Raw genomic sequence first — 115,343 nt, 5'->3', positions numbered from 1 at the left:
CGAACAGCCGAGGGTAGATCTGCTCCGCCGACAGGCGGGTTTCGCCGGCACCCAGCAGGGCAGAGAGCGTGGAGCATGTGCGGGTGCTGATGCCGCTGGGCTGCGACCTGGCGCAGGGTTACGGGCTATCGTCACCCGGCGCAATGGCTGGCCGCCTGCCGACTCATTCGCGATGGGCCTGGACCATGGTTTCGGTCAGCTCGCGCAGCAGTTCGGCTTCATCTTCCTTGCGACAACGCAGCAGCAGGTCCGCGGCTCTCTGGTAGAGGGTGTTCTCGTTGGGATAGCGACCGCTGGCCAGGTTGACGCGTTGCAGCACGCCGTTCATGCGCCAGGCAAGCCCATCCACATCGCCCACCTCACGCTCCAGTGCGTCGATGTAGAGCGCTGGCACTGCGGGGCCGGTATAGGCACCCGCTTCGGCCGACGGGTCAGTGAGCGTGTCGAAATATTCGGAGGCGCCCATCCAGCGTTCGGCCAGCCTTTCGAAGGCCAGTGGCCGTAAACGGCGCAGCCAGGCTCGCCAGAAGGGTTGGTCCACTGCCCAGTGTTCGAGGGCGGAGGCACTCGTGCCCTCGATCACGGCATCACCCAGGCGTTGCAGGGTCGGCTCATCGAGGTGCGCCAGTTGCGGGGAACGCATGGCCTGCGGTTGCGGCGGCAGGTTCAGCCTCTGTCGTAGCTGGATACGCGCATGCAGGGCCATCTCCAGTTCGTCGGGGTGATCGCTGACCAGTTCCCGATCGCTGATGCCATCGTCGGGGTGCAGGGCTGGAACGGGGTTGTCCGTCGGGTGATGGTCATCGGCCCGCAAGGCCCTGCGTCTGGCCAGCCGCGCCTGATAAAGAGCGCCGACGCGTTCGTCGAGCAGGCGCTGGCGCAGCAGCGCGCGGGCACTGTCCACGGCAACCTGTTCGTCGGCTTCGGCAGCCGCGGCATGGGCGACCGTCTGCCACACCGTCACTTGCGTCTCGACTTGCTGGAACAGCACGATGGCCTGGTCCACGCACTCCTGGGTGGCGTCCTCGAGCAGGTCGTTGATCTGCTGCTGCACCTGCGCCCGGCCCCAGCCGGTATCGGCTTCGCCTTCTTGCGTGCTGGACAGCATTTCGACCACGTGTTGCATGCGCTGGCGCATCTGGGTTGGGGCGTCCAGGAAGTCCTGTGTATCGGGCAGCCGTTCGAGTAGGTTGTAGAGCGGCTGCCACTGTGGATCGTCAGCCGTTTCGGCAATGTGCAAACGCAACGACTCAGGCCAGTCGGCGGCCCAAGGGTTGGCCTGTGCAAGGGCTGGGAGGGTGGTGAAGCCGGCCTGTTCGAGATTGGCCAGGGCCGCTTCGTCGAAAGGATTGCCGTTGAAGGAATAGGCAATGGCTTCGAGGTGATCGCGTACCGCGCGGGCAAAGGCTGTCTGGCTCAGGTCGGGGGTAACGGCGAGCTCGTTGGCGCTCAGGTCCAGCTGGCGCAGCACCAGAGGCTCCTGGTTCATGAGGGCCTCGAGCCCCGCCGGCCATTGGCTGATGTTGGTCAGTTCCAGGTCCAGTCGCTGCAGGCGTGTCCAGCCGCTCAAGTCGGGGGCCAGGGCCAGCGGGTTTTCGTACAGCGACAGCATCTCCAGACGGTTGAGCCCGGCCAGTGCGGTACGTGCGGCCTCATCCAGCACGATCGCGTTCTGAGCCAGGCTCAACCCGATCAAGGCCGGCCAGCGTTGCAGGGCCTGAAAGTGTTCGGCGGTCATGATCAGGTGGTTGAGGTCGGCCTGGAACCAGGCCAGCGACGGCAGGGCGCTGAGGCGCTCGAGCGTAGTCACCGAGAGGGTGTGAATGCCATCGGTGAGGTTGAGCCGTTGCAAGTGGGGCATACGTTCGAGCAGCGCGAGGCTTTCCTCCCGTCCAGGTCAATGTTGTTTTCCGAGATATCCAGTGCCTGCAGTTCGTGCATCTCGGCCAATGCCTGGGGCAGGCGGCTGAGGCTGTTTTCCGCCAGGTCAAGCAGGCGCAGGCCGGGAAAGGCTTCGAGAAACGCGTTCAGGCCGGGCATGTCTGGGGTGTTGAGACCGTTGAGGTTGAGCAGGCGAACGTGAGGCAGGCCTATGGGCAAAGCGGGTACGCTGGTCAGGCCATGCCCCTCCAGCACCAGGTTGATATCGTCGATGTTGTCGTGCGGCCCTTCTGCGCTTTCCCGGCGCCACGCACTGCGAATGCGTTGCGCGAAGGTTTCGCGCAATCCATGTTGCTGTTCCTGCGCACCGGGCAGGAGGCCCTCGGGGGCGTGTACCCAGCGTTGCAGTACGCTGTCGAGTCGGCGGTAGTCCACCAGCAGTCGCGACAGCATGCGACCGAACGCGCCGGCAGACGGGCCGGCCTGGTGGCGCAGGCGCTGGCGCAGCATCTCCCGGTCGCCTTGCGGTGTGGCCGGGAACAGTTGATCGAACAGCTCGTCTTCAGTCCAGTAAGCGCGTCCTCGGCCACTGAGGCGATAGCCGATACGACGATCACCGGGTAGGCGGGTGGGCAGTCGGTACATCGGTCGAACCGGTGTCATGCCTAGGTCCAGAGCGGCTTGCCGACGGTCACGGGCGGCCAGTTCGAACAGGTTGTCGCGCAGCTTGCCCTGCTCATGGATCAGCAGCCCGAGTGCGTCACGTTCGCTGTCGGGCAACGCCTGCAGCATCGCGCGGTATACATCGCTGCGCCCCGCCAGCTCGTTGCCGAACGCGTCATGGGGGGTATATCCATCGGCGTTGCGCACCAGGGTCTTGGTGGGCAGCCCTTGCTCGCCTGTGCTGGCGAGCAGCCGCCCCCTGAGGTTCGAGTCGCGCAGTTCGAGGCGCAGCTTGCCGCGCCATCCAGGCAGACGGCGTAACGCGGCGAATGCCAGGGCATCGCGGTCGGTGGTGGCGCCGTTGCCATGGTGGAAGCGGGCAAGGGCCTTGCCGATGCGGCTTTCACGCAGGTACAGCCGTGCGGTCTCGGCCAGCCGCAAGGGCAAGCGCCCCGATTGCTGTAGCCGGGCGATGTCGCTGGCCGACGCCTGGGCGAGGATCTCCGAGCGGCTCGCCTGGGTGAGCGATGGGAAGTCGCGAGCCAGGATGGCGGTCAACGGCTGTTCGTTGGCCGGGACGCCGATCGGGTGTGCGCCGAGAGCTTCGAGGCTTTCGAGCAGCAACGCGGGGGTTGGTCTGTGATCCAGCAACACTCGGCGCAGCGCTGCGGCATCGTAGCCGCTGCATTGCAACGCTTTGCCGAGGGTTTGCGCATCCAGGCCTTGGGCAGCGGGGCCCAGGTGTTCGAGCAGGGTGTCGGCCTGCCAGTCCAAGGGGCGATCGTGTTCGAACAGCCATGTGCCCTGGCCGTTGCCGAGCAGTGTAGGCTGGTGCCGCTGTCCCCGGACCGATGGCAGGCGAGCGGTGCCGTCTGTGACCTGTTCGAGCGGCAGCGCCTGCCCGTCGCGCTCGAACCATGGCTTGCCCTCCCACAGGTACAGGCCTCGGCCATCACGGGCCTGGCCGAGTGGCCAGGGCCGGGGCGGGGAAAGGGTGTCAGCTCACCGGACCACAGTCGCTGTTCACCGTCGGTGCCTACTGGTTGCCAGCTGTGCAAGATGCCCTGAGGTTCGATGAAGCGTCCCGCGGCGCCTAGGGCGGCGAACTGTGCAAGGCTTGCCAGCACGTCGAACAGGTGACCGATCGCGGCATCGGCATCGCCTTCGTTGGCGGCGTGCACGCCGTCGAGGAATTCGTCGACCACCTGCGCACCGCCGATGACCAGCATCACCTCGCCCAGACCGGGCACGAAGAATCCCGCCAGGTTGAGCACGGTCAGGCCGACGCCCAGCCAGCTCTGGATGCGGGCCAACTGGGCATCGGCATCACGTTGGGCGACTGGAACGGCCAGGATGGCGGCATCCTGCATGCGTCGCTCGACCTCGATGCGCGCGTACTCGACGAAGCCATCCCTAGGCCACGGCGTGAAGGTGATGTCCAGCCTCGCGTTCTTGTCGAGGGTTTCCTGCCAGAGGTCGGTAGTGGCAGGAACACGCGTTTGAGCCAGCTGAAGCGTTCGCCATTCTCCAGCACGGGAGCAGATGGATGCAGCTCGGCATATGGGTAGCGCGGGTACAGGATCTGACGCAGCCGTGCGCTGAAAAGAGGTTGCTCGGCAAGACAGACAAAGCGAGTGAAGTACTCGCGCTCCTCTTGCTGCCACAGCATCTGGGTGAGCGCCGTGCTCGCGGCCTGCGCTGAGGGGTACTGGCGCAGTGGCTGACCAGGATGACCTGGCAGATACAGCAGGCATCGCTCGACAGCATCGCGCGGTGCGAGGCGGACCAGCATAGGGCCATGCAAGGGGATGCCGAACAGGCTGAGGAAGCCGCATTGCAACTGACTGCGTGCTGATTCGGCTAGACCGGCGAATATCGTTTCACCCATCAGTGCACCCTCGGCATCCAGATGCCCTTGCAGCGTAGCCTGGGTCAGCTCGGCAGCGAAGGTGGCCCGGGCGTACTGGCGCACCAGGTCGCGAAAACCGTCGGTATCTATATGGTCGCCCAGGTGATAGCGATAGCGCTGACCGAGGTCGAGATTGCGTACGCCGCTGACGAAGGTGGCCGCTTGTTCGCCCGAGCGCTTTTCAAGGCGGGTGGCCGAGTCGTACAGGGTGACGCGAGCGCCGGCATCGAAGTTCTGCAAGGCTGCCTCGAGCCAGCTATGGCCGTTGCCATCACTCCACACCCGAGCTTGGTCGACCTTGGGCAGCACCTGGTCCGGGAACCAGCGCTGCAGGGCTTGCTCCAGCAGCGGGCGGCAGAAGGTCTCGATGCTTTGCACCGGCGCCAGCGCCTCGCGCAGGCGGCGCATCGCGGCATGGCTCTGCCTGACGCGCTGCTTGAGCAACTGGCGCTCGGCCGTGGACGCCTGCGCGAACCAGGAAGGCATGCGCGTGTGGATGAAGGACAAATGCGGGGACAAGGGGGCTGGGTCATCGTCGTTGCTCCATTTTCGGGGAGTACAGAGGCTAATGACCCAGGGCCCTGTGGTCGGGCTACATAATTGATGCCCAGCCGGTGGCCGTGTGTTTCACACCTGTGATGCCGTGCTTTTCACCGAGGCCAACTCCGGATGGGCCACCAGCTTGAGGACTTTGGCTGGCCCACGCTTGTGATTCGAGATCAGAGTGGCATTCAGCTGGCCATTCACCGCTCTCACTCCAGATTCTAATCCCTCCTCAAAACACAAGGCCGCTCCCACATGGACCGTACAGGGCTTAAAAACCTACTGTGGCCGACAGCAAGTAGGTGCGCGGTGTGGAAAGGGTCAAGCCGGGCTCACTGTCATCCGAAGCCCCCGCCGAGCTCCAGTAACGGTCATCCAGCACATTCTCGACACTGGCACGCAAGGTCACCTCGGCAGCATCCACCTTGAAGGCATAGCGCGCCCCCAGGTCATACCGCTCCCAGCCGTCGATCTGCTTGCTGTTGTTCTGGTCCAGGTACTGCGAACTGGAATGAATGCCCCGCGCCGTCAGGGTTAGGCCGTTCACGCCCGGCACATCCCACTCGGCACCGAGATTGACGTTGTATTCGGGCGTCGCTGGCGCGCGGTTGCCATCGAAGGCGCCACCCACGGTATCGGTAAGCTCGCTGTCGATGTACATCATCCCACCCAGTACGCGCACCCCCTGTACAGGCTCACCAAACACACTCAGCTCGATCCCACGGTTGTCGCGCTTGCCGTTGGGGCCGAACACCCGCGAGGTGGCGTTGGTTTCGTAGGCCGGCTGGCGAATGCGGAAGGCGCTGGCTGTGAACGCCACCGGGCCAAAATCGTACTTGGCTCCTACCTCAACCTGGCGGCTGGTGAACGGCGGGAAAATCTGGTCCTCGTTGATCGAGGTCGATGGCGCGATCTTGCCTTGGCTCAGGCCCTCCATGTAGTTGGCGTACAACGACAGCTGGTCGGTCACCTTGAGCAACACGCCACCCGACGGTGAGACCTTTTCTTCGTCATAGGCCGTGTCGCCTTTGATGCCGTCGCTCCAGTCATCCACCTGCACCCGCTGCCAGCGCGCCCCCAGGGTCAGCAGCAGACGGTCGGCGAAAAAGCCCAGCGTGTCGGCCAGGGCCACGCCGGAGAAGCGGTTCTCCGTGTAAACCTGCGGGTCGATGCGGGTTGGCGTACCCGGTGTCGGGGTGGCAACCGGGTTGTAGAGGTTGCTCGGCGCCGAGGCATAACGCGCACCGCCGTTGGTGAAGTCCATGTAGAAATAGCTGGCGGCCAGGTTCAGCTCATGGCTGACCGGCCCGGTATGAAACCAGCTGCGCAGGCCGGCCATGGCGGTGCGCACCGATTCGTCGCGAGTGAAATCGCGCGGCTGAACGGTGAAATCGCCGGCATCGTTGGTAATCGACACGTTGTGGCGCAGGAAGTCATGGTTACTCTTGCGCGCGCCGACTGCCCCATAGGCCAGCAGCGATTCGCTGATATCGTACTCGGCGTTCAGCGCACCGAAGGTGTCGTTGGTGCGCGCCTTGCTCCAGGCCTGAGCGTAGTTGTGGCGTACGTCATTGGCATCCGGCACCTTGGCATTCGCACCCACCAGCACACGCTCCTGCGGCGCGTCGGTATCACGCTCGGTATGCCCGAGGTCCGCTGAAAGCCGCAGCCGCTCGCCGCGAAAATCCAGGCCCAGCACGGCCATTTCGCGATCGACGCGCTGGTGGTCCCATTCGGTGTCACCGGCCTGCTTCACCCCATTGAAACGCACGCCGAACTGCTGCCCTTCACCAAAGCGTCGACCAACGTCCACGGCGCCACCTGCCTGCCCAGCCGACGCATAGCTGCCGGTGAACGCGGTGATCGGCTTGTCGCCGGCCCGCTTGGGCTGCACATTGATCCCGCCGCCCACGCTGCCACGGGGCGAAATGCCGTTGATCAACTGGCTGGGGCCTTTGATGATGTCGACCCGGTCGGCCATTTCCATGTCGATCGAGTAGGTCGGCAAGATGCCGTATAGGCCGTTGTACGCCACATCACTGTTGAACAGGCTGAAGCCGCGAATGGTGAACTGCTCGAAACGCCCACCCGCCGGGTTGGTCGCGCGCACCGAGGGATCACTGGCAATCAACTCACCCAAGGTACGTGCCTGCTGGTTCTTCACCAGCTCGCTGGTGTAGCTGGTGATGCTGAATGGGGTTTCCATGAAATCACGCGAACCCAGCAGGCCTTGAGCGCCCTGGCGCGCCACCTGGCCACCGGCGTATGGCTGCGTTTCGCTACCTGCAGCCAAGCCGCCGACGATGCTGGTCGGGGCGATTTCCAGTGCGCCGCTGGACTGTGTTGGTACCAGGGTGAAGGCGCCCTCACCCACCGGCATCAACTGCAAACCGCTGTCGCGCAGCAGCTGCAAGAAGCCCTCTTCGACACTGTAGTTACCGGACAGGCCGCTGCTGTGCCGGCCCTGGACCAGTGCCGGGTCCAGCGATAGGCTGACACCGGCCTGGTCGGCGAAGTGGGTCAACGCGGTGCCCAGGCTGGCGGGTGCTACCTGGTAGGTACGCCGGGCAGGCTCATCGGCCCACGCCGGTGCACACAACAACAGGCTCATCGCAAACAACGGATGTGCTGCGCGCGCCAGTGGGCGCGGGCGGCAAGACTTTACTGCAGGCATCGAACAAGGCTCCCCTTTATTTTCTCATACCGGTAATGACCGGCGAGTGAAAAAAAGGGACAGCCTCATGCACGATTTTCTTGTGCGGCCAGGCTCACCCAATAACGCGTGCGGGTATGCACCTGCAACGGCAGGCTGGCGGCCAGCAAGGCCAGCACCCGGTCGGTATCGTCAAGGCGGAATGTGCCGGTAACACGCAGGCCCTCAAGCGCAGGTGCCCAACGCAACACGCCGGGGCGATACCTGCGCAGCTCGTGCAGCAACTCGCCCAATGGGCGATCATCCAACCGCAGCACGCCTTCGCGCCAGCCCAGTGGCCAAGCGTCGAACCCGTTGACAGGGCCGACACCCGCGGCCTGCAAACTGGCCTGTTGCCCGGCCCGCAACATCACTGCTGGGCCACGCAACGGCTGCAGACTGGCCATCCCATTGACCACCGACACCCGACAGGCCTCATCGACCAGACGCAAGCACACATCGCCTTCACTGAGCAGCACCTGGCCGTAAGGCACCTGCAGGCTCAGGAAAAGGTTACCGGGGACTTTGACTGCCACTTCGCCGCGCAGCAGTGCCACACGGCGTGCATCCAGGTCGATATTGACCGCACTGTCGGTGTTCAACTGCACGAAAGTTCCGTCGCTCAGCAGTACCTGACGGCGCTCGCCTACCGAGGTGCGCAGGTCAGCGGTCCAGGCATCAAGTGGCAGCTCGCGGCTCACCAGCCAGGCCGTCGGCAGCAGCGCCGCCACGCCCAGGGCCTGTTCGAGCAGCGCCCTGCGGCCGGCATCCGGGCGGTCCAGGGTGGCCATCGCCAACGCCCCGGGCAACCCGGAAAACCGCGCACGCAGCAATGCTGCCTTTTGCCAGGCGTCTTCGTGCAGGCTGTTGCTGGCGCGCCATTGCGCCAAGTGGCGCAAGTCAGTCTCACTGGCATCGCCGGAATCCAGCAGCGCCAGCCAACGGGCCGCTGCACGCAGCGCTTCGCGCGTTTGGGGAGGATTGTGGCTCATTGCAAGTCGGCCAGCAGGCAATGTTCATAGGCCTGCGCCATGTAGCGCTTGACGGAGCGTTCGCAAATACCCAGGCGCTGGCCAATTTCGGCGTAACCCAGGCCTTCCAGCTGGCTCCAGAGAAAGGCCTTGCGCACCGGCGCCTTCAGGCCGTCGAGCAACTCATCCAGTGCTTGCAGGGTTTCCAGCAACACCCAACGCTGTTCTGGCGAAGGCACATGCTGCTCGGGCAGGTTGGCCAGGGCATCAAGGTAGGCTTGCTCCAGGCTGCGCCGCTGGTGGAAGTTGCTCAGCAGGCGCTTGCCCACGGTCAGCAGGTAAGCGCGCGGTTCGCGAATGTCTGCCAGTGGCTGGGCACTGGCCAATACCCTCAGAAAGGTATCTTGGCTGAGGTCGGCAGCATCCCAGGCATTGCCCAGACGCCGACGTAACCAGGTTTCAAGCCAGCCGCGGTGCTCCCGGTACAGGGCAGGCAGGCTTGGCTCGGTTGGCGGCGCGGCGTCTATCATCGGGAAGGCCCTGCGGCGGTGTAAATAAGATTAATTCTAATTTACATCACACCACAGAACCAAGCGGTTTGTTACCGGTCAGGCAATTGCCGCATCCACCAGCACTTGTGCTTCCTGCACCAGGCGCTGCAGGTGCGCCTCGTCGATGAAGCTTTCGGCGTAGATCTTGTAGATGTCTTCGGTACCCGACGGGCGCGCGGCGAACCAGCCATTGGCGGTCATCACCTTCAGCCCGCCAATGGCCTGACCATTGCCTGGCGCGTGGCTGAGGATCTGCACGATCGGCTCACCGGCCAGCTCGGTCGATTTCACCTGCTCCGGCGCCAGCTTGCTCAGCAGCGCCTTCTGCCGGGCGTCAGCCTTGGCCTCGACACGGGTGGCGAACGGCTTGCCCAGTGCTTCGGTCAGGTCGGCGTAGGCCTGGCTTGGGTTGCGCCCGGTGCGGGCGGTCATTTCGGCGGCGAGCAAGGCCGGGATCAACCCGTCCTTGTCGGTGGCCCACACCGAGCCATCGCGGCGCAGGAACGAAGCCCCTGCACTTTCTTCACCACCAAAACCGAGCGAACCGTCGAACAGGCCCTGGGCGAAGTACTTGAAGCCCACCGGCACTTCATACAGCTCGCGACCCAGGCGCTCGGTTACACGGTCGATCAGGCCGCTGGAGACCACGGTCTTGCCCACGGCGGCGTCGCTGCGCCATTGCGGGCGGTGGCGATACAGGTAGTCGATGGCCACGGCCAGGTAGTTGTTCGGTTGCAGCAGGCCATCGGCGGTGACGATGCCGTGGCGGTCGTGGTCCGGGTCGCAGGCGAATGCTACGTCGAAGCGCTCACGAAGGCCGATCAGGCCCTGCATGGCGTATGGCGACGAAGGGTCCATGCGGATCTGGCCGTCCCAGTCGACGGTCATGAAACGGAAGGTCGGGTCGACCTCGGTGTTCACCACTTCCAGGTCCAGCTGATAGTGCTCGGCAATGGCCGACCAGTAGCGCACCCCTGCCCCACCCAGCGGGTCGACGCCCAGGCGCAGCTTGGCACCACGGATAACGTCGAAGTCGATGACGTTTTCCAGGTCGGCTACATAGTTGCTCACGTAGTCGTGGCGCTGGGTGGTCGGGGCCTGCAGCGCCTGGCCATGGTCCATGCGCTTGACGCCCGCCAGGTTCGCCGCCAGCAGTTCGTTGGCCTTGGCCTCGACCCACTTGGTCACATCACTGTCGGCCGGGCCGCCATTGGGCGGGTTGTATTTGAAGCCACCGCTTTGCGGCGGGTTGTGCGACGGGGTGATGACGATGCCGTCGGCCAGCCCCTGCTGGCGGCCACGGTTGTAGCAAAGGATGGCGTGGGACACGGCCGGCGTGGGCGTGTACTCGTCATCCTTCGATAGCATCACCTGCACGCCGTTGGCTGCGAGCACTTCCAGGGCGCTGGCGGTGGCCGGTGCCGACAGGGCGTGGGTGTCGGCGCCGATGAACAGCGGGCCGTCGATGCCCTTTTCCTGGCGGTACAGGCAGATGGCCTGGGTGATGGCCAGGACGTGGTATTCGTTGAAACTCAATTCAAGCGAAGTGCCCCGGTGCCCCGAGGTGCCGAAGGCCACGCGCTGGGCCGCCACGGCGGCGTCGGGGCGGCCGGTGTAGTAGGCGGTGAGCAGTCGGGGAATATCGACCAGCACGCTGGCCGGAGCCGGCTTGCCTGCCAAAGGACTGAGCGTCATGCAAAAACCTCGAGTTCAACAGATGTTGGTGTTGGAGCGTGCAGTGTACTGAGAGTTGCAAGGGTGTGCGATGGGCGGCAGCAAAGAACAGGCGGTTCAGCCTGTGCTGCAGCTTTGTGCTGGTGTCTTGGTCTAGAGTACAAGCCATACCCTTGTAAAAGAGGCCCCATGGCTTTCCACCGCCTGACCCGCACACACCCTCGCCTGAGCCTCGCCGCAGCAGTTGGCCTTGTTGGCGCCTGGTTGATCCCAGCTGGCGATACCGTGCAGCACATCCTCGCCGGCTGGAACCTAGGCGTATGGCTGTACCTGCTGCTGGTGCTGTACCTGAGCTGGAACGCAGGCCCCGATAAAGTCCGCAAGGTCGCCCGTGTCGAAGACGAAAACGCGGGCATAGTCCTGCTGACCGTGTGCATCGCCGCCATCGCCAGCCTTGCCGCGGTCACCCTGCAACTGGTTTCCAGCCGCGGCCTGCAAGGCACACCGCTGGCCCTGCACTACCTTTACACCGGCCTGACCGTAGCCGGTTCCTGGCTGCTGATCGGCTGCATCTTCAGCCTGCACTACGCGCGGCTGTTCTACACCGGGCAAAACCACGAACCGCCTCTGCGCTTCGCTGATGGCGAACGCAACCCGGATTACTGGGACTTTCATTACTTCTCGTTCACCATCAGCGTCGCGGTGCAAACGTCTGACGTGGGCGTCGCAGGGCGAGGATTACGCCGGGTGGTGCTGGCGCATTCATTGGTGGGGTTCGTGTTCAATACGGCCATTTTGGGGTTCACCATCAATATCGCCGCCGGGCTGCTGGGTTGAACCGCTCGTCTGAAACCTGGATGCTGAACGGTGGCGAAATCAATGCAACTCAACGGGAAAACCGGCCGCCACACTGCCAGGAAAACGTTTGCCACGCAGTCACCGAACAATCCTAACCCACGACAAGGATGTGATCGCTGTCATGCATTAGCGCATTTGTCGTATTTGCAGCCGAGAATCGCCCGTGACAGGTGCTATGTTTACCTTCCCGGCGGCTGCATCGAAGTGGCCACCCGCTCACCACGTCCAGGCATGGACAAGGAGGCTGGCATGAACAAGATGACGTTCCCCAACGCCTGCCAGGTGATGCGCTGGCATTTCCACCCGCTGGGCTTCGAGGCCAGCATGGATGCGCCACGCAGCTTGGTCGCGCGGTTGTTTGACCGCGCCAGCGGTGAAACCCTGCTGGCAATTGCCGGCATCCCTTGTGCAGCGATCATGGCCGCCGCCGATGTAGAACGCATCATCGAGGCCGTCGAGGCGGAGATGGATGCCTTCATACCCGCGGTTACCTTGCGCGCTGCGGTCTAGCTCGCAGCGTTACTTTCCTCGCCCATCGCCCGCAACTTGCCCATGAACTGCTCGGCCGGCACCGGCTGGCCCAGCAGGTAACCCTGCAGCGAATCGCAACCCAAGCGGGTCAGGAAGTCCTGCTGCATGTCGGTCTCCACCCCCTCGGCAACGATACGCAGGCCCAACGCCTGGCCCAGTGCGACAATGGCCGAAACGATCGCGGCATCGTCACTGTCCTGCTCCAGGTCGCGCACGAAGCCGCGGTCGATCTTCAGCTCGTTGGCTGGCAGGCGCTTGAGGTACATCAGGCTGGAATAGCCGGTGCCAAAGTCATCGATGGACAGGTCCACACCCATGTCGGACAGGCGCTGCAACACGGTCAGGCTGGCGTCGGCGTCGTGCATGGCGGTGGTTTCGGTGATTTCCAGGGTCAGGCAGTTGGCGGGCAGGCCATTCTGCTCCAGGGCGCGTGCCACGCTCTCTACCAGCCCGGCGTGGCAGAACTGGATGGCCGACAGGTTCACCGCCATGCGCCAGCCGTTGTGGCCCTGGTCCAGCCACTGGCGCATCTGCCGGCAGGCCTCTATCAACACCCACTCACCAATAGGAATGATCAGGCCGGTCTTTTCCGCCAGGCCGATGAAACGGTCGGGCAGCAGCAGGCCATGCTGCGGGTGCTCCCAGCGCAACAACGCCTCGGCGCCGATCGGCTGGCAGGCTTGGGCGTCGAACTTGGGCTGGTAATGCAGGCGGAACTGGCGCTGTTCCAGTGCCTGGCGCAAGTCCTGCAGCAACTGCAGTTGCTGGCGGGCGTTGCTGTTCATCGACACATCGAAGAAGCTGTAGCCGTTCTTGCCGGCGCTCTTGGCGTGGTACATGGCCGCGTCGGCATTGCGCAGCAACTCATGCTGGTCCTGGCCGTTGCCTGGGTACAGGACGATGCCCAGGCTGGCCGACAGTTGCAGGTCGTGCTCGGCCACGCGAAATGGCCGTGACACCAGGTTGACCTGCTTGACCGCCACGTCCATGGCATCATTCGGCTCCTGCAGTTCCACCAACAGCACGAACTCGTCACCCCCAATTCGCGCCAGGGTGTCCTGGCTGTGCAGGTGGCCACGCAGGCGCGCCGCCACGGCCTTGAGCAGCAGGTCGCCGATGTGATGGCCAAAGGCATCGTTGACCGGTTTGAAGCCGTCCAGGTCGATGAACATCAGGGCAAAACAACCGCCCTGCTCCGCTACCTTGGCGATGGCCTGCTCGATACGGTCGGCCAGCAAGGTACGGTTGGGCAGATCGGTGAGGGTGTCGTGCAGGGCCAGTTGGGTGAGCTCTTGGTTGGCCAAGGTCAGCGAACGGGCCAGCTCGGCCGTACGCGCTTCGAGGCGTGCGTCCAACACCGAGGTCAACAAAGCCACAGCCAGTACCGCCAGGGTGGTGATCAGTACCAGGTAGACCAGGCCCTCACCCTGCAGCCCGCCGCCCAGCGCACCACAGAAGCTGCCCTCGGGGAAATTCGCCGCCGCCATGCCGGTGTAATGCATGCCGACGATGGCAAAGCCCATGACCACCGCCGCCAGGCCTCGAATCTGCCGCACATAGGGGGTGTGCCTGCGCAGGCGGAAGGCGATCCACAACGCCGCCGCCGAGGCGCCCACGGCAATCAGCAACGAGGCGCCGAACAACGTCGGGTCGTAATCGATACCCGGCAGCATGCGCAGCGCGGCCATACCGGTGTAATGCATGCAGGCGATGCCAGCGCCCATGATCAACGCGCCAAGCCCCAGTTGCAGCGCCGGCAGGCTCGGCTGGCTGACCAACCACAAGGCAAAGCCCGAGGACAGCACGGCAATCAACAGCGAGAACGCGGTCAGGGCAAGGTCGTAACCCAGGTCGATGGGCAAGCTGAAGGCTAGCATCCCAATGAAGTGCATCGACCACACGCCGATGCCCATGGCCAGCGCACCGCCGCCCATCCACAGGTAGGCAGCTCGGCCCTTGGCCGTGGCGATACGGCCGGTCAGATCGAGGGCGGTATAGGACGCCAGGATCGCCACGCACAGCGAAATCAACACCAGCGAAGAGGAGTAGCTACCGGTCAACATTGGGGAATTCCAGCGACGGGACAGGGTGCCCGGCAAAAGCTGACGATTGTACTCAAGCTTAAGCGAAACGCACGGGGTTTTTGCGAATGGGAATGGATCCAATACCTGGATGATACAACTATGCGCTGTACCTTGTGGAAGCGGCCTTGTGTCGCGAAAGGGCTGCGAAGCAGCCCCAGCAATATTAATGGTTACGCGAATAATCTGGGGCCGCTTTGCGGCCCTTTTCGCGACACAAGGCCGCGCCCACAAACGCGTGCGATTGCTTCAGTCCTGCTCGGCAAAGGCTTGCTCGGCATCCCAGCCGCCCCCCAGCGCAGCCACCAGTTGCACGCTGGCCACCAGGCGCCCTTGCAGCAGGTTCAACACACTGCGCTCGTTGCTCAGCGCCGTGGTCTGCACGTTGACCACATCCAGGTAGCCGATCAGCCCGGCGCGGTACTGGTTCTCGGTCAGGCGCAGCGACTCGCGGGCGGCATCCAGCGCTTCCTGGCGCACCACGGCTTCATCGCCATACACCTTCAACTGCACCAGCAGGTTTTCCACTTCCTTGAAGCCGTCCAGCACCGTCTGGCGATACTGCGCAACGGTCTGGTCATACACTGCCACCGTGCGGTCGACCTCGGCGCTGCGTTTGCCAGCGTCGAACAGAGTCAGCGCCAACTGCGGGCCTACCGACCAATAGCGGTTGGGCAGCTCGATCCAGTTGCTGAAGCTGCTGCTGGAATAACCGCCACTCATGCTCAGGCTGAGGTCCGGGAAGTACGCTGCCCGCGACACGCCAATGTTGGCGTTGGCCGCCATCACATTACGTTCGGCCGCCGCGATATCCGGGCGCCGCTCCAGCAGTTGCGAAGGCAGCGAAACCGGTATTTGCGGCAGTGCCGGAATCGCCTTGCTGTCGGCCAGGGCAAAGTCGGCGGGGGCCTTGCCCAGCAGCACGGCAATGGCGTTCTCGAACTGCGCGCGCTGCCAGATCAGGTCGATCAGGTCGGCCTGGGTGCTTTTGAGCTGGGTGCGGGCCTGGGCCACGGCATCAGGGCCAGCGACACCGGCACGGTACTGGTTCTCGTTCATGCGCAGCGAGCGCTCGTAGGCCGCCACGGTGGCTTCCAGCAAGCGTTTCTGCTCGTCTATAACGCGCAATTGCAGGTAATTCTGCACCAGCTCCGATTGCTGGCTCAGGCGGATCGAAGCGAGGTCGGCGAAGCTGGCTTCGGCACTGGCCTCGTTGGCATTCATGGTTTCCCGCAGCTTGCCCCACAGGTCGATTTCCCAGCTCACGCCCAACTGCGCGTTGTAGGTGTTGCGAATGCCACTGCTGTTGTTGGAAAGGCTCGAACTGGAGCTGCCGGTACCCTGCGCCGAGCGGTTTTTGCTGGCGCTCAGGTCCAGGCTGGGGAACAGCGCCGCACGGCTGCTGCGCACCAGCGCCTGGGCCTGACGGTACTGGGCCTCTGATTGCGCCACGGTCTGGTTGCTGCGGTTAAGCTCCTCGACCAGCGCATTGAGCCCGGCATCGCCGTAGATTTCCCACCAGGCGCCGCGGGCGATGGCATCGGACGGCGAGGCCTGGGTCCAGCCTTCGGCGTGCTTGAACTGCGCCGCCGAGCTGTTCAGCTCGGGGCGGTGGTAGTCCGGGCTCAGTGTGCAGGCACTGAGCAAGGCCACGCACAGCCCGGCGCCGAGCAGGCGCGAGCCACGCCCACGGGTCAGCGCTTGCAGGGCGCGGTGAAGTGGGGTCTGGGCAAAAGTCATAGCGGGGTTTCCAGGGCGGCGTCGGTGCGCACGCCGCGCCAACGGTTGAAACGGTGGCGCAGGCGGTCCAGGTACAGGTAGACAACCGGCGTTGTATAAAGAGTGAGAATCTGGCTGAACACCAGGCCGCCGATGATGGTCAGGCCCAGCGGCTGGCGCATTTCTGCGCCTTCGGCGTGGCTCAACAGCAACGGCAAGGCGCCGAGGATGGCTGCCAGGGTGGTCATCAGGATCGGCCGCAGGCGCAGCAGGCAGGCCCGGCGGATCGACTCTTCCGGCGACAGGCCCTGGTGGCGCTCCAGTTGCAAAGCCAGGTCGATCATCAGAATGGCGTTTTTCTTCACCCCGCCAATCAGCAGGAATAGCCCCAGCAGCGAGATCAGGCTGAACTCGCCGCCGGTGACGTACAACGCCAGCAAGGCACCGACGCCGGCCGAAGGCAGTGTCGAGAGAATGGTCAGCGGGTGGATGTAGCTTTCATAAAGAATGCCCAGCACCAGGTACACCAGCAGCAGTGCGCCAAGGATCATGAAGGGCTGGCCCTGTTGGGTCTTGGCAAAGGCATCGGCAGTGCCGCCGAGCTTGGCAATCACCTCCTCGGGTAAGCCCAGCTTGGCCACCGCGCGCTCCAGCGCCGCCATGGCCTGGTCGGGGCTGTAGCCTTCGGCGACGTCGAAGGCGATATCCTCCGAGGCGAACTGGCCTTCGTGGCTGACCCGGTCGTTGGCCAGGCTGTTTTCGTAGCGGGCGATGGTCGACAACGGCACGCGAGCCCCGTCGGCGGTAATCACCTGCACTTGTTCGAGAGTGCTTGGGTCCCAGGCGTATTTCGGGTTGATCTCCAGCACCACCTGGTACTGGTTGAGGCTGTCGTAGATAGTGGAGATCTGCCGCTGGCTGTAAGCGTTGTTCAGTACCGTGGTGACCATGTCCATGTCGATGCCCAGGCGCTTGGCCTGGTCACGGTCGACCACCAGCGTCACCTGTTGGGTACCGGCACCATCGCGGGCGTCGATGGCGGTCAATTCCGGTAGCGCACGCAGCGCCGCGACCACCTTGGGGAACCACTGGCGCAATGCCGCCAGGTCACCGCTTTGCAGGGTATACAGGTACTGCGACGAGGTCTGGTCACGCCCCCCGCCCCCCAGTTGCAAGTCCTGGTCGGCCATCAGGAACAGACGCCCGCCGGGCACTTTGGGCATTTCCTTGCGCAGGCGCTCGATCACCTTCTGCGCATCGATCTTGCGCTCGCTGATCGGTTTCAGGCGCACCAGCACCATGGCGTTGTTGGTGCCGCTGTTGCCACCGATGAAACCGGCAACGCTCTGCACGGCCGGGTCGGCAAGCAAGGCGCGACGGTAGATTTCCATCTTCGGCTGCATCACGCTGAACGACAGACCATCGTCGCCGCGGATAAAGCCCATCAGTTGGCCGGTGTCCTGCTGCGGCATCAGCGTCTTGGGCACCACCACGTACAGGGCGATGTTGATGCCGATGGTGGCCAGCAGGCTGAGCAGGGTCAGGCGCCTGTGGCGAATGGCCCAGCCCAGGCTGCGGTCATAGGCATTGACCATGCGTTGATGCAGCTTGTCGCTCCACCGCTGCAGGCGGGTCTGTTCAGCCTGGTGCGGCTTGAGCCAGCGAGCGCAAAGCATCGGTGTGAGGGTCAACGACACCACCAGCGAGACGATGATCGCCGCCGCCAGGGTAATGGAAAACTCCTGGAACAGGTTGCGCACAATGCCCCCATGAACAGGATGGAGACAAACACCGCCACCAGCGACACGTTCATCGACAGCAAGGTGAAGCCCACTTCCTTGGCGCCCAGGAAGGCCGCCTTCATCGGCGGCTGGCCGTCCTCGATGTGCCTGGAAATGTTCTCCAGCACCACGATGGCGTCGTCCACAACCAGCCCGGTGGCGAGGATCAGCGCCATCAGCGACAGGTTATTGAGCGAGAAGCCGCACAGGTACATGACCGCGAACGTGCCCACCAGCGATACCGGCACCGCCAGGCTGGGGATCAGCGAGGCGCGCAGGCTGCCGAGGAACAGGTAGACCACCAGGATCACCAGCACCACGGCGATCAGCAAAGTGTGCTCGGCCTCTTTCAGCGTGGCCTTGATCACAGGCGAGCGATCCATGGCCACGTTCAGTTGCACGCTGGCGGGCAGCAACGACTGCAAGGCCGGCAACTGCGCCTTGATCTGGTCGACCGTTTCGATGATGTTGGCGCCGGTCTGACGGTTGACCACCAACAGCACCGCTGCCTGGTCATTGAAGAAGCCACTGTTGTAGCGGTTCTCGACGCCGTCGGTGATGGTCGCCACGTCGGACAGCCGCAGGATGGTGCCGTTCTGCTGGCGGATCACCACCGGCTCATAGTCCTTGGCGCTTTCCAGCTGGTCGTTGGCACGCACCTGCCAGTTGCGTTCGGCGTCCTCGACAAAGCCCATGGGCCGGCGCTGGTTGGCGTTGGACACCGCCGTGCGCACCTCGTCCAGCGACAGGTTGTACTGGTTGAGCAATTGCGGCTCGACGGCAATGCGCACGGCCGGCAACGAACTGCCACCGATCTGCACCTCCCCTACCCCCGACACCTGGGCCAGGCTCTGCGACAGGATGGTGTCGGCCAGGTCGTACAGCTGGCCCTTCTGCAGCACATCCGAGGTCAGCGACAGCACCATGATCGGCGCTTGTGACGGGTTGATCTTCTTGTAGGTGGGCATGCTGCGCATGCCGCTGGGCAGCAGGTTGCGGGTGGCGTTGATCGCTGCCTGCACCTCACGTGCCGCGCCGTCGATGTCGCGGCCCATCTCGAAGCCGATCACCACCCGGGTGGAGCCTTGGTTGGAGCTGCTGGTGAGTGTGGTGACGCCAGCGATACTCCCCAGCTTGCGCTCCAGCGGCGTGGCCACGGTGGAGGCCATGACCTCGGGGCTGGCGCCGGACAGGTTGGCCGACACCACGATTACCGGGAAGTCCATTTGCGGCAGCGGCGCCACCGGCAGCAAGCCAAAGCTGACCCCACCCAGCAGCATGATCGCCAGGCTCAACAGCATGGTCGCCACCGGGCGACGGATGAACGGACCGGACAGGTTCATGCCTCGGCCTGCTTCACGTCAGTGGCCGGGCGCCAGCGGCGGGCCAGGCGGTCGAAGTACAGGTAGATGACCGGGGTGGTGAACAGCGTCAGCACCTGGCTGACCAGCAGCCCGCCGACCATCACCAGGCCCAGCGGCTGGCGCAGCTCGGCGCCCGAACCGGTGGCGAGCATCAGCGGCACCGCACCGAACAGCGCGGCCAGGGTGGTCATCAGGATCGGCCGGAAGCGCAGCAGCGCCGCCTGGTAGATGGCATCGCGCGGGCTCATGCCCTGGTGGCGCTCAGCCTCCAGGGCGAAGTCGATCATCATGATCGCGTTCTTCTTGACGATGCCGATCAGCAGGATGATGCCGATGATGGCAATCATGCCCAGGTCGTTGCCGCTGATGAGCAAGGCCAGCAAGGCCCCCACCGCTGCCGATGGCAAGGTCGAGAGGATGGTCACCGGGTGGATGTAGCTCTCGTACAGCACGCCCAGCACGATGTACATGGTCACCACCGCTGCCAAAATCAGCAGCAAGGTACTCGACAGCGATGCCTGGAAGGCCTCGGCCGCGCCCTGGAAGCGGGTTTGCACGCCCAGCGGCATGCCGATGTCCTTCTGCACCTGCTCGATCACCTGCACCGCCTCGCCCAGCGATGCACCGTGGCCCAGGTTGAACGACAGAGTCACTGCCGGGAACTGGCCGATGTGGGAAATGGCCAACTGCGCCTGACGCTGCTCGATGCGCGCCAGCGCCGACAGGCGCACCTGGCCGCCATCGGTGGCCTTGACGTGGATTGACTCCAGCGCCTGCGGGCCAATCACGGCGGCATCCTGCGACTGCAGCACCACGCGGTACTGGCTGGCCTGGGTGTAGATGGTGGAGATCTGCCGCTGGCCGAAGGCGTCGTACAGGGCGTTGGTGATTTGTGACACGGTAATGCCCAGGCGGCTGGCCATGTCACGGTCGATCACCAGGTACACCTGCAGGCCCTTGTCCTGCAGATCGCTGGCCACGTCGGCCAATTCCGGGCGCTGCTGCAGCGCCTGCACCAGCTTGCCGCTCCACTGCGCCAGCAGGTCGGCGTCCGGCGACGACAGACTGAACTGGTACTGGGTACGGCTGACCCGGTCCTCGATGCTCAGGTCCTGTACCGGCTGCATGAACAGACGGATGCCCACCAGCCGGTCGACTTGCGGCTGCAGGCGGCTGATCACTTGGCTGGCGGTGACATCGCGCTCGCCGTGGGGCTTGAGGTTGATCAGCAGGCGGCCGCTGTTGAGCGTGGCGTTGTCGCCGTCGACACCGATGTAGGACGACAGGCTTTGCACCGCAGGGTCTTGCAGGATCACCTTGCTCAGCGCCTGCTGGCGCTCGCTCATGGCGGCGAACGAGGTGGACTGCGGCGCTTCGGAGATACCCTGGATCACCCCGGTGTCCTGCACCGGGAAGAAGCCTTTGGGCACCACCATGTACAAGAATACCGTCAGCGCCAGGCTGGCCACTGCCACCAGCAGGGTCAGCGGTTGGTGCTTCAGCACCCACTGCAGGGCACTGCCGTAGTGCTTGATCAGCCAGTCGATCCAGGCACCGCTGGCGCGGTAGAAACGGCTTTGTTCCTCTTCCTTGGGCTCACGCTTGAGCAGGCGCGCGCACATCATCGGCGTCAGGGTCAGCGACACCACCAGGGAAATCAGGATGGCCACCGCCAGGGTGATGGCGAACTCGCGGAACAAGCGGCCGACCACGTCAGCCATGAACAGCAGCGGGATCAGTACGGCGATCAGCGAGAAGGTCAGCGAAATCAGGGTGAAGCCGATCTGCCGGGCGCCCTTGAGCGCCGCCTGCATGGGGGTCTCGCCCTCTTCGATGTGCCGGGAGATGTTCTCCAGCATGACGATGGCATCATCGACCACGAAGCCTGTGGCAATGGTCAGGGCCATCAGCGTCAGGTTGTTGACCGAGAAACCGGCCAGGTACATCACCCCGAAGGTGCCAATCAGCGACAGTGGCACGGCAATCGATGGAATGAGGGTGGCGCTGAAGCGGCGCAGGAAGACGAAGGTGACCATCACCACCAGCACGATGGCGATCAGCAGTTCGTGTTGCACGTCCTTGACCGCGGCGCGGATGGTCTGGGTGCGGTCGGTCAGCACCGAGACATCGAGGCCAGCCGGCAGGTTGTCGGTGATCGACGGCAGCAGGTCCTTGATGCGGTCGACCACTTCGATCACGTTGGCGCCCGGCTGACGCTGGATGTTCAGCAGCACCGCGTGGTTTTCGTTGGCCCAGGCGGCCAGGCGTTCGTTTTCGGCGCCGTCGACGATTTCGGCTACGTCTTTCAGGCGCAGCGGAGCGCCATTGTTGTAGGCCAGAATCAGGTTGGCGTATTCCTCGGGGGAACGCAGTTGGTCGTTGGCATCGAGCATCGACACCCGTGTCGGGCCGTCGAAGTTGCCTTTGGGCTGGTTGACGTTGGAAGCGCCGATCAGGGTACGCACGTCGTCCAGGTTCAGGCCGTTGGCCGCCAGAGCGTCGACGTTGACCTTGATCCGCACCGCCTGGCGCTGGCCGCCGGCAATACTGACCATGCCCACGCCGCTGATCTGCGCGAGCTTTTGCGCCACGCGGGTATCGACCAGGTCGTTGAGCTTGGGCAGCGGCATGGTCTTGCTGGAGATGGCCAAGGTCAGCACCGGGGTGTCGGCCGGGTTGACCTTGTTGTACACCGGCGGTGCCGGCAAGTCGCTGGGCAGCAGGTTGCTGGCGGCGTTGATCGCGGCCTGCACCTGTTGCTCGGCAACGTCCATGTTCATGTCGAGGTTGAAGCGCAGGGTCAGCACCGACGCGCCACCGGAGCTGGTCGAGGCCATCTGCTCCAGGCCCGGCATCTGGCCGAACTGGCGCTCCAGTGGCGCGGTGACGGCGCTGGTCATGACCTGCGGGCTGGCGCCAGGGTACAGGGTCATCACGCGGATGGTCGGGTAGTCCACCTGCGGCAATGCGGACACCGGCAGCAGCTTGTAGGCGATCAGGCCGGCCAGGACAATGGCCAGCATGCTCAGCGTGGTGGCGACCGGCCGCAGGATGAACAGACGCGAGAGGTTCATGCGCCCGCCTTGCCTGCTGCGTTACCGGGCTGTGCTTCACCTGTGTGCGCCGAGCCCTTGGCTTCCTGGCCTTGCAGGTGCTGGCCGGGCGTGGTCGGCACTTGCGAGCTGTCTTCTACCACTTCCACCTTGGTGCCTTCGCGCAGGCGGTCGGTGCCTTCAAGCACCAGGCGGTCGCCCGCCTTGAGGCCTTCGAGAATGACGCTGTTCTCGCCGTCGCTGGCGCCAACCTTGAGCTTGCGCACGTTCACGGTGCTTTCGGCGTTGACCACATAGGCAAAGGTGCCGTCGTTGCCAAACTGGATGGCCGCAGCCGGGGCCATGACCACCTGCTTGAGTGTGTCGGCCAGCAGGCGCACGTTGACGAACTGGTTGGGGAACAGGGCCAGGTCCTTGTTCTCGAAGCGGCCCTTGAACTTCAGGGTGCCGGTGGTGGTGTCGATCTGGTTGTCGATGCTGCCCAGCACACCAGTGGACTGCAGCTTGCTGTCACTGCGGTCCCAGGCCTCGACCGGCAGGCTCGCGCCACTGCGGTAGCGCTCCAGCACGGTGCTCAGCTCGGTTTCCGGCAGGGTGAAGGCGACGCTGATCGGCTCGGTCTGGGTGATCACCACCAGTGCGGTGGCGTCGTTGGCCGCCACCAGGTTGCCCAGGTCGAGTTGGCGCAGGCCTACACGGCCGTTGATTGGCGAACGAATTTGAGTGAAGTCGAGGTTCAGGCGAGCATCGTTGACCTGTGCCTGATTGGTCTTGACCAGCCCCTGGAACTGCGCCACTTGTGCTTCGGCGGTGTCGAGGGTTTGCTTGGCGATACTGTCTTCGGCGTACAGGCCTTTATAGCGGGCCAGGTCGACCTGGGCGTTCTTCAACTGTGCCTGGTTCTGCGCCAGGGTGCCTTCGGCCTGCTGCAGGGCGATGCGGTACGAGCGCGGGTCGATTTCGGCGAGCAGGTCGCCGGCCTTGACCTGCTGGCCTTCCTTGAAGTGGATTTTCACCAGTTCGCCTGCCACCCGGCTGCGGACGTTCACTGTGTTGGTTGCAGTGACGGTGCCCAGGGCCTTGTAGTACAGCGGAAAATCACCCACCCGTACCGGTTCGACGCGCACCGGCACCGGGTCGCTGGAGCCGCCGAAGCCTGGCCGCCCCCCCATCATGCCCATGCCCTTGCCGCCGCGCCCGCCGCCGCTGGCTTCTTTGTGCGCGGGCGTTGCTGCAGGCCAAAGCCACCAGGCCAGTGCAGCCACCAGCAGCAGGATCAGCAGGCCGACGAGCCAGCGACGAGGGGAACGGGAATTGGACGCTTGCATGGGTTGAACGAACCTTGTTCGGAATGACGACTTCGGGAGGGTGAACGATAAGCACTGCCATCGTTTTAGCAAAGGGCCTTTACCAGAGGTTTACCTTTGCCTGACGTTGCCAAGACGCGGAATTTTAAATGAAAACGGCCCGGAACGCGTTCCGGGCCGTTACAGGGTGTTGCTTGGGGCGACGGTGGGCTGCAGATGCCCGCCCTACCCCACAACCTTTACTTCAGTACAGCCAGCGCTGCATCGTAGTTCGGCTCGTCGGCAATTTCACCAACCAGCTCGCTGTGCAGCACCTTGTCGCTCTCGTCCAGCACCACCACGGCGCGGGCGGCCAGGCCGGCCAGTGGGCCGTCGGCGATGGCGACGCCGTAGTTCTCGAGGAACTCGCGGCCACGCAGGGTCGACAGGTTCTTCACGTTTTCCAGGCCTTCTGCGCCGCAGAAGCGGGCCTGGGCGAACGGCAGGTCGGCGGAAATGCACAGTACCACGGTGTTGGTTACATCATTGGCCTGGGCGTTGAACTTGCGCACGGAGGTGGCGCAGGTTGGGGTGTCGACGCTCGGGAAGATGTTCAGCACCTTGCGCTTGCCGGCGTAGTCCTTCAGCGACTTGTCAGCCAGGCCTTCACCGACCAGGGAGAAGGCCGGAGCCTGGGCGCCGACTTTCGGCAGTTCGCCTTTGACCTGAACCGGGTTGCCTTTGAGAGTCACTTGAGCCATGACGAAATCCTTATACGGGGTTTGAAAAGGACACTGAGTTAAGCATGAAGGCGGCCGGGTGCCTATGGGGGTAGGTGAAATTGTTCTATTGCCGGACAATTCTTGTGGACAAAAAAATGCCCAGGTTGCGACAAGCGCCCCGGGCATTCTTTATTTCTGGCAGCGAATCAGCCGAGCAGGCCGTACACCACCGAGGTCAACGCAACCAGGCCGACCACCACAACGAATACGTTGGAGGCTGCACCGCTGTACTTGCGCATCGACGGTACACGGCGGATGGCGTACATCGGCATCAGGAACAGCAGCACCGCAAGGATCGGACCGCCGAGCGATTCGATCATGCGCAGGATGCTCGGGTTGAGGGTGGCGACGATCCAGCACACCACTAGCATCAGCGCGGCAACTACGCGGTCCAGGGTTTTGGCACCCGGGCGCGCGCCGGTCTTGGCGATGATGCCCTTCAGGCCTTCGCTGGCACCGATGTAATGGCCCAGGAACGACTTGGCAATGGCCACGAAGGCGATCAACGGCGCAGCGAACGCGATGGTCGGGTTGCTGAAATGGTTGGCCAGGTACGACAGGATCGACAGGTTCTGTGCCTTGGCTTCGGCCAGCTGGGCGCTGCTCAGGGTGAGCACGCAGCTGAACACGAAGAACAGCACCATCACCACCATCAGCAGGTGGGCACGACGCAGGATCTGGCCGCTGCGCTCATCGGCGTGCTCGCCGTAGCGGCGCTTCTGGTCAACGGCAAAGGCCGAGATGATCGGCGAGTGGTTGAACGAGAACACCATCACCGGAATGGCCAGCCACAGGGTGTGCAGGAAGGCCGAGGCCGGTGGCACCTCGGTAGCGCTGTCGAGGATGCCACCCGTCCAGTGCGGCACCAGATACAGGCCCAGCAACGCCAGGGCGACGATGAACGGGTACACCAGCAGGCTCATGACCTTGACCGTGGCCTGCTCGCCACAGCGCACGATGGCCAGCAGGCCGAGGATCAGCACGAACGACAGGATGGCCCGCGGCGGCGGCTGCATGTGCAACTGGTGCTCCATGAAGCTGGACACGGTGTTGGTCAGCGCCACGCTATAGATAAGCAGGATGGGGAAGATGGCGAAGAAGTACAGCACGGTGATCGAGGCACCGGCGGTGCTGCCGAAGTGCTCCTTGACCACTTCGGTAATGTCGCCACCGTTGCGCCCCGACAGGACGAATCGGGTCAACCCACGGTGGGCAAAGTACGTCATCGGGAAGGCCAGGATGGCCAGGATCAGCAGCGGCCAGAAGCCGCCAAGGCCGGCGTTGATCGGCAGGAACAGGGTTCCGGCGCCAATGGCTGTGCCGAACAGGCCCAGCATCCAGGTGGTGTCGTGACGCGCCCAGCTGCCAAGGGTGGCGGGGGTCGATTCTGCAAAGCGTTGTTCAACGCTTGGGGCCTGCTCATTCATTCCGGGTGAAGCTCCACTCGCAAGACTGCAACAGGCTGAGAATGGCGAAACAGTGCCTTCGCCCAACTCAACCGGAAAAGAGGGGCGCGATTGTGCACGGAAAGGTTGCACTTGCGAAGCCCTTTTCCGAGGGGCGGTTGCACTTGTCTTTACAAGTGAGGTGCAGCTGGCTGAAAACGCGGGTTGCAGCAATGACCTGTGGGGGCGGCGTTGCGCCGCGAAAGGGCCGCAAAGCGGCCCTGGCATTACTCGCTGCGAAGCTGCGAATGCAGGGGCCGCGCTGGGCCCCTGGAGGATTACTTCTGAACGGCGGCGAACGCTTCGGCAACCCGCTGCAGGTTGGCCGGGCGCAGGCCGGACATGCACACGCGGCCGCTGTCGATCAGGTACACACCGAACTCGTCACGCAGGCGACGCACCTGCTCGACGCTGAAGCCGGTGTAGCTGAACATGCCGCGCTGGCGCAGGAAGAACTGGAAGTCCTGGCCTGGCAGCAGCACGGCCAGGGCATCGACCAGCGCCTGGCGCATGTCGAGGATCCGCTTGCGCATCACTTCGACTTCTTCGGCCCACTGGGCATTCAGGCCTGCATCGCTGAGCACGCCAGCCACCAGCTGGGCGCCGAAGTTGGGCGGGCTGGAGTAGTTGCGGCGCACGGTGGCCTTCAACTGGCCAAGTACGCTCTGGGCAGTGGCGTCGTCATCGCACACCACCGACAGGCCGCCTACCCGCTCGCCGTACAGCGAGAAGATTTTCGAGAACGAGTTGCTGACCAGGCACGGCACGCCGGCACGGGCCATTTCGCGGATGGCGTAGGCGTCTTCCACCAGGCCTTCGGCGAAGCCTTGGTAGGCGATGTCGAGGAACGGGATCAGCTGGCGCGCCTTGACCACTTCGACCACTTGCTGCCACTGGTGCTGTTCCAGGTCGGCGCCGGTAGGGTTGTGGCAGCACGGGTGCAGCAGGACCACGCTGTTGGCCGGCAGGGTCTGCAGGGTGGCCAGCATGCCGTCGAAGTCCACGCCACGGGTGGCCTGGTCGAAGTACGGGTAGGTGTGCACCTTGAAGCCTGCGCCTTCGAAGATGGCGCGGTGGTTGTCCCAGGTCGGGTTGCTGACCCAGACTTCGGACTGCGGGAAGTAGCGCTTGAGGAAGTCGGCACCAACTTTAAGGGCACCGGAGCCGCCCACGGTCTGCACGGTAGCCACGCGACCGCCCGTCACGGCGGGGTGATCAGCACCGAACAGCAGCGCCTGGATCGCCTGGCGGTAGCTGGCCAGGCCTTCCATCGGCAGGTACAGGGAGGCTTCGTGGTCCTGGCCGGCCATGCGTTTTTCCACCGCATCCACAGCCGCCAGTTGCGGCACCACGCCGGCCTCATCGTAGTACAGGCCAATACTCAGGTTGACCTTGTCGGCGCGCGGGTCGGCCTTGAAGGTTTCCATCAACGAGAGGATCGGGTCGCCGGCATAGGCATCGACATGTTTGAACACAGCGTGCAGCTCCTTGGATCAGGACAGTTCGAAAAGGCAGACCTGAGCATACCCGGAGTGCAGGCTCAGGAACATCCACTATTGTGCAAGGTTGTCTATGCAACATTGCATGGCCCGACGGTGCAGGGGTCAGCCAAGCAGCTCTTTCAGGCCCTGCAACTCCTGCTCGGTCACCGCCACCCCTTCCTCCTCGGCCACCTCCCGCTCGCGGTAACGCCGCTCGCCCGGCATGCGCGTCAGCCCTACGGCCTGCATCTGCTCCACCAGTTCACGGCTGCGCTGTGCAAACCGCTCGCCTTCGGCCTTGCTTGGGTCGATGAGGATGATCAGTTGCCCGGTCCACGGCGTCTTCGCCCCCGGGTGCCCCGACCAGTCGAACTCCCAGGAGAAGTGCCCGCCGGTCAACGCCGCCGCCAGCAACTCGACCATCATCGAAAGCGCCGAGCCCTTGTGCCCGCCAAACGGCAGCAAGGCGCCGCCTTCCAGAATCGCCTTGGGCTCGGTGGTCGGTTCGCCATTGGCATCCACGCCCATGCCTTCAGGTAGCTGCTGGCCAGCCCGCGCAGCAATCTGCACGTCGCCATGGGCCATGGCGCTGGTGGCCATGTCGAAGACGATCGGGTCATGTTCGGCGCAAGGCGCGGCAAAAGCGATGGGGTTGGTGCCGAACAGTGGCTTGCGCGCGCCATGTGGCACCACGCAGGTCATGCTGTTGACCACGCTGAGGGCAACCAGGCCCTCTTCGGCGAACGGCTCTACATCCGGCCACAGCGCGGCGAAGTGGTGCGAGTTGTGGATTGCCAGCACGGCGATGCCGGCGTTGCGCGCCTTGGCCACCAACAGTTCTCGGGCCGCCGCCAGTGCCGGCTGGGCAAAACCACCCGCGGCATCGACACGCACATAACCAGCAGCCACGTCGCTGACCTTGGGTGTGGCCTGGCCATCGACCCAACCGCTGGCCAGGGTCGAAACATAACCGGGCATGCGGAACACCCCATGGCTATGAGCGCCATCACGCTGGGCGCTGGCGCAGTTGTGGGCCAGCACCCGAGCCACGGCCTCGCTGCAACCATGGCGCTGGAAGATGGCCTGCAGCAGGCCCTGCAGCTCGGAAAAGGGCACGCGCACAATGGTGCTGGTGGAGGGTGCGGACATCTGAAGCTCCTTGTTGTTTTGGATTGGCTACAGCGTTGCAACGACAAAAACTTTCCTGCATGTGACAGCAATCTGTCAAATGTTGACTTGATGACAGAAAACATTCATTTTCTTCCCAAGCCTTACCCCTGGAGCCGCAGCATGAGCCAACCGATCAAGCAACGCCTGGAAAACAGCCTCGAAGGGGCCGCTGCCTCGGGTCGCAAGATCGCCACCTACATGCTCGCCAACCTGCACGAACTGCCGTTCCAGACTTCAGCCAGCATTGCCGCCAAGCTGGGCGTCAGCGAATCGAGCGTCGGGCGGTTCTGCCGCTCATTGGGTTATGCCCACCTCAAGGCGCTTAAGCAAGACCTGCAGAACGATCTTGGCGATGGCCCATGGCTGGTGGGTGATCGCCTGCAAGATTACCGCCAGAACCAGGACGCCAGCGACAACGCCGGCAGCCTGGAGCTGGAAATCGCCGCCTTGGTGCGCGTGCACGAATACCGCCAGAGCACGGCCTGGCACACCGTGGCGCAACGCCTTGCGAGCAAGCCCAGGGTGTTCATCGCCGGTTTCCAGACCGAGCGTGGCATCGCCATGTGCATGAGCCACTTGCTGCAATACCTGCGCGATGGTGTGCAGCTGGTCGACATCAGCGCTGGGCACTTCGGCGAAGTGCTGCTGGGCCGCGCCGAAGACAGCGCCCTGGTGGTGTTCGAGGCGCGCCGCTATTCCCGCCACGCCCTGATGCTGTGCCAGAAGGCACGCGAGGCTGGCATTGCGGTCACTCTGGTGACCGACACCTTCTGTGACTGGGCCGATGCCAATGCCGACGAGGTGTTCCGCATCCCCACCGAGTTCAATCTGTTCTGGGAATCCACCTCGACGATGCTGTCGTGGGTGCACCTGATGGTCAACGAGGTCTGCAAGAAGCTCGGCCGGATGTTGAAAAACGCTTGGAAGCGACTGCCGCTCTACATAACGAATTCGTCGGCTACACCTCGTGGTCGACGGGCAAACAACAATAGCAAGAGTGCAATGAGGTGCGAGATGAACAAGTCCATGGCCTTGGTGGGTGCGTGCGCCCTGCTGCTGGCGGGTGCCGCCAGTGCCGAAACCCTGCGTTTCGCCACGGAGGGTGCCTACCCGCCCTTCAACTATGTAGACGCCGATAACAAGCTGCATGGCTTCGATATCGACATCACCCATGCCCTGTGCGAACAGATGAAAGTGGAATGCACGCTGGTGGCCCAGGACTGGGAAGGCATCATCCCCGCCCTGATGGCACGCAAGTACGACGCAGTGGTGGCGTCAATGATCGACACCGAAGAGCGGCGCAAGAAAATCGCGTTCACCGACCACTACTACCGCACGCCACTGACCGTTGCGGTGGCCAAGGACAGCAAGATCGACAGCGCCCAGACCGACTTTGTCGGCTACACCGTCGGCGCCCAGTCGTCCTCCACCCAGGCCATCTACGCCGAAGACGTGTATGGCAAGGCCGGTGCCGATGTGAAGCTGTACCCAACCATGGACGAGGCCAACGCGGACCTTGCCGCAGGCCGCCTGGACGGCGTGATTGCCGACAAATTCCCGCTGCACGAGTGGATGAGCAAGAACGGCGGGGACTGCTGCAAGATCCTCGGCGATGTGGCCGACACCAAGGCCGATGCCGCCATTGCCGTGCGCAAGGACGACGAAGCCCTGCGCCAGCGCCTGAACACCGCGCTACAACAGATCGTGGCCAACGGCACCTACCAGAAGATCGCCAGCAAGTACTTTGCTTTCGATATCTACAACTGATCTTCAGGAAACTGCGCAATCCCTGTAGGAGCGGCCTTGTGTCGCGATAGGGCCGCAAAGCGGCCCCGGCGTTCTTCGCGGCGAAGCTGAAAATGTGGGGGCGCTACGCACCCCTATCGCGACACAAGGCCGCTCCTACAAAGAGACCGCGTTGCCCATCTTAGGGGTTCGTCATGCTCGATCAATTGTCCTTGCTGTCCTTCGCCAGCGGAGGCTGGGGCCAGGCGTTGCTGGCCGGCGCGCTGGTTACCGTTTCCCTGGCCCTGGCCTGCCTGCCCATCGGCCTGCCACTGGGCCTGGTGGTCGCCCTGGCGGCGCGCTCGCGCAAGCGCCTGCCACGGGCCTGGGCCACTACCTTTTCAACCGTGTTTCGCGGCCTGCCCGAGCTGCTGACCTTGCTGATCATCTATTACGGCTGCCAGATCGCCGCGCAGAAGATCCTCGCCGCCATGGGCTACGAGGGTGAATTCCTGATCAACACCTTCCTCGCCGCGATGATTGCCTTCAGCCTGGTATTTGCCGCGTTTTCCAGCGAGATCTGGCTGGCGGCCTTCAAGACCCTGCCCAAGGGCCAGCTGGAAGCCTGCTCGGCCTTGGGCCTGAGCAAGCGCACCGGGTTCTTCAAGGTGCTGCTGCCACAACTGACCCGCATCGCCCTGCCCGGCCTTTCCAACAATTGGCTGTCGCTGCTCAAGGACACCTCGCTGGTGTCGACCATCTCACTGGTCGACCTGATGCGCCAGACCAACCTGGCGGTCAGCGTGACCAAGGAGCCGATGTTCTTCTACGGCGTCGCCTGCCTGGGTTACCTGCTGTTCGCGGCACTGTCCGGGCGCGTGTTCGCCTACATCGAACGGCGTAGCAACCGCCACCTGCTAGGAGCACGCGCATGAGCCTCGATCAACTGCTGGCGCTGGTACTCGACCCCGACCTGCTGGAGCGCTACGGCCCACGCTTTCTCGACGGTTTGCTGGTAACTGCCAAACTGGTGGCCATTTCCTTCACCCTGGGCGCCGTGCTCGGCCTGCTGCTGGCCCTGGCACGCATGTCGCGCAGCCTGGTGCTGCAGCGCATGGCCGCCGGTTACGTGTACTTCTTCCGCGGCTCGCCACTGCTGGCGCAGCTGTTCCTGCTGTATTACGGGCTGGGCTCGCTCAAGGGCTTCTGGCAGGACGTCGGCCTGTGGTGGTTCTTCCGCGAGGCGTGGTTCTGCACCTTGCTGGCGTTCACCCTGAACACCGCCGCCTATCAAGCCGAGATCTTCCGCGGCAGCCTGATGGCCGTTGCGCCCGGCCAGCATGAGGCGGCACGGGCGCTGAACCTGAAACGCTCGACCACCTTCTTCAAGGTGATCTTGCCGCAGTCGCTGCTCGTGGCCATCGGCCCACTGGGCAACGAACTGATCCTGATGATCAAGGCCAGCGCGATTGCCTCGCTGGTGACCATCTACGACCTGATGGGCGTGACCAAACTGGCCTTCTCGCGCAGTTTCGACTTTCAGATCTACCTGTGGGCGGCCGTGCTCTACCTGGTGATCGTCGAGCTGGTAAGGCGCCTGCTGAAACACTTGGAAGGCCGCTTGGGCCGCCACCTGAACTGACCGAAGGATACGTTCCATGCATTGCCAGACCCTTGTCCTCGGCGCCGGTATCGTCGGCGTCAGCACCGCCCTGCACCTGCAGGCCCGCGGGCGCCAGGTGATTCTGATCGACCGCGACGAACCGGGCAGCGGCACCAGCCACGGCAACGCCGGGCTGATCGAGCGCTCCAGCGTCATCCCCTACGCCTTCCCCCGGCAACTGGGCGCGCTGCTGCGCTATGGCCTGAACCGCCAGCCCGATGTGCGCTACAGCCTGGCGCACCTGCCCAAGGTCGCACCGTGGCTGTGGCGCTACTGGCGCCAGTCGGCGCCCGGCCGCCTGGCCGGGGCCGCCGCCGATATGCTGCCGCTGGTACAACGCTGCGTCGAAGAACACGACGCGCTGATCGAAGCGGCCGGCCTTGAAGGGCTGGTGCAGGCCAAAGGCTGGATCGAAGTGTTCCGCGACCCTGCGCTGTTCGAGCAGGCCAAAACTGACGCCAAGGGCCTGAGCCGCTACGGCTTGCAGTTCGAGATACTCGAATGCGGGCAACTGCAGGCACGCGAGCACCAGTTGGACGCCACCGTGGTCGGTGGCATTCATTGGCTCGACCCAAAGACCGTGAACAACCCCGGCGCCCTCACCCGTGGCTATGCCGCGCTGTTCCTGCAGCGCGGCGGGCAGTTCCTGCATGGCGATGCGCGCAGCCTGCGCCAAGCCAACGGCCAGTGGCGGGTAGAAAGCCGTCGTGGCCCGGTTACCGCCGACGAGGTGGTGGCCTGCCTCGGCCCGCAGTCGGCGGACCTGTTCAGCGGCCTGGGCTATCAGATTCCGCTGGCGATCAAACGTGGCTACCACATGCACTACAGCACCCGCGACGGCGCACAGTTGGAGCACTCGATCTGCGATACCCAGGGCGGCTACGTGCTGGCGCCGATGGCGCGCGGTGTACGCCTGACCACCGGCATCGAGTTCGACGCAGCCGGGGCGCCTGGCAACCAGATCCAGCTGGGCCGTTGCGAAGCCTTGGCGCGCAAGCTGTTCCCGGCCCTCGGCGAGCGGCTGGACGACACCCCATGGCTGGGCCGTCGCCCGTGCCTGCCCGACATGCGCCCGGTGATCGGCCCGGCACCGCGCCACCCGGGGCTGTGGTTCAACTTTGGCCACGCCCACCACGGCCTCACCCTGGGCCCGGTCAGCGGCCGGCTATTGGCCGAACTGCTCACTGGCGAGCGCCCCTTCACCGACCCCGCGCCCTACAGCGCGACCCGTTTCGACTGAACCCACGCGGGAGAAAAACAACATGACCGCACCACTGAGCCTTGCCACCCTTGCCCCCGAACCCGACCCGCGCCCGGTGCTGATCCGTATCGAAGGCCTGAACAAGCATTACGGCGCCTTCCACGTGCTGCGTGACATTGACCTGCAGGTGCGCGAAGGCGAACGCATCGTGCTGTGCGGGCCCTCCGGCTCGGGCAAGTCGACCCTGATCCGCTGCATCAACCGCCTGGAGATTGCCCAGCAGGGCAGCATCCAGGTGGATGGCATCGACCTGTCAGCCACCACGCGCGAGGCCGCGCAGGTGCGCAGCGACATCGGCATGGTGTTCCAGCATTTCAACTTGTTTCCACACATGAGCGTGCTCGACAACTGCCTGCTGGCCCCCACCAGCGTGCGCGGGCTGTCACGCAAGGACGCCGAGGAGCGGGCACGCATGTACCTGAGCAAGGTCGGCATCGAAAGCCAGGCGCACAAGTACCCCAGCCAGTTGTCCGGTGGCCAGCAGCAGCGCGTGGCCATCGCCCGGGCGCTGTGCATGAAGCCACGGATCATGCTGTTCGACGAGCCTACTTCGGCGCTGGACCCGGAAATGGTCGCCGAGGTGCTGGATGTGCTGGTGCAGTTGGCCGGCACGGGCATGACCATGCTGTGCGTCACCCACGAAATGGGCTTTGCCCGGCAGGTAGCCGAGCGCGTGCTGTTCCTTGAGGGTGGGCAGATCATCGAAGACAGCCCGCCGCAGGTGTTCTTCAACCAGCCGCGCACCGAGCGGGCCAAGGCGTTTCTGGCGCAGATACTGCACTGAATGGAGGTCTGATGCGTGTGGGAACGGCCTTGCGTCGCAAAAGGGCTGCGCAGCAGCCCCAGCAATGTGCATCAGTGCTGAAATCCGGGGCCGCTTTGCGGCCCTTTCGCGACACAAGGCCGCTCCTGCAAGGACCGCGCTTGCCTCGAGCGCCTTGCTCATTGCACCGCTGCAAAGACCCAACTGCATCGTTAAATATTATTGACCAACGCCCCCGCCAAACCCACGCCACCACAGGCCCGCATCGGTTTCAGCCCCCAAAAACCGGCGCATCCCCCGCATTAAAGCCCTCTTCCGTCGTTTGACATATCGAACGGCTCTGGCAAGCTCTCTACATGCCCCGACCGGAATCGTCGCCTCTGACGAGCCGGCAGTGCTCGGGGCTACAGGCAGCACCCAGAGCCCCGCGCCGTGCGCCTGCACAACAACGACAGGTTGAACCTGTCCCAAGGTGACATATGTCCAACAGCAACATTGGCAACAAGCAACCTTCCCTGCGCAAACCCGTCGTCCTGATGACCATGGGCAGCCAAGAGCGCAAAGGCCATGACTATCAGGTCATGACCCACAAATACATCACCCCGCTGGTCGAGTTTTCCGATTGCGTCCCGGTACTGGTGCCCACCTGCTGCGGCATTGAAGACCTCGAGACCTACCTGGACATGGCCGACGGCGTGTACCTGACGGGCGCTGGCAGCAACATCGACCCGGCCCTGTATGGCCAGGAAAATGAAACCCCAGGCAAGGGCCAGGACCAGAACCGCGACCTGTTCGACATCCCACTGGTCAAGGCGGCGATCAAGCGTGGCCTGCCAATCTTCGGCATTTGCCGTGGCATGCAGGAAATCAACGTGGCCCTGGGTGGCGACATCTACCAGAAGGTCTACGCCGAGCCTGGCTTCAATGACCACCGGGAAAACCCGGAAGACCCGGTTGAAGTGCAGTACGCCCAAGTACATGGGGTGAAGATCCAGCCGGGCAGCTGGCTGCGTGACACCCTGGGTACCGACGAGATTCGCGTCAACTCGCTGCATGGCCAGGGCCTGCACAAGCTCGGCGCCGGTATCGAAGCTATCGCCCATGCCGAAGATGGCTTGGTTGAAGCGATTCACGCGCCGAGCATTTCGCCGTTCCTGTTCGCCGTACAGTGGCACCCAGAATGGCAAGCGGCGAAGAACCCTGATTCGATCAAGATCTTCCAGGCTTTCGGCGATGCCTGCCGAGCCCAGGTACGCAAGGCGCAGGTCAAGCGCCAGCACGCTGCCTGACATTCAGTTTCCTCTGCTTTGATCGCGGGGCGGCGCAAGGTCGCCCGTTTCCCCGGTCACCCTCTGCTGGTCCCAGAACACTTCCCGTGGAATCGGGCGGCGGGCTTGTACCTGTCTCCGCGATCGTTTTTTACCCCTCCCCACCTAAGAGATACGATGACCAACATGCGGTCGCCGTGTCATTTCTAGCGCCTACGAGATCGAGCGCCGCCACCCCCAGACCGGCGCACACAAATTTTTCTGCAAGGAGGGCTAGTCATCGCTTAAGTTGTACGATAACTTACCTCTAACGCAGAACAACACCCTTCACCCAAGCGCCACAGGATGCCAACAACAATGAATCCACAAGAACTTAAATCCATCCTCTCCCACGGCCTGCTGTCTTTCCCGGTCACCGACTTCAACGCCCAGGGCGACTTCAACCCGGCTGGCTACATCAAGCGCCTGGAGTGGCTGGCCCCGTATGGCGCCAGCGCCCTGTTCGCCGCTGGCGGCACCGGTGAGTTCTTCTCCTTGGCCGCCAGCGAGTACAGCCAGGTGATCAAGACCGCCGTCGATACCTGCGCCACCTCGGTTCCTATCCTCGCGGGTGTTGGTGGGTCCACCCGTCAGGCCATCGAATACGCACAAGAAGCCGAGCGCCTGGGTGCCAAGGGCCTGTTGCTGCTGCCGCATTACCTGACCGAAGCCAGCCAGGACGGCGTCGCCGCACACGTCGAAGCGGTGTGCAAATCGGTGAACATCGGCGTGGTGGTGTACAACCGCAACGTCTGCCGCCTGAACGCCGACCTGCTGGAAAAACTGGCCGAGCGCTGCCCGAACCTGATCGGCTACAAGGATGGCCTGGGTGATATCGAGCTGATGGTGTCGATCCGTCGCCGCCTGGGCGAACGTTTCAGCTACCTGGGTGGCCTGCCGACCGCCGAAGTGTATGCTGCTGCCTACAAGGCCCTGGGCGTGCCGGTGTACTCCTCCGCGGTGTTCAACTTCGTGCCGAAGACCGCCATGGACTTCTACAGTGCCATCGCCCGTGACGACCACGCTGCCGTGGCCAAGCTGATCGACGATTTCTTCCTGCCGTACCTGGACATTCGCAACCGCAAAGCCGGCTACGCCGTGAGCATCGTCAAGGCCGGCGCCAAAATTGCCGGTTACGACGCAGGCCCCGTGCGCACCCCGCTGACCGACCTCACCGCAGAAGAGTACGAGATGCTCGCCGCGCTGATGGACAAGATGGGCCCGCAGTAAGCCCTGCCCGCGGCCTGCCAGATGCCGCGCCCGGAGTGGGCCAGCCCCACTCCGGTTACAATTCGTGAGCCCGCACAAAAATAACTAGTGGGAGTATTGCCAGCATGCAAGCGACTAAAAAGACGCATGTGCGCTACCTGATCCTGTTCATGCTTTTTCTGGTGACCACGATCAACTATGCCGACCGCGCTACCATCGCCATCGCAGGCTCCAGCCTGCAGAAAGACCTCGGCATTGACGCCGTAACCCTCGGTTATATCTTCTCCGCCTTCGGATGGGCTTACGTGGCTGGCCAGATTCCTGGTGGCTGGCTGCTCGATCGCTTCGGTTCCAAGAACGTCTACGCCTTCAGCATCTTCACCTGGTCGCTGTTCACCCTGTTGCAGGGTTTTGTCGGTGGCCTGCCGGTTGCCTGGGCGGTTGTCACCCTCTTCACCTTGCGCTTTCTGGTTGGCTTCGCCGAAGCCCCGTCGTTCCCGGGCAACGCACGCATCGTCGCCGCCTGGTTTCCGACTCAGGAGCGCGGCACTGCCTCAGCCATCTTCAACTCGGCGCAGTACTTCGCCACGGCGCTGTTCGCCCCGATAATGGGCTGGATCGTGTTCAGCTTCGGCTGGGAGCACGTGTTTGTCGTCATGGGTGCACTGGGCATCGTGTTCTCCATGGTGTGGCTGAAAACCATCCACAACCCGCGCCAACACCCACGCATCAGCCAAAGCGAGCTCGAACACATCGAGCATAACGGCGGCCTGGTGGACATGGACCAGAAGCGCGGCAACGACGGCCCGAAATGGGGCTACATCAAGCAACTGCTGACCAGCCGCATGCTGCTGGGCGTGTACCTGGGCCAGTATTGCATCAACGCCATCACCTACTTCTTCCTTACCTGGTTCCCCGTGTACCTGGTGCAGGAACGTGGCATGACCATTCTCAAGGCCGGCTTCATCGCCTCGCTGCCGGCGGTCTGCGGTTTCATTGGGGGCGTGCTGGGTGGCGTGATCTCCGACTGGCTGCTGCGCCGTGGCAACTCGCTGACCTTCTCGCGCAAACTGCCGATCGTGTGCGGCCTGCTGCTGTCGACCACCATGGTGTTCTGCAACTACGTCGATGCCGAGTGGATGGTGGTTGGCTTCATGACCCTGGCGTTCTTCGGCAAAGGCATTGGCGCGCTGGGTTGGGCGGTGGTGGCAGACACCTCGCCGAAACAGATCGCCGGGCTGTCCGGTGGCCTGTTCAACACCTTCGGCAACATCGCCTCGATCACCACCCCTATCGTGATCGGCTACATCATCAGCGCCACCGGCTCGTTCAAATGGGCGCTGGTGTACGTGGGCGCCAACGCGCTGGTGGCGGTGTTCAGCTACCTGGTGATCGTCGGCCCGATCAAGCGTATCGAACTGCGCGACGACGCCCCAAAGCCACAGGCTGAGCCTGCCGCCAATGGCGAACTGGCCAGCTCGCGCCACTGAGTGAACACGCCCGCCCCGGGGCAACCGGTGCGGGCAGATGTACAAAAAGCCTGAGAACCTGACAAGTAGGGCCCAAACATGCAGTTGATCGAACATTCCGACTCGCCGCGCTACGTCCGCCTGCACGACGACGATAACGTCGTGGTGGTGGTCAACGACGGCGGCCTGGGCGAAGGCGCCCACTTCGCCGACGGCCTGACCTTGGTCGAAGGCGTGCCACAAAGCCACAAGGTCGCAACCAAGGCCATCGCCAAAGGCGAGCCCGTGCGCCGCTACGGGCAAATCATCGGCTACGCGCTGGAAGACCTACGCCAGGGCAGTTGGGTGCAGGAAAGCCAACTGGCCATGCCGGCCGCCCCGGAACTGGACAGCTTGCCGCGCTGTGACGCCGTCCCACAACCGCTGCCGCCACTCGAAGGCTTCACGTTCGAAGGCTACCGCAATGCCGACGGCACCGTTGGCACCCGCAACATCCTCGGCATCACCACCACCGTGCAGTGTGTGACCGGCGTGCTGGAGCATGCGGTCAAGCGCATTCGCAGCGAACTGCTGCCCAAGTACCCCAACGTCGATGACGTGGTAGCCATCACCCACAGCTACGGCTGCGGCGTGGCCATCAACGCTCGCGACGCCTACATCCCGATCCGCACCGTGCGCAACCTGGCCCGCAACCCCAACCTGGGTGGCGAGGCATTGGTCATCAGCCTCGGCTGCGAAAAGCTGCAGGCCGGCCAGGTGATGCACGACAACGACCCGTCGGTAGACCTCAGCGAGCCATGGTTGTACCGCCTGCAGGACGCCAGCCTGGGCTTTGTGGAAATGATCGAGCAAATCATGGAGCTGGCCGAAACCCGCCTCAAGAAGCTCGACCAGCGCCGCCGCGAAACCGTACCGGCCAGCGAGTTGATCCTCGGCATGCAGTGCGGTGGCAGCGATGCCTTCTCGGGCATCACCGCCAACCCTGCGCTGGGCTACGCCGCAGACTTGCTGGTACGTGCCGGTGCTACGGTGCTGTTCTCGGAAGTGACCGAGGTACGAGACGCCATCTACATGCTGACCTCGCGCGCGCAAAACCAGGACGTTGCCGATGCCCTGGTGCGCGAAATGGACTGGTACGACCGCTACCTGCAGCAAGGGGCCGCCGACCGCAGTGCCAACACGACGCCGGGCAACAAGAAAGGTGGCCTGTCCAATATCGTCGAGAAATCCCTGGGTCGATCGTCAAGTCGGGCAGCGGCGCTATCCAGGGCGTGCTTGGCCCAGGCGAGCGGGTAACGCGCAAGGGCCTGATCTTCTGCGCCACCCCGGCCAGCGACTTCGTCTGCGGCACTTTGCAACTGGCCGCCGGCATGAACCTGCATGTGTTCACCACAGGCCGAGGCACCCCTTACGGGCTGGCCATGGCACCCGTGGTCAAGGTGTGCACGCGCACCGAACTGGCCCAGCGTTGGCCCGACCTGATCGATATCGACGCCGGGCGCATCGCCACAGGCCGTTCGACCATCGAAGAGCTGGGCTGGGAACTGTTCCATTACTACCTGGACGTGGCCAGCGGCCGCAAGCAGACCTGGGCCGAGCAGCACCGGCTACACAACGACATCACCCTGTTCAACCCGGCACCGATTACCTGATGCCGAGGGCATGCTGTGGGAGCGGGCATGCCCGCTCCCACAGGTCATGCGACAACCCGCCAGATTTTCTTTCAACCTACAGGAGCACCCCATGCCTGAAATCCTCGGCCACAACTTCATCGCCGGTCAGCGCAGTGCCGCTGGTTCTCAGCGCCTGCAGAGCCTGGACGCCAGCACTGGCGAAGCCCTGCCCTTCAGCTTCGCCCAAGCTACCGAGGCCGAAGTGGACCAGGCCGCCAGCGCCGCCGCCGCCGCCTTCGCCGAATTCCGCCAACTGGCCCCGGCACGTCGTGCCGAGTTTCTCGACGCCATCGCCGCCGAACTGGACGAACTGGACGAACTGGACGATGCCTTCGTCGCCATCGTCTGCCGCGAAACAGCCCTGCCCGCCGCCCGTATCCAGGGCGAGCGCGGCCGCACCAGTGGGCAGATGCGCCTGTTCGCCCAGGTACTGCGTCGCGGCGACTTCCTCGGCGCGCGCATCGACCTGGCACTGCCCGCACGCCAACCCCTGCCACGCGTAGACCTGCGCCAGATGCGCATCGGTGTCGGCCCGGTCGCTGTGTTTGGCGCCAGCAACTTCCCGCTGGCCTTCTCCACCGCTGGCGGTGATACCGCCGCAGCCCTGGCCGCCGGCTGCCCGGTGGTGTTCAAGGCTCACAGCGGCCACATGGCCACCGCCGACCTGGTTGCTTGCGCCATCGTGCGCGCCGCCGAACGTACCGGCATGCCCAAAGGCGTGTTCAACATGGTATTCGGAGGCGGCGTGGGCGAGTGGCTGGTCAAGCACCCAGCCATCCAGGCCGTTGGCTTCACCGGCTCGCTGAAAGGCGGTGACGCTCTGTGCCGCATGGCCGCCGAGCGCCCGCAGCCAATCCCGGTGTTCGCCGAGATGTCCAGCATCAACCCGGTCATCATCCTGCCGGGCGCCCTGGCCAAGCGTGGCGAGGCCATTGCTCGCGAACTGGCCGGCTCTGTGTGCATGGGTGCCGGGCAGTTCTGCACCAACCCGGGCCTGGTGATCGGGCTGCAGTCGCCGCAGTACAACCAGTTACTGGCCGACCTTGGCCAGCATCTGGACCAACAGGCCGGGCAAACCATGCTCAACGCGGGAGGCCTGCGCAGCTACGTTGGCGGCCTGGAGCACCTGCATGCCCATAGTGGAATCCAGCACCTGGCCGGCCAGAAGCAGGAAGGCAGCCAGGCCCGCGCCCAGCTGTTCAAGGCCGATGCAGGCCTGCTGGTCCAGTCTGACCCGCTGCTGCAGGAAGAAGTGTTCGGCCCCACCACCGTGGCCGTAGCAGTGCAGGACGACGAACAACTGCGCGCCGCCCTGCTCGGCCTGCGTGGCCAGTTGACCGCTACCCTGATCGGCGAAGCGGAAGATTTCGAGGCCTACGCCTGGTTGGTGCCACTGCTTGAGGAGAAAGTCGGGCGGATCCTGATCAATGGCTACCCGACCGGTGTCGAAGTGTGTGATGCCATGGTTCACGGCGGGCCTTACCCTGCGACCTCGGATGCGCGTGGCACCTCGGTCGGCACCTTGGCCATCGACCGCTTCCTGCGCCCAGTGTGCTACCAGAACTATCCGCAGGCGTTGCTGCCCGAAGCACTGCGCGATGGCAACCCGCTGGGGCTGCGTCGGCTGGTGAACGGGCAATGGAGCGAGGAGGTGATCTGACGGGTTGCCTGAAACAAGAAAGCCCCGCACATGGCGGGGCTTTCTTTTGGCTGTACCGGCGACAAATGGCTCAGGCCCCTTGTGCCTCAGCCGCCTCATGCGCCTGACGCAAGCGCTCGCGGCTGTTGCTCAGGTGCATACGCATGGCCATCTTCGCCCCTTCGCTGTCCTGCCGGGCAATCGCTTCATAGATCGCCTCGTGCTCATGCATCAACCGGCTCATGTAATGCGCCTGATCATCATGGGCCAGCCGCGCCGAATTCAGCCGGGTGCGCGGAATGATACTGGTACCCAGGTGGTTGATGATATCGGCGAAGTAGTGGTTACCGCTGGCCTGGGCGATGCGCAGGTGGAACTGGAAGTCCGCCGACACCGCATCAGTGGCATGGGCGGCCCCTTCGTTGAGTTCGTCCAGCGCCGCCCGCATACCAGCCAGCGCTTCATCACTGCGTCGCTGCGCCGCCAGCCCAGCGGACTCGATCTCCAGGGCAATGCGCAACTCCAGCACCGCCAGCACTTCGCGCAGGGTGACCACAGTGGCCGGGTCGATGCGAAAGCCCCCGGTTGCCGGTGCATCCAGCACGAAGGTGCCGATGCCATGACGGGTCTCTACCTGCCCGGCAGCCTGCAGCCGCGAGATCGCCTCACGCACCACGGTGCGGCTGACGCCCTCTTCGGCCATGATCTGCGATTCGGTCGGCAGCTTGTCGCCGCGCTTGAGCTGGCCACTGCGAATGCGCTCGGTCAGCACTGTGACCAGTTCCTGGGCCAGACTGCGCGGCTTGCGCCGGGTCCTTGCCTGTACCTGCTGCTCTGTCATTGCCCTGTATTTCACCTTGAAAGACAGCGCTCATCATAGCGCAAGCGGTTGTACGATCACATACACCCGGTGCGGTATTTATTGCTCACCTTTGCAGGCCCCCAGCCCAGGAAAAACCCACAGAAGCACTGGCTCAAGCCCCGCGCAAGCCTGTACTGTGCGCCCTCACGCTCACTCATCCATGGAAGGACACCGCAGCATGAAAACCCTCGACCGCCTGTTGCTCGGCAGCGGCCTGCTGATACCCCTCTGGCTGTTGGCAGGGGTATGGCTCACCGCCCTGGCGTACCCCGGCTACGACCACCTGCAACAGGCCATGAGCCAGCTGGGTGCGACAGGCTCGCCAACCCACAGCTGGTCGCCACTGCTCAACAATTTTCCCTTGGCCGGGTTGTTCGGCCTGTTTGCCTGGGGCCTCGCCCGACGCTGGCGTGGCTCGAAGCTGGCGCTGCTGAGTGCCGGCCTGGTGTTGCTGCATGGCATCGGCAGCCTGGGAACCGGGTGGTTCCCTTGCGATCAGGGTTGCGCACCGACACAGCCATCCACCGCCCAGCAACTGCATAACCTGTCCGGCTTGCTGATGTTCCTCTCCCTGACCGTTGCCAGCGCCCTCTGGGCATGGCAGGGCAGCCGCATTGCTGGCTCGCCTGCATTTGCGCTGTTTTCTCTGGTCTGTGTAGTGCTGGCGATCGTCACCGTCATACTGATGGGCCAGGCGGCCCAAAGCGGCCAGCTGTTCGGCCTGTATCAGCGCCTGAACTATGGTGTGTCGGTGATCTGGGTCGCCAGCCTGGCGTGGATCAGCCTGCGCAAGCCTGCTGCCAGCCCGCTGCGCATGGCCATATTCTGACGGCAAATTGCTGGCCCCCAGCCACTGAAAGTGAAGGCAAACTCTTTTTCCTTTCAGACGCTTAGGACAGCAACATGCGAGTACTTCTAGCAACGATGGCCGGCTGCCTGCTGGCCACGCTCGCTTTCAGCGCCCAGGCCCGCGCACTGAGCCAGAACGATCGCCACACCTGCGGCTGGGGTGCGCAGATAGCCGCCGAGGCCCAGCAGGCCAAGCTTTCCGGGGTAACCCTGTATGCCACGCGCAAGAAGCTGCAGGTACGCAAATTCCCCAAGCCGTGGATGCGCATGACCGCCTTTGGCATTACCGAGCAGACCTACAATAGCCGCTCGCGACTCAAGCCTGCCGCGATCAAGCAGACCTACTACGAGCAGTGTGTTCAGCATGCTGTAGCAAAAAGATAATTACTTATTTATCAATAAGTTATTAACTAAACATAAAGTCATGTAGGCGTAACCTTATGCTGCGCCTACAAAGACCGTTTCAGGGCCGCCAAGGGGCGCCGCCCTTGAAACGGTCCTCCAGCCAGGCCTTGAAGGCGCCCAGGGCCGCTGTATTCAGGCGTGCGGTGGGTCGCACCAGGTAGATGCCCGCCGCCACGTCCAATTGCCATTGCGGCAGCACCCGTACTAGGTTGCCGCTGGCCAGGTCCTCGCCCATCAGCCAGTCGCCACCCGCCAAAATTCCTACACCGCGGCGCGCTGCCTCCAGCAGCGCTTCGTTGTCATTGCTGCGCAGGCTACCGGTAACCTTGACGTTTACCTGATGCGCGCCGCTCTTCAGGCGCCATTCAGGAAATGATCGTAAACCACTGAAACCTAAACAATTATGCTCAGGCAATTGTTCCGGCTCCGCAGGCACCCCATGCCGAGCGAGGTACTGAGGCGATGCGCACAGGATGCGTACGTGATCGCATAATTTCCTCGCCACCAGTCGATTGTCCGCTAGCTCACCAATGCGAATCGCGGCGTCGAAGCCCTCGCCGATCAGGTCAACGAAACGGTCGGCGTACTCGGTCTCCACCGTCACTTGCGGGTAGGCCAGCACAAAGTCGGCAAGCATCCCGCTTAACCAGCGCCTGCCCATGGCAGCCGGTAACGCCAGACGCAGGCGCCCACGCACCGTTGCAGCGCCTTCGGCAGCCTCCTGCTCCGCTTCGGCAATCAGCCGGCTTGCCTCGCGTACCTTGGCTACCAGCCGCTGTCCCTCATCGGTAAAGCGCAACTGCCGCGTGCTGCGCTCCACCAGGCGAATGCCCAGCCGCGTTTCCAGTGAGCTCAGGCGTTTCGACAGCACCGTGGGGTGGCGCTCCAGTTGTCGCCCGGCAGCAGCAAACGAGCCCTGCTCATGCAAGGCCAGCAAAGTGGCAAGTTCATCGGCGCGGCGGCTGTCGAAGGCATCCATGGCAAGGCTCGGCTCAGGGCAGTGGGGTCAAGGATCGGGCATCAGGCAGTCAGTACCAACGCGCCCTCCGACCGCCCTTGCTCCAGGTCCCCGTGGGCCTTGGCTGCGTCAGCCAGCGGGTAGCGACGCCACACCCGAGGCTGGATGATACCCTCGGCGACGGCCGTCAGCACATCGGCCGCACGCTGCTGGTACTCCTCGACCGTGCGGGTGTGGGCCGCTAACGACGGCCGGGTCAGGTACAACGAGCCCTTGGCATTGAGCGTGGCCACCTCGATAGCCGCCGGTGCACCGGAGGTGCCACCGAACGACACCAACAGGCCGCGCACTCGCAGGCTGTCCAGCGAAGCCTCCAGCGACACCTTGCCCACGCAGTCATACACCACATCCACCCCTTGCCCTTGGGTCAGCTTGCGCACCTGGCTGGCCAAGGTTGCCGCGTCGAACACCAGCACATGCTGGCAGCCTGCTGCCTGTGCCCTCGCCACACTTTGCGGGCGCGACACCACGCCGATCACCGTCGCCCCCAGGTGCCGCGCCCAAGGTGCCATCAGCTGGCCCAAGGCACCGGCTGCGCCGTATAGCAGCACTTGTGTACCCGGCCCCACGGCAAAGGTGGTTTTCAACAAGTATTGCGCCGTAATGCCCTTGAACAGCACCGCTGCGGCGGCTTCGTCCTCCAGCTGCGGCGGCAGCTTGACCAGCCGTTCGGCCGGGAACAGCCGGCCGCTGGCATAAGCGCCGACCGGCCCCATCGCATAGGCGACCCGGTCGCCGACCTGCACGTTGCGAACCCCATCGCCGAGGGCAGTGACCCTACCTGCACCTTCCAGCCCCAGGCCTGACGGCAATGCCAGCCCTGCCCCACCCTTGCGCTGCAACACGTCCAGCGGGTTCACACCCATGGCTGTCTGTTCCAGCCAGACCTGCCCAGGCCCTGGAGTTTGCACCGCCATGTGTTCGAGCTGCATGACATCGGCAGTGCCGGTGCCATTGAGAATGATGCGGGTAACCATGATCGAATCCTGCTGGATGAGTGTTCGAATCAGGCTAATCAGGTAGGAAACGTTGAACAATCAGGCGAGGTGCAGATGATTTCTGCACCCCTTGCAGCAATCAAATCAGTGCTTCAGCACCCGCCCAGTACCGCAGGGCGCCGCTCACCAGCGAAAAACAGCGGGCGCAGGCGCACGCCGACCAGGTTGCCAGCATAGGCCGCCACCAGCCACAGCCAGCCATGCACGCTGCCCGAGGCGATACCGCTGAAATACGCACCGATGTTGCACCCGTACGCCAGGCGCGAACCGTAGCCCAGCAGCAGGCCGCCAATCACTGCGGCCACCAGCGACGGCAGCGGGATCTTCAGGCTTGGCGCAAAGCGCCCGGCCAGGCCCGCCGCCAGCAACGCCCCCAGCACGATGCCCAGGTCCATCACTGTGGTGATGTCCTGCCACAACGGCGCCGCCAAGGCCTTGGCATTGGCCGGAGCCTGCCAGAACACCCAACTGCCGACATCCACACCCAACCCGTTGAGCACCTTAGCCCCCCACAGGGCGAACGCCGAGGTAATGCCCCATGGCCGCCCCGCCAGCGCCAAGGTCGCGTAGTTCAACAAGGCCAGGGCGACAGCGCCCCACAGCAATGGCCAAGGACCACGCAGGAAGCGGCGCAGGCCCTGGTGTTCGCTGGCAACCGGCGCCTCAAGCGCGCCATGCCGGCGTTTTTCCAGCACCACGGTAGCCCAGGCGATCAACCCGAATACCGCCAGGCTAACCAACAGCGCAGGCCCTACCCCCCAGGTTTGCACGATCGAGGTGGCCGGGAACGACGGCAAGGCGAACCACCAATCAGCATGATGGGTAGCGCTGACCGAGCCGATGATGAAGAACAGCAGGGTTACCAGCATGCGCGCATTACCACCCCCTACGGTGAACAGCGTGCCCGATGCGCAACCGCCGCCCAGCTGCATGCCGATGCCGAAAATGAACGCCCCGAACACCACAGAGACACCCGCCGGGCTACCAGACCGGTGACCGGGTTACCGAACAGGCTACCTGCCGAAAGCGCCGGGAAGAACAGCAGCACGGCCAAGGTCAGCATGACCATCTGTGCGCGCAGGCCTGCGCCACGTCGCTCGTTGATGAACACTCGCCAGGCCGAAGTGAAACCGAAGGCGGCGTGATACAGCGTCAGACCAAGCGCGGCGCCGACCACCAGCAACAAAACCTGCTTGAAGCCGGCATTGAAGTTGAGGAACCAGGCGCCAGCCAGCAGCAAGGTCATGGCGATAATAGGTGCGCCAAGGCGACGCGGTTCGGGTGTGGCAGTTGCGGAAAGACCCATCGGAATACTCGGATAACAGTAAAACGGACGGGGAGTATAACGCTAGACAGGTCGGCGCAGCCCTTTGTGGGGGCCATGTGGCCACATCATTTGTTAAGCTGATTCACGCCTTTAAATTCTTACAGGATCATTCACTCCATGGATGAGCTGCGCAAGATCGACCTCAACCTACTGCTCGCCTTGCACGCCCTGCTCAGCGAAAAGCACGTGACCCGCGCCGCGCTGCGCCTGCACCGCAGTCAACCGGCAGTCAGCCACGCCCTGGCGCAGTTGCGTAAACACTTCGACGACCCGTTGCTGGTACGCCAAGGCGGCGGCATGGCCCTCAGCGCCCGCGCCCAGTCGCTGGCCCAACCCCTGCAAGATGCCCTGGGCAACCTCAACGGCCTGCTGGCTACCCCGTTGTTCGAACCCGCCAGGGCCCAGCGCCGTTTCCGGCTGTCACTGTCTGACTATTCCTCGCGCCTTATCCTGCCGCCTCTGCTACGCCATCTGCGCCAGGTAGCACCCGGGGTGGACCTGGCCATCAGCCAGGCCAGCCGCGAAACGATGCTGGCCCAGTTGCTCGACGGCGAACTGGACCTGGCCCTGGGCCTGTTCCCAGACCTGCCCCAGGACATCACCGCCCAGCCCCTGTTTGCCGACCGTTTCATCAGTGTTGCCGATCGCCAGGTATTGCCCCCTCGCGGTGATCTGGCCCTGGAAGACTGGCTGGCACGCCCGCATGTGTTGATGGCCATGCGCCCGGATGCCTTCGATGAAATCGAGCGTGCACTGGCCGCCCAAGGCCTGCGCCGTCGTATTGCCTTGGCCTTGCCACACTGGAGCGCGGCAGTCGAAGTGCTGGCTGGCACCGATCTGATCCTGACGGTGGCCAGCCGCGCTGTAGGGTCGTTACGCCAACACAAGACACTGCGCCAGTTCACGCCGCCACTGGCTATTCCCTCATTCGACTACCAGCAGGCCTGGCACAGCCGCAAGGACAGCGACCCTGGGCACCGCTGGCTGCGCGAAACCGTGTGGGCCTGCAGCCAGCCAGGGCGCTGATCAGTTTTCCTGCTGCTTCACCGGTACCGTGGAATCGGCCGATGGCGCCGGCGCCCATGTACCCTGCACCAGCAGCACACCGCACAGGATTAGCACTACACCCGCTACCCTGGCCAGGCTGAGCGGCTTACCGCCCAGCCCCATTACCCCGAAGTGGTCGGCGAGCACCGCTGTGATGATCTGCCCGGCCACCACCAGCACCAGGAACCCCGCCGCGCCCAGTTTGGGAGTAAGTGCTGCGGCACCGGCCACATACATCGCCCCCAGCACTCCCCCGACCCAAAGCCACCATGGCCCCTGCAGGGCCTTGTCTAGGTCTGGCACTGGCACTCTGAGGATCAACAGCGCGGCGACAACCACCAGCGAACTCACCGTCAACGACGTGAATGCCCCCCACAGCCAGTGCCCCAACGCCCGGCCGACGGCGGCATTACCTGCGGCCTGGAACGGCAAAACTGCCCCGGCTAGCAACGCCAGGGCAAAGGGAAGCACCAGAAGACACAGGGTTTTACTGAACATGGCAATCCTCATCGCTGACCAATATTCACGCCATGATCGAAAATTCCCCAAACTTATGGAAATCGAAAACATGCACGCACACTATTCGCCAGGCGCATGAATAGATACGTTCTCTACCTATTGAGCTAGGCTCCTGTCCCGTCGCGACACCCAAGGGCCTCGCTACGAGCAAACCTAAAGCTGATGTGATGGAACACATTCGATGACAGATGAACGCAAAACCCTGCTTGATCTAGGGCAGTTACCAACCCGCAACCTCGCCGAATGCCTGGCGGTGGACCAGAGAGCCCTGGTCGGCTCGTTGGCCACCCTGCTGCCAGCCACGCTCATCGACGATTTGACCGCCTGCGCTGAAGACACAGCCTCGTTGGGCCTGTCGAAGAAGATCGCAGCCATCGGGCTGGCGCTGGGGCAATGGTTGGAGCAGGCCGCCTCGCCGATGCGCGAGCAAGTGCTGGCGCAGTGCAGCTCGCATGCTTCCGATACCGTGCGCAGCTGGGCGGCCTTCGCCCAAGCGCATTTATCGCGCACGCAACTGCTGGAGCCTGCACTGCTGGCACAGTTGCGATTCGCTCGCGATGAGCATTTTGGCGTACGCGAGTGGGCGTGGATGGCCTTGCGCCCACGCCTGGCCCAAGAACTGGACGCAGCCCTCGCACTGCTCGGGCCTTACGCCGGCGACCTGAACCCGCTGGTAAGGCGCTTCTGCATCGAGGTGCTACGCCCACGTGGGGTGTGGTGCGAGCACATCAACGCACTCAAGCAAACGCCTGAAGCGGCTGAGCCGCTGCTGGTACCGCGCCTGGCAGAAGCTGACAAATACGCTCAGGACTCGGTCGCCAACTGGCTCAATGACGCCAGCAAGACCCGCCCGGATTGGGTGATCCAGCTGTTCGTGCGCCATCCGCCGTCATGCAAGGCATCACGACGGATACATACACGGGCAACCCGCAGCCTACCTCGATGAATGCTCAGCGCGAGGTTTCAATGCGCAGCACTTCGGTGTAGATCGCGTCGACCGTCTGGCCAACCTTGAGGTTCTTCATGCGCGCCTGCAGGTCTGGGTTCTCGACCTTGACGACCTGCAGCTTGCCCTCTGGTGGCAGCAGGCTCACCTCATGCTGCTTGAGGTCGATCTTCTTGATCTGCGAAGTGACCCTGACCTGGCGGAATGCCTCGCCACCCGGGTTGGGGTTTTGCGCAGTGGCGCGAATGGTCCCCGACTCCTCACTGGCCTTCGGCGCCCCACCCACATTGGTGTTGAGCACATAAGCCACGGCACGGGTGACGAAGATGTCGACCTGGTCGCCCACTTTGAGATTAGGCAGGGCCTTGGCCTTTTCCGTGAGCTGGAACGTCACATCCTTCTTGTTATCAGGGCCCTTCACCGTCACCTGGCGGTTGGCCAGGTCGATGGCTGTGACTTGCGTGGTGACGTGGCTTTCCAGTGCCTCGCTGGCAATCGGGATATCAGCAGCGTGTGCCGTGAGGCTGGCAGCGGAAACCAGTGTGGCCAAGGCAACTGCACGAGCGAGAGAACGAATCGGGTTCATAGGCCTGCTTCCATGTGATCAAGACCAAAAAAGGGCGCGAAAGGCTCACGCGCCAACAAGCATAGACGTTGCCCACCACCCTGCCCGCACACATCCGCTGCGACCGGTTTCGCCTCCTTCTCGCCACCCCACGCTTGTAATAGCAAATGCGAACTCTTTACACTTGCTTTACATTTACAAATCATTACTATTCGTGACCTCGAAAACAACAAAGAGTCACCTGTAATGGCAAAAAGGTCCGTTGCCCCAGCATCCATTTCCATGCTGGGCCTGCTGGTTGTGCCTGCTGTTCACGCTGCCGTTCAAACCCAAGCGCAGGGTAGCCTCGCCCTGCCCGCCACTGCCGTCACCAGCGCCTACGAGCAGCAAAGCTACAAGGCCAGTGAAAGCCGCAGCGCCATGAAGATCGACGCGCCGCTGCGTGATATCCCGCAAACCGTCAACGTCGTGCCCGAAAGCGTAATCAAGGATCAGGGCGCGCAGTCCATGGAGGACGTGCTGAAGAACGTGCCCGGCATCGGCCTGTCCAACGGCGACGGCCAGCGCGACCAGGTGACCATCCGCGGCTTCAGCGCCATTGGCGACATGTACATCGACGGCGTGCGCGACGATGCCCTGTACTTCCGTGACCTGTCCAACGTCGAGCGTGTCGAGGTGATCAAGGGCCCAGCCGCCGTGCTGTATGGCCGTGGTTCTTCTGGCGGGCTGATCAACAGCATCAGCAAGAAGCCAAGCTTCACGCCCAAGCGCGAAGTGGGCATGAGCTTCGACAGCGAAGGCAAACGCCGCACGCAGTTCGACACCGGTTGGGCCGACCCGCAAAGCAACCAGGCCTACCGCGTAACCGGCGCCTTCGAAGACAGCGACACCTTCCGCGACGATGGCTATATCGACCGCAAGGCCATCGCGCCGTCGGCCTACTTCCGCCTCTCGGACGACCTGGAACTGAACCTGGGCGCCACCTACCTGTACGACAAGCGCCTGATCGACTTCGGCATCCCGGCCCTGGGCAACCGCCCGGTGGATGTCGATCGCGACAAGCGCTTCGGCTCTGGCGATGCCGACCAGGACTACGCCCGCAGCGAGGTGTTCTCGCTGACCGCCAGCCTGGACTACCGCATCAACGACAGCTTCACGCTGACCAACACCAGCCGTTACTACCGCTACGACCTGGACCGCAACAACACCCTGGCCGACAGCAGCCCGACACGCTTCGTCACTGCGCCCAACGGCGAATTGCTGGTCAAGCTCAACCGTGGCAACGTTGCCCGTGACGAGTACGGTGTATTCAACCAGACCGAACTCAAGCAGCAGGCGCAAGTGGCCGGCATGCAGCACAACCTGCTGTATGGCGTGGAAGTGGGCTTGCAGGACAAGTACCAGCGCGTGCTGAGCCAAAACAATGTGGCCCAGGTGCCGGTGTACCGCGACGCCCTGGTGCCGGTGCCAGACCATGCCGCCAACCTGTCGTCCAAAGGCACCAACTTCCAGCAGACCACCGGTTTGTACCTGCAGGACATGATCGAGCTTAACGAGCACTGGAAGGCCCTGGTGGGTGTGCGTTATGACATCTTCGGCCAGGAGTACGACGACGACCGCGTGCAGAACGTCGACCTCGACCGCACCGACAAGACCTGGAGCCCGCGCGCCGGCCTGGTCTATCAGCCGGACACCATCCAGTCCTACTACGTGTCGGTCAGCCGCAGCTACCAGCCTTCGGGCGAAGTGTTCGCGGTCAGCCCGACCAACCAGCATCTGGAGCCGGAAGAAACCACCAACTATGAAATCGGCGCCAAATGGGACCTGCTCGACAGCCGCCTGTCGCTGACCGCTGCGGTGTTCCGCCTTGAGCGCACCAACATGAAGACTGCCGACCCGGCCAACCCCAACCTGACCGTACTGGCGGGCGAGCAACGTACCGATGGTTTCGAAGCCACCGTCAGCGGGCAGCTCTCGGACAAGTGGCAAGTCTACGCCGGTTACGCCTACCTGGATGCCGAGATCACCAAGTCGAACAGCAAGACCAATGGCGTGGCCAATGAAGGCCAGACCCCTACGCTGACGCCGCGTAACAGCGCCAACATCTGGCTGGTGCGCACCCTGACCCCAGAGTGGCGCGTGGCTGCCGGTGCCAACTACGTCGACGAGCGCTACACCGCGCTCGACAACGTAGTGGTGATGCCGGGCTACACCACCTTCGACGCCGCACTGCTGTACAGCGTGCCGCAGTGGGATGCCGCGCTGCGCCTGAAGAACGCCTTCGACCGTGACTACTATGCCTCGGCGCACGGCTCGGTGGACCTGGTTACGCCAGGGGCACCACGGACGCTGGAAGCCAGCTTCAACTACCGCTTCTGAAGCGCTGCGCGATCCGTGTAGACGCTGTCGCGCAAGCCCAGCGGATCGCGCAACCCCGGTAGTTCATTCAGCGATTGCGCGTCACCCGCCAAACCGTATTCGCCAAATCATCGGCAATGATCAACGCCCCACGGGGGTCCACTGTCACCCCCACCGGCCGTCCACGGGTCTTGCCATCCTCACCTCGGAACCCCATGGCGAAGTCGATCGGCTCTCCCGCAGGCTTGCCATTGCTGAACGGCACGAAAATCACCTTGTAGCCCACCGGGTCAGGTCGGTTCCAGCTGCCGTGCTCGCCCACGAAGACACCGTCGGAAAACCCATCCCCCATGGCCGGTATCGAGAAGTCGACACCCAGGGCAGCCACATGCGAGCCCAGGCTGTAATCCGGCTTGATCGCCGCTGCCACCTTGCCTGGGTTCTGCGGCCGCACCCGGTCATCCACGTTCTGTCCCCAGTAGCTGTAAGGCCAACCATAGAAGCCGCCCTCACGCACCGATGTGAGGTAATCCGGCACCAGGTCGGGGCCCAGTTCATCCCGCTCGTTGACCACCGTCCACAACTGCCCGGTCTGCGGCTGAATGGTCAATGCCGTCGGATTGCGCAGGCCGGTGGCGTAGGGCCGGTGCGCACCGGTTTCGGCATCGACCTGCCAGACCATGGCCCGATCGATCTCGACCTCCAGGCCGCGCTCGGTGATATTGCTGTTCGAGCCTATGCCCACGTACAGGTAACGACCATCCGGGCTGATGGTCAGCGCCTTGGTCCAGTGGTGGTTGATCTCGGCCGGCAGGTCGGTGACCTTGGTGGGCGAGCCTTCGGCCTGGGTCTGGCCTTCCTTGTAGTCGAAGCGCACCAGCGCATCCTGGTTGGCCACATACAGCTTGCCGTCGGCAAACGCCAAGCCGTAGGGGGCGTTGAGGTTTTCCGCGAACACGGTCTGCACCTCATAGGTGCCATCGCCGTCGGCATCACGCAGCAAGGTCAGGCGGTTGCCGCCCTTTACCTGCGTGTTGCCCTTGGCCTTGATCTGGCTGGCAATCACGTCCTTGGGCTTGAGCTTGGCCGCACTGCCACCCCTGCCCTCGGCTACCAGAATGTCACCATTGGGCAGCACCAGGCTCTGCCGCGGAATCTTCAGGTCAGTGGCAATGGCCGTGACGCTGAAACCCTCCGGCACGGTCGGTTTCTGTTCACCCCAGGCAACCGGCTGCGCAATCTTCATGCTCGGCAGCAAGCCGCGCTGCGGCTCCGGCAGCTTCGGGTCTGGGCCGTGGGCCTGGGTCGGCTCACCGTCGCCACCACAGGCACCAAGCGCCAGCGTCAGGCTCAACAGGGTCAATGCATGTAAAGGCTTCATGCCGCACCTCCCGAACGCAGGTTGCTCAAGCCGGTCCATGCAGCCACTACCGCAAGCACGGTCACGATCACCGACAACACCAGCCCCGACGGCATCACTGCCCAAGCGTCCTTGGCATGCTCAAACGCATTGACCAGCCCAAGCAGCCAGGTCACCAGCAGCAGCGCGAAGTAAAGCGTTGCGCGCCCGCCCTTGTGCTCGGCGCGGATCAGGTTGGCCAACGCGAAGAGCAGTGCCAGCCCGCAGAACACCAAAGCACCGGCGATCAGCCAGGCGGCGAAGTTACTCCACTGGATTTGATAACTGTTGTAGTAGGCGATATCGCTCAGTAGCGCACCCAGAAACAACGGCACACTGCCGGCCAGCAACAAGGCGTGCAGCGGGCTGGGTGTACAGCGGTAGAAATTTTGGTCAGATGCGGTCACGGTGCCTCCTTTTCATTCAGTGACCCGGGGCTGATGGGCTTGTACCATCAGTTGAGCGCAGGGTGCGCTTAGCAAAGGAGCCCCTTGACGCCGCGATAGTTCACCGTTTGGCTTGAATGAAATATCCTGCAAGGCATTTGCCGCCAAGCGGACAAGGGGATCACATGCGCAGACAACCGATACGCCCAATCGAGTCCTGGGTGCTGAACACCCTGCTAGCCCTCAGCCTGGCGCTCACCGCTGGCTGCTCCAGCAAACCCCGCTACGCCACACCTGCGGTGGGCTCCAACTGCTTCGCCAAAGCCGTCCCCACGACCGGCGAGGGTGGCCTGGCCTGGGGCAATAACCTCAGCATTGCCCGTCAGAAGTCGATGAACAACTGCATACGCTATGCCAGTCGCTCGGGAGGCACACCGAGAACTTGCCAAGTCGTCATGGCCAAGTGCAAAAACTGAATAGATAGAGGACGGTTTAAGTAAGGCAATTCCTACAAACTTAGTTATAACTTCCCACGTTACTAAAGCACGAATAAATCCACATAAAATATTACACTTTCACCCTCGACCAAAAATAATTAATCGAGGCATCCTACTTCGCTTATCGCCCAGCAAATCCATATCCCTGCAACTTAAAATAGCAAGTAAGAAATTTCTTACACAACAATCGTCAGCCAATTATCTTTCAGTCTTTTCTGTACTGGAGCAGGCCACTCTACGCCTAATGTCTGAAAGGGCTGCTCTCTGAGCAAGGAACTCTCATGAGCAATGCCTCCGTCAGCAGTGCCACCTCTGGTCCCGCCTGCAGTGCACGCATCCCCATCCTGCCAGTGCGCTATGCCATCGTGCCGCGCACCGGCGACTCCCCCGCCTACCGCTATGCCGACGCAGGCTTCAACCTCGAACAAGGCTTTGCCCCGCTGCAGCACTCCGCCTATACCCTCCGCGCCCTGCGTCAGGGCTATGTCTACGTGTTCATGAAAGGCCCGCTGGGCGAAAAGCTGGTCATTCATGAGTACGTCGGCGCAGGCCTTTACAAGGAACTGCGCTACCAAGGGCTGGAGAACTACCACCTGCGTGAACGCTACCTCTCCAGCCGCACCCTGGGCTGGGTGTGGGCCGATACCTGCCCCGATACCGCCAAGGAAGTCTGGATCGGCTACAGCCCACACCTGTGGACCAACGCCATGACCGCCCGCATCACCGGCTCGCCTGCCCTGCGCAAACGGCACATGCGCCAGTTGGACATGGCCGAACTGGTGAGCGGCAACCAAGCGCCGTCCACCCAGCCCCATGTGCTGCCGGTCAGCGCCCTGCAAACCTGGGTCGAAGACTTCAAACCGCCCCACCTGCGCATGCCGCTGACCTGGAGCAGCGACCCGATCAGCGAAATCCTGCCCATCGGCAACCTCGTCGCCATGGCGCGGCACTACCCCTACACCCAGCCGAAAGTGCCGGTGGTGGTCGCGCTTGCCGACGCCGAAGGCATGGCTCTGGACCTGAGCCTGTCGGTCTCGGCCTACCAGCATCAACTGCGCGACCTGATGCCCGCCGAGCAACTGGAGCACACCAAACCCGCACAACCGCCCGAGCAGGAGCGCGTGCCGGCGTGCTACCGGTTGGATGCCGAACAACTGAGCGTGCAAAGCCGCGATTTCCACCATCGCAACCTGGTGGCCATGCTGCTGAACAAGACGCTGGAAAGCATGTACCCGGCGGACGCCCCCTCACCGGAACTGGCCGCGTTCCGGCTTGGCCTGGAACGCCGGGGCCCCGCCCTGTCGCCGGCCGAGTCGCATTTTCAGGCGCTCACCCACAAGGACTACTCGCCCCACGGCGCGCGCCTGGTACAGCGCCTCGATGTCGGCAAATACCAGCGCTTCATCGCCGAGCGCGATGAGCTGGAACGGCGTATTGCCGCCCTGCGCAACCAAGCCTTGCAAGCCAGCAACGATCATGACGCCTGGCTGGCAACGGCCGAATCCCAACACATCGATAACCCCTATAGCCTGGCGGCGGCCTTGGCCTGCTACGACCGCGACGAACGCGCCTCCGCCCGTGGCCTGGAAATCTCACTGGCCTTGCTGATTCAGCCAATGGGCCAGCCGACACCCGGCACCGAGGAACAGGATCGACGCTTCAAGCGCCTGGAACAATGGCTCGACCAACACGACAGCCCGCTGTACACCGCCCTGGCACCGTTCAACCCGTTCAAGGACAAGGCCGACTCGATCGGCAGTTTGTTCGGCGCCAGCGACGACGTGATCGAAGGCTTGGCCGGTCGCTTTCCGGCCATGGCCGACATCACCGACCTGACCGCCCAGACGCTCAATACCGTGGTGCTCAAGCGCCTGCGCGGGCAAACCCGCTGGGATGCCAGCCATGGCCTGCGCCAGCAGGTGTTGATGGCGGCGCGTGAGGGGAATGCCGAGAAGGCGCTGGGGCTATTGGCAGCGCGCTATCGGATCACCAGCCAGGCCATCACGGAAAATCCGTTCAGCCAGGAGGTACAGAAGTACTTGAAGAGCGGCATGGCGCAGGTCGAAGAACTGAAAGAGCTGCGCATCTCGGGTAGCCGGAACGTGTTGATCGAACTGACGACCACAGCGCGAGTGAAACCCAATTTTCTCGGCCTGCTCACCTCGGGCGTTGGCGGTGGTTTGAACGCGGGCATGCTGTGGTTCAACATCTTATCGCTCAAGACGGCCTACAACAGCCTGCAGAAGAGCAATGCACCGGAATATACCTTGGGCTTTGCTTCATCGATATTCGGGGTGATCGGTGCAGCGGCAGCGACAACGGTCAGCGTTCGGGCAACGCAGAAGGCGGTGATGCTGCGATTAAGCTCGACAGCACCTGGGATGGCGTTTGGTAACGGCGTTATCAGGTTCCTAAGCAGTAACTTGTTTGCGCGTTTAGCCGGATATCCTGCAATAGCATTCACTCTATTTTCAGATTTTTTCAAGGCAGGGCGCCAGAGAGCGAACGGCAATCAAACAGCTGCTGATTACACTTTAGCTGGCGGTTTAAGCATGGCCATTGGTTCCGTTGTAATTCTTGAAGCAGGTCTTGCAGTTGCAGGCGCTACAACGCTAGTACCCTTTGCCGGATGGGCCGCAGCGGCCCTTGTCCTCGTGGGTGTCGCCATCATTGGAGTAGGCCTGTACCTACACGCCAAGGCACATGAGCACCTTCATAGCCCAATTGAGTTGTGGGCAGCACGCAGTATCTTCGGCAATCGTAATAATGATGGAGAGGAGCGCCCCGGCATAACTTTGGATTATGAAAAGAAACTGCCCTCTTTCGACTCGCTACAAGCCGAAATCAAAGCTTGGCACAATCAGCACTACGGCCCAAAACTTCTATCTACCGAGCAGGCCCTGTCACTCGGCGTATCTCATGTCGACACCCGGTGGCATCAGAATGATTACTGGTCTCCGCCCAACTGGGCCGCTATCACACATAACGAAGTTTCCACACCTCAACCAACCGCTGAGTTCACAGTGCTGCTACCTGGCTTTGTGCTTGGGGTAAGCGAATGGTCAGGACGCTTAAATGCCCTCCGTGATGACCATGGAAGGGACCTGCTTCCAATTACCCCGACCGGCCACATCGTAGGTGCTGGCTTGGTTCTGCACTTCGAAAACACGCTAGCTAACCAAAAATATGTCTCACTGCATCTAACTTACAGCACCAATCAAGGCCTGGACGAGAACAATGAGATCCTGTCAACTTTTCATCTGGAGCGCTGAGCATGGCGACCATCTGGCTATTCAATCCAACCACAGACTCCGGGCACAAACCTGCTATTGGCGGACAGCTATTAAACTTATCAAGTAACACTTTAACCCTGCGAAACCCCTGGGTAACAGACTCTGTATTTATGGGAAAGATTTACTGCGCAATGATTGTCGCGTCGATTATCTTCTTCTACCCATACCTACTATCCAGCGAAGCATGGGACCCATACACCTTTAGCTATACCTTTATCATCCTCACAGTAATTGGACCTTTCATCTTCCTCCCGTTTTTAGCCTATCGAATATATTTCATAAAACGCTTATCAAGCTTATGCTTCAACCGATCAACTCAGAAAATTTACTATCAGCGGTTGAGTAAGCTATTTGTCTTTGAGTGGAGCAACACGGGCGGAGGCCTTTTCAAACGCACCGAAAACGGCGGCTCATCGTTCAGCACCAGCTACGCCCTCGCCTTCGCCCCTCGCCGGGCAGATGGCAGCCTCCACCAAAAAGACTGCCTCTGGGTCGACAGCAACGAACCCACCGAACCCGGCGTGAAGCACGTCGCCGAAGTCTGGGAATACCTCCGCCATTTCATGGCTCACGGCCCGGACAAACTCCCCCCGCCCGGCGAGCCCAACTGGTGGCACAAGCCGCTGCACGCCATCTGCCTGACCCCAGCCGAAGCGTGGCGCCACTACGCTCCTTGGCGAACCGGTGAGCCCGGTGAAATGCAGGGCAAAAAGAACTGGCAATTGCCGTTCTGGGCCGTGCTGTTCCCCTATAACCTCACCGTCGCCATCTGCTGGTACGGCATCTGCCGCCTGTTCAACGTCCGAGCGGCGCCACCGCCCCCAGAAGCGTTCGAGGAAGCTCCAGCACCTTCAACCCAAAAAAGGCGCGTATGAGCGACGCTTGAGGGCGGCGGTTATCAGGCAAACTTGGCCCGCGCCGCGTGCAGCTTCTTGTAGCTCTCGATCAAGCGCAAGTGGCGATCAAGCCCTTCGAGCTTCATGCTGGTCGGGGTCAGGCCATGGAAGCGCACGCTGCCGTCCACCGAACCCAGCACCGCGTCCATGCGCGCGTTGCCGAACATCCGACGGAAGTTGGCTTCGTAGTCACCCATCTCCAGTTCGTCATCCAACTGCACTTCCAGCACCACGTTCAGCGCCTGGTAGAACAGGCCGCGCTCGACGGTGTTGTCGTTGAACTGCAGGAACGCCTCGACCAGTTCCTTGGCATCCTCGAAGCGCTGTACCGCCAGGCAGATCAGCAGTTTCAGCTCAAGGATCGTCAGTTGGCCCCAAACGGTGTTCTCGTCGAACTCCACGCCGATCAGCGTGGTGATGGTGGTGTAGTCATCCACATCGCAGTTGTCCAGGCGCTTGAGCAGCAGCTTCAGTGAGCGGCTGTCGAGGCTGTGCAGGTTGAGGATGTCGGCACGGAACGACAAGGCACGGTTGGTGTTGTCCCAGATCAGGTCCTCGACCGGGTAGATTTCCGAGTAGCCCGGCACCAGAATGCGACAAGCAGTGGCGCCCAGATTGTCGTACACCGCCATGTACACTTCCTTGCCCAGCGCCTCGAGGATGCCGAACAGCGTCGCGGCCTCCTGTTGGTTGGAGTTCTCGCCGTGGCCGGAGAAGTCCCACTCGACGAACTCGAAGTCGGCCTTGGCGCTGAAGAAGCGCCATGACACCACGCCGCTGGAGTCGATGAAGTGCTCGACGAAGTTGTTCGGCTCGGTCAGCGCGTGGCTTTCGAAGGTCGGTTGCGGCAGGTCGTTCAGGCCTTCGAAGCTGCGGCCCTGCAGCAGCTCGGTGAGGCTACGCTCCAGCGCCACTTCCAGGCTTGGGTGTGCGCCGAACGAGGCAAACACACCGCCCGTGCGCGGGTTCATCAGCGTCACGCACATGACCGGGAACTCGCCACCCAACGACGCATCCTTGACCAGTACCGGGAAGCCCTGCTCTTCCAGCCCCTGAATGCCGGCGACGATCGCCGGGTACTTGGCCAGCACCTCCTGCGGCACGTCCGGCAGGCACAGCTCGCCTTCCAGGATTTCGCGCTTGACGGCGCGCTCGAAGATTTCCGACAGGCACTGCACCTGCGCCTCGGCCAGGGTGTTGCCGGCGCTCATGCCATTGCTGAGGAACAGGTTTTCGATCAGGTTGGACGGGAAGTACACCACTTGCTGGTCGGACTGACGCACGAACGGCAGCGAGCAAATGCCCCGCGCTTTGTTGCCCGAGTTGGTGTCGTACAGGTGCGAACCACGCAATTCGCCGTCAGGGTTGTAGACCTCCAGACAATGCTCGTCGAGGATCTCGGCCGGCAACGCATCGCGCGGGCCCGGTTTGAACCACTGCTCGTTGGGGTAATGCACGAACGGCGCATTGGCCAGGTCTTCGCCCCAGAACTGGTCGTTATAGAAGAAGTTGCAGTTAAGGCGCTCGATGAACTCACCCAGTGCCGAGGCCAGCGCGGCTTCCTTGGTGGCACCCTTGCCGTTGGTGAAGCACATCGGCGACTGCGCGTCGCGCACGTGCAGCGACCAGACGTTGGGCACGATATTGCGCCACGAGGCGATTTCGATCTTCATCCCCAGCCCGGCGAGAATGCCCGACATGTTGGCGATGGTCTGCTCCAGCGGCAGGTCCTTGCCGGGGATGTAGGTGCTGGTGTCCGACACCGGCATCAGCAAGCCCTGGGCGTCGGCATCGAGGTTGTCGACCACTTCGATCACGAACTCGGGGCCGGTCTGCACCACCTTCTTGACAGTGCAGCGGTCGATGGAGCGCAGGATGCCCTGGCGGTCCTTCTCGGAAATATCCTCGGGCAACTCGACCTGGATCTTGAAGATCTGGTTGTAGCGGTTTTCCGGGTCGACGATGTTGTTCTGCGACAGGCGAATGTTTTCGGTGGGGATGTCGCGGGTCTGGCAGTACAGTTTGACGAAGTAAGCCGCGCACAAGGCCGAAGACGCCAGGAAATAGTCGAACGGGCCTGGGGCCGAACCGTCGCCTTTGTAGCGGATCGGTTGATCGGCGATCACCGTGAAGTCGTCGAACTTGGCTTCGAGACGGAGATTGTCGAGAAAATTGACCTTGATTTCCATGCGGATTTACCGTGATTTAAGCGTGCAAAACGAAATTGCCCGGCATTATCCGGGTTTTCACAACGGAAGTCCTGTTTACCTGCCCCACCCCTTCACGCCCTTGCGCATTCCACCGGATTGCTTGCCTGATCCTCTGAACCTCGCCCCGACACCAGACCAGCGGTCATCCCCCTGTGCTAGCGTTTCTTCTCTGGGGAACAACGTATTCCCGCACTGAAAAAAACAACGCGACAGCAACCGATGACTGGCAGGTGAACCATGGAACTACGCATCAACCAGAAGACCTATCAGGTCGAGGCGGACGCCGATACGCCCTTGCTGTGGGTGATCCGCGATGACCTGGGGCTGACCGGCACCAAATACGGCTGCGGCCTGGCCCAGTGCGGCGCCTGTTCGGTGCTGGTGGATGGCAACGTGGTGCGCGCCTGCGTCACCCCGGTGGCAGGCGTGGTCGGCCGCGAGGTCACCACCATCGAGGCGATCGAGGCCGATGCCGTCGGCAAACGCGTGGTCGCCGCCTGGGTCGAGCACCAGGTGGCCCAATGCGGCTACTGCCAGTCTGGCCAGGTGATGGCAGCCACTGCGCTACTAAAGCACACGCCCAAGCCTAGCGATGCGCAGATCGATGCAGCCATGGTCAACCTGTGCCGCTGCGGCACCTACAACGCCATCCATGCCGCCGTGCATGACTTGGCCCAAGGGGAGCAGGCCTGATGAACACGCCCGTCGATACCCTCGCCGAACTGCACAGGTTGCAACTGGGCGAAACGGTCAACCTGTCGCGTCGGCGCTTTCTGGCCAGCACCGCAGTCGGTGCCCTGGTACTGGGCTTCGGCCTGCCCATGGGCTCGGCTCGCGTGCAAGCTGCAGCGGCGGCAACTGCTGAGCGCGGCACCCAGGTGCCGGCGTTTCTGGAAATTCGCCCAGACGGCACGGTACGCCTGCTCAGCCCCTTCATGGAGGGTGGGCAAGGCCCGTTTACTGCCATGGCACAGATCGTCGGTGAAGAACTTGACGTCGACCCGGCTCATTTCGTGGTCGACAGCGCACCACCGGGCGAAGCCTACGTGGTGATGGAAAACGGCATGCGCATTACCGGCGGCAGCATGTCGGTACGCATGAGCTATCCGACCATGCGCCGCCTGGGCGCCCTCGCCCGAGCCATGCTGCTGCAGGCGGGCGCCGAACAGCTGGGCGTGCCGGTCGATGAGCTTTCAACCACGCCGGGTAACGTGGTACATACCACGACTGGCCGCTCCATATCCTACGGAGAACTGGCGGGGCGCGCCATGGACCTGCCCGTGCCCGACCCGGCCAGCGTCAAATTGCGCGACCCCAGCCAGTTTCGCTGGATCGGCAAGCCCGTACGCCGCCTGGATGCTTATGACAAATCCACTGGCAAGGCCCAGTACTGCATCGACATCAAGGTCGACGGCATGCTCCACGCCGCCGTGCAGCATGCGCCACGCTTGGGCATGACCGTGGGCAGCTTGCGCAACGAAGACCAGGTCAAGGCCATGAAAGGCGTGCATTCGGTGCATCAGCTGCCGGGCGCCGTGGCCGTGGTCGCAGAACGCTGGTGGCACGCCAAGCGTGCGGTGGAGGCGCTTCAAGTGGACTGGAAAGAGCCAACCGTCGACAGCAAGGTTCGGCCGATGCCGGCCGACTTTTCCAGCGACGCCTGGCGCGAACACCTCGCCACGGTCAAGGGCCCGGCCCGTGATGAAGAAAATGAAGGTGATGTGGCCAGCGCCCTGAGCAATGCCAAGACCAAGGTCGAGGCCAGCTATCACAATCAATACCTCAACCATGCCCAGCTCGAGCCGCCGTCCGCCCTCGCCCGCTTCAACCCGGACGGCACCCTGGACGTCTGGCTGCCCAACCAGGCCCCGGACATGTTCCGTGACGACATTGCCAAGCGCACCGGCCTGGAGCCTGCACAGATCAACCTGCACTCGCCGCTACTGGGCGGGTTCTTTGGCCGGCATTTCCTGTACGACTCGGCCAACCCTTACCCGCAGGCCATTGCGTTGGCCAAAGCCGTTGGCCGGCCGGTAAAGCTTATCTGGAGCCGCGAAGAAGAGTTCCTGCGTGATGTACTGCGCCCGGTTGCCGTGGTGAAGTTCCGCGCCGGGCTGGATGCCGACGGCATGCCAGTGGCCCTCGAAGCGATAAGCGCCACCGAAGGCCCAACCGAGGCCATCGCAGGCAAACAGGGGGACAAGATCGACCCGACCGCGCTTGAGGGGCTGTCGGGCAAGGCCTACGCCATCGCCAACAAGCGCATCGCCCAGATCTACGTCAAAGGCCCAGCCATGCTCGGCTACTGGCGCTCTGTGGGCAATTCGCTGAACGACTTCTTCTACGAGTCATTCCTCGACGAGCTGGCTGACAAAGGCGGCAAGGACCCGTTCGAACTGCGCCTTCACCTGCTGCGCGACAACCCACGCCTGACCCACCTGCTGAACGCGGTCGCCGACTTGTCCGGTGGCTGGAAGCGTGGGCCGTTCACCGCCGAAGACGGTAGCAAGCGCGCACGCGGTGTGGCCATGGCCTCACCGTTCGGCTCGGAGGCTGCGGTCATTGCCGAGGTGTCCATCGACAACGGCCAGGTCAAGGTACACGACATCTGGCAGGCCATCGACCCGGGCAGCATCGTCAACCCGGCGATCATCGAGCACCAGGTCAATGGCGCCGTCGCCCTTGGCCTGTCGCAGACGCTGGTGGAAGAAGCGGTGTACGTGGACGGCAAGCCGCGCGCGCGCAATTACGACCTGTACCCGATCCTGCCGCCTGCGCGCATGGCCCGGGTGCATGTGCGCATCGTCGAAAGCGGGGCGAAGATGGGCGGCATTGGCGAACCACCGTTGCCGGCCGTGGCCCCGGCGGTGGCCAACGCGGTCGCGCAGCTCACCGGCCAACGCGTACGCAGCTTGCCATTGAGCCGCCATACCTTCAGCTGATCGCACAAGGGACGCCCCATGACCCATCGTTTCGCAAGAACCGCTGGCTGGCTGGCGCTGCCGTGCCTGGTCGCGGCAGGCCTGCTGGCCTGGTATGTCACCCGTGAGCCTGCTTCGCCGTTCGCCGAAGCCCAGGCCCAGGCGCAGGCGCAGGCCACCGAAGCCGACCCGGCGCTGATCAGCCGCGGCGAGTACGTGGCCCGGCTTAGCGACTGCGTGGCCTGCCACAGCCTGCCAGACGGCAAACCGTTTGCCGGCGGGCTGGAGATGGCCACCCCACTGGGGGCAATCCACGCCACCAACATCACTCCCGATCGCGACAAGGGTATCGGCAACTACAGCCTGGCCGACTTCGACCGCGCCGTGCGCCAAGGTGTCGCGCCCGGTGGTCGACGGCTGTACCCGGCGATGCCCTACCCGTCCTATGCCAAGCTCACTGATGACGATGTAAAGGCGCTGTACGCCTTTTTCATGCACAGCGTGCAACCGGTGCAGCAGACCAACCTGGCCAGCGACATCCCCTGGCCACTGAACCTGCGCTGGCCAATCGCCTTGTGGAACGGGCTGTTCGCTGCCACAACGCCTTACGCCGACAAGGCCGGGCAAGATGCGCAATGGAACCGTGGCGCCTACATCGTCCAGGGGCCTGGCCACTGCGGCAGTTGCCATACACCGCGCGGCCTGGCGTTCAACGAGAAGGCACTGGATGACAGTGGCAAGCCGTTCCTGGCTGGCGCCTTGCTCGACGGCTGGTACGCACCTAGCCTGCGCGCCGACCACAACACCGGGCTGGGGCGCTGGAGCGAGGCTGAGATTGCGCAGTTTCTGAAGACCGGGCGCAACCGGCATGCCGTGGTATTTGGTTCGATGACCGAGGCGTTCAACAACTCCACGCAATTCATGCATGACGATGACCTGGCCGCCATCGCCCACTACCTGAAGTCCCTGCCCGGTGACCCACAGCGTGACGGCGCGCCGTGGCAATACCGGGCCGAATCGGCAGCTGCGCAGCTCGACAGCCCTGGGGCGCATGCCTATGTGACCCGCTGCGCCTCCTGCCACGGCCTGGACGGCAAAGGCCAGGCCGAATGGATGCCGCCGTTGGCCGGGGCAACCTCGGCACTGGCCAGGGAGGATGCCTCGGCCATCAATATCACCCTCAACGGTTCGCAGCGGGTGGTGGCTGCCGGGGTGCCGGATGCCTATCGCATGCCGGCTTTTCGCGAACAGATGAGTGATCAGGAGATTGCCGAAGTGCTGAGCTTCGTGCGTACGGCATGGGGTAACCAGGGTGGCGCGGTGAACGCGCAAGCAGTGGGCAAGCTGCGAGGGCATACCAACCCGGCCAGTAGCAGCCCGATCATCTTGCATATGCGCTGAATCGGACAACTTTTGAACACCTAGGTTAATGGAGCCCCAATGGAAAGCATCGACCTGCTGGTCCTGCGCACTACCCGTGACTGGCTTGCAGCCGGCCACCGCGCCCTGCTCGCCACGGTCGCCCGCACCTGGGGCTCATCCCCGCGCCCGGTCGGCTCGATGATGGCCCTGCGCAGTGACGGTCGAATGGTCGGCAGTGTTTCCGGGGGCTGCATCGAGGACGACCTCATCCATCGCTACACCCGTGCATACGAAGGCCCCGGCATGCCCGCCAGCCAGCCCCAGGTCGTGCGCTATGGCGTCAGTGCCGACGAGGCCCACCGCTTCGGCCTGCCCTGTGGAGGTACCCTCGAACTGGTGCTGGAGTTCACCCCTTCGCTGGAGCACCTTGAACAACTGCTGGCCTGCCTCGACCGCGCAAGCCTGGTACGCCGTGACCTGAACCTGCGAAGCGGCGAAGCCAGCCTCTGCGCCACGGGCTTGCCTGAACTGTTCAGCTTCGATGGCCAGCGCATGCTCAGCACCCTCGGCCCAGGCTACCGCCTGCTGCTGATCGGTGCCGGCGCACTGGCCGAGTACCTCGCCACCATGGCCCTGTTCAACGGTTTCAGCGTTTCGCTGTGCGACCCGCGCCCGGAGTACACGGCAGGCTGGAATGTTGCCGGGTCAACTTGCTGCCTGGCATGCCAGACGACGTGGTCCGCGCCTTCGCCGCTGACGTTCGCAGCGCCATCGTCGCCGTCAGCCACGACCCAAAACTGGATGATCTGGCCCTGCTCGAAGCGTTGCACAGCCCGGCGTTCTACATTGGCGCCATCGGTTCGCGGCGCAACAGCCAATTACGCCGTGAACGGCTGATCGAGCACTTCGGTGAGAGCGAAGCTTCGCTGCGGCGCTTGCACGGCCCGATTGGCATCTACATCGGCAGCAAGACCCCAGCGGAAATTGCAGTCAGCGTCATGGCCGAGATCCTCGCGGCGAAGAACAACGTCAGTTTGCCTGGGGCAGTCAACGTCACCCAAGCCAAGGAAGCAGAACGATTGGCACGGTCCCTGTAGAAGCGCGCACCTGCGCGTTACTGCCACCGCTCCAGGTTCTGCTTCAGCAAATGATCGGGCAGCGCTCCGGCAACTATCTTCGCCATTTCCCGCGCCAGCGCCTCACGCAACTGCGGCAGGTTACAGGGCGAATCATGCGAAATCGCCAGGTACAACCCTTCGCTGGACACTGGCGGCTGCAACACCTGCACAGTGGCTGCGATGCCCAAGGTACGCGCCAGCGCCATACCAGGGTACTGCTCGTACACCACGTAATCGCTGCGCTTGTGCATCAGCTTCTCGAACGCCTGCCGGGCGCTGGGCACCGCTTCAAGGGTTAGGTTGGCCCGGGCGTATTCATCGAACTGCTGGCCATGGCTGTTGTTGACCAGAGTGCCGCCCTTGTGGCCCTTGAGGTCGGCCCATTGTCGGTAGGCAAAGGCATTGTCCTGGCGCACCCAGACCACGCTGGGGGTATGCAGGAATGGCGGGGCAATGAAGTCCATCTGCAGCCGGCGTGCTTCGGTCAGGAAATACCCGGCCAGCAAATCGATCCGACCGGTGCGCACCTCTTCCTGGGCTCGCGACCACGGCCCGCCGTAAACCACTTCGATATCCAGCCCCAACTGCTTGCCCAAGTACTTGAGCAGGTCAGCATTGGCACCGATCAATTGCTGGGGGTTTTGCGGGTCGCGCCACAAGTACGGCGGGTATTCAGGATTGCCGGTCGCGGTGAGCCGTCGGCATGCATCATCCGCTACCGCAGCCAGGGGCAGCGGCAACAGGCACAACAGTAGCAAGGCGCGGCGAAAGCAACGCTCGATCATCTACGACCCTCGGCACATGTACATCCGGCGACCCGACATGGTGGCCAAAGGCTGCCACCTACTGTGGTCGGCTGCAGCAATCATCTGTGCGTCTTCTAGGCAGTCTGGACCATCAGCGGCCAATAGACGGGCCTTTCATCGGCCAGCAGAAAAACCGCCGGAGGATAGACAATGAGGGCCCGCACAGTTGACTGGAATCCGGCCTTTTCAGGCCCCCTGCCGCCGCATTGCCAGGATCGCCGCGCCAAAACCGATAAAGGTGGTGCCCACCACCCGGCTCACCCAGCGCGACAGCGAAGGTCGGGTCAACACACCCTTGGCCCGCGCAGCCAGGGCGGCATACAAGCTCAGTGAAGTAAGCGACAAGGCCACGAAAATGCCTGTCAAGGTCAGGAACTGCGGTAATAACGCCGCGCCCTGGTCGATGAACTGCGGGAACAGCGCGGTGAAGAACATGGTCGCCTTGGGGTTGGTCACCGCCGTCAGAAAGGCCGACTTGAACAGTTTCAGCGGCGTAGGCCTTGCCTTGGCTGCACCCTCTGCGGCGCCCTGCTCCAGCATCGGGCTTTTTTTCAACAACTGCCGCACCCCCAGGTAAAACAGGTAGCCTGCCCCCAGGATTTTCACGGCATTGAACAGCACTTCAGAACTGGCCAGCAATGCGCCCAACCCCAACATGGCCGCGGCCGACAGACAGAACAGGCCCGTGCCATTGCCCAGCGACGACCAGATCGCGCTGCGCTGGCCATGGGCCAGACTGTTGTTGATGGCCATCAAGGTGGCAGGGCCAGGGCTGGCGATCGCGATGGCGGCGACCAGGGTAAACGCAAACAGCGAGTGAGAATCCATTTCAGGCTCGACAAACAATCAGGAAAGGTTGCGTGAATGGCACGCAGGCTCAGTCGGCATTCTGCCGCTTGGCCGCCTTCTTGGCGATAGCCTTCATTCGCGTCGCCGCCCGCTGCACAGTGGCCATCTTCTCGGGGCGCTTCATGCCCCGCCACTTGCGGATTTCGTCACGGGTGCGGCCGCAGCTCACGCACAGCTCGCTGTTCAGCTGGCATAAAGAGACGCAAGGGTTGTCGATGTCTTTGGCCATGCCACCACTCAGCCGGGCATTTCCGCCGAGCACGTTCGGCGGCGCTGTGAAACACCTGGCGTACTTCTTCGGCCTTGGCCTTGCTGACCGACCTGGCAGCCAGCAGCTCATCGACCACACGAATGCACTGGCCCAGGGCGGTGTCCAGTTGTTCAAGGTCGGAGGCGTCAGCGATATCACCCAGATAAGGAGCGATGAGGTACACGTAACGGTCCTGCAGCTTGAGCGCTGCCAGCGCGTCGAGGGCTTTCTGGAACCGATCGGCAGCGGCAGGGCTCATGCTCAATTTATCGAAATGAATCAGGCTCACACGGTCAGTGGCCATTATGACGAATCTCCGTTTCCTGGTACGGCCAGGGCCGCAAGCAGCAGCGCTTCTACGGTGCTCGTATGTGCGGGCCCGGGTAATGCCCATCAGGTTACCAGAAGCCGAGGCAGAAAGGGCCACTGCCCCCAGAACTAAAAGTATTTGCCAAGTCGCGTAATGGACGCCCCAGGGCGCTATGGGGACAGGCGTCGCCTTTTCCGGCGCAGGATAATCGCGCCAGCACTCCACCCCGCCGAAGCCTTCATCGCGCTCGGTAGCCCATACAACAACAAGCCTGCATACGCAGGTAAACCACAAAGGGGCCTCATCATTCATGGCAAAGGAACACATCACCGAAACACTCGATCTTGGCGTGACAGACCCCTCGAAAACCGCAGAAGCCCGCCAGGACCGACATTTCGAGGGCAAACTCGACTGGATCGTCTTTGGCTTCACCAGCCTCCTGGCCATCGCATTCGTGCTCTGGGGCTTCCTCAACCAGGCCAGCCTGGCCAGCAGCGCCTCCAGCGCGCAATCCTGGGTCATTCTCAATTTTGGCTGGTTCTTCGTGCTCACTTCCACCCTGTTCGTGGTGTTCGTGCTGTGGCTGGCCGCCAGCCGCTACGGCAGAATTCCGTTGGGCCGTGATGGCGAACAGCCGGAGTTCCGCACGGTGTCCTGGGTAGCAATGATGTTCAGCGCAGGCATGGGGATCGGCCTGATGTTCTTCGGCGTGGCCGAGCCACTGTCGCACTACGTATCGCCGCCGCCCGGTTCGGCCAGCGGGCAGACCAGCGAAGCGATGCAGGTGGCGATGGCCACCACCCTGTTCCACTGGACCCTGCACCCCTGGGCCATGTACGCCATCGTCGGCCTGGTGATCGCCTACGGCACCTTCCGCCGTGGCCGCTCGCAGTTGATTTCCGCAGCCTTCCGGCCGCTGATCGGCAAGCACGCCAACGGCCCACTCGGCCGCCTGATCGACATGATGGCGATTTTCGCCACGCTGTTCGGCTCGGCCGCCTCGCTGGGCCTGGGTGCGCTGCAGATTGCCGGCGGCCTGGAATACAACGGCTGGATCGAAAGCCCCGGCAAGCTGTTCTACATCTCGATCATCACCCTGCTGACCATTGCCTTCGTCACCTCGGCGGTGTCGGGCATCGGCAAGGGTATCCAGTGGCTTTCCAACACCAACATGGTGCTGGCGCTGGTGCTGGCGGTGTTCGTGTTCATGGTCGGGCCAACCCTGTTGATGCTCAACCTGCTGCCGACATCGCTCGGCATCTACATCAAGATGCTCCCGGAAATGATGGCCCGCACCAACGCCAGTGGCGGCGAGCAGATGAACAACTGGCTGGCCGGCTGGACCGTGTTCTACTGGGCCTGGTGGATTTCCTGGACGCCATTCGTGGGCATGTTCATCGCCCGCATCAGCCGCGGCCGCACCATCCGCCAGTTCGTTACAGGGGTGCTGCTGGTGCCGAGCCTGGTCAGCCTGGTGTGGTTCACCATCTTCGGCGGCGCCGCCATCGATGCCGTGCGCGAGGGTGCCCTCCAATTGGCCAACGGTGCGGTCAACAGCAACCACGCGTTGTACCAACTGCTGGACAGCTACCCGCTGGCCTCGGCGACTTCGGTGCTGGTGATGATCCTGGTAGGCATTTTCTTCGTCTCGGGAGCCGATGCAGCCTCGCTGGTGATGGGCACGCTATCGGAACACGGCACCACCGCGCCATCACGGCGCACGGTAATTTTCTGGGGCGCGCTGACCGGGACGGTGGCGGCGATCATGCTGGCGATTGGCGACCCGCGTGACCCCGGCGAGGCACTGACCGGGCTGCAGAACCTGACCATCGTCGTCGCCTTGCCGTTCGTGATGGTGATGGTACTGCTGTGCCTGGCGCTTTACCGCGACCTGCGCAAGGACCCGATGATGCTGCGTCACCTGCGCGGCAACGAACTGATCGAAAAAGCCGTGCTGTATGGTGCGGTAAAGCATGGTGAGGAATTTTACATTGTGGTGCAGGAAAAGAAGGCTTCGACAAAGCCGGTAACGGCAGCGAACGAAGTTTCCCAAACCTGACCCTGCAAGGCTGGGCGGTCCCTGTCGAAACGGCCTTGTGTCACCTAAAGGGGCTGCGAGGCGGGGACTTAAGCAGAACCTGCCTCAACCCTTCAATGCCGCCTCTATCTTGGCCACATCGATCTTGCCCATCTGCATCATGGCCTCGAACGCCCGCTTGGCCGCCGCACGGTCGGGGTGGCCGATGGCTTCGATGAGGACACGTGGGGTAATCTGCCACGAAATCCCCCATTTGTCCTTGCACCAACCACACACGCTGGCCTCGCCACCGTTGCCGACAATGGCATCCCACAAACGGTCGGTCTCGGCTTGGTCCGCGGTGCTGACCTGGAACGAAAACGCCTCGCAGTGCTTGAAGGTCGAACCACCGTTGAGCCCGACGCAAGGAATGCCCATTACCGTGAACTCCACGGTAATCACATCGCCCTGCTTGCCTGAAGGGTAATCGCCGGGTGCCTGGTGCACCGCGACCACCTGGCTATCGGGGAAGGTTCGGGCATAGAAGTTCGCCGCTTCTTCGGCATCGTGGTCATACCACAGGCAGACGGTATTCTTGGCAGTCATGGTCCTGGCTCCCTGAAAGGGTGTGAACCCATGAGTCTAGCTGCAACTTAATAGCCCGAAAAAAAAGCGCTCCATGCGGAGCGCCAAAATATTCACCCAAACCAAAGGAGCAACAAGGCTGCCAAGGTGAATTCACAGGATCGAAAGCGGGTATTCCACGATCAGCCGTACTTCGTCCAGGTCCGACTCGAAGGCCGTGGCCCGGGTGGTGGCCTGGCGCACGCGCAATGACAGGTCCTTGGCTGCGCCGGTCTGCACCACGTACTTGACCTCGATGTCACGTTCCCAGCGCTTCTGGTCGGTCAGTGGGTTGCCGTCGCCGTCGCGGCGCATGTAGGTGGCGTTGGCATTGGAGTAGTCGGCGTCTGTGCCCTTGCCGTAGCGCGTCATGAACGACAGGCCAGGCACGCCATAGGCGGCCATGTTCAGGTCGTAACGCAGCATCCACGAGCGCTCCTTGGGCGAGTTGAAGTCGCTGTACTGGATAGAGTTGTCGAGGAAGATCGAGTCGGACTGGCGCAGGTAGTCGAAGTCATCGTCGCCGTTGTTGCGCTGGTGAGTCAGCGCCAGGGTGTGAGCGCCAAGGCGCACGCCGACCTTGGCGCTCCAGATGTCATTGTCGAAGGCACCCAGGCGCCGCTGCCCTTCATCAACCGCCTTGTAATAGTTGAAACCGCCAAGCAGGGCCACTCATCGCTCAACGGCCAGCTCAGGCTGGTGCCGGCGTAGTACTGGTTCCACACATCCTTGAGCCGGCTGCTGAACAGGCTGACGCTGACATGGTCATTGAGCGTGTAGTCACCACCGCCATAGGCAATCCACGGCGAATCGACCGGGCCGCCGTAGAAGGTCACGAAGTTTTCCCGCAGGTCGCTGGACATTGGCTGGCTCATGGCGTGCAAACGCCCGGCCTGCAAGGTCAGGTCCTTGATGCTGGTGTTCTCCAGGGTCACGCCACGGAAGCTTTCCGGCAGTAGCCGCGAGTCGCCTGCCGCCACCACCGGGTTGGCCGGGAACACATCGCCTACCTTCAGGACCGTGTCGAACAGGCGCACCTTGGCCGCGCCACCTATCTTGGTGTATTCGTCACGGGCCTGGCCATCACGGTCAACGGGCATTACATCGAAAGAGCTACGCCCGCCGTTGCGACCGCCGCCGGTGTCGAGCTTGAGGCCAAGCATGGCGAACGCATCCAGGCCAACACCGACAGTACCCTGGGTGAAGCCCGACTCGAAGCGGGTAATCACAGCGTGAGCCCAGGCTTCGGAGTAGCCATTGTCAGGCTGCTTGTTGGGGTTGTGCGTGGGGGCGGCGGAATCGCGGTTGTCGCGGTTGAAGTAGAAATTGCGGTTGAGCACGCTGAGGGTACTGCCCTCGACAAAGCCTTCAGCGCTTTCTTCTGCGGCCATGGCCTGGTTGCCAACGCTGGCCAGTGCCAGGCAAGCCGCCAGTTTCAGGGGTGATCTGCGGGTCATCCGATGCTCCTTGAACGTCGCATTTGTTGTTATGTCGGCGGGCCGAGATTGACGGCCGGCAGATAACGCCAAGGTGATCGGCGCATTACAATTGCGTCATCGACAAGGCAATGCCCTGGGTCGGGCCTTGCAACATCCTGCAGACATTTCCGACGTCAGGTAGTGAACCTGCTTACAAAAAAACGGTCTTTGGCTGACGGTCAACTCACCGACCGGTTCATCGGCCCAGTCACCGGGCCTACTTTTGTCCTGTTTCAGCGAAGACCCAACATGCCCGATTCCCGCCCAATTGCTTCCGTCCTCCCTGCCCTGCGCGGCGGCCTGATTGCCGCCCTGGTGACCCTTGCCGCACCGGTGCACGCCGAAGAGCCTGCCAGCGATGCACGCTGGGTCAGCGACAGCCTGAGCACCTACGTGCGCAGCGGCCCGACGGATGGCCACCGCATCGTCGGAACGCTCAAGTCCGGGCAAAAACTCACCCTGATCGGCAGCCAGGGCAACTACAGCCAGGTGCGCGGGCAGAACGGCGATGTGGTGTGGATTCTCAGCAACGACCTGCAGGCGGTTCCTGGACAGAACGAACGCCTGCCGATGCTCGATGCCCAGGTCGTGGAACTGACCGGGCAGCTGAAGACCATCGACGACAGCTGGAAAAACCGCGTGCAGGGCATGCAGGAAACGCTCGATTCGCGCAAACAGCTGATCGACGAACTGGAGGCGCGCAACAAGGCGCTGAACGAGCAGCTGGACCAAAGCCAGTCGGAGCTGCGCGATACCCAGGCGCGCCTGGGGGATGAGAACAAGCAGGTGATGATGCGCTACATGGTGTATGGCGGCAGCATTGCTGGTGCGGGTTTGCTGGCGGGGTTGATCCTGCCGGCGCTGACCCGGGGACGCAAGAAGAACGATCGCTGGTTCTGACGGCGGGGCCATCCTGCACGGGCCTCTTCGCGGGTTTACCCGCGAAGAGGCCCGTACGAGCTTATTTGCTACGAGCCTTGTTATAGATGGTCTTGGCTTGGTCCGCAGAGGCCTGACATTGAGCCATGTCACCCTTGCTCTGAGCATCTTTGGCATTTTGCAGATGAACTTTGAAGTCATGGGCCATGCCGCCATGCATCGCCTGACCACTGGCTTTATGGAAATCCTCCAGTTCCTTGATCTTGGCCGCACAGTTGCTTGCTGGGTCTGCGTGTGCGGCAAAAGCGAGGACGGAGGTAATCACCAGCAAGGGTATGCATTTCATGGATTTCATGGAGCGTTCTCCTGGAAAACCGTAAGGTTCGTCGAGGCCTATTCGGCTCGGCGCAGCCAAAAGCATAGTCGGCCCATGCCTGCACCGCACCACGTCAGCTCAGCGGTTGCCCGGCCTCGGCGAACAGGAAATCGATGAACACCCGCACCCGCAATGGCATGTGCCGTGCCTGCGGGTAGATCAACATGAAGGGCCGAGAGGTGCCGCCAAACGCCGTCAGCACCTCGACCAGTTCGCCGCTGACCAATGCGTCTTGCACAGTAAAGCGATAAGCCTGCATCAGCCCGCCGCCGTGGCGCACCAGCGTGGCCGTGGCTAGAAAGTCGCCCAGGCAGGTGAACGCCCCCTGCGTTTCCACTTCCACCTGACGACCATCCTGGCGAAAGGTCCACGGCGGGCGGCGGCCACTGCTGGGCATTTCAAACTGGATGCACTCGTGGTGCTGCAAGTCCTGTGGCACCTGCGGCATGCCGGCACCGGCCAGGTAGCCCGGGGTGGCCACCACCACCAGCTCGGCATCCTCAAGCCGACGCGCCACCAGCCGTGAGTCGGCCGGTTCGCGGCCACGAATGGCCAGGTCGAAGGGTTCCTCGGCAAAATCGACGTTGCGGTTGCTGACATGCACGTCCACCCGCACCTGCGGGTAGCGCTGGCGAAAGCGCGGCAGCAGCGGCAGTAACCGATGATGGGCATAGGGCGTGGGCGCACTGATGCGCAGTAAGCCACTGGGCTCGATCTGCCCACCCGTTACCTGGCGTTCGGCTTCGACCAGTTGCCCTAGCGCCTGTCGGCATTGCAGGTAATAGGCATGGCCCGCTGCGGACAGGCGAATTTGCCGCGTGGTACGGACAAACAACCGTACCCCCAGGCGCTCCTCCAGACGCGCCACGTTGCGGCTGACCGCCGCCGGCGTGACGCCGGCCAGTGCGGCTGCGGCAGTGAAGCTGCCACTGTCGGCGGCCAGGCAGAACAGCTCAAGGCTACCCAGTTGCAAGTCATCGAAATGGCGGGGCATGGCGGCTCAATTAATTACATGGTGTATCGATTGAAATGCCTCGCGCCTTATTTTTCAAGCATCGGTAGCCAATTACAGTGAGTCCACATCGAGCCGATGGCTCAATTCACTGGAGACCAAGCACATGAACAAGCCACGTACCGTCATCATCACTGGGGCCTCCAGCGGCCTGGGTTTTGCCCTGGCCGAGGCCTTCCTGGAACGCGGCGACAACGTCGTCGGCAATGCCCGCAGCGAGGCACGCCTGGAGCAGGCCGCCGCTCGCCTCGGCAACGCTTCGCGGTTTATTGGCGTAGCGGGTGACATCGCCGAACCGGCCACGGCGCAACGCTTGTTCGCCAAGGCCGCTCACACCTTTGGCGGTGTGGACATCCTGATCAACAACGCCGGCATTTTCATTGCCAAACGGTTTGCCGAATACACTGCAATGGATGTGGACGCGTTGGTCGGCACCAACCTCAAAGGCTTTTTCTACCCAGCCCAGGAAGCAGCGCGGATCATGACCCAGCAAGGGCATGGGCAGATCATCGCCATCACGGCCTCCATCGCCCTGCAGCCGGATACCCGCGTACCAGCCCTGCTGCCGGTGTTGGTAAAAGGCGGCCTGAACCAGGCGGTCAAAGGCCTGGCGCTGGAACTGGCGGCCAGCGGCGTGCAGGTGAATGCCGTGGCGCCGGGGATCATCGAGACCCCCCTGCATGGCGACAATGTTCAGGGGATGGGCGCACTGTCGCCAAGCGGCCGCACCGGTTCGCCCCAGGACGTGGTGGACGCGGTGTTGTACCTGGCCGATTCACGCTTCGTCAGCGGCGTCATCCTGCCGGTGGATGGCGGCAGTACCGCCGGCACATGGCATTGACCCGAGGAGCAAGCAACCATGCCTTATGTCCATATTCGCGTAACCGATGAAGGGGTGAGCGCTGAGCACAAGCGCCAGTTGATCGAACAGACGACCCGTATGCTGCAGGAGGTGCTGGGGAAGCCGCCTGCCAGTACCTTTGTGGTGATCGAGGAGGTGCCAACCGATAACTGGGGTGTCGGTGGCGAGACCGTGACCGCAGTCCGGGCGCGAGAGCGGCGTTGAGGCCTGGGGCCGCCGAGCGGCCCCTGATTGCCGTAACCGCTCCAACGCTTGCAGCACATACCCCGTGGCCCGCTCTGCCTGCCCCGCCCGGCAAGCAATGCCCAACTGCCGCCACAACCCCGGCCGCAATGGCCGGCGAGCAATACGCCGGTCCAGCTCGGCCGCCTCCCCCTCCTGCGGCAACAGCGTCGCCCCGTAGCCGGCGCCGACCAGGCTCTTGATCGCATCGTTGTAGTTCAGCTCGATGCGCGGCGTGGGGTACAACCCCGCTGTCGCGAACCATTCCCCGGTCACCCGTGACAGCTGGGTAGTGCTGTCGTTGAGAATCAATGCCCGCTGCGCCAACCAGCCCGGCGTGACCCTTGCCGGTGGCTGCCAGTCGGCCGGCACATAGGCAAGAATCGGGTCGCGCCGCCAGGGGGTGACCATCAGCCCTTTGCCGGCCACCTGCGGCAAGGCCACCAGGCCGATATCCAGCGTGCCTTCACGCAGGCGCGTGAGCGAGGCCTGTGAGGTCAGCACCTGTACCTGCACGTCGATCCCGGGGTGCTCCATGCGCAGCCGCGCCAAGGCTTGTGGCAGCAAATGGGCGATGGCGCCGGTAGAAGCGCCCAGGCGCACCCGCCCAGTCAACCCCTCGACCTGCCGGCGTACTTCGTCCAGCGCCAGGTCGGCGTCCGCCAACAGGCGGCGGGCACGTAGCAGCAGTGTTTCGCCGATGGCCGTGGGCCGCACCTGACCACGGGTGCGGGTAAGCAACGGGGCCCCCACTCGCGCCTCCAGTTCAGCCACGTGCAGGCTGATGGTGGGCGGCGCCAGGTTGAGCTGGCGGGCGGCCTCGGCAAATGAACCCAGGTCGGTGATGACCACCAACGTGCGGAGGCGGTCGAGGCTGATTTCGCGCATGGTCGGATCAATTCAGAAAAAATGAACATGTCGATCATCATATTCAAATTTTCATTAGCAAAGCCACAGGCGAGCATAGGCCATCCTTCCCCAACCGGACCCGACCATGCACACCCCTGTTGTCTTCATCGATGGCGACCAAGGCACCACCGGCCTGCAAATTCATGCCCGCCTGCAGGGCCGTGGCGACCTGCGCCTGCTGACCCTGCCCGAGGCCGAGCGCAAAGACCCGCAACGCCGCCGCGAGGCGATCAACAGCGCCGACATCGCGCTGCTGTGCCTGCCCGACGATGCTGCACGTGAGGCCGTGGCAGCAATCAGCAACCCACACGTGCGGGTGATCGACGCCAGCTCCGCGCACCGCATCACGCCAGGCTGGGTGTATGGCCTGCCGGAACTTGACGAGCGACAAGCCGAGCGTATCGCGAACAGCAAGCGGGTCAGCAACCCAGGTTGCTACCCCACGGGTGCCATCGCCTTGCTACGGCCGCTGGTCAAGGCTAGCCTGTTGCCTGCAGATTACCCACTGAACATCCATGCCATCTCCGGCTACTCCGGCGGCGGGCGCACTGCGGTGGAGCGGCATGAACAACCCGGCGCGGGCAAAGCCCCGGCCTTGCAGTTGTATGGCCTGGAACTGGCGCACAAGCACGTGCCGGAAATTCAGCAGCACGCAGGGCTGTCGGCGCGGCCGATGTTCATGCCCGGTTACGGCGCCTACCGCCAAGGTATCGTGTTGAGCATTCCACTGCAGCTGCGCCTGCTGCCTGGGCAGGTCAACGCCGAACAGTTGCAGGCCTGCCTGGAGCAGCATTACCAGGGTGCCCGGCACGTCCAGATGATGCCCTTGCACCAGCACGGCGCTGCGGCAAACCTCGACCCCGAGGCATTGAACGACAGCAACAACCTGCGCCTGGCGCTGTACGCCAACCCCGAGCATGGCCAGGTCCTGCTCACCGCCGTGTTCGACAACCTGGGTAAAGGCGCCTCGGGTGCTGCGGTGCAAAACCTCGACCTGATGCTCGGTGCATTACAGGCACAAGGCTGATACGGCAAAACCGGTTAGACTGTACAACCCGCGCCAACACAGCGCGGGCTGTAATCTCACCCGCCGGAGCCTGCCCCCCGATGTTCATCCTGAGCCGCCTCGACAGCGTGCCGCCCGAATCTTTCCAGAACCAGATCCGCGAGCTGGTAATCCACAATGTCGGCGAACTGAGCAGTGTCGCCATCACTGCCGACAACCCGCTGTACCCGCTATACCAGTACGGCGTCGGCATGGAAGTGCACCAGTACCTGCAAGCACTGGACGGCAACCGTGGCCTGGCCGTTGCGCTCACCCTGGCGCTGGATGCCGAAGCACCGGACCAGTTGCTGGGCTTTGCCCTGTCTCTGCCAGCCGAGGACGACCAGCAGGCCTGTGCACTGGCATTCCTGGCCGTGCGCCCCAGCCACCGCCGCCAGGGCATCGCCCGCGCCTTGCTGGACGACTTGCGAGCTCGCCATGCCTGTGTAGAACTCAATGCCTTCGCCAGCCAGGTGCCGTGGTTCGAGGCCATGGGTATGCAGGCGGTGGCCGCCAATGGTCCGCAAGTGCTGATGAGTAGCACCGGGCAAGCCAGCGGCGCATTGATAGGGCGATTGGACATTGCGCCGATTTATCAGACGGCTGAAGTGCTGCAGATTCATACCTACCTGCTTAACCAGCAAGGTGAGGATGCGATGATCGAAGCGGAGCAGATGCGCGATGAGCGGCTGGATGAATTGGCCGCTCAAGCCCAGGAATGTGTGCGGCAGCGCAAAACCGTGCATTGAGCGTAGGGCTTCATCGCGGGCATGCCCGCGAGAAGCCCCATTGCCCCGTCAACCGTGTACCCAGCGTCGATGCAGCCCACGCGCCAGGGCATCCAGCACAAACCCCAGCACGCCAATCAGCAGCACCATCGCCATCAGCTCGGAGTACGCCAGCCGGTCGCGGGTATCGAGAATGAAATACCCAAGCCCCGCACTCACGCCCAGCATTTCGCACGGTACCAGCACGATCCACAGAATACCGATGGCCAGACGCACCCCGGTCAGCACATGGCCGATCACCCCCGGCACGATCACCTTGCACAAGGTCTCCCAACGCGTGGCGCTCAAGCTGCGGCTCAGTTGCAGCCAGCGTGGGTCCAGTTGCCGTACCCCTGCCGCGGTGTTCAGCAAGATCGGCCACAACGCGGCAAACGCCAGCAGGAAGTAGATCGGCTGGTCACCCACACCCATCAGCATCACCACCACCGGCATCCACGACAATGGCGAGATCATGCGCAAAAACTGGAACGCCGGCGTGGTCGCCGCCTCCAGGTGCCGGTAGCTGCCAACCAGCAAGCCCAACGGTACCCCTATCAGCAGCGCCAGCAGCAGCCCGACCAGGATACGCTTGAGGCTGACCCAGATATGCCCGTAGACCTCGCCCTGCCCCAACAGCTCGACCAGACTGGCCAAGGTAGCCGCCGGTGAAAAGCGCGCCGACAGGCCGTCGGCCTGGCCGAACATGGCAACACCGGCCCACCACAACAGCAACAAGGCCAACAACCCGGCCAGCCCAAGGCCGGCATGTACGACATGGGTGCGCATCAGACCGCGAACTCCTCGCTACGCTCGAAGTTGTCGGCAATGCCGAACACCGACGGGCCGCCGACTGCAGCGATGGCATTGCGCACGAAGCGATCGTCGACCAGGTCGCGGGCGGTCTGCGCCGGGTCCAGCCCGGCCAGGAAGCCGTTGTCGCCTTCGATCAGGGTGGTTTTCAGGCGCTTGACCAGCTCTTCGGTGTAGCTCGGGAACGGGTATGGCTGGAAGTCGATGCGTTTTTCGTCCCACTGCTGATGGCGAATGGCGCCACTGGCAATATAGCCTGCACGGTCCTCGGCGGCAGGCGCCAGAACCTTGGCCAACACCGCAGGCTCGTGCGGGGTGTACTTGTTGGGGCCGGCCTTGGACAGCAAGGCCGCGGCCTCGGCGCGGTGGTCGCGGGTCCAGTGCTGGGCCTTGACGATGGCGTTGACCACCTTCTGCGACCACTCTGGACGGTTGTTCAGGTCATGTTCGTGCATGAACACCACGCAGCAGGCGTGATTGCGCCACACATCGCCGGTAAAGCGCTGCACGCGGCCAACCTTGAGGTTTTCGGCCAGGGCATTGAACGGCTCGGCAACGATGTAGCCGGCGATGCGCTTGCTGGCCAGCGCCGGTGGCATGTCGGACGGCGGCAGCACCAGCAGGTTGACTTCGTTGGCAGCTAGCTGCGCATTGGCCGGCTTCGACACCGGCGACAGACCATTGTCGTTGAGCATCTGCTGCAGTACCACGTTGTGGATCGAATACCAGAACGGAATCGCCACGGTCTTGCCACCGAGCTGTTTCATGTCGGTGATATCGGGCGCCACGGTCAGCCCCGAACCGCCCACATGGTTCCAGGCCACCACTTTGGCCGGCACTTTGCTGCCATAGCGCGCCCATACGGTCATCGGCGATAACAGGTGGATGACGTTGACCTGGCCCGAGATGAACGCCTCGATCACCTGCGCCCAACTGCGCAGCAGCACCGGGCGCTCGGCCTTGATGCCTTCGGCCTCGAACAGCCCGTTGTTATGCGCCACCAGCAGTGGCGTGGCGTCGGTGATCGGCAGATAGCCGATGCGCACCGGTGCGTCCGGCTCGGCGGCGGCGCGGGCCTGCAAGCTCGACAGCAACGGCAGCGCACCGGCGGCGGTAAGCATGGCTCCGAGTTTGAGAAAATCACGACGCGATGAAGTGGAACAGCAGTCATCCATGCACATGGACAGCCTCCGAGGGCAACGGGGTTGAGGTAGGTTCGACTGTGCGGCTTGCCCGCCGAAGGGTTTTGAGAATTTCGATGCGCAAGGCGCCCAGTTCTTCGATCCGCTGCGCGCGCGGTTGCGCCAGGTCGATGTGCCATTGGCCGAGGATGTGCGCTGGGTGGTTGCCCAGTAGCAGAACCCGGTCGGACAGCAGCAGGGCTTCGTCGATATCGTGGGTAATCAGCACCGCCGCCGTGTTGTGGGTAGCGATCAGTTGCAGCAGCAGTTGCTGCATGTCGGCCCGGGTCACTTCGTCCAGCGCGCCGAACGGCTCGTCGAGCAGCAGTACTTCAGGCTGGCGGGCCAGACAGCGGGCCAGCGCGGTACGCTGGGCCATGCCGCCAGACAGCTGCGCCGGGTACTGGCCACGGGCATGCTCAAGGCCGACAGCGGCAATCGCATGATCGATGCGTGCACGCCGCTCGGCAGCAGCCAGTTTGGGCTGACGGGCGAAGTCCAGGCCAAAGGCAACGTTCTTCTCCAGGCTAAGCCAAGGCAGCAGGCTCGGGTCCTGAAAAGCCACCGCCAGGCGCGGGTGCGGCCCCTGCAGCGGCTGACCGTGCAGGCTCACGCGACCGCCACGGGGCTGCTGCAAGCCTGCCAGCACCCGCAGCAGGCTCGACTTGCCGACGCCGCTGGGGCCAAGGATGCTCACGACTTCGCCCGGCGCCAGCTGCAGGTCGAACTGCGCCAGCACTTCCTGCCAGCCACCTTCGCGTGGGTAGCCCAGGCTGATGTCACGGGCCTCGAGCAACACTGCGCTCATGCGGCGCCCGCCTGGCGTTGCAGTTCGGCGCGCAGTTGCACCAAGCTGGGGGTGACGATCGGCACGAAGGCCGACTCACGCCAGCGACGGGCAAAGCCTTCGCCATACTCGCTGAGATAAGCCTTGCCACCACTGGCCTGCAACTCCAACTGCACGGCGTCGGCGGCACATTCAGCCAAGGTGATGCGCAGCTTGAACAAGGCCGCTGGGTGTTGCTGGAAGCGGCCTTCGAGCAGGCCCTGCTTGAGCTCGCTGACGGTATTTTCCAGGCGCTCGCTGAGCACCTGACGGGCTTCGTCGAGGAACGAGGTGCGCCCATGCAAGTGCGCCTGAACCTCTTCCAACGCCCGTCGCGCCAGGCCGATGGCCATGCCGCACTGCAGCGCCAGGAACGCCGGGCGTACCCGTGGCAAGAATTCGCGGGCATTTTCATGCAGCAGCCAATCACGCGCCAGCGGCACCTGGTGAAACGCCAGTGCTGCCGTGTTGCTCGACTGCAGCCCCATCAGTTGCAGGTCGTCAGAGCGCTCCAGGCCCTGGGCATTGGAAGGAATCGCCAGTACGAACGGCGCGCCACCGGCTTCATCTTCGATGGCCGCCGCCACCACGAAGCCGCTCTTGCGCAGGTTGGTCACCCAATGCAGGCGCCCTTCCAGCTGCCAGCCATCGGCTGCCGGGCGGCCACGCACCTGCAGCGCTTCGATGCCGGACAGAAACTTCATGGCGTTGGACAGCCCGGTGGCACCGGCCAGTTCGCCCGTCAACAAGCCCGGCAGCAGGCGCTCGCGCAGGGCGTGGTTGGGGCTGTGCAACAGGTATTCGATGAAGGCGCGCTGGCCCCAGCAGACGAACGCCGCCGCCAACGATCGGCTGGCAATAGCGGCGATTGCCTCGACAGCGTCGGTCACCCGCCCGCCTGTGCCACCCTGCGCCGGGTCGACACCTATGCGCAGCAACTGCGACTCGGCAATCTGCGCCAGCACCTGTTGCGGTTCGCACAGGCCCCGGTCGATGGCCTCGGCATTGGCATCCAGCCATTGTCGAAATGCACAATCTTGCATGGTCTTGCTCCTTTTGGAACGCCGGGGCCGCTTGGCGGCCCATTCGCGGCACAAGGCCGCTCCTACAGCGACCGCGTCTGGGTCGCTATCACACGTGGGCTATGCAGTTGGCTGCCAGCGGTACTTGCCAAGCTCGTCGTTGAGCGGGGTCTGGGCGAAAACATTAGCAAAGTTGCACAGGGTTGCGAGACTTACGCCAAGAATCACTTCCAGGGCGTTGCCTTCACTGAAGCCAGCTTCACGGAAGGCCTGGTAGGTGGCTTCGCCGACGTTGCCGCGGGTAGCGATCACTTCACGGGCGAAGGCAGCCAGGGTTTCGTATCGGGCATCGGGCAGTTCACCACGGGCACGCAGGGCATCCACTACCTCCTGCGGCAGCTTGGCCTTGTTCAGCGCCACAGCCGTATGGCCAGCCACGCAGAAATCACAACCATGCACAGTGGCGGCAATCAACTGCACCACTTCGCGCTCGGCCAGGCTCAAGTCGGATTTACCATTGAGTGCCGACACGGTCACGTAGGTTTCCAGCGCCGCCGGGGCGTTGGCCAGCACGCCGAGCAGGTTGGGGATGAAGCCAGAATTCTTCTGGGCGTTTTCGAGAAATGGACGCGCCGCTTCCGGGGCGCTCTGCAGGGTGTGTAAAGTAATGCGCGAGGACATGGAGTGGTCTCCTTTGATGGGGGTCACTACAGTCTGTTGGTTATAAGAATTACCCTCCATATTCATCAGTCGCCTTTCCTTGCTCCTGAGTCTTTGCATTAGATGATTTCGTCCAGCCACCTTGTCGATTGGTTATTAGAAAGCCTGGAGCTCGATGCCAGCCTGTTTCATGTGGGCCGCTACTGTGGCGGCTGGCATGCCAGCACCCAGGGCATGGGCCGCGCCAGCTTCCATCTGGTGGTGCAGGGGCACTGCTGGTTGCACATCGATGGCCAACCGCAACCGGTGCGGCTGGAAAAAGGCGACGCGGTGTTCCTGTTGCGCGACCTGGCCTATCGCTTGTCCAGCGACCAGGACCCGGTAGACGCCTGCGCCCAACCGCGCCAGGCCATGCAGGCGCTGGACAGCGAGGCCAGCGATGGCGTTGGGCTGGTCTGCGGCTTCTTCCATTTTCAGTCGGGCCTGACTTCGTTGATTGTCGAGGGCCTGGCTGACTGGATCTTGCTGCGCGCCGAAGACCCCGCTGGCAGCGCAGCGCGGGCGCTGTTCGGGCTGATTCTGGAAGAATGCCGGCGTGCCGCAGGCCCGTCGCAGGTATTGCTTGAGCGGCTGACGCACCTGTTGTTCCTGTACGTGCTGCGCCAGCAGGTAAATGCCGAGCAGTCACTGGGCGGGCTGATCGCCCTCGCCCGCCAGCCGGCATTTGCCGGGCTGCTGGAACAGTTGGTCGCGCAACCGGGGCAAGCCTGGACGCTGGAGAGCATGGCCGCCTGCACCGGTTTGTCGCGGTCGGCGTTTTTCAAGCGGTTCAGCGAACTGGCCGGGCAGTCGCCGGGGCAAGTACTGTTGGCGCTGCGCATGCGCCATGCCAGCCAGTTGCTGCGGGCAGGAAATACTGTTGAACAAGTGGGTGCGCAGGTGGGGTATCAGTCGGTGGCAGCGTTTACCCGCGCGTTTGCCAAAGCGGTGGGGGTGCAGCCGGGGGCGTACCGGCGCCAGCATGAAGGGCGCTGAAAGCGTTACTGCTGTAGCGGCCCATTCAGACTTGGCTGACCGGTATGTCCCCGCCTCCTTTACCTTCCCGCCGCTCACCCATCCAGCTATTGACCTGTTGACCGAACTCGGCCGGGGCCTTGCGCCCGAACCGTCGCGCCAAGTCCAGTATGGTCTGTTGCGCCAAGGCCTCTTCCATACGCTTCTGTGCCCCCAGCATCACCGCATGAATCGCACAGGTGCCTTCAGTCGCCCACCCCGGTGCAGCACCGTCGAACAGCGTGCAGCGTTCGCGGATTTCGCGACAGTCGAAGATCTTCTTCGGCCCATCGATGGCATTGACGATGTCCAGCACGGTGATTTCGTCCGAAGGCCGGGCCAGGCGGAAGCCGCCGCGCACACCTTCGGTGGCAACCACCAGCTTGGCGCGTGCCAGCTTGGTGAAGACCTTGGCCAGGTACTCCTGGGCACACCTTGCAACTCCGCCAGATCGCGCACGCTGGACTCGCGCGAATCACCACGCTCGTCCACCAGGAACAACAGGCAATGGATGCCGTATTCGACGCCAGCACTGTAAAGCGACATTTCAATCTCCGACCAACTTTGTCGCAAATAATACGCGGGTAACGCCAGCACCGCAAAGCGGTCCTCTGCCTTGAAGTGCTGGAGCGCCAACCGCATCGCGCTGCAAAAGGCTGGCGTCTACCCGCGCAAAGCCTTCACTTCGCCTTTCTTGCCGTCCGTCTCGCGCAGGTATTCCTGCAGCGAGTCATCCATCGCCTGCATCCAGCGGGTATGGTGGGGCACTGCTTTGGTGCCGGTGAGCACCGAGCGGTACGATTTGTCCCGGTAGCCCATGATGTCGTGCTTCTTGTCCTGCTTCCATTGCAGGAAGATGCGGTTGACCGCATCGATATCGAAGCGTGGGTAATCGGTCTGCTCGATCAGGTGCTTGATGTATCGGCCCTGGAACTCGTACATCGAAGCCGTGGTTTCCAGCCCCTCTTCGTCCTCGCGCCAGCGCAGGCTGTCGGCTTGCATGCCGGCCCTGGACGGTAGCTTGATGCGGCCCATCATGTAGTCACGGGCAAACCATGCCTGTGCGTCGAACAGGTTGAAGCTGTACCAGAGGTCTTGCATGCCCAGGTACAGCAACTGCGGGTTCTGCTCCCATACCACACCCTGGTACAGGCCCGCAGGCCACAGGCGGTTGTTGGTCTTGAGGGTCAGCTCATCCGGCAGGAACGGGAAGTGATGCTGGTAGCCCGTGCACAGGATGATCGCATCCACGCGCTTGCTCGAGCCATCGGCGAAAAACGCCAGGTCGTTTTCGACCCGTACCAGTTGCGGGCGCTCTTCCCACCCCTTGGGCCATTTGTAGCCCATCGGCTGGGTACGGTAGGCCGTGGTGATCGAACGCGCGCCGTACTTGTAGCACTGCGAACCGATGTCTTCGGCGGAGTAGCTGCTGCCGACAATGAGCAGATCCTGCCCCTTGAATTCCACCGCTTCGCGAAAATCGTGGGCGTGCAGGATACGCCCGGTGAAACGCTCGAAGCCTTCGAACTCCGGCACGTGTGGCGTGGAGAAGTGCCCACTGGCCACCACCACGAAATCGAACACCTGCTCGATACCGACCCCTGCGCTGTAGTCATGGGCGCTTACGGTGAACTCGCGCGTGCGCTCATTGAAACTGACGTTCTTCACCACTGTATTGAAGCGAATGTAATCGCGCACCCCGGCCTTCTTCACGCGGCCCTGAATGTAGTCCCACAGCACCTCGCGCGGTGGGTACGAGGAAATCGGCCGCCCGAAGTGTTCATCGAAGCTGTAGTCGGCGAACTCCAGGCACTCCTTGGGGCCGTTGGACCACAAGTAGCGGTACATGCTGCCGTGCACCGGCTCGCCATGCTGGTCGAGACCGGTGCGCCAGGTGTAGTTCCACATACCGCCCCAGTCGGCTTGTTTCTCGAAGCAGACGATTTCCGGCATGGGTGCGCCCTGGGCATGGGCAGACTGGAACGCACGCAGTTGTGCAAGGCCGGACGGGCCGGCACCGATGATTGCTACACGAAGAGTCATAGTGATTCCTGAACAGTTGAACGCTGAAAAAAATGCAAAGGCTCCCCAACCCCGAACGGCAAAAAGCCGGGGGTAACGGAGTTCAGGCGTTACGGTGCAGGCGGAGGGACGGGGCGTTTGCGCATCTGGTGGAGCAGGATGTTGGCGGGAGGAATCGACAACACGTGAAACAGGCTTGAAAGCGGGGAAAGGATCATGGGGGTGGGCCCGTATCCATCAGCGCAGGGCGCAAAATGGGGGCCTGAGGGGCGCAAGATACGTGTGTTCTCGTACATGGGGGCTGCAATGGCCTCTTTTCTTTGTGGTTTCCTTTTTATCTATAACGGATGGGGCTGGGTATATCAAGGTTTGTGGCCCTGCTGTGCCACACCCGCAATCACCCCTGCCGAGCATTCGGCAGGGGCGACTGCGGTTTGGAAACGCTTGCACAAACAAACTACGACCACTATGGTCGGAGTTATTGAAGCAACACGACTCACGGGGCGAATCCCCCTTTTCCAGCGGAGCACAGCATGAAATCGAACATCCTCATCATCGGTGCCGGCTTTGCCGGTGTCTGGAGCGCCCTGAGCGCAGCACGCCTGCTCGACCAGGCGCAACGCGACGACCTGAGCATCAGCGTGCTGGCCCCGCAAGCGGAACTGCGCATTCGCCCGCGCTTTTACGAGGCCAACGCGCACACCTTGAAAGCCCCCGTGGGTGAACTGTTCGAGGCCGTTGGCGTGCGCTTCATTACCGGTAACGCCGAAGCCATCGACGCCGATGCACGCAACGTCAGCTACACCGACAGCCACGGCCAGCGCCAGCAGATCAGCTACGACCGCCTAATCCTTGCCGCTGGCAGCCAGGTTGCACGCCCAGCAGTCCCAGGCCTTGCCGAACATACCTTCGACGTCGACCAGATGGAGTCGGCCGTGCGCCTGGAGCAACACCTGGCGGGCCTGGCCGCCCTGCCCGCTTCGCCTGCACGCAATACCGTGGTGGTCTGCGGTGGTGGCTTCACCGGTATCGAAACGGCCACCGAAATGCCTGCGCGGCTGCGCGCCATCCTCGGTAACGATGTACGGGTGCTGCTGGTAGACCGTGGTGCCAGTGTCGGCGCGGCACTGGGCACGGGCATCAAGCCATCGATCGTTGCGGCCTCGCAGTTGGCCGGCGTCGAATGGCTGACCGGCACCTCGGTGGTGGCCGTGGATGCAGGCGGGGTCACCCTCGACAACGGCGACTACATCGCCAGCAACACCGTGATCTGGACCGTCGGCGTCAAGGCCAGCCCGCTGACCGCACAGGTTGCCGGCGAGCGCGACAACTTCGGCCGGCTCAAGGTCGACGATCACCTCAAGGTGATTGGCCAGCAGCACATCTATGCCACCGGGGATACCGCCTGGGCTGCCGTGGATGAAATCGGTAACCACGCGCTGATGACCTGCCAGCACGCCATCCCCATGGGCCGCCACAGTGGCAACAACGCCATGGCCGACCTGCTTGGGGTGACGCCCGTGGTGTACCGCCAGCCCAAGTACGTTACCTGCCTGGACCTGGGTGAATGGGGCGCGGCATACAGCGAAGGCTGGGAGCGCGAATTGAAACTGCAGGGCCAAGAAGGCAAGGACCTCAAGCGCCAGATCAACTCGGTGTGGATCTACCCGCCGGCAGCTGACCGCGCCCTGGCCCTGGCCGCCGCCGACCCGATGATCGCGATCGTTTGACGGCAAAAACCTGACAAAACCGTCAAAATACGACGGTTTTGTCAATTATTTCGTTACATTGAATGACTGTTCAACAATGATGGCCATATGGCATCATTCAAATCAAAAAGTATGCAAGAGGGTGAGGCACACAACACAATCCGCAGCGCATCAAGAGCCTGGCGCCTTACCGGTGTTCCGGCTTTTCCGTCCAAGCTCCTGAGGCCTGCACGCCACCGTCAAGGAGCATTCCATGCAGTTACGGAATATGAAGATCGGCATTCGCGCTGCCAGCGTATTCGCCCTGTTGGGCATCCTGGTCCTGTTCATGGGCCTTATCGCACTCTACGAAACCCGCCAGATGGACACGGCTACCGACGAGATCCGGGTCACCTGGATGCCCGCCGTGGTGGCGTTGGGTGACATCAGCAGCAACCTCGGGCGCGCTCGCGCCGTCACCCTGCGCGCCGCGCTGGACGACAACCCCGACGAACGCACACGCAACCTGCAGCTGCTCGATGGCATCAATGCCGAGCTCAAGGATGGGTTGAAAGCCTACGCCGATACCATCATCGCGGCCGACGACCGTGCCCTGTTCAACACGTTCAACGACGCCTACCAGCAGTATTTCGACCTGCAAGTGAGGGTGCTGCAGGACATTGCTGCTGGCCGCATGAGCGAGGCCAAGCAGCAGATCGGCGGCCCACTCACGCAGCGCGCCGACGGCATGATGAAGGCCTTGACCGCGTTGATCGCCTACAACAGCAAGGGTGCCGAAGATGCCTCGCAGCGCAGCAGCGATGTGGCCGACGAGGCATTCACTGCCATCATCGTCTCGTTGCTGGTGATCATGCTTGCGCTCGCCGCCATTGCCACCGTGCTTACCCGCAGTATCGTTGTGCCGCTGGCCGATGCCGTGGCTGTCGCCGAGCGTGTGGCCACCGGCGACCTCACCCGGGAAATCCGCGTGATCGGCCAGGACGAGCCAGCCTTGCTGCTGCGCGCCTTGGGCCGTATGCAAGACAGCCTTCGCGACACCTTGCGCAAGATCGCGGCTTCGTCGGACCAACTGGCCTCGGCCTCGGAAGAGCTGCACACGGTCACTGAGGACACCAGCCGTGGCCTGCACCAGCAGAGCGCAGAAATCGACCAGGCGGCGACGGCCGTCAACCAGATGACTGCAGCGGTCGAGGAAGTGGCGAACAATGCGGTCAGCACCGCCGACGCCTCGAAAGGCGCCGACCAGACTACCCGCGACGGCCGCGACCGGGTCAACCAGGCACTGGCGTCCATCCAGCACCTGGTGGCTGACGTGACCGGTACCTCGGCCGAGATCGAACAGCTGGCCACCAATGCCAACGAAATCAGCCGCGTGCTGGATGTGATTGGTGCGATTGCCGGGCAGACCAACTTGCTGGCGTTGAACGCCGCCATCGAAGCGGCTCGCGCTGGCGAGGCAGGCCGTGGCTTTGCCGTGGTGGCCGACGAGGTCCGCGCCCTCGCCCACCGCACCCAGCAGTCGACGGCAGAGATCGAGCAGATGATTGCCGGTATCCAGAACGGTACCGAACGCGCGGTGACGGCGATGCACAGCAGCCAGGGGCGTGCCACCGGCACGTTGGAGGTGGCGCAAGGCGCCGGGGTGGCGTTGGAAGTGATTGCCGAGGCGATTGCGTCGATCAATCAGCGCAACCTGGTGATTGCCAGTGCTTCGGAGGAGCAGGCACAGGTGGCGCGGGAGGTGGACCGTAACCTGGTGAACATTCGCGACCTGGCGATGCAGACGTCGGCAGGGGCGAACCAGACCAGTGCGGCGGCACAGGATTTGTCGCGGTTGGCGGTGGATCTGAACGGCATGGTGGCGCAGTTCAAGGTCTGATCTGAAACTGCCGGGGCCGCGTTGCGGCCCCGGCTACAGCAACGACGCTCCATCAGTCATTGACACTCACAACCCGCCCCGTCTTCTCGCCAGCCTTGCCCCGAGTCGCCAGGCAGTAATACAGCGGCACCGTGACAATCAGCCCGAACAGCCAGGACAAGTCCGCCCCTTCGACGATGTTGGAATACGGCCCCACATACAACGACGTATTGGCAAACGGCAACTGCACCAGGATGCCGCAAGCATAGGCAATGATCGCGTGGTGGTTGAAGCGGCCATAGATGCCACCGTCTGCACTGAAGATCGAGGCGATGTCGTACTGCCCCTTCTTGATCAGGTAGAAGTCGATCAGGTTGATCGAAGCCCACGGCACCAGCACCAGCAGCAGCGCCAGGATCAGGCCGATGAAGTGGCCGATGAAGTCCGCAGAAGCGTTCAGAGCAACCATCGCGCAGCCAACCAGAATCACCGACGCCAGGATCACCCGCACCTTGATGCTCGGCGTCCACTCGGCCATGAAGGTCTGGATCGCCGTGACGATCGACAGCACCGCGCCATACAGGTTAAGGGCGTTGTGGCTGATGATGTTGAGCAGGAACAGCACCATCAGGACCGGGCCCAGCCAGCCGGTGGCCTGCTTCACCGCGTCCATCGCGTCGGTACCTTGCGGCACGCACAGCACTGCCACCGCACCAAAGCTGAAGCACAGGATGGTGCCCAGGGTGGCGCCGAAATAGGTAGCCCAGAACGGCCTGGCAATACCCACTTCACGCGGCAGGTAGCGCGAGTAGTCGGAGGTGTAAGGCGAGAAACTGATCTGCCAGATGGTGCCCAGCGACACGGTGGCGATGAAACCGGACAGGTTGAACGCGCCGCGGCTGAAGAAGTCGGCCGGCAGGTCCTGGATGAACATCATGATGAAACCGGCCAGCAAGGCCGAACCCATCACCCAGGTACCGATACGGTTGAGGATGTGGATGAAGCGGTAACCGATCACACCAATGGCGGTGGCGCTCAGGGCGCCGATCACAATGGCGCCGGGCATCGGCACGCTCGGGGCGATGCCGTGGATGGTCTTGCCTGCCAGGACAATGTTGGAAATAAAGAAGCCGACATAGATCAACGCGGTGAAGAACACGATCAGCAACGCGCCGTAACGGCCAAACTGACCACGGCTCTGCACCATCTGTGGAATGCCCAGCTGCGGTCCCTGCGCAGAGGCCAGGGCGATGACCACGCCCCCAACCAGATGGCCCAGCACGATGGCGATCAACCCCCACAGCAGGTTCAGGTGGAACACCTGGACCACCATGGCGCCGGTGACGATGGGCAGTGGCGCAATGTTGGTGCTGAACCAGAGGGTGAACAGGTCGCGCGCCTTCCCGTGGCGCTCGGCAGGTGGAACGTAATCGACCGTGTGATTCTCGACAAACTGGTGTTGCGATGACGGTTGGGACATGGTTTTCAGCTCGAAAGGTCGTTTTTATCTTTGTAAGGAAACCGCATCTAGGCGGCCTCTCAGCTGCGGACCATATTATGGTATTCCAAACTTTTGACAACACTGATCCGCAGTAAAAAACGCCCGCTGATCCGCTTGCAAAAGCCCTGCGACAAACCACCTCACCGCTCAAGACCACGATATACGTGGCCTTGAGCCGTTCATCGTGAAAAACCAGGGCTGAAAATTCCGCTTGCAAAATAGGTATTACGGTATACCATCAGACACATCAATGATAAAAACCGCGGACCACCGCAGCCTTTTAGAGGTACTTCCGATGATCGACGCAACCGTCTACAAGAACGTCCTGGGCTCCTTCCCATCCGGCGTTACCGTCATCACCACCCTGGACGACGACGGCTCGGTCGTCGGCCTGACCGCCAGCGCCTTCTCTTCCCTGTCGATGGACCCGCCGCTGGTGCTGTTCTGCCCCAACTACACCTCCGACTCCTACCCGGTACTGATCAAGCAGAAGCGCTTCGCCATTCACCTGCTGTCCGGTGAACAGCAAGCCGAAGCCTATGCGTTCGCCAAGAAGGGCAAGGACAAGGCCAGCGGCATCGAGTGGACCCTGAGCGAACTGGGCAACCCGGTCCTGGCCGGCGCCACCGCAGTCATCGAATGTGAACTGTGGCGTGAGTATGAAGGTGGCGACCACGCCATCATGGTCGGCAAGGTGCACAACCTGATTGTCCCTGCGCAAGCGCCACGGCCGATGGTGTACTGCCGCGGCAGGATGGCCAGCCTGCCGGCCTTTGCCTGAAGCCTATTCTGAATCGACACCCCTGGCGCCTCCCCTGCCCGGCGCCAGACCCTTTCAAGCGTTGAGGAAAGCCCCATGAAATTTTCGTTGTTCGTGCACATGGAACGTTGGGATGAACAGGTCAGCCACCGCCAGCTGTTCGAAGACCTGACCGAACTGACCCTGATGGCCGAAAACGGCGGTTTCAGCACCGTGTGGATCGGCGAACACCACGCCATGGAGTACACCATTTCGCCAAGCCCGATGCCGCTGCTGGCCTACCTGGCCGCACGTACCGACAAGATCCGCCTGGGCGCCGGCACCATTATCGCGCCGTTCTGGAACCCGATCCGCGTTGCCGGTGAATGCGCCCTGCTGGACGTGATCAGCAACGGCCGCATGGAAGTGGGCCTGGCCCGTGGCGCCTACCAGTTCGAGTTCGACCGCATGGCCAATGGCATGCCGGCCACCGACGGCGGCAAGGCGCTGCGTGAGATGGTGCCTGTGGTACGCAAGCTGTGGGAAGGCGACTACGCCCATGACGGCGAAGTCTACAAGTTCCCCACCTCCACCAGCGTGCCGAAACCATTCAACGCGACGCCGCCGATGTGGATTGCCGCCCGCGACCCGGACTCGCATAACTTCGCAGTGGCAAACGGCTGCAACGTCATGGTCACCCCACTGATGAAGGGTGACGAAGAAGTCCTGGACCTGAAGAACAAGTTCCAGGCCGCCCTGGACAACAACCCGAACGTACCGCGCCCACAACTGATGGTGCTGCGCCACACCCACGTGCACAGCCCAGCCGAACCGGATGGCTGGAAGGTCGGTGCCCAGGCCATCTCGCGCTTCTACCGGACCTTCGACGCCTGGTTCGGCAACAAGACCACCCCGGTCAACGGCTTCCTCGAGCCAAGCCCGGAATCGAAGTTCGCCGAAGTGCCAGCGTTCCAGCTGGAGAACATCCGCAAGAACACCATGATCGGCACCCCAGAAGAAATCATCGCGCGCATCAAGTACTACCAGGAGCTCGGCGTCGACGAGTTCAGCTTCTGGTGCGACAACAGCCTGCCCCACGCCGAGAAGAAAAAGTCGCTGGAGCTGTTCATCAAGGAAGTGGTGCCCGCCTTCGCCTGAATTCCCATTGCCTGAACCATTGCGGGACGCGCCCGCTCCCGTGGGCCCCTTCGGCCTGCGTGAGCGGGCTTTTTTTTGAAACCTGCACTGGCCTCTTCGCGGGTAAACCCGCTCCCACAAGGGACCGCGTATTCCTGTGGGAGCGGGTTTACCCGCGAAGAGGCCAGTGCAGACACCACAAAAATCAAGGCATCAGGCCACCTTTCGTCCCCCGGCAAGAGAAATTTCCTGACACCTCTTGCACAACAAATATTATGGTATACCATCAGACAACAAGAGCTGATAACCCTCACCAGGAGCCACCCATGAGTTTCGAAATCCGCAAGATCGTCACCTACTCCGAAGAGACCCGCATCGAAGGCGGCAAGGCCACCGACAAACCGGTGACCATGGTCGGCCTGGCCGTCGTGATCAAGAACCCATGGGCCGGTCGCGGTTTCGTTGAAGATCTGAAGCCGGAAATTCGCGCCAACTGCTCGGAACTGGGTGCCCTGATGGTCGAGCGCCTGACCGCCGCCATCGGCGGTGCCGACAAGATCGAAGCCTACGGTAAGGCTGCTGTGGTCGGCGCCGACGGCGAAATCGAGCACGCCTCGGCCGTGATCCACACCCTGCGCTTCGGCAACCACTACCGCGAAGCGGTACAGGCCAAGAGCTACCTGAGCTTCACCAACAAGCGCGGCGGCCCAGGCACCTCGATCCAGATCCCGATGATGCAGAAGGACGACGAAGGCCTGCGCTCGCACTACATCACCCTGGAGATGCAGATCGAAGACGCCCCGCGCGCCGACGAAATCGTCGTGGTCCTGGGCGCAGCCGATGGTGGCCGCCTGCATCCGCGCATCGGCAACCGCTACATCGACCTGGAAGAACTGGCTGCCGAAAAAGCCAACGCTCAATAACAACAACCAAGACGGGCCGGGGCGTGGCGTGCTTACCCGCCGCGCCCGACCTTCAAGGAGCGCCCTCCATGATTCAGCCTGTCGCTGAACGCACACCTGCCGGCACCAGCTACCTGGCCGTCGGCCAGGGCCAACCCGTGGTTCTGATCCACGGCGTGGGCCTGAACAAGGAAATGTGGGGCGGTCAGTTCGTTGGCTTGGCCAACGACTACCGCGTCATCGCCTACGACATGCTCGGCCACGGTCAAAGCCGCGTACCGGCCGCCGACACACCGCTGGAAGGCTATGCCGACCAGCTCGCCGAACTGCTTGACCACCTGCAAATTGCCCAGGCCACCGTGATCGGCTTCTCCATGGGCGGCCTGGTTGCCCGAGCATTTGCCCTTAACCACCCGCAGCGCCTGACTGCCCTGGTGGTGCTCAACAGCGTGTTCAACCGCACCCCGGAGCAAAGCGCTGGCGTGATTGCCCGCGCGGCCCAGGCGGCGGAGCTGGGCCCCGATGCCAACGTCGATGCAGCCCTGGACCGCTGGTTCAGCCGTGAATACAAGGCAGCCAACCCGGCGCAGGTCGCCGCCATTCGCCAGGTACTGGCGAGTAACGACCCGCAGGGCTACCACACCACTTATTCGCTGTTCGCCACCCAGGACATGTATCGCGCCAATGACCTGGGCAGCATCCAGGTGCCGACGCTGATCGCCACCGGCGAACTCGACGCTGGCTCCACCCCGGCCATGACCCGCCAGCTCGCCGCCAGCATTCCAGGCGCACACAGTGTGGTCCTCGCCGAGCAACGGCATATGATGCCGGTGGAAGCACCCCGTGAAGTCAACAAGATGCTGCTGGACTTCCTTGCGCAAGCCCGCACCCTCACCGAATCCGCCAAGGGGATTGTTGCATGACCCTCGTTCGTTTCCAGATGTGCATCGACGGCCAATGGCGCGATGCCCAGAGCGGCAAGACCTTCGACAGCCTCAACCCGGCCACCGCCCAGGCCTGGGCGCAACTGCCCGACGCCGACGAAGCCGATGTGGAGCTGGCCGTACAGGCCGCCCAGCGTGCCTTCGACAGCAAAGAGTGGCGCAGCATCACCGCCACCGCACGCGGCAAGCTGCTGCGTCGCCTGGGCGACCTGATTGCCGAGAACAAGGAACACCTGGCCCAGCTGGAAAGCCGTGACAACGGCAAGCTGATCCGCGAAACCCGCGGCCAGGTTGGCTACCTGCCAGAGTTCTTCCACTACACCGCAGGCCTGGCCGACAAACTCGAAGGCGGCACCTTGCCGCTGGACAAGCCCGACCTGTTCGCCTACACCGTGCACGAGCCTATCGGCGTGGTGGCCGGGATCATCCCCTGGAACAGCCCGCTGTACCTCACCGCGATCAAGCTGGCCCCGGCCCTGGCCGCCGGCAACACCATCGTGCTCAAACCGTCCGAGCACGCCTCGGCGACCATCCTTGAGCTGGCCCGCCTGGCCCTCGAAGCCGGCTTCCCGGCCGGCGTGGTCAATGTGGTCACCGGTTACGGCCCAAGCACCGGCGCAGCGCTCACCCGCCACCCGCTGGTGCGCAAGATCGCCTTCACCGGCGGCGCTGCCACCGCCCGCCACGTGGTGCACAGCAGTGCCGAGAACTTCGCCAAGCTGTCGCTGGAGCTGGGCGGCAAGTCGCCGAACATCATCTTCGCCGACGCCGACCTGGACAGTGCCATCAACGGTGCCGTGGCCGGCATCTATGCAGCCTCCGGGCAAAGCTGCGTGGCCGGTTCGCGCCTGCTGGTGCAGGACGAAATCTTCGACGAATTCGTCGAGCGCCTGATTGCCCGCGCCAAGCGTATCCGCATCGGCAACCCGCAGGACGACGCCAGCGAAATGGGCCCAATGGCCACCGCACAGCAACTGGCCGTGGTCGAAGGCCTGGTGGCTGCGGCCAAGGCCGAGGGCGCCAAGCTGCACCTGGGCGGCAAGCGTGCCGAGGTTGAAGGTGACGGCTGGTTCTACGAACCGACCCTGTTCGAGTGCGACAGCAACTCGATGACCATCATGCAGGAGGAAGTCTTCGGCCCGGTCGCCGCGGTGATCCGCTTCAAGACCGAGGAAGAAGCCCTGGCCATCGCCAACGACTCCCAGTTCGGCCTGGCTGCCGGCATCTGGACCCGCGACCTGGGCCGTGCCCACCGCCTGGCCCGTGACGTGCGCTCGGGGATCATCTGGGTCAACACCTACCGCGCCGTGTCGGCCATGGCGCCGATCGGTGGCTTCAAAAACAGCGGCTACGGCCGCGAGAGCGGCATCGATTCGGTGCTGGCCTATACCGAGCTGAAGACCGTGTGGATCAACCTGTCCACCGCACCGATGCCCGACCCGTTTGTGATGCGTTAGGAGGTAGCACGAGATGATCGAACCCGGCATCTACAAAGACGTGATGGGCTCCTTCCCGTCCGGCGTCACGGTAGTCACCACCCTGGACGCCGACGGCGCCATCGTCGGCATCACCGCCAGCGCCTTCAGCGCGCTGTCGATCGACCCGGCACTGGTGCTGTTCTGCCCTAACTATGCCTCCGACACCTACCCGGTTTTGCGTGACAGCAAGCAGTTCGCGATACACCTGCTGTCCGCCGAGCAAACCGCCGAAGCCTATGCTTTCGCCGGCAAGGGCAAGGACAAGGCCAAGGGTGTCGAGTGGCACCTGAGCGAGCTTGGCAACCCGCTGCTGGCCAAGGCCACGGCGATCATCGAGTGCGAACTGTGGCGCGAGTATGACGGCGGTGACCACGCGATCATCGTCGGGGCGGTGAAGAACCTGGTGCTGCCCGAGCAGCCGGTAACGCCGATGGTTTACCACAAAGGCAAACTCGGCGCCCTGCCGCCCTTGGGTTGACGTACGCCAACAACGATCCCCTGTTTTAGGGGCCGCGCTATCGTCTCACCCTCGGTTGCGGCCCCTGTTTTATTCCGGAGTACTGCACATGAGCAATGAAACGTACGAAAGAGGCCTGAAGATCCGCACCCAGGTGCTGGGCGAGGACTACGTCAACCGCTCGATCCAGAACGCCGACGCGTTCACCCAGCCGTTGCAGCAGCTGGTCACCGAATACTGCTGGGGCCACGTCTGGGGCCGCGAAGGCCTCTCGCTCAAAGAGCGCAGCATGATAAACTTGGCCATGATTTCCGCGCTCAACCGGCCCCACGAGCTCAAGCTGCACATTCGCGGCGCATTGCGCAATGGCCTGAGCCGTGAACAGATTCGCGAGATCCTGCTCCAGGTCGGCATTTATTGCGGCGTACCCGCGGCGGTGGACAGTTTCCGCCTGGCCCGTGAAGCGTTTGCCGAAGCCGATGCGGAGTCAACCCGTTAACAACGGGCTGTTCGAACCACTGCATGGAAAGCCTCGGTTCGGGGCGTTCCGCGATGTTGGCGCAACAGCCTCATAAAGAGCGCACCTGATGAAACGCCAGCCACTCGACGACAGCTTCAAGGTCAACCGCAACCCCGTTACCCTGCGCGAAATCGTGCTCGACAAGCTGCGCGCCGCGATCATGAACTTTCACCTGCTGCCAGGCGACCGCCTGGTCGAGCGCGACCTCTGCGACCGCTTGGGCGTCAGCCGTACTTCGGTGCGTGAAGCCCTGCGCCACCTGGAGTCCGAAGGCCTGGTGGAATTCGCCGACGCCAAAGGCCCGCGCGTGGCCATCATTACCCTGGAAGACGCCCGCGACATCTACGAGCTGCGCTGTGTGCTCGAAGGCCTGATCGTGCAGCTGTTCACCCTCAACGCCAAGGCCAAGGACATCCGTGCTCTGGAGCGCGCGCTGGAGGTCAACCGCGAAGCACTGGAAGAAGGCGAGCTGCAACAGGTGCTGGATTCGGTACAAGGCTTTTACGATGTGCTGCTGGAAGGCTCCGGCAACCAGGTGGCGGCGCAGCAGCTGCGCCAGTTGCAGGCCCGCATCAGCTACCTGCGCGCCACCTCGGTGTCGCAGGAAAACCGCCGTGGTGCCAGCAACCGCGAAATGGAAAAGATCGTCGAGGCGATCAAGGGGGGCGACCCACTGGTGGCCCACCAGGCCTCGGTCGACCACGTCCGCGCCGCCGCCAAGGTGGCCCTGGACTACCTGCGCCAGAAGCAGGATGACAACGCCAAGGTGCGCGACATTGTCGAGCCCCTGGCCCTGAAGGAACCCCGCATAGGCCGCTGATCATGCCCAACGCCCCGCGCTACTGCCCGCACTGCACCACGGAACTGGCCCGGGGCGTTCCCACAGGCGACACCCATGAACGCCTGCACTGCACCGGCTGCGGCTACATCCATTACATCAACCCGAAGATCATCGCCGGCTGCATCATCGAGCGCGATGGCAAGTACCTGCTGTGTCAACGCGCCATCCCGCCGCGGCCGGGCACCTGGACTTTACCCGCCGGGTTCATGGAGGCTGGGGAAACCACCGAGCAGGCGGCATTGCGCGAAGTGTGGGAAGAAACCGGCGTTCGTGCGGACATCGTCTCACCCTATTCGATCTTCAGCGTGCCGAAAATCAGCGAGGTGTACATCATCTTCCGCGCCAGCGTCACCGAAGAGACCGGGCAGTACGGGCCGGAGACCCTGGCTTACAAGTTCTTCGAACCGGATGAAATCCCCTGGGATCAAATCTACTACCCGGCGATCCGGCAGATTCTCGAGCGCTATATCCTTGAACGCCAAGCCGGGGTGTATGGCATATACATGGGCAATGACGACACCGGCAAGGTGCACTTCATTCGCTGAAACCGGCGAACCACCTAGTAAAACTGCCAGGTTCCAGTTCCGCAACGGGTTGCTAGCGTATGCACTCCACTCGGAGTGTGCCCATGAAGATCTGGAATCGCCTCCTGTGCCTGCTGCTAACGACAACGCTAGCTGCCTGTTCGACCATCAACCCGCCAGTGCAGGCTACCAGGGCGGCGTGGATCCCCGAACAGTGGCAGGTGCGCATCAATCCACAGAGCATTGATACGGACACCCAGCGCCTGAGCCTTGTAATTCCCGGCGAGGGGCGTCTCCTGGCAGACCGGATAGCAGTCCATACGCTGCCAGACGGCACGATTGCCTGGCATGGCACTCTCATCGCTGAGAGTGCCGCCCCTGCAGCAAACGGTTCGCTCAAGGCCGCCCTGAACAGCATCATTCTGATCCGCTCCAGCAACCGAGTTAGCGGAATCATCCGCCGCGATGGCCAGGCTTACAGCCTCCTTCCCAGTGGGGATGCAACGGTACTGAGCAAGATCGACGCAGCGAAGCTGCCTCCCGACCACGATCCGTCAATACCAAGTGGGGCAATGCTCGGCCCCCGCCAACATGTCGCAATAGCGCCTTACCAGCCGGGCCATGCCACTATTCGGGTACTGGTTGTCGCTTCGCGTCAGGCTGACGAAGCCAGCGAAGACTTAAGAGCAATGGCTCATCTGGCCATCGAGGAGTCGAACCAGACCTTCGTCGAAAGCGGAATCGATCTTTCGCTGGAACTTGCAGACGTGTTCCCACTGGACTACGAGCAGTCATTCAGTCCGAACTGGGATTTGGACAGGCTCATGAAGATCGATGACGGTTACATGGACGAAGTCCATGATATGAGAGACACCTTGAAGGCCGACGTGGTGGTTTTGCTACGTGACAACGCCAACACGAGCTGTGGATTTGCCGGTGAGATCGGCGCCAGCGCCGAGACTGCATTCACCGTAGTAAACGTGCGCTGCATCGGGGTCGGGAGATTCACCTTTGCCCATGAAATCGGCCACCTTTTAGGGGGGCACATGATAACGCAAGCGGTCCGTTTGCCTATGGCCATGGCTACGCTCATGAGCCAGCGGACGGACCAAAATTGTATACCGTCATGACCGCCTTCAGACTGGATACGGTCCGGCTACCTTACTGGTCAGACCCGCAGCGCGAGGTGGACGGTATCCGGTTGGGGGACAAGGACACCGCCGATAACCACCGTTTGCTCGAAGAGCGCAAAGGGATCGTGGCGGGTTTTCGCTAACAGCTCACCACTCGCCTGGCTGACCGCTACAAAACACTCGCAAATCACGCCATCTCAGTGCATCTTTTAGCTTCTCAAGCTAAAGGATCGGCATCAGGCCATGGCGAAATGGTTAGACGGCGGCGGCTTGATGGCCGAACGCATCCGCAACCACGACTGGACACGTACCAGCCTCGGCCCGCTCGAGGCCTGGCCGGATGCACTCAAGACCACCGTGGCGCTGTGCCTGGCCTCGCGCTTCCCACAGGCCGTGTTGTGGGGCCCCGACCTGCTTACCCTGCACAACGACGCCTTCTTGCCAATCCTCGGGCAGAAACCCTTGGCCCTGGGCGTCCCCTTCCGCGAGGTCTGGCAAGAAGCTTGGGCCGACATCAGCAGCATGGCCGACCGTGCATTGGCCGGTGAAGCGGTGTACATCGAAGACTTCCCGTTGGCGATCGTGCGTAACGGCTGCCCCGAGCGTGCCTATTTCACCTTCTGCTACAGCCCGATACGCGGCCATGACGGCAAGGTGCTGGGCATGCTCGACACGGTCACCGAAACCACCGCCAGCGTGGTCACCAACCAGCGCCTGAATTTTCTCGACAACCTTGGGCGCGCCGTGACCGAGGCCAACGACCCGGACCAGATCATGGCCATCACCACCCGCATGCTGGTCGAGCACCTTGGCCTGTCCAGCTGTGCCTATGCGGTGATGGAGCCGGACCAGGATGGCTTCACTATCTGCGGCGACGCGGTGGCACCCGGTTCACCACGCCTGGTGGGCCAGTACCACCTGCATGACTTCGGCCACATGGCGGTCAGCCGGCTGCGCAGCGGCCTGGCGTTGGTGATCAACGACAACCTCCGCGAGCTGGCGGCTGACGAGGCGGCAACCTTTCAGGCCATCGGCATTACGGCCACTATCTGCATACCGCTGATCAAGGGTGGCAGGTTGACGGCGCTGATGGCCATTCATGACCGCGTGCCAAGGGTATGGACCGACTACGAGCAAGCGCTGATCGGCGAAGTGACCGAACGTTGCTGGGCGCATATCCAGCGGGTGCAGGCCAATGCCGAAGTGCGCGAGGCCATGGCAGCGCTGGAGGCGCTCAACGCCACCCTGGAGCACCGCGTCGAAGAACGTACTACCCAGTTGCTGCACACCGAAGCCGTACTGCGCCAGGCACAAAAGCTGGAAGCCATCGGCCAGCTGACAGGTGGTGTCGCCCATGACTTCAACAACCTGCTGACCATCATCCGGTCCTCGCTGCACTTTCTGCAGCGCCCCGACCTGGACGAGAAACGCCGCGAACGCTACATCAAGACCATGTCCGACACCGTGGACCGCGGCGCCAAGCTGACCGGCCAACTGCTTGCCTTTGCCCGCCGCCAGGCCCTCAGCCCGCAAGTGTTCGAGGCCGGCCCTCGGTTGGAAGCCATGGCCGAAATGCTCGACACCGCCACCGGCGCACGCATCCAGGTCGCACTGAAGCTGCCGCAGGCGCCCTGCCATATCCGCGCCGACCTCAGCCAGCTGGAAACGGCGGTGATCAACCTGATGCTCAACGGACGCGACGCCATGGCCGGCGAAGGTACGTTGCTGCTGCGTCTGCAGGCCGACCAGAGCCTGCCTGCCCTGCGCGGCCAGGCGCCACAGCCTGGCCCGTTTGCGGCCATCTCGGTGAGCGACAGTGGTGTCGGTATTGCCAGCGAGCTGCTGGAGCGCATTTTCGACCCGTTCTTCACCACCAAGGCGCCGGGTGAAGGCACTGGGCTGGGGTTGTCGCAGGTGTTCGGGTTTGCCAAGCAGTCTGGCGGTGACGTGCAGGTGCACAGCGTTCAGGGCCAGGGCACCACCTTTACCCTGTACCTGCCACAGGAGACACCGCCCGCAGCCTTGCCGGCGGATGCCCCAAGCAGCAGCCAGGCGCAGGCGCAGGGCGAACGACGGCGAATACTGGTGGTGGAGGACAACCCTGATCTTGGCAACTTCACCGCTCAAATCCTAGAAGACCACGGCTATCGGATCAGCTATGCGCGCTCGGCGGAAGAGGCCCTGACGCAGCTGGAGGGACCGGCAGGTGACTTTGATGCGGTGTTTTCCGATGTGGTCATGCCCGGCATGGGCGGCCTGGCGCTGGCCCGTGAGCTGCGCCGCCTGCACCCACGGTTGCCGGTGATCCTCACGTCGGGTTACAGCGAGGCGATTGCCGAAGGCGGGCACCAGGGGTTCACCTTCCTGGCCAAGCCCTATTCGGCAGAACAGGTGTGCCGCCTGCTCGGGAAAGTGCTGGGCAACTGAACCCACGCTTGTGATGGGCGATCAGCGGCGCCCTTCCGCCAGCATGCGCACGGCAAGGCCAGCCAGTACCGTACCCATCAACCAGCGCTGAACCTGCTGCCACAATGGGCGACCGGCAAGGAACACGGCGATGGATCCGGCCATGATCGCGATCATGGCATTGACCGTGACGCTGATGGCGATCTGCGTCGAACCCAGTACCAGCGATTGCAACAGCACACTGCCGTGCCCCGGTTCGATGAACTGCGGCATCAGCGACAGGTACATGACGGCGATCTTCGGGTTCAGCAGGCTGGTGGCAAAGCCCATGGTGAACAACCGCCTCGGGCTGTCGGCAGGCAGGTCACGCACCTGGAACGGCGAACGACCACCGGGGCGCAGCGCCTGCCAGGCCAGGTACAACAGGTACAGCGCACCACCGATGCGCAACGCATCGTAGGCAAAGGGTACGGCCATCACCAGGGCAGTGATGCCCAACGCGGCGCAGAACATATAGATAACGAAGCCCAGGGCCACACCGCCGAGGGAAATCAACCCGGCCTTGCGGCCCTGACAGATCGAGCGGGAGATCAGGTAGATCATGTTCGGCCCTGGGGTAAGGACCATGCCAAGGCAGATCAGGGCGAAGGTGAGCAGTTGGGTGATATCGGGCATGGGGCACATCCTGGTTGTGCATTGGGCTGCAGCGAGTTTATCCGAAGCCATCGCATACAGGTGAGTTCAGTTGATTTGCCCTGCAATCAGTCCCAAGGCTACTGCAATCATTGCCACCCCCGACACCCGCCCGACCAGTTTCGCCGCCCCTGGCCGTGTGCTCAGTACCGCCTTGGCGCCGTAACCCACCAGCGAATAGATCACCAGTGAACTGCACAGGTGCACCAGCCCCAGCAACAAGATCTGCAACGGCACCGGCCAGCTCGACTGCGGGTCGGTGAACTGCGGCAACAAGGCCAGGAACAGCAGGAACACTTTCGGGTTCAGGCCACTGACGCAAAACCCCTTGAACGCCCAGCGCGAACCCGACTCCCCCGCACCGCCCTGCCCGGCCGCCGGCAATGCCGGGCTCAGCAACAGGTTGCCGCCCAGCCATAGCAGGTAGCTGCAACCCGCCAGGGTCAGCAAGGTCAGCGCCAAGGGGTGGCCTGCCAGCAGGCTGCCGACCCCGGCCGCCACCACCAGCGTGGCCAGAAAATGCCCCGACAACATCCCCACCACCGCCGGCATCACCCAGCGCCCGCGCATGCCCGCCGAGATGGCGTAGGCCCAGTCTGCACCCGGGGTTATCACGAACAGCATCGACACGGCCCAAAACGCCGTCAGCACACTGATAGCCACTTGAATCTTCCTTATCTACTGCGTTGGATGTCGAAAGATTACGGATTCCGCCCGGGGATTTTCTTTCGTATATTCCCCTCTTCATTTATTTACTGGAAGATTCTCCCCCATGGACCGAACAGATCGAAAAATCCTTGCCGAACTGCAAAAGGATGGGCGGCTGTCGGTAACCGAGCTGGCCGACCGCGTAGGGCTCAGCCTGTCGCCCTGCCATCGGCGCTTGAAGGCGCTGGAAGAGTCCGGAGCGATTCTGGGCTATCACGCCCGCTTGGCGCCGAGCGCCCTGGGGCTGAACTTTGCCGCGTTGGTGTTCGTTACCCTGCGCGAGGTAACCCGCCAACCGGTGGCGGACTTTGAAGCGGCACTGGCGGAGATCCCGCAGATCGTCGAGGCGCAGCGGCTGTTCGGCGACCCGGATTATTTGCTGCATGTGGTGGCCAAGGACCTGCCGGCGTTTCAGAAGCTGTATGACGAGAAACTGACCAGCATTCCCAATGTGAAGCGCCTGAGTTCGACCTTGGTGATGAAAGAGGTGATCCAAGACCGGTTGTTGCCGATGTAGCCGTTTGCTCCTGTGCTGGCCCTTTCGCGGACAACCCCGCGAAAGGGCCATTACTGGCAACCATTCAGCTGCCCTGAAAATGGGCATGGTGCACCAGCAAAGCCCACCACTTGCTACGGGCAAAGGGCTCACCCCCTCTATCCCAAGCCTTCCCGCCTGCTGGCACCCTCCTTGCTACCGTCCCCCGCTTAAGCTTTTGTCAGCCTTAGGTTTTTTAAGGTTTATGGGTACATATTTACTAATTTCTCGTTATCCCCGCGCCCCGCATCATCGCTCCAACAAGAACGCGTCGCCCATCGCCGGCACGCCCCCGGGCAGCTCCCGATGCCCTACCTTGCCTTGGAGTCAGTCATGACCAGTGCAGCCAATTCGGCACCCCTGATAGAAAAACACACGATCGGCTATGTGCCCCCGCAAGACCGCCATGGAAAGGTAAGGGATCTGTTCACACTGTGGTTCGGCGGCAACATCGCGCCGCTACCCATCGTCACCGGCGCGCTGGGCGTGCAGTTGTTCCACCTGAACCTGGTATGGGGCATCGTCGCCATCCTGGTCGGCCACCTGGTCGGCGGTGTGCTGATGGCGCTGCACTCGGCCCAGGGCCCGCAAATGGGCATCCCGCAGATGATCCAGAGCCGCGCCCAGTTCGGCACCCTCGGTGCGCTGCTGGTGGTAGTGATCGCCGGCGTCATGTACATCGGCTTCTTCGCGTCCAACATCGTGCTTGCCGGCAAGTCACTGCATGGCGTGGTCGACGCCGTACCGGTACCGGTCGGCATCGTCATCGGTGCATTGGGCTCGGGCGTCATCGGCATCATCGGCTACCGCTTCATTCACGTGCTCAACCGCATCGGCACCTGGGTGCTGGGCATCGGCATCGTGGTCGGCTTCGGCTACATCTTCACCCATGTACAAAGCGACGACTTCCTCACCCGCGGCGGCTTCAACCTGGCTGGCTGGCTGGCCACCGTGTCGCTGGCGGCGCTGTGGCAAATCGCCTTTGCGCCCTATGTGTCGGACTATTCACGCTACCTGCCGGCAGATGTGAAAGTCAGCTCGACGTTCTGGACCACCTACCTGGGCTCAGCCCTGGGTTCGAGCCTGTCGTTCATTTTCGGCGCCGTGGCCGTGCTGGCGATCCCGGCCGGCATGGACACCATGGACGCGGTCAAACTGGCCACTGGCACCCTCGGCCCGATCATGCTGGTGCTGTTTCTGCTCAGCGTCATCAGCCACAATGCCCTCAACCTGTATGGTGCGGTGCTGTCGATCATCACCCTGATCCAGACCTTCGCCTACCGTTGGATCCCTACCGCCAAGAGCCGCGCCGTGCTGTCGTTGATCGTGCTGGCAGCCTGCAGCGTGGTAGCGGTGTTCGCTTCGGCGGACTTCATCGGCCACTTCGTCGACATGGTGCTGGTGCTGCTGGTGGTGCTGGTGCCGTGGACGGCGATCAACCTGATCGACTTTTATGCCATTCACAAGGGCGACTACGACATCCAGTCGATCTTCCAGGTCGATGGCGGTATCTACGGCCGTTACAACCCACAGGCGCTGATCGCCTATACAGTGGGTATCGTGGTGCAGATCCCGTTCATGAACACACCGCTGTATGTCGGGCCGATTTCCGAGCACATCAACGGGGCTGACCTGTCGTGGCTGGTAGGGCTGGCGATTACTTCACCGCTGTACTGGTGGCTGGCCAGCCGTGACAGTGCCTACCGTCGCCGGCAGATGAGTGCCAAGTTGGCCATGGGGCACTGATTCAAACTGCACCGGCCCCTTCGCGGGTAAAACCACGAAGAGGCCGGCAGGCACAACGTGTTGTCAAAGGTTATAAGCGCGCTCATTGTGCTCCGCCAGGTCCAGCCCTTGCTCTTCTTCCTCTCGGCTGGCCCGCAACCCGATGGTCAGCTTGATGGCCGCGAGAATTACCCAGCTCACTACGAAGCAGTAAACGAAGGTGAACGCCACACCCTTCAACTGCACCAGTGCTTGCCCAATGGGCGATGCGCCTTCCACATAGCCACCCAGTGCCGGCGCGGCAAACACACCGGTCAGAATCGCCCCGACCATCCCACCCACACCATGCAGCCCGAACACATCAAGGCTGTCGTCATACCCTAGCGCCTGCTTGAGCCGGGTCACGGCAAAGAAGCAGATGGCCCCGGTCAACACACCGATCACCAGTGCCCCCAGCGGCCCGACGAATGCGCAGGCCGGTGTAATACCCACCAGCCCCGCCAGTGCCCCCGACGCAGCACCCAAGGCAGTCGGTCGACCATGCATCACCTTCTCGGTCAGCAACCAACCGACAATCCCCGCGCAGGCCGCCACCATGGTCGCCAGCATCACCACCCCTGCCCTCTGGTTCGCGGCAAGCCCCGACCCAACGTTGAAGCCGAACCAGCCCACCCACAACAACCCCGCGCCCACCAGAGTAAAACCCAGGTTATGCGGCGGCATGGCCACCTGCGGGTAGCCCTTGCGCTTGCCCAGCATCAACGCCGCCGCCAAGGCCGCCACGCCGGAATTGATGTGCACCGCAGTGCCGCCGGCGAAGTCCAGCACCCCCCAGTTGACCATCAGTGCCCCCGGCCCGCCCCATACCATATGGGCAATAGGTGCATACACCAGCACGAACCACGCCGCCATGAACAGCAACGAGGCAGTGAACTTCATGCGCTCTGCAAAACCACCGGCAATCAGCGCTGGGGTGATGATGGCGAACGTCAGCTGAAACACCGCAAACACACCTTCGGGGATGGTGCCGACCAGGCTGTCATGGCCGATATCCAGCATCAGCGCCTTGTCCAACCCGCCGATGAAACTGTTGAAGGTGAGCTGGCCCTCGACCATGCCGGTGGTATCGACCACCAGACTGTAGCCGAACAGCACCCAGATAATGCCGATAACGCCGGCCACGGCGAACAGCTGGGTGAACACCGAAAGAAAGTTCTTGGCCCGCACCATGCCGCCGTAAAACATCGCCAGGCCGGGGATGCACATCATCAGCACGAACATCGCGGCGCAGATCATCCAGGCGGTGTTGCCGGTGTCCAGGGTGGTTTCGGCGGCAGTGGCCTGGGTGGCCAGGGCTAACAACATTACAGCGAGGGTGAGGTGCTTCATGACGTCACTCCTGTGGGAATGGTGGGTGGCTTTGGGGCTGCTGTGCAGCCCATCGCGACACAAGGCCGCTCCTACAAGGGACCGTGTAGGAGCGGCCTTGTGTCGCGAATGGGCCGCAAAGCGGCCCCCGATGCTCAACTCAATACTGCGCCTGCCCTGGCACCCAGGCAGTCCCCGCCAACGGCACCCGCGCCATCGCCGCAGCCTCCACGGTCAACGCCACCAGGTCCTCCGGGTCTAGGTTGTGCAGGTGCGACTTGCCACACGCCCGCGCCATGGTCTGCGCCTCCAGCACCAGCACCCGCAGGTAGTTCGCCAGCCGGCGCCCCGCCTCTTCCGGGTTCAGGCGCTTGGCCAGCTCGGGGTCCTGGGTGGTGATGCCGGCCGGGTCGCGGCCGTTCTGCCAGTCGTCATAGAAGCCGGCGGCCGAGCCAATCTTCTTCAGCTCACTGTCCAGACGCGGATGGTTGTCACCCAAGGCGATCAATGCCGCCGTGCCAATAGCCACCGCATCGGCCCCCAAAGCCATGGCCTTGGCCACGTCGGCACCGTTGCGAATGCCCCCGAGACAATCAGCTGTACCTTGCGGTGCATGCCCATTTCCTGCAGCGCCTGCACCGCCTGCGGGATGGCCGGCAGAATCGGGATGCCGACATGCTCGATGAACACTTCCTGAGTCGCTGCGGTACCGCCCTGCATGCCATCGAGCACGATCACATCAGCACCCGCCTTAACCGCCAGCTTGACGTCGTAGTACGGGCGGCTGGCGCCGATCTTCACGTAGATCGGCTTTTCCCAGTCGGTGATCTCGCGGATCTCGGCAATCTTGATCGCCAGGTCGTCCGGGCCGGTCCAGTCCGGATGGCGGCAGGCACTGCGCTGGTCGACACCGATCGGCAAGGTGCGCATGCCAGCCACACGCTCGGTCACCTTCATGCCCAGCAGCATGCCGCCACCGCCCGGCTTGGCGCCCTGGCCGAGGACGATCTCGATGGCGTCGGCCTTGCGCAGGTCGTCGGGGTTCATGCCGTAGCGCGATGGCAGGTACTGATACACCAGGTGCTGCGACTGGCCGCGCTCTTCCGGGGTCATGCCACCGTCGCCGGTGGTGGTGCTGGTGCCGGCGATGGTCGCACCACGGCCCAGCGCTTCCTTGGCGTTGGCCGACAGCGCGCCGAAACTCATGCCGGCGATGGTCACTGGGATTTTCAGGTGAATCGGTTTTTTCGCAAAGCGGTTGCCCAGCACCACATCAGTGCCGCACTTCTCGCGGTAGCCTTCCAGCGGGTAGCGCGACACGCTGGCCCCCAGCAGCAGCAGGTCGTCGAAGTGGGGCACGCGGCGCTTGGTACCACCGCCGCGGATGTCGTAGATGCCGGTTTCGGCAGCACGCTGGATTTCCTGGATGGTCAGGCGATCGAAAGTGGCCGACTCACGCAGTACCGGGGGAAATTGCTCGCTCATTGGAATGCTCCTGGATCAATATGCGCTGGCGTTGTCGACTTTGAAGTTGTACAGCTGGCGGGCCGAGCCGTAGCGTTTGAAATCGGCAGCCTTATGGTCCAGGCCGGCCTTGTTCAGCAGTTCCTGCAGCTCTTGCAGGTGTTCGGCGCGCATCTCTTTTTCAATGCAGTCCGAGCCCAGCGACTGCACCGCGCCCTTGACGTAGATACGTACCTCGTACAGCGAATCGCCCAGTGCATCGCCGGCATCGCCGCAGACCACCAGGCGCCCGGCCTGGCCCATGAAGCAGCTCATGTGGCCGATGCTGCCGCCCACCACGATGTCCACGCCCTTCATGGAAATGCCGCAACGGGCACCGGCGTCACCCTCGATCACCAGCAACCCACCATGGGCGGTAGCACCGGCGGCCTGGGAAGCACTACCTTTGACCCGCACCGAGCCAGACATCATGTTCTCGGCCACCCCCACACCGACATTGCCATGCACGGTGACGCTGGCCTGCTGGTTCATGCCGGCGCAGTAGTAGCCAGCGTGGCCTTCGATATCCACGGCCACGGCAGCGTTGATGCCCACGGCCAGGTTGTGTTTGCCGTCCGGGTGGGTAACCCGCCATTCCTGGTCTTGCACCTCGCCATGCAGGGACTGGTTGAGCACGCGCACCGCAGTGTTGGAAAGGTCGATCGTTTTCATGAGGTTCTCCAGGGGTTCGATGGCAAGTCAGGCGCTTTCGCGCTCCCAGACGTACAAAGTGGCCGGCGCCGGCTCCCAGACCTTTGCGTGCTCGATGCCAGGCAAGCTGGCCAGCGCCTGGTATTCCGAAGCCATGGCCACGTAATCGTCGGTCTCGGCCAGCACCGCAGGCTTGCAGGCAATCGGGTCGCGGATCACGGCAAAGCCGTTGCGGGTGCCGATGGCGAACGTGAAGAAGCCGTCCAGGTCTTCCAGCGCGCCATCCAGGGCCTGGGCCAGGCTGTCCCCCTGTTGCAGGCGCCAGGTCAGGTAGCCGGCGGCCACTTCGGTGTCGTTGTCGGTCTCGAAGCTGATGCCTTCGCGCTTGAGTTTCTGGCGCAGGCGAAAGTGGTTGGACAACGAACCGTTGTGCACCAGGCACAGGTCGGCACCGGTAGAGAATGGGTGGCTGCCTTCCATGGTCACGGCGCTTTCGGTGGCCATGCGGGTATGGCCGATGATGTGGCTGCCCTTCATCGCGGCCAGGCCGAAGCGGCTGGAAATTTCTGCCGGCAACCCCATGCCCTTGAGAATTTCGATGCTCTGCCCGGCGCTCATGATGCGCACGTCGGGCGCCAGCTCGGCCAACGCGGCACGGGCGGTGGCTTCATCGGTGTGCACTTTGAGCACAGCAGCGCTGGCGTTCTGGAACCCGTTCAGCGAGCAGCCCAGGCGGCCTTCCAACTGGCCCATCAGGGTTGCCCAGGGGTAGTCGATGTCAGCGGCCTGCAGGGTCAACTTGACCCAGCCATCGGCCACCTCGTCGCCATAGATGGCAAAGCCGGCGCTGTCCGGGCCACGGTCGGTCATGGCTTCGAGCATGGGCTCGAAGAGCTTGCCAAGCTGGGCGTGCAGCTCGGGCTTTTTCAGGTACAGACCTACGATTCCACACATGGTGATGCTCCTTACTAGGCAGTGGGCGACCGCTTTGCTGCTGGCCGCCCAAGGGATTGGGGGCGGTCAGAAGAATTCGGTGTAGCGCTGGATTTCCCAGTCGGAAACGTGCCGGCAGTACTCCACCCACTCCATGCGCTTGAGCTTGATGAACTCGTCGACGATCTCGGCGCCCAGCACCTCGCGGAACAGCGGGTCGGCTTGAAGTGCGTCAACGGCTTCCTTCAGCGATTGCGGCAGGGTTTTGATGCCGCGCGCGGCAATGTCTTCAAGGCTCAGGTTGTAGAGGTTTTCATTGCACATCTCGCCTGGCTCCAACTGGCGGTCGATGCCATCGAGGCCGGCGGCAATGATTGCGGCGGTGACCAGGTACGGGTTGCAACCGGCGTCCGGCAAGCGGAATTCCAGGCGACCATAAGGAATGCGCACCATCGCCGAGCGGTTGTTGGCCCCCCAGGCTACGAAGGCCGGGGCCCACGTCGAACCCGACAACGAGCGCCCCACCACCAGACGCTTGTAGGAGTTGACCGTCGGCGCCGCGAAGGCACACAACGCCGGGCCGTGGGCCAGCAGCCCTGCAGCAAAGTGGTAGGCCAGCTTCGACAGGCCCATGCCGCTGCTGTCGGACGGGTCGTGGAACAGGTTCTTGTTGGTGCTGCTGGCCAGCGACAGATGAAAGTGCATGCCATTGCCGGCACGCTTGGGGTCGGGCTTGGGCATGAACGAGCAGATCATCCCCAGGTCGTTGGCGATCTCGCCGGCGGCCATGCGGAAGAAGGTGAAACGGTCGGCCGACTCCATGGCGTCACTGTAGGTGTAGTTGATCTCGAACTGGCCGTTGGCGTCTTCGTGGTCGATCTGGTAGATGTCGAAACCCACCGGTTGCAACGCCTCGGTCAGGCGCTCGAGGAACAGCCGCGAGCGTGACAGGCCCTTGTAGTCGTAACACGGCTTGTCGAGGTTGTCGGAGGCATCCACCAGTTGCAGCTTGCCACCCTCGTCGCGGCGAAACAGGCTGAACTCGGGCTCAAGGCCGGTGTTCAGCGTCCACCCCTTTTCGGCCAGGCGCTGCACCTGCTGTTGCAACACGTGACGGCTGTCGTAGGGCCACGGCTGGCCGTTTACATGGCCCACGCATACCACGCGGCCATAACCCGGCTGCCATGGCACCGGAATCAAGGTCGTCAGGTCGCCGCGGGCCATGAAGTCCGGTCCGTGTGGCTCCATGCCCATGCCGCAGATGGCGAAGCCGGCAAAACCGGCGCCCTCTTCGGCGACCATCTTCAGGCCCGAGACCGGCACCGATTTGGTCTTCGCCGAGCCATGAATATCGACGAACTGCGCCAGCACGTACTTGATGCCGTGTTGGTCGAGCGTGCGCTGGGTTTCTGCTGGCAACATGGGTTGAACACTCCTGGGTAAGGGGCAATGATTCCGCACGAGAAAATTACTTTCCTCACAGGAATGCAACGAGCTTGCCAACTTATCCAAAGCGTTCTTTATCCAGGCCTGTACCCGCCAAGACGCCAGTACAGGCTGGGCAAAACCCAGGCAGCTTTTTATGCTCTATTTATGGGAAACTCGTTTTCCTCTGAGGAAAGAAGCGGCCACGCCGCTGCATTTCGCACTTTCCAAGTGCGAAAATATTATTCTTGAACTGAAACCGTGCAGGGCATTAGATGTCGACCGAAACCCAACCGCGCCTTCGCCTGGAGCAATACCTGGGCCTGCAGATCAAGCGCCAGCGCCAGGCCCAGTCCCTCAAGCTCGCCGACGTGGCGCGCATCGCCGGCATCAGCCAGGGCATGCTGAGCAAGATCGAGAATGCTCAGGTATCCACCAGCCTCGACACCCTAAGCCGCCTGTGCGACGTGCTGGGTATGCCGATGGCCAAGCTGTTCAGCCAATATGATCAGCCCGACGGCAATGCCCTGCTGGTAAAAGCCGGTGAAGGGCTGGAGGTGGTGCGCCGTGGCACCGAGAAGGGCCACACCTACCATTTGCTCAATCACGCCAGAGGGCCGAAGAAGCACTTCGAGGCTTACATGGTGAGCATGGACGACGCCAGCGAAGAGTTCCCGACCTTCGCCCACCCAGGCACCGAGTTCCTCCATTTGCTGGAGGGCGAACTGGTGTACCGCCACGGCAACCAGCTCTACCACATGCACGCTGGCGACAGCCTGACCTTCGACGGCGAAACCCCGCACGGCCCGGAGCAACTGGTGCAAGTGCCGATTCGCCTGCTGTCGATCATGAACTACGGCGACGAGTAGGACGGCGCTGCAAGGCAACCATCGATGTCGCGATCAGACAAGCACACGTCGCCCGCAATCGGCTGCAAAACCCTGTATACAAAAATAATACACACATCGACCAGCCCCGCGCCGTGGGCTGGACGACGTGGTAACCGCGAGTAAAACAGCCTCGCTTCACAATTCCAACGCTGTGGCGCCTTTTTGCACCGGGCAATTCGTCCGGGCTCATAACGATAAAACTCCCAGTATTAGAGACCCGCGCCGCGCCAGCCGGGAGTGTTTGCGCGCGCCACATTGTGAAGACTTGACTGCCATGATCGCGACTTCAATCCCCGTAGCCGGTGCTGCCACCGGCCACCGCAACGCCCTGTGCGTTGCCCATATTGCCGCTGTGTTGTTCGGCCTGACCGGCATTCTCGGTCACCTGATAGAAGCCGATGCCAGCATCATCACCTTCGGCCGCGCCACCTTCGCCTTCATTGCCTTGGGCTTCGTCGCCGGGCTCAAGGGGACACGCCTGCTCGATGCGCTGACCCTGCGCAACCTGCCAGTGCTGGGCCTGACCGGCGCCCTGCTGGCGACCCACTGGGTGACCTTCTTCATTGCCGTGAAAGTCGGTGGCGTAGCGGTTGCCACCCTGGGCTTCGCCAGCTTCCCGGCGTTCATCGCCATGGTCGAGCGTGGCGTGTTCGGCCAACGCATCGGTGCGGTACAAGGTGTGCTGTTGCTGATGGTCACGGCCGGCCTGGTGCTGGTAGTACCCACCTTCGACCTGCTCGACAAAGGCACCCTCGGCCTGTTTTGGGGGTTGGGCTCGGGCCTGGCGTTCGCCTTGCTGACCGTAGCCAACCGCCGCAATGCATCGAGCATGAATGCCATGCAGGTCGCCTTCTGGCAAAACGTGGTGGTGGCCGTACTGGTGGCGCCGTTTGCCTTCACTCACCTGAGCAGCACCAGCCTGGGCGGCAGCGACTGGGTCAACCTGGCATTGCTGGGGGTGTTCTGCACCGGCCTGTCGCAATTCCTGTTCGTCAGGAGCCTGAAAGGGCTGGAAGCGCGCACGGCGGGCATGATCATCGCGCTGGAGCCGGTTTACGCGATCATGGGTGCCTGGTGGTTGTTTGGTGACCAGCCGAGCCTGCGTATGGCGGCGGGTGCCGCGTTGATCGTGCTGGCTACCCTTCTGGCGGCAGCGCGAAAGGCGCCAGCGGCGCAAGGCGATACCAGTCGCTGCGCGCATTGAATGTGTGTCCTGGGCGTGGCTCAACGCATGCCGTGCCTGCTTAACGAAAGCGAGAAGGCTTATTTCTGGAGTTAGCGTCGCCTAGGGGGTGGAGAAGGGGGCGCTTCTGGTGGTCCATAGCGCTCAAGCATCTCATCAAACCGGTCAATCTCCCTTTGGAAACGCACATCCCACATTGCTTTAGCAACTTCAGGCCACGCTGCCCCTGCAAGCTGCGGTCTCTCGTGCTGAGCAGCAGGAAGAGAGAAACCCTTAAGATCTCTTTTACGGACTTCGTAAGATTTAGAATTTCCGAGCCCTCGTGCAGGTTTGAAAGGTCCCACGCCCAAGACAAAAATATTCAGCTTCGCCTCATAGCGACCAACCGGCAAATGAAAAATGGGGCTACCAGCCACAAAATCCGCTGCAAACTCATTGGTTGCAAAATTGTATTTTAGGTCCCATCGAGTGTACGCATAGTGCGGAGCGTCATGCTTATATAACCGTGCAACTACGACATTCTTTTCCATCGGCCCTCGATGTATTCCCTTCGCCACTTTCCGGAAATGCAAAAGCTGTGGGTGCAAGCTTGATGGAAAACCCTCCTTTTGCAAAATATTGATATCCAAGGTCGTTTGAGGGTTCACGTGCCCCCTGGACGTATTCCTGGAAGACCCAGAAGGATCGACATAATTCATAGGATCACCAGAGCAATAGGCATACGCATTTATCCCCCCGCCACCAAACGGGCTTAAAAAATCAGGACGGGTAAAACGGCAGATTGAAGGGCTGTACAGACGCCGACCATTTCCTAGCGGACACAAGCCACTTATCGTGTCAAACCACTGGCCGGCGAATCCGACAATGGGCGAATATTGTGATTTACCGGAAAAGCCGTAAGGTGTATAGGATTGACCATAAGTCGGGCGATTCTGGATACCAGCATTTCGAAGGTTGCATCTCATCTAGACTACTCCAGATTTCAAGCATCGAATGCCTTCACCTTAAATAGATACGGGGGCTTTGAACACTGGCGTTTTTGACAGGTTACTTGGTTATATCGACCCTCGTGCTGGCGCTATCAGGTAGCAGACTTCGGCAACTGGCCGCACGTCTCCCACCGGCTACAGAAACATCTTCAAGGTGAATGGACTTCACCCGCTCCTGCCCCTTGCATATCAACACACAATTCAAGGAACCGCGAAGCCGCCCGCGACGGTGTAGCCGCATGCGGCACCAGTATGGAAAACCGCCGCACCAGTGCCTGGGGCGCCACCTGCAACCTGTGCAGCGCCCCATCCTCATGGCGGATGGACATCGCCGACACAAAACCAACGCCCATCCCCGCACGCACCGCCTCCTTCACCCCTTCCACCCCGGCAATCTCCAGCGCTACGCGCATCGCTACACCATCACGGGCAAATGCCCGCTCGACGATCTGCCGCACCCCCGAGCCGCTCTCGCGCAGCACCAACGGGTA

The 115,343-nt window shown here is 62.8% G+C and carries 91 protein-coding genes and 11 pseudogenes (2 of these 102 only partly in view); 50 read left to right on the top strand and 52 right to left on the bottom strand.

Going from position 1 to position 115,343, the window contains the following annotated elements:
• The 8 genes and pseudogenes from AB5975_21760 to pgm all read right to left on the bottom strand — a co-directional run.
• A pseudogene (locus AB5975_21760) lies at positions 1-91 on the bottom strand (FCD domain-containing protein); it reaches 380 nt to the left of the window's first position.
• Between the two features lie 72 nt (positions 92-163).
• Entirely contained in the window at positions 164-1,861 is a 1,698-nt protein-coding gene (locus AB5975_21755; protein ID XDR19151.1) for an NEL-type E3 ubiquitin ligase domain-containing protein, read from the bottom strand.
• Positions 1,807-3,318: a hypothetical protein gene (locus AB5975_21750; protein XDR19150.1), complete on the bottom strand. Its 1,512-nt coding sequence runs from the start codon at positions 3,316-3,318 to the stop codon at positions 1,807-1,809. The genes AB5975_21755 and AB5975_21750 overlap by 55 nt, the downstream gene beginning before the upstream one ends.
• A 502-nt stretch (positions 3,319-3,820) precedes the next feature.
• Positions 3,821-4,939 carry a DUF6543 domain-containing protein gene (locus AB5975_21745; protein XDR19149.1) on the bottom strand — a complete coding sequence of 373 codons (1,119 nt, stop codon included), beginning with the start codon at positions 4,937-4,939 and terminating at the stop codon, positions 3,821-3,823.
• 328 nt (positions 4,940-5,267) lie between these two features.
• A complete protein-coding gene (locus AB5975_21740) occupies positions 5,268-7,670 on the bottom strand; it encodes a TonB-dependent siderophore receptor (protein ID XDR19148.1) in 2,403 nt (800 codons plus the stop codon).
• A gap of 65 nt (positions 7,671-7,735) precedes the next feature.
• The gene (locus tag AB5975_21735) at positions 7,736-8,680 is read right to left on the bottom strand and encodes a FecR domain-containing protein (GenBank protein XDR19147.1); all 945 of its coding nucleotides are present in this window, start codon (positions 8,678-8,680) and stop codon (positions 7,736-7,738) included.
• Positions 8,677-9,189, bottom strand: coding sequence for a sigma-70 family RNA polymerase sigma factor (locus AB5975_21730; protein ID XDR19146.1), 513 nt, complete (start codon positions 9,187-9,189; stop codon positions 8,677-8,679). Before AB5975_21730 ends, AB5975_21735 begins: the two co-directional genes overlap by 4 nt.
• 78 nt (positions 9,190-9,267) lie before the next feature.
• On the bottom strand, positions 9,268-10,905 hold the full coding sequence (gene pgm, locus AB5975_21725) for a phosphoglucomutase (alpha-D-glucose-1,6-bisphosphate-dependent) (protein XDR19145.1): 1,638 nt from the start codon (positions 10,903-10,905) through the stop codon (positions 9,268-9,270).
• A 168-nt stretch (positions 10,906-11,073) separates the two neighbouring features.
• Between pgm and AB5975_21720 the strand changes: the two genes are divergently transcribed.
• Both AB5975_21720 and AB5975_21715 read left to right on the top strand, forming a co-directional pair.
• On the top strand, positions 11,074-11,721 hold the full coding sequence (locus AB5975_21720) for a DUF1345 domain-containing protein (protein ID XDR19144.1): 648 nt from the start codon (positions 11,074-11,076) through the stop codon (positions 11,719-11,721).
• Positions 11,722-11,991: 270 nt separating this feature from the next.
• Positions 11,992-12,252 carry a DUF1652 domain-containing protein gene (locus AB5975_21715; GenBank protein ID XDR19143.1) on the top strand — a complete coding sequence of 87 codons (261 nt, stop codon included), beginning with the start codon at positions 11,992-11,994 and terminating at the stop codon, positions 12,250-12,252.
• Here AB5975_21715 and AB5975_21710 read toward each other — a convergent pair.
• The 9 genes and pseudogenes from AB5975_21710 to AB5975_21670 form a co-directional block, all read right to left on the bottom strand.
• Positions 12,249-14,336 (bottom strand): putative bifunctional diguanylate cyclase/phosphodiesterase, encoded by a 2,088-nt coding sequence (locus AB5975_21710; GenBank protein ID XDR19142.1) that lies wholly within the window; start codon positions 14,334-14,336, stop codon positions 12,249-12,251. The two genes, AB5975_21715 and AB5975_21710, sit on opposite strands and share 4 nt — an antisense overlap.
• Positions 14,337-14,603: 267 nt before the next feature.
• The gene (locus AB5975_21705; protein ID XDR19141.1) at positions 14,604-16,094 is read right to left on the bottom strand and encodes an efflux transporter outer membrane subunit; all 1,491 of its coding nucleotides are present in this window, start codon (positions 16,092-16,094) and stop codon (positions 14,604-14,606) included.
• A pseudogene (locus tag AB5975_21700) lies at positions 16,091-19,197 on the bottom strand (efflux RND transporter permease subunit). Before AB5975_21700 ends, AB5975_21705 begins: the two are co-directional and overlap by 4 nt.
• Positions 19,194-22,292: an MdtB/MuxB family multidrug efflux RND transporter permease subunit gene (locus tag AB5975_21695; protein ID XDR19140.1), complete on the bottom strand. Its 3,099-nt coding sequence runs from the start codon at positions 22,290-22,292 to the stop codon at positions 19,194-19,196. Before AB5975_21695 ends, AB5975_21700 begins: the two are co-directional and overlap by 4 nt.
• Complete coding sequence (locus AB5975_21690; GenBank protein ID XDR19139.1) at positions 22,289-23,599, bottom strand: MdtA/MuxA family multidrug efflux RND transporter periplasmic adaptor subunit; 1,311 nt, start codon at positions 23,597-23,599, stop codon at positions 22,289-22,291. The genes AB5975_21695 and AB5975_21690 overlap by 4 nt, the downstream gene beginning before the upstream one ends.
• 218 nt (positions 23,600-23,817) lie before the next feature.
• Positions 23,818-24,318, bottom strand: coding sequence for a thiol peroxidase (gene tpx, locus AB5975_21685; GenBank protein ID XDR19138.1), 501 nt, complete (start codon positions 24,316-24,318; stop codon positions 23,818-23,820).
• 167 nt (positions 24,319-24,485) lie between these two features.
• Entirely contained in the window at positions 24,486-25,766 is a 1,281-nt protein-coding gene (locus AB5975_21680) for a serine/threonine transporter (GenBank protein XDR19137.1), read from the bottom strand.
• A 296-nt stretch (positions 25,767-26,062) separates the two neighbouring features.
• Positions 26,063-27,259 (bottom strand): aromatic amino acid transaminase, encoded by a 1,197-nt coding sequence (locus AB5975_21675; protein XDR19136.1) that lies wholly within the window; start codon positions 27,257-27,259, stop codon positions 26,063-26,065.
• Between the two features lie 129 nt (positions 27,260-27,388).
• A complete protein-coding gene (locus AB5975_21670) occupies positions 27,389-28,414 on the bottom strand; it encodes an Ldh family oxidoreductase (GenBank protein XDR19135.1) in 1,026 nt (341 codons plus the stop codon).
• 141 nt (positions 28,415-28,555) lie between these two features.
• Here AB5975_21670 and AB5975_21665 point away from each other — a divergent pair.
• The 11 genes and pseudogenes from AB5975_21665 to AB5975_21615 all read left to right on the top strand — a co-directional run bounded on the left by AB5975_21665 (position 28,556) and on the right by AB5975_21615 (position 41,165).
• Positions 28,556-29,427: pseudogene (locus AB5975_21665) on the top strand (MurR/RpiR family transcriptional regulator).
• A 22-nt stretch (positions 29,428-29,449) separates the two neighbouring features.
• Entirely contained in the window at positions 29,450-30,202 is a 753-nt protein-coding gene (locus AB5975_21660; protein XDR19134.1) for a transporter substrate-binding domain-containing protein, read from the top strand.
• Between the two features lie 173 nt (positions 30,203-30,375).
• On the top strand, positions 30,376-31,095 hold the full coding sequence (locus AB5975_21655) for an ABC transporter permease (GenBank protein XDR19133.1): 720 nt from the start codon (positions 30,376-30,378) through the stop codon (positions 31,093-31,095).
• Positions 31,092-31,802, top strand: coding sequence for an ABC transporter permease (locus tag AB5975_21650; protein XDR19132.1), 711 nt, complete (start codon positions 31,092-31,094; stop codon positions 31,800-31,802). The genes AB5975_21655 and AB5975_21650 overlap by 4 nt, the downstream gene beginning before the upstream one ends.
• A gap of 16 nt (positions 31,803-31,818) precedes the next feature.
• Positions 31,819-33,063 (top strand): NAD(P)/FAD-dependent oxidoreductase, encoded by a 1,245-nt coding sequence (locus AB5975_21645; GenBank protein ID XDR19131.1) that lies wholly within the window; start codon positions 31,819-31,821, stop codon positions 33,061-33,063.
• A 22-nt stretch (positions 33,064-33,085) separates the two neighbouring features.
• Positions 33,086-33,868, top strand: a complete 783-nt coding sequence (locus tag AB5975_21640; protein XDR19130.1) for an amino acid ABC transporter ATP-binding protein — start codon at positions 33,086-33,088, stop codon at positions 33,866-33,868.
• A gap of 458 nt (positions 33,869-34,326) precedes the next feature.
• The gene (locus AB5975_21635) at positions 34,327-35,136 is read left to right on the top strand and encodes a gamma-glutamyl-gamma-aminobutyrate hydrolase family protein (GenBank protein XDR19129.1); all 810 of its coding nucleotides are present in this window, start codon (positions 34,327-34,329) and stop codon (positions 35,134-35,136) included.
• Positions 35,137-35,472: 336 nt separating this feature from the next.
• Positions 35,473-36,384, top strand: coding sequence for a 5-dehydro-4-deoxyglucarate dehydratase (kdgD, locus tag AB5975_21630; protein XDR19128.1), 912 nt, complete (start codon positions 35,473-35,475; stop codon positions 36,382-36,384).
• Between the two features lie 104 nt (positions 36,385-36,488).
• Entirely contained in the window at positions 36,489-37,853 is a 1,365-nt protein-coding gene (locus AB5975_21625; protein ID XDR19127.1) for an MFS transporter, read from the top strand.
• 78 nt (positions 37,854-37,931) lie between these two features.
• Positions 37,932-39,484 (top strand): annotated as a pseudogene (gene garD / locus AB5975_21620) (galactarate dehydratase).
• Between the two features lie 91 nt (positions 39,485-39,575).
• The gene (locus AB5975_21615) at positions 39,576-41,165 is read left to right on the top strand and encodes an aldehyde dehydrogenase (NADP(+)) (GenBank protein ID XDR19126.1); all 1,590 of its coding nucleotides are present in this window, start codon (positions 39,576-39,578) and stop codon (positions 41,163-41,165) included.
• A gap of 70 nt (positions 41,166-41,235) precedes the next feature.
• On the opposite strand, the gene AB5975_21610 is transcribed toward AB5975_21615, so the two are convergent.
• Positions 41,236-41,985, bottom strand: a complete 750-nt coding sequence (locus AB5975_21610; GenBank protein XDR19125.1) for a FadR/GntR family transcriptional regulator — start codon at positions 41,983-41,985, stop codon at positions 41,236-41,238.
• 199 nt (positions 41,986-42,184) lie between these two features.
• Here AB5975_21610 and AB5975_21605 point away from each other — a divergent pair, with 199 nt between their 5' ends.
• Both AB5975_21605 and AB5975_21600 read left to right on the top strand, forming a co-directional pair.
• Positions 42,185-42,835, top strand: coding sequence for a DUF998 domain-containing protein (locus AB5975_21605; GenBank protein XDR19124.1), 651 nt, complete (start codon positions 42,185-42,187; stop codon positions 42,833-42,835).
• A gap of 74 nt (positions 42,836-42,909) precedes the next feature.
• Positions 42,910-43,239 (top strand): hypothetical protein, encoded by a 330-nt coding sequence (locus AB5975_21600; GenBank protein ID XDR19123.1) that lies wholly within the window; start codon positions 42,910-42,912, stop codon positions 43,237-43,239.
• A 79-nt stretch (positions 43,240-43,318) separates the two neighbouring features.
• Here the strand turns inward: AB5975_21600 and AB5975_21595 are convergent, their stop codons facing one another.
• The 3 genes and pseudogenes from AB5975_21595 to AB5975_21585 all read right to left on the bottom strand — a co-directional run bounded on the left by AB5975_21595 (position 43,319) and on the right by AB5975_21585 (position 46,582).
• The gene (locus tag AB5975_21595) at positions 43,319-44,239 is read right to left on the bottom strand and encodes a LysR family transcriptional regulator (protein XDR19122.1); all 921 of its coding nucleotides are present in this window, start codon (positions 44,237-44,239) and stop codon (positions 43,319-43,321) included.
• Between the two features lie 41 nt (positions 44,240-44,280).
• Positions 44,281-45,255 carry a quinone oxidoreductase gene (locus AB5975_21590; GenBank protein XDR19121.1) on the bottom strand — a complete coding sequence of 325 codons (975 nt, stop codon included), beginning with the start codon at positions 45,253-45,255 and terminating at the stop codon, positions 44,281-44,283.
• A 113-nt stretch (positions 45,256-45,368) separates the two neighbouring features.
• Positions 45,369-46,582, bottom strand: a pseudogene (locus tag AB5975_21585) (YeeE/YedE family protein).
• A gap of 138 nt (positions 46,583-46,720) precedes the next feature.
• On the opposite strand from AB5975_21585, the gene AB5975_21580 reads away from it, so the two are divergent.
• Positions 46,721-47,629 (top strand): LysR family transcriptional regulator, encoded by a 909-nt coding sequence (locus AB5975_21580; protein XDR19120.1) that lies wholly within the window; start codon positions 46,721-46,723, stop codon positions 47,627-47,629.
• Here AB5975_21580 and AB5975_21575 read toward each other — a convergent pair whose 3' ends face one another.
• Positions 47,630-48,148: a DMT family transporter gene (locus tag AB5975_21575; protein XDR19119.1), complete on the bottom strand. Its 519-nt coding sequence runs from the start codon at positions 48,146-48,148 to the stop codon at positions 47,630-47,632.
• Positions 48,149-48,350: 202 nt separating this feature from the next.
• On the opposite strand from AB5975_21575, the gene AB5975_21570 reads away from it, so the two are divergent.
• On the top strand, positions 48,351-49,115 hold the full coding sequence (locus AB5975_21570; protein ID XDR19118.1) for a hypothetical protein: 765 nt from the start codon (positions 48,351-48,353) through the stop codon (positions 49,113-49,115).
• Positions 49,116-49,119: 4 nt separating this feature from the next.
• Here the strand turns inward: AB5975_21570 and AB5975_21565 are convergent, their stop codons facing one another.
• Positions 49,120-49,701 (bottom strand): hypothetical protein, encoded by a 582-nt coding sequence (locus AB5975_21565; GenBank protein ID XDR19117.1) that lies wholly within the window; start codon positions 49,699-49,701, stop codon positions 49,120-49,122.
• A gap of 225 nt (positions 49,702-49,926) precedes the next feature.
• On the opposite strand from AB5975_21565, the gene AB5975_21560 reads away from it, so the two are divergent.
• Positions 49,927-52,059, top strand: a complete 2,133-nt coding sequence (locus AB5975_21560; GenBank protein XDR19116.1) for a TonB-dependent receptor — start codon at positions 49,927-49,929, stop codon at positions 52,057-52,059.
• 67 nt (positions 52,060-52,126) lie between these two features.
• On the opposite strand, the gene AB5975_21555 is transcribed toward AB5975_21560, so the two are convergent.
• Positions 52,127-53,419 carry a sorbosone dehydrogenase family protein gene (locus AB5975_21555; protein ID XDR19115.1) on the bottom strand — a complete coding sequence of 431 codons (1,293 nt, stop codon included), beginning with the start codon at positions 53,417-53,419 and terminating at the stop codon, positions 52,127-52,129.
• The gene (locus AB5975_21550) at positions 53,416-53,844 is read right to left on the bottom strand and encodes a DUF2231 domain-containing protein (protein XDR19114.1); all 429 of its coding nucleotides are present in this window, start codon (positions 53,842-53,844) and stop codon (positions 53,416-53,418) included. Before AB5975_21550 ends, AB5975_21555 begins: the two co-directional genes overlap by 4 nt.
• A 164-nt stretch (positions 53,845-54,008) precedes the next feature.
• Here AB5975_21550 and AB5975_21545 point away from each other — a divergent pair, with 164 nt between their 5' ends.
• The 3 genes from AB5975_21545 to AB5975_21535 all read left to right on the top strand — a co-directional run bounded on the left by AB5975_21545 (position 54,009) and on the right by AB5975_21535 (position 58,488).
• Positions 54,009-54,299 carry a hypothetical protein gene (locus AB5975_21545; GenBank protein XDR19113.1) on the top strand — a complete coding sequence of 97 codons (291 nt, stop codon included), beginning with the start codon at positions 54,009-54,011 and terminating at the stop codon, positions 54,297-54,299.
• Positions 54,300-54,601: 302 nt separating this feature from the next.
• Entirely contained in the window at positions 54,602-57,592 is a 2,991-nt protein-coding gene (locus AB5975_21540) for a T6SS effector BTH_I2691 family protein (GenBank protein XDR19112.1), read from the top strand.
• 2 nt (positions 57,593-57,594) lie between these two features.
• Positions 57,595-58,488 (top strand): DUF6708 domain-containing protein, encoded by an 894-nt coding sequence (locus AB5975_21535; protein ID XDR19111.1) that lies wholly within the window; start codon positions 57,595-57,597, stop codon positions 58,486-58,488.
• Positions 58,489-58,511: 23 nt separating this feature from the next.
• Here the strand turns inward: AB5975_21535 and AB5975_21530 are convergent, their stop codons facing one another.
• A complete protein-coding gene (locus tag AB5975_21530) occupies positions 58,512-60,698 on the bottom strand; it encodes an OsmC domain/YcaO domain-containing protein (GenBank protein XDR19110.1) in 2,187 nt (728 codons plus the stop codon).
• Positions 60,699-60,956: 258 nt separating this feature from the next.
• Between AB5975_21530 and AB5975_21525 the strand changes: the two genes are divergently transcribed.
• The 4 genes and pseudogenes from AB5975_21525 to AB5975_21510 all read left to right on the top strand — a co-directional run bounded on the left by AB5975_21525 (position 60,957) and on the right by AB5975_21510 (position 66,099).
• Positions 60,957-61,412 carry a (2Fe-2S)-binding protein gene (locus AB5975_21525; GenBank protein XDR19109.1) on the top strand — a complete coding sequence of 152 codons (456 nt, stop codon included), beginning with the start codon at positions 60,957-60,959 and terminating at the stop codon, positions 61,410-61,412.
• Entirely contained in the window at positions 61,412-63,661 is a 2,250-nt protein-coding gene (locus AB5975_21520) for a molybdopterin cofactor-binding domain-containing protein (protein ID XDR19108.1), read from the top strand. The genes AB5975_21525 and AB5975_21520 overlap by 1 nt, the downstream gene beginning before the upstream one ends.
• Positions 63,662-63,679: 18 nt before the next feature.
• Positions 63,680-65,041, top strand: a complete 1,362-nt coding sequence (locus AB5975_21515) for a cytochrome c (protein ID XDR19107.1) — start codon at positions 63,680-63,682, stop codon at positions 65,039-65,041.
• A gap of 39 nt (positions 65,042-65,080) precedes the next feature.
• Positions 65,081-66,099 (top strand): annotated as a pseudogene (locus AB5975_21510) (XdhC family protein).
• 17 nt (positions 66,100-66,116) lie between these two features.
• Here AB5975_21510 and AB5975_21505 read toward each other — a convergent pair.
• From AB5975_21505 to AB5975_21490, 4 genes and pseudogenes are all read right to left on the bottom strand, one after another.
• A complete protein-coding gene (locus AB5975_21505; GenBank protein ID XDR19106.1) occupies positions 66,117-66,905 on the bottom strand; it encodes a substrate-binding periplasmic protein in 789 nt (262 codons plus the stop codon).
• 207 nt (positions 66,906-67,112) lie between these two features.
• Positions 67,113-67,754, bottom strand: a complete 642-nt coding sequence (locus AB5975_21500) for a LysE family translocator (GenBank protein XDR19105.1) — start codon at positions 67,752-67,754, stop codon at positions 67,113-67,115.
• Positions 67,755-67,803: 49 nt separating this feature from the next.
• Positions 67,804-68,004 (bottom strand): DUF1289 domain-containing protein, encoded by a 201-nt coding sequence (locus AB5975_21495; GenBank protein XDR19104.1) that lies wholly within the window; start codon positions 68,002-68,004, stop codon positions 67,804-67,806.
• A gap of 13 nt (positions 68,005-68,017) precedes the next feature.
• Positions 68,018-68,329 (bottom strand): annotated as a pseudogene (locus AB5975_21490) (hypothetical protein).
• A gap of 316 nt (positions 68,330-68,645) precedes the next feature.
• On the opposite strand from AB5975_21490, the gene AB5975_21485 reads away from it, so the two are divergent.
• Positions 68,646-70,394 (top strand): BCCT family transporter, encoded by a 1,749-nt coding sequence (locus tag AB5975_21485; GenBank protein ID XDR19103.1) that lies wholly within the window; start codon positions 68,646-68,648, stop codon positions 70,392-70,394.
• A gap of 84 nt (positions 70,395-70,478) precedes the next feature.
• Here AB5975_21485 and AB5975_21480 read toward each other — a convergent pair whose 3' ends face one another.
• The gene (locus AB5975_21480) at positions 70,479-70,958 is read right to left on the bottom strand and encodes a VOC family protein (protein ID XDR19102.1); all 480 of its coding nucleotides are present in this window, start codon (positions 70,956-70,958) and stop codon (positions 70,479-70,481) included.
• A 132-nt stretch (positions 70,959-71,090) separates the two neighbouring features.
• Positions 71,091-72,433, bottom strand: a pseudogene (locus tag AB5975_21475) (OprD family porin).
• Positions 72,434-72,703: 270 nt separating this feature from the next.
• On the opposite strand from AB5975_21475, the gene AB5975_21470 reads away from it, so the two are divergent.
• Positions 72,704-73,354 (top strand): TIGR04211 family SH3 domain-containing protein, encoded by a 651-nt coding sequence (locus AB5975_21470; GenBank protein XDR19101.1) that lies wholly within the window; start codon positions 72,704-72,706, stop codon positions 73,352-73,354.
• A gap of 61 nt (positions 73,355-73,415) precedes the next feature.
• Here the strand turns inward: AB5975_21470 and AB5975_21465 are convergent, their stop codons facing one another.
• A complete protein-coding gene (locus AB5975_21465; protein ID XDR19100.1) occupies positions 73,416-73,688 on the bottom strand; it encodes a hypothetical protein in 273 nt (90 codons plus the stop codon).
• Positions 73,689-73,782: 94 nt separating this feature from the next.
• The gene (locus AB5975_21460) at positions 73,783-74,703 is read right to left on the bottom strand and encodes a LysR family transcriptional regulator (GenBank protein ID XDR19099.1); all 921 of its coding nucleotides are present in this window, start codon (positions 74,701-74,703) and stop codon (positions 73,783-73,785) included.
• 124 nt (positions 74,704-74,827) lie between these two features.
• Between AB5975_21460 and AB5975_21455 the strand changes: the two genes are divergently transcribed.
• Both AB5975_21455 and AB5975_21450 read left to right on the top strand, forming a co-directional pair.
• The gene (locus AB5975_21455) at positions 74,828-75,562 is read left to right on the top strand and encodes an SDR family NAD(P)-dependent oxidoreductase (GenBank protein ID XDR19098.1); all 735 of its coding nucleotides are present in this window, start codon (positions 74,828-74,830) and stop codon (positions 75,560-75,562) included.
• Between the two features lie 18 nt (positions 75,563-75,580).
• Entirely contained in the window at positions 75,581-75,787 is a 207-nt protein-coding gene (locus AB5975_21450; GenBank protein ID XDR23009.1) for a 4-oxalocrotonate tautomerase family protein, read from the top strand.
• A gap of 30 nt (positions 75,788-75,817) precedes the next feature.
• Here AB5975_21450 and AB5975_21445 read toward each other — a convergent pair.
• Positions 75,818-76,693: pseudogene (locus AB5975_21445) on the bottom strand (LysR family transcriptional regulator).
• Between the two features lie 106 nt (positions 76,694-76,799).
• Between AB5975_21445 and argC the strand changes: the two are divergent.
• Complete coding sequence (gene argC, locus AB5975_21440; protein ID XDR19097.1) at positions 76,800-77,741, top strand: N-acetyl-gamma-glutamyl-phosphate reductase; 942 nt, start codon at positions 76,800-76,802, stop codon at positions 77,739-77,741.
• Positions 77,742-77,821: 80 nt separating this feature from the next.
• Positions 77,822-78,508, top strand: coding sequence for a GNAT family N-acetyltransferase (locus tag AB5975_21435; GenBank protein ID XDR19096.1), 687 nt, complete (start codon positions 77,822-77,824; stop codon positions 78,506-78,508).
• 48 nt (positions 78,509-78,556) lie between these two features.
• Here AB5975_21435 and AB5975_21430 read toward each other — a convergent pair whose 3' ends face one another.
• From AB5975_21430 to AB5975_21410, 5 genes are all read right to left on the bottom strand, one after another.
• Entirely contained in the window at positions 78,557-79,312 is a 756-nt protein-coding gene (locus tag AB5975_21430; GenBank protein XDR19095.1) for an ABC transporter permease, read from the bottom strand.
• Positions 79,312-80,517: an ABC transporter substrate-binding protein gene (locus AB5975_21425; GenBank protein XDR19094.1), complete on the bottom strand. Its 1,206-nt coding sequence runs from the start codon at positions 80,515-80,517 to the stop codon at positions 79,312-79,314. Before AB5975_21425 ends, AB5975_21430 begins: the two co-directional genes overlap by 1 nt.
• Positions 80,504-81,325, bottom strand: a complete 822-nt coding sequence (locus tag AB5975_21420) for an ABC transporter ATP-binding protein (protein XDR19093.1) — start codon at positions 81,323-81,325, stop codon at positions 80,504-80,506. The genes AB5975_21425 and AB5975_21420 overlap by 14 nt, the downstream gene beginning before the upstream one ends.
• Positions 81,322-82,386, bottom strand: a complete 1,065-nt coding sequence (locus tag AB5975_21415) for an acyl-CoA dehydrogenase family protein (GenBank protein XDR19092.1) — start codon at positions 82,384-82,386, stop codon at positions 81,322-81,324. The genes AB5975_21420 and AB5975_21415 overlap by 4 nt, the downstream gene beginning before the upstream one ends.
• Positions 82,387-82,485: 99 nt before the next feature.
• Positions 82,486-83,046 carry a carboxymuconolactone decarboxylase family protein gene (locus AB5975_21410; GenBank protein XDR19091.1) on the bottom strand — a complete coding sequence of 187 codons (561 nt, stop codon included), beginning with the start codon at positions 83,044-83,046 and terminating at the stop codon, positions 82,486-82,488.
• A 102-nt stretch (positions 83,047-83,148) separates the two neighbouring features.
• Between AB5975_21410 and AB5975_21405 the strand changes: the two genes are divergently transcribed.
• Positions 83,149-84,060: an AraC family transcriptional regulator gene (locus tag AB5975_21405; protein XDR19090.1), complete on the top strand. Its 912-nt coding sequence runs from the start codon at positions 83,149-83,151 to the stop codon at positions 84,058-84,060.
• A 25-nt stretch (positions 84,061-84,085) separates the two neighbouring features.
• Here AB5975_21405 and AB5975_21400 read toward each other — a convergent pair.
• Positions 84,086-84,624: pseudogene (locus AB5975_21400) on the bottom strand (Rrf2 family transcriptional regulator).
• Between the two features lie 117 nt (positions 84,625-84,741).
• Complete coding sequence (locus AB5975_21395; GenBank protein XDR19089.1) at positions 84,742-86,121, bottom strand: NAD(P)-binding domain-containing protein; 1,380 nt, start codon at positions 86,119-86,121, stop codon at positions 84,742-84,744.
• Between the two features lie 512 nt (positions 86,122-86,633).
• Here AB5975_21395 and AB5975_21390 point away from each other — a divergent pair.
• Together AB5975_21390 and AB5975_21385 are read left to right on the top strand one after the other, a co-directional pair.
• Complete coding sequence (locus tag AB5975_21390) at positions 86,634-87,830, top strand: NAD(P)/FAD-dependent oxidoreductase (GenBank protein ID XDR19088.1); 1,197 nt, start codon at positions 86,634-86,636, stop codon at positions 87,828-87,830.
• A 232-nt stretch (positions 87,831-88,062) separates the two neighbouring features.
• Positions 88,063-89,688 (top strand): methyl-accepting chemotaxis protein, encoded by a 1,626-nt coding sequence (locus AB5975_21385; protein XDR19087.1) that lies wholly within the window; start codon positions 88,063-88,065, stop codon positions 89,686-89,688.
• A gap of 52 nt (positions 89,689-89,740) precedes the next feature.
• Here the strand turns inward: AB5975_21385 and AB5975_21380 are convergent, their stop codons facing one another.
• Positions 89,741-91,147: a cytosine permease gene (locus AB5975_21380; GenBank protein XDR19086.1), complete on the bottom strand. Its 1,407-nt coding sequence runs from the start codon at positions 91,145-91,147 to the stop codon at positions 89,741-89,743.
• 316 nt (positions 91,148-91,463) lie between these two features.
• Here AB5975_21380 and AB5975_21375 point away from each other — a divergent pair, with 316 nt between their 5' ends.
• The 12 genes from AB5975_21375 to AB5975_21320 all read left to right on the top strand — a co-directional run bounded on the left by AB5975_21375 (position 91,464) and on the right by AB5975_21320 (position 102,270).
• Positions 91,464-91,949, top strand: coding sequence for a flavin reductase family protein (locus AB5975_21375; GenBank protein XDR19085.1), 486 nt, complete (start codon positions 91,464-91,466; stop codon positions 91,947-91,949).
• A 75-nt stretch (positions 91,950-92,024) separates the two neighbouring features.
• A complete protein-coding gene (locus tag AB5975_21370) occupies positions 92,025-93,065 on the top strand; it encodes an LLM class flavin-dependent oxidoreductase (GenBank protein XDR19084.1) in 1,041 nt (346 codons plus the stop codon).
• 305 nt (positions 93,066-93,370) lie between these two features.
• The gene (locus AB5975_21365; protein XDR19083.1) at positions 93,371-93,967 is read left to right on the top strand and encodes an amino acid synthesis family protein; all 597 of its coding nucleotides are present in this window, start codon (positions 93,371-93,373) and stop codon (positions 93,965-93,967) included.
• A gap of 68 nt (positions 93,968-94,035) precedes the next feature.
• Entirely contained in the window at positions 94,036-94,869 is an 834-nt protein-coding gene (locus AB5975_21360; protein ID XDR19082.1) for an alpha/beta fold hydrolase, read from the top strand.
• Positions 94,866-96,347: an aldehyde dehydrogenase gene (locus AB5975_21355; protein XDR19081.1), complete on the top strand. Its 1,482-nt coding sequence runs from the start codon at positions 94,866-94,868 to the stop codon at positions 96,345-96,347. Before AB5975_21360 ends, AB5975_21355 begins: the two co-directional genes overlap by 4 nt.
• A gap of 13 nt (positions 96,348-96,360) precedes the next feature.
• A complete protein-coding gene (locus AB5975_21350; protein ID XDR19080.1) occupies positions 96,361-96,846 on the top strand; it encodes a flavin reductase family protein in 486 nt (161 codons plus the stop codon).
• Positions 96,847-96,934: 88 nt separating this feature from the next.
• Positions 96,935-97,324, top strand: coding sequence for a carboxymuconolactone decarboxylase family protein (locus tag AB5975_21345; protein ID XDR19079.1), 390 nt, complete (start codon positions 96,935-96,937; stop codon positions 97,322-97,324).
• An 88-nt stretch (positions 97,325-97,412) separates the two neighbouring features.
• Complete coding sequence (locus tag AB5975_21340) at positions 97,413-98,165, top strand: GntR family transcriptional regulator (protein XDR19078.1); 753 nt, start codon at positions 97,413-97,415, stop codon at positions 98,163-98,165.
• 2 nt (positions 98,166-98,167) lie between these two features.
• On the top strand, positions 98,168-98,731 hold the full coding sequence (locus AB5975_21335; protein XDR19077.1) for an NUDIX hydrolase: 564 nt from the start codon (positions 98,168-98,170) through the stop codon (positions 98,729-98,731).
• Positions 98,732-98,814: 83 nt separating this feature from the next.
• Positions 98,815-99,840 (top strand): zinc-dependent metalloprotease family protein, encoded by a 1,026-nt coding sequence (locus AB5975_21330; protein ID XDR19076.1) that lies wholly within the window; start codon positions 98,815-98,817, stop codon positions 99,838-99,840.
• Positions 99,837-99,986, top strand: a complete 150-nt coding sequence (locus AB5975_21325; GenBank protein XDR19075.1) for a hypothetical protein — start codon at positions 99,837-99,839, stop codon at positions 99,984-99,986. Before AB5975_21330 ends, AB5975_21325 begins: the two co-directional genes overlap by 4 nt.
• Positions 99,987-100,086: 100 nt before the next feature.
• On the top strand, positions 100,087-102,270 hold the full coding sequence (locus tag AB5975_21320; GenBank protein ID XDR19074.1) for an ATP-binding protein: 2,184 nt from the start codon (positions 100,087-100,089) through the stop codon (positions 102,268-102,270).
• 21 nt (positions 102,271-102,291) lie between these two features.
• Here AB5975_21320 and AB5975_21315 read toward each other — a convergent pair whose 3' ends face one another.
• The gene (locus AB5975_21315; GenBank protein ID XDR19073.1) at positions 102,292-102,924 is read right to left on the bottom strand and encodes a LysE family translocator; all 633 of its coding nucleotides are present in this window, start codon (positions 102,922-102,924) and stop codon (positions 102,292-102,294) included.
• Positions 102,925-102,990: 66 nt separating this feature from the next.
• Entirely contained in the window at positions 102,991-103,605 is a 615-nt protein-coding gene (locus AB5975_21310; protein XDR19072.1) for a LysE family translocator, read from the bottom strand.
• 109 nt (positions 103,606-103,714) lie between these two features.
• Here AB5975_21310 and AB5975_21305 point away from each other — a divergent pair, with 109 nt between their 5' ends.
• A complete protein-coding gene (locus AB5975_21305) occupies positions 103,715-104,167 on the top strand; it encodes an Lrp/AsnC family transcriptional regulator (GenBank protein XDR19071.1) in 453 nt (150 codons plus the stop codon).
• Positions 104,168-104,518: 351 nt separating this feature from the next.
• Positions 104,519-105,931 carry a cytosine permease gene (locus AB5975_21300; protein ID XDR19070.1) on the top strand — a complete coding sequence of 471 codons (1,413 nt, stop codon included), beginning with the start codon at positions 104,519-104,521 and terminating at the stop codon, positions 105,929-105,931.
• A gap of 63 nt (positions 105,932-105,994) precedes the next feature.
• Here AB5975_21300 and AB5975_21295 read toward each other — a convergent pair whose 3' ends face one another.
• The 5 genes and pseudogenes from AB5975_21295 to glnT form a co-directional block, all read right to left on the bottom strand.
• Positions 105,995-107,299 (bottom strand): ammonium transporter, encoded by a 1,305-nt coding sequence (locus AB5975_21295; GenBank protein XDR19069.1) that lies wholly within the window; start codon positions 107,297-107,299, stop codon positions 105,995-105,997.
• A 139-nt stretch (positions 107,300-107,438) separates the two neighbouring features.
• A pseudogene (locus AB5975_21290) lies at positions 107,439-108,763 on the bottom strand (FMN-binding glutamate synthase family protein).
• 15 nt (positions 108,764-108,778) lie between these two features.
• On the bottom strand, positions 108,779-109,453 hold the full coding sequence (locus AB5975_21285; protein XDR19068.1) for a protein glxC: 675 nt from the start codon (positions 109,451-109,453) through the stop codon (positions 108,779-108,781).
• Between the two features lie 27 nt (positions 109,454-109,480).
• Positions 109,481-110,386 carry a glutamine amidotransferase family protein gene (locus AB5975_21280; GenBank protein XDR19067.1) on the bottom strand — a complete coding sequence of 302 codons (906 nt, stop codon included), beginning with the start codon at positions 110,384-110,386 and terminating at the stop codon, positions 109,481-109,483.
• Positions 110,387-110,452: 66 nt separating this feature from the next.
• The gene (gene glnT / locus AB5975_21275; GenBank protein ID XDR19066.1) at positions 110,453-111,787 is read right to left on the bottom strand and encodes a type III glutamate--ammonia ligase; all 1,335 of its coding nucleotides are present in this window, start codon (positions 111,785-111,787) and stop codon (positions 110,453-110,455) included.
• Positions 111,788-112,065: 278 nt separating this feature from the next.
• Between glnT and AB5975_21270 the strand changes: the two genes are divergently transcribed.
• Both AB5975_21270 and AB5975_21265 read left to right on the top strand, forming a co-directional pair.
• Entirely contained in the window at positions 112,066-112,659 is a 594-nt protein-coding gene (locus tag AB5975_21270) for a helix-turn-helix domain-containing protein (GenBank protein ID XDR19065.1), read from the top strand.
• Between the two features lie 295 nt (positions 112,660-112,954).
• Positions 112,955-113,884 (top strand): DMT family transporter, encoded by a 930-nt coding sequence (locus AB5975_21265; protein XDR19064.1) that lies wholly within the window; start codon positions 112,955-112,957, stop codon positions 113,882-113,884.
• 71 nt (positions 113,885-113,955) lie between these two features.
• On the opposite strand, the gene AB5975_21260 is transcribed toward AB5975_21265, so the two are convergent.
• Both AB5975_21260 and AB5975_21255 read right to left on the bottom strand, forming a co-directional pair.
• Positions 113,956-114,828, bottom strand: coding sequence for an RHS repeat-associated core domain-containing protein (locus tag AB5975_21260; protein XDR19063.1), 873 nt, complete (start codon positions 114,826-114,828; stop codon positions 113,956-113,958).
• 173 nt (positions 114,829-115,001) lie between these two features.
• Positions 115,002-115,343: the end of a LysR family transcriptional regulator gene (locus AB5975_21255; GenBank protein XDR19062.1), read on the bottom strand. 567 nt of this gene lie beyond the right edge of the window; the window shows 342 of its 909 coding nt (coding positions 568-909); the start codon falls outside the window, past its right edge — the gene reads right to left on this strand; the stop codon is at positions 115,002-115,004.

Source organism: Pseudomonas putida (assembly GCA_041071465.1).
Classification (GTDB): domain Bacteria; phylum Pseudomonadota; class Gammaproteobacteria; order Pseudomonadales; family Pseudomonadaceae; genus Aquipseudomonas; species Aquipseudomonas putida_P.
This window is presented reverse-complemented; position numbering and strand designations above follow the sequence as displayed.

Excerpts from the sequence above, each read along its gene's own strand:
- AB5975_21260 (XDR19063.1), bottom strand. The coding sequence starts at position 114,828 with ATGAGATGCAACCTTCGAAATGCTGGTATCCAGAATCGCCCGACTTAT.
- AB5975_21720 (XDR19144.1), top strand. The coding sequence starts at position 11,074 with ATGGCTTTCCACCGCCTGACCCGCACACACCCTCGCCTGAGCCTCGCC.
- AB5975_21730 (XDR19146.1), bottom strand. The coding sequence starts at position 9,189 with ATGATAGACGCCGCGCCGCCAACCGAGCCAAGCCTGCCTGCCCTGTAC.
- AB5975_21415 (XDR19092.1), bottom strand. The coding sequence starts at position 82,386 with ATGCAAGATTGTGCATTTCGACAATGGCTGGATGCCAATGCCGAGGCC.
- AB5975_21430 (XDR19095.1), bottom strand. The coding sequence starts at position 79,312 with ATGCGCACCCATGTCGTACATGCCGGCCTTGGGCTGGCCGGGTTGTTG.
- argC (XDR19097.1), top strand. The coding sequence starts at position 76,800 with ATGCACACCCCTGTTGTCTTCATCGATGGCGACCAAGGCACCACCGGC.
- AB5975_21650 (XDR19132.1), top strand. The coding sequence starts at position 31,092 with ATGAGCCTCGATCAACTGCTGGCGCTGGTACTCGACCCCGACCTGCTG.
- AB5975_21710 (XDR19142.1), bottom strand. The coding sequence starts at position 14,336 with ATGTTGACCGGTAGCTACTCCTCTTCGCTGGTGTTGATTTCGCTGTGC.
- AB5975_21315 (XDR19073.1), bottom strand. The coding sequence starts at position 102,924 with ATGCCCGATATCACCCAACTGCTCACCTTCGCCCTGATCTGCCTTGGC.
- AB5975_21420 (XDR19093.1), bottom strand. The coding sequence starts at position 81,325 with ATGAGCGCAGTGTTGCTCGAGGCCCGTGACATCAGCCTGGGCTACCCA.
- glnT (XDR19066.1), bottom strand. The coding sequence starts at position 111,787 with ATGTTGCCAGCAGAAACCCAGCGCACGCTCGACCAACACGGCATCAAG.
- AB5975_21460 (XDR19099.1), bottom strand. The coding sequence starts at position 74,703 with ATGCCCCGCCATTTCGATGACTTGCAACTGGGTAGCCTTGAGCTGTTC.
- AB5975_21500 (XDR19105.1), bottom strand. The coding sequence starts at position 67,754 with ATGGATTCTCACTCGCTGTTTGCGTTTACCCTGGTCGCCGCCATCGCG.
- AB5975_21465 (XDR19100.1), bottom strand. The coding sequence starts at position 73,688 with ATGAAATCCATGAAATGCATACCCTTGCTGGTGATTACCTCCGTCCTC.
- AB5975_21325 (XDR19075.1), top strand. The coding sequence starts at position 99,837 with ATGACCGCCTTCAGACTGGATACGGTCCGGCTACCTTACTGGTCAGAC.
- AB5975_21695 (XDR19140.1), bottom strand. The coding sequence starts at position 22,292 with ATGAACCTCTCGCGTCTGTTCATCCTGCGGCCGGTCGCCACCACGCTG.
- AB5975_21450 (XDR23009.1), top strand. The coding sequence starts at position 75,581 with ATGCCTTATGTCCATATTCGCGTAACCGATGAAGGGGTGAGCGCTGAG.
- AB5975_21520 (XDR19108.1), top strand. The coding sequence starts at position 61,412 with ATGAACACGCCCGTCGATACCCTCGCCGAACTGCACAGGTTGCAACTG.
- AB5975_21600 (XDR19123.1), top strand. The coding sequence starts at position 42,910 with ATGCGAGTACTTCTAGCAACGATGGCCGGCTGCCTGCTGGCCACGCTC.
- AB5975_21340 (XDR19078.1), top strand. The coding sequence starts at position 97,413 with ATGAAACGCCAGCCACTCGACGACAGCTTCAAGGTCAACCGCAACCCC.
- kdgD (XDR19128.1), top strand. The coding sequence starts at position 35,473 with ATGAATCCACAAGAACTTAAATCCATCCTCTCCCACGGCCTGCTGTCT.
- AB5975_21595 (XDR19122.1), bottom strand. The coding sequence starts at position 44,239 with ATGGATGCCTTCGACAGCCGCCGCGCCGATGAACTTGCCACTTTGCTG.
- AB5975_21605 (XDR19124.1), top strand. The coding sequence starts at position 42,185 with ATGAAAACCCTCGACCGCCTGTTGCTCGGCAGCGGCCTGCTGATACCC.
- AB5975_21425 (XDR19094.1), bottom strand. The coding sequence starts at position 80,517 with ATGTGCATGGATGACTGCTGTTCCACTTCATCGCGTCGTGATTTTCTC.
- AB5975_21360 (XDR19082.1), top strand. The coding sequence starts at position 94,036 with ATGATTCAGCCTGTCGCTGAACGCACACCTGCCGGCACCAGCTACCTG.
- AB5975_21435 (XDR19096.1), top strand. The coding sequence starts at position 77,822 with ATGTTCATCCTGAGCCGCCTCGACAGCGTGCCGCCCGAATCTTTCCAG.
- AB5975_21680 (XDR19137.1), bottom strand. The coding sequence starts at position 25,766 with ATGAATGAGCAGGCCCCAAGCGTTGAACAACGCTTTGCAGAATCGACC.
- AB5975_21560 (XDR19116.1), top strand. The coding sequence starts at position 49,927 with ATGGCAAAAAGGTCCGTTGCCCCAGCATCCATTTCCATGCTGGGCCTG.
- AB5975_21755 (XDR19151.1), bottom strand. The coding sequence starts at position 1,861 with ATGCCCCACTTGCAACGGCTCAACCTCACCGATGGCATTCACACCCTC.
- AB5975_21625 (XDR19127.1), top strand. The coding sequence starts at position 36,489 with ATGCAAGCGACTAAAAAGACGCATGTGCGCTACCTGATCCTGTTCATG.
- AB5975_21640 (XDR19130.1), top strand. The coding sequence starts at position 33,086 with ATGACCGCACCACTGAGCCTTGCCACCCTTGCCCCCGAACCCGACCCG.
- AB5975_21515 (XDR19107.1), top strand. The coding sequence starts at position 63,680 with ATGACCCATCGTTTCGCAAGAACCGCTGGCTGGCTGGCGCTGCCGTGC.
- AB5975_21495 (XDR19104.1), bottom strand. The coding sequence starts at position 68,004 with ATGGCCAAAGACATCGACAACCCTTGCGTCTCTTTATGCCAGCTGAAC.
- AB5975_21610 (XDR19125.1), bottom strand. The coding sequence starts at position 41,985 with ATGACAGAGCAGCAGGTACAGGCAAGGACCCGGCGCAAGCCGCGCAGT.
- AB5975_21405 (XDR19090.1), top strand. The coding sequence starts at position 83,149 with ATGATTTCGTCCAGCCACCTTGTCGATTGGTTATTAGAAAGCCTGGAG.
- tpx (XDR19138.1), bottom strand. The coding sequence starts at position 24,318 with ATGGCTCAAGTGACTCTCAAAGGCAACCCGGTTCAGGTCAAAGGCGAA.
- AB5975_21565 (XDR19117.1), bottom strand. The coding sequence starts at position 49,701 with ATGAACCCGATTCGTTCTCTCGCTCGTGCAGTTGCCTTGGCCACACTG.
- AB5975_21270 (XDR19065.1), top strand. The coding sequence starts at position 112,066 with ATGTCGACCGAAACCCAACCGCGCCTTCGCCTGGAGCAATACCTGGGC.
- AB5975_21295 (XDR19069.1), bottom strand. The coding sequence starts at position 107,299 with ATGAAGCACCTCACCCTCGCTGTAATGTTGTTAGCCCTGGCCACCCAG.
- AB5975_21305 (XDR19071.1), top strand. The coding sequence starts at position 103,715 with ATGGACCGAACAGATCGAAAAATCCTTGCCGAACTGCAAAAGGATGGG.
- AB5975_21455 (XDR19098.1), top strand. The coding sequence starts at position 74,828 with ATGAACAAGCCACGTACCGTCATCATCACTGGGGCCTCCAGCGGCCTG.
- AB5975_21485 (XDR19103.1), top strand. The coding sequence starts at position 68,646 with ATGGCAAAGGAACACATCACCGAAACACTCGATCTTGGCGTGACAGAC.
- AB5975_21410 (XDR19091.1), bottom strand. The coding sequence starts at position 83,046 with ATGTCCTCGCGCATTACTTTACACACCCTGCAGAGCGCCCCGGAAGCG.
- AB5975_21370 (XDR19084.1), top strand. The coding sequence starts at position 92,025 with ATGAAATTTTCGTTGTTCGTGCACATGGAACGTTGGGATGAACAGGTC.
- AB5975_21540 (XDR19112.1), top strand. The coding sequence starts at position 54,602 with ATGAGCAATGCCTCCGTCAGCAGTGCCACCTCTGGTCCCGCCTGCAGT.
- AB5975_21570 (XDR19118.1), top strand. The coding sequence starts at position 48,351 with ATGACAGATGAACGCAAAACCCTGCTTGATCTAGGGCAGTTACCAACC.
- AB5975_21300 (XDR19070.1), top strand. The coding sequence starts at position 104,519 with ATGACCAGTGCAGCCAATTCGGCACCCCTGATAGAAAAACACACGATC.
- AB5975_21330 (XDR19076.1), top strand. The coding sequence starts at position 98,815 with ATGAAGATCTGGAATCGCCTCCTGTGCCTGCTGCTAACGACAACGCTA.
- AB5975_21580 (XDR19120.1), top strand. The coding sequence starts at position 46,721 with ATGGATGAGCTGCGCAAGATCGACCTCAACCTACTGCTCGCCTTGCAC.
- AB5975_21480 (XDR19102.1), bottom strand. The coding sequence starts at position 70,958 with ATGACTGCCAAGAATACCGTCTGCCTGTGGTATGACCACGATGCCGAA.
- AB5975_21320 (XDR19074.1), top strand. The coding sequence starts at position 100,087 with ATGGCGAAATGGTTAGACGGCGGCGGCTTGATGGCCGAACGCATCCGC.
- pgm (XDR19145.1), bottom strand. The coding sequence starts at position 10,905 with ATGACGCTCAGTCCTTTGGCAGGCAAGCCGGCTCCGGCCAGCGTGCTG.
- AB5975_21470 (XDR19101.1), top strand. The coding sequence starts at position 72,704 with ATGCCCGATTCCCGCCCAATTGCTTCCGTCCTCCCTGCCCTGCGCGGC.
- AB5975_21575 (XDR19119.1), bottom strand. The coding sequence starts at position 48,148 with ATGTTCAGTAAAACCCTGTGTCTTCTGGTGCTTCCCTTTGCCCTGGCG.
- AB5975_21735 (XDR19147.1), bottom strand. The coding sequence starts at position 8,680 with ATGAGCCACAATCCTCCCCAAACGCGCGAAGCGCTGCGTGCAGCGGCC.
- AB5975_21590 (XDR19121.1), bottom strand. The coding sequence starts at position 45,255 with ATGGTTACCCGCATCATTCTCAATGGCACCGGCACTGCCGATGTCATG.
- AB5975_21690 (XDR19139.1), bottom strand. The coding sequence starts at position 23,599 with ATGCAAGCGTCCAATTCCCGTTCCCCTCGTCGCTGGCTCGTCGGCCTG.
- AB5975_21375 (XDR19085.1), top strand. The coding sequence starts at position 91,464 with ATGATCGACGCAACCGTCTACAAGAACGTCCTGGGCTCCTTCCCATCC.
- AB5975_21635 (XDR19129.1), top strand. The coding sequence starts at position 34,327 with ATGTCCAACAGCAACATTGGCAACAAGCAACCTTCCCTGCGCAAACCC.
- AB5975_21335 (XDR19077.1), top strand. The coding sequence starts at position 98,168 with ATGCCCAACGCCCCGCGCTACTGCCCGCACTGCACCACGGAACTGGCC.
- AB5975_21715 (XDR19143.1), top strand. The coding sequence starts at position 11,992 with ATGAACAAGATGACGTTCCCCAACGCCTGCCAGGTGATGCGCTGGCAT.
- AB5975_21285 (XDR19068.1), bottom strand. The coding sequence starts at position 109,453 with ATGAAAACGATCGACCTTTCCAACACTGCGGTGCGCGTGCTCAACCAG.
- AB5975_21740 (XDR19148.1), bottom strand. The coding sequence starts at position 7,670 with ATGCCTGCAGTAAAGTCTTGCCGCCCGCGCCCACTGGCGCGCGCAGCA.
- AB5975_21655 (XDR19133.1), top strand. The coding sequence starts at position 30,376 with ATGCTCGATCAATTGTCCTTGCTGTCCTTCGCCAGCGGAGGCTGGGGC.
- AB5975_21385 (XDR19087.1), top strand. The coding sequence starts at position 88,063 with ATGCAGTTACGGAATATGAAGATCGGCATTCGCGCTGCCAGCGTATTC.
- AB5975_21745 (XDR19149.1), bottom strand. The coding sequence starts at position 4,939 with ATGCCTTCCTGGTTCGCGCAGGCGTCCACGGCCGAGCGCCAGTTGCTC.
- AB5975_21280 (XDR19067.1), bottom strand. The coding sequence starts at position 110,386 with ATGTGTGGAATCGTAGGTCTGTACCTGAAAAAGCCCGAGCTGCACGCC.
- AB5975_21525 (XDR19109.1), top strand. The coding sequence starts at position 60,957 with ATGGAACTACGCATCAACCAGAAGACCTATCAGGTCGAGGCGGACGCC.
- AB5975_21355 (XDR19081.1), top strand. The coding sequence starts at position 94,866 with ATGACCCTCGTTCGTTTCCAGATGTGCATCGACGGCCAATGGCGCGAT.
- AB5975_21660 (XDR19134.1), top strand. The coding sequence starts at position 29,450 with ATGAACAAGTCCATGGCCTTGGTGGGTGCGTGCGCCCTGCTGCTGGCG.
- AB5975_21395 (XDR19089.1), bottom strand. The coding sequence starts at position 86,121 with ATGACTCTTCGTGTAGCAATCATCGGTGCCGGCCCGTCCGGCCTTGCA.
- AB5975_21380 (XDR19086.1), bottom strand. The coding sequence starts at position 91,147 with ATGTCCCAACCGTCATCGCAACACCAGTTTGTCGAGAATCACACGGTC.
- AB5975_21555 (XDR19115.1), bottom strand. The coding sequence starts at position 53,419 with ATGAAGCCTTTACATGCATTGACCCTGTTGAGCCTGACGCTGGCGCTT.
- AB5975_21615 (XDR19126.1), top strand. The coding sequence starts at position 39,576 with ATGCCTGAAATCCTCGGCCACAACTTCATCGCCGGTCAGCGCAGTGCC.
- AB5975_21505 (XDR19106.1), bottom strand. The coding sequence starts at position 66,905 with ATGATCGAGCGTTGCTTTCGCCGCGCCTTGCTACTGTTGTGCCTGTTG.
- AB5975_21345 (XDR19079.1), top strand. The coding sequence starts at position 96,935 with ATGAGCAATGAAACGTACGAAAGAGGCCTGAAGATCCGCACCCAGGTG.
- AB5975_21530 (XDR19110.1), bottom strand. The coding sequence starts at position 60,698 with ATGGAAATCAAGGTCAATTTTCTCGACAATCTCCGTCTCGAAGCCAAG.
- AB5975_21390 (XDR19088.1), top strand. The coding sequence starts at position 86,634 with ATGAAATCGAACATCCTCATCATCGGTGCCGGCTTTGCCGGTGTCTGG.
- AB5975_21265 (XDR19064.1), top strand. The coding sequence starts at position 112,955 with ATGATCGCGACTTCAATCCCCGTAGCCGGTGCTGCCACCGGCCACCGC.
- AB5975_21645 (XDR19131.1), top strand. The coding sequence starts at position 31,819 with ATGCATTGCCAGACCCTTGTCCTCGGCGCCGGTATCGTCGGCGTCAGC.
- AB5975_21705 (XDR19141.1), bottom strand. The coding sequence starts at position 16,094 with ATGACTTTTGCCCAGACCCCACTTCACCGCGCCCTGCAAGCGCTGACC.
- AB5975_21535 (XDR19111.1), top strand. The coding sequence starts at position 57,595 with ATGGCGACCATCTGGCTATTCAATCCAACCACAGACTCCGGGCACAAA.
- AB5975_21670 (XDR19135.1), bottom strand. The coding sequence starts at position 28,414 with ATGTCCGCACCCTCCACCAGCACCATTGTGCGCGTGCCCTTTTCCGAG.
- AB5975_21350 (XDR19080.1), top strand. The coding sequence starts at position 96,361 with ATGATCGAACCCGGCATCTACAAAGACGTGATGGGCTCCTTCCCGTCC.
- AB5975_21545 (XDR19113.1), top strand. The coding sequence starts at position 54,009 with ATGCGCAGACAACCGATACGCCCAATCGAGTCCTGGGTGCTGAACACC.
- AB5975_21365 (XDR19083.1), top strand. The coding sequence starts at position 93,371 with ATGAGTTTCGAAATCCGCAAGATCGTCACCTACTCCGAAGAGACCCGC.